The 111738-nt window shown below is 51.7% G+C and carries 127 protein-coding genes and 4 pseudogenes (2 of these 131 running past the window's edge); 86 read left to right on the forward strand and 45 right to left on the reverse strand.

Annotation, left to right across the window (positions count from 1 at the left end):
* Positions 1-476, forward strand: the 3' portion of a protein-coding gene (gene copD / locus AC0LWE_RS00265) for a copper homeostasis membrane protein CopD (RefSeq protein WP_216981269.1). It extends 397 nt beyond the left edge of the window; the window shows 476 of its 873 coding nt (coding positions 398-873); its start codon lies beyond the left edge, outside the window; it ends in the stop codon at positions 474-476.
* Positions 477-490: 14 nt separating this feature from the next.
* Entirely contained in the window at positions 491-829 is a 339-nt protein-coding gene (locus tag AC0LWE_RS00270) for a YebY family protein (protein ID WP_216981270.1), read from the forward strand.
* A 320-nt stretch (positions 830-1149) separates the two neighbouring features.
* Here AC0LWE_RS00270 and AC0LWE_RS00275 read toward each other — a convergent pair whose 3' ends face one another.
* From AC0LWE_RS00275 to AC0LWE_RS00320, 10 genes and pseudogenes are all read right to left on the reverse strand, one after another.
* A complete protein-coding gene (locus AC0LWE_RS00275) occupies positions 1150-2235 on the reverse strand; it encodes a tyrosine-type recombinase/integrase (protein ID WP_279062917.1) in 1086 nt (361 codons plus the stop codon).
* Positions 2204-2476: an excisionase gene (locus AC0LWE_RS00280; RefSeq protein ID WP_279062915.1), complete on the reverse strand. Its 273-nt coding sequence runs from the start codon at positions 2474-2476 to the stop codon at positions 2204-2206. The genes AC0LWE_RS00275 and AC0LWE_RS00280 overlap by 32 nt, the downstream gene beginning before the upstream one ends.
* Positions 2477-2540: 64 nt before the next feature.
* Entirely contained in the window at positions 2541-2783 is a 243-nt protein-coding gene (locus AC0LWE_RS00285; RefSeq protein WP_279062914.1) for a DUF4060 family protein, read from the reverse strand.
* A gap of 39 nt (positions 2784-2822) precedes the next feature.
* Positions 2823-3972, reverse strand: a pseudogene (locus AC0LWE_RS00290) (RecT family recombinase).
* Positions 3947-6928 (reverse strand): RecE family exodeoxyribonuclease, encoded by a 2982-nt coding sequence (locus AC0LWE_RS00295; RefSeq protein WP_474264522.1) that lies wholly within the window; start codon positions 6926-6928, stop codon positions 3947-3949. Before AC0LWE_RS00295 ends, AC0LWE_RS00290 begins: the two are co-directional and overlap by 26 nt.
* 138 nt (positions 6929-7066) lie before the next feature.
* Complete coding sequence (locus tag AC0LWE_RS00300) at positions 7067-7231, reverse strand: YdaE family protein (protein ID WP_474264524.1); 165 nt, start codon at positions 7229-7231, stop codon at positions 7067-7069.
* Positions 7224-7379: pseudogene (locus AC0LWE_RS00305) on the reverse strand (hypothetical protein); the annotation flags it as partial. The gene AC0LWE_RS00300 and the pseudogene AC0LWE_RS00305, both read right to left, overlap by 8 nt.
* Before the next feature lie 329 nt (positions 7380-7708).
* Complete coding sequence (locus AC0LWE_RS00310) at positions 7709-8179, reverse strand: hypothetical protein (RefSeq protein WP_474264526.1); 471 nt, start codon at positions 8177-8179, stop codon at positions 7709-7711.
* 182 nt (positions 8180-8361) lie between these two features.
* Positions 8362-8661, reverse strand: a complete 300-nt coding sequence (locus tag AC0LWE_RS00315) for a hypothetical protein (protein WP_474264528.1) — start codon at positions 8659-8661, stop codon at positions 8362-8364.
* Between the two features lie 106 nt (positions 8662-8767).
* Positions 8768-9160: a helix-turn-helix domain-containing protein gene (locus AC0LWE_RS00320; RefSeq protein WP_474264530.1), complete on the reverse strand. Its 393-nt coding sequence runs from the start codon at positions 9158-9160 to the stop codon at positions 8768-8770.
* Positions 9161-9259: 99 nt separating this feature from the next.
* Between AC0LWE_RS00320 and AC0LWE_RS00325 the strand changes: the two genes are divergently transcribed.
* From AC0LWE_RS00325 to AC0LWE_RS00350, 6 genes are all read left to right on the forward strand, one after another.
* Positions 9260-9487 (forward strand): YdaS family helix-turn-helix protein, encoded by a 228-nt coding sequence (locus tag AC0LWE_RS00325; protein ID WP_474264532.1) that lies wholly within the window; start codon positions 9260-9262, stop codon positions 9485-9487.
* Between the two features lie 2 nt (positions 9488-9489).
* Complete coding sequence (locus AC0LWE_RS00330) at positions 9490-10041, forward strand: toxin YdaT family protein (protein WP_474264534.1); 552 nt, start codon at positions 9490-9492, stop codon at positions 10039-10041.
* Positions 10042-10125: 84 nt separating this feature from the next.
* A complete protein-coding gene (locus tag AC0LWE_RS00335) occupies positions 10126-11043 on the forward strand; it encodes a replication protein (protein ID WP_474264537.1) in 918 nt (305 codons plus the stop codon).
* Positions 11040-11726, forward strand: a complete 687-nt coding sequence (locus AC0LWE_RS00340) for a replication protein P (protein WP_474264539.1) — start codon at positions 11040-11042, stop codon at positions 11724-11726. The genes AC0LWE_RS00335 and AC0LWE_RS00340 overlap by 4 nt, the downstream gene beginning before the upstream one ends.
* A gap of 3 nt (positions 11727-11729) precedes the next feature.
* On the forward strand, positions 11730-11912 hold the full coding sequence (locus AC0LWE_RS00345) for a DUF977 family protein (RefSeq protein WP_279062913.1): 183 nt from the start codon (positions 11730-11732) through the stop codon (positions 11910-11912).
* A 90-nt stretch (positions 11913-12002) separates the two neighbouring features.
* Positions 12003-12791: an enhanced serine sensitivity protein SseB C-terminal domain-containing protein gene (locus AC0LWE_RS00350; protein ID WP_474264543.1), complete on the forward strand. Its 789-nt coding sequence runs from the start codon at positions 12003-12005 to the stop codon at positions 12789-12791.
* 529 nt (positions 12792-13320) lie between these two features.
* On the opposite strand, the gene AC0LWE_RS00355 is transcribed toward AC0LWE_RS00350, so the two are convergent.
* On the reverse strand, positions 13321-13875 hold the full coding sequence (locus AC0LWE_RS00355) for a hypothetical protein (protein ID WP_279062911.1): 555 nt from the start codon (positions 13873-13875) through the stop codon (positions 13321-13323).
* 475 nt (positions 13876-14350) lie between these two features.
* On the opposite strand from AC0LWE_RS00355, the gene AC0LWE_RS00360 reads away from it, so the two are divergent.
* Both AC0LWE_RS00360 and AC0LWE_RS00365 read left to right on the forward strand, forming a co-directional pair.
* Positions 14351-14872 carry a hypothetical protein gene (locus AC0LWE_RS00360; protein ID WP_279062909.1) on the forward strand — a complete coding sequence of 174 codons (522 nt, stop codon included), beginning with the start codon at positions 14351-14353 and terminating at the stop codon, positions 14870-14872.
* Between the two features lie 265 nt (positions 14873-15137).
* Positions 15138-15296 (forward strand): annotated as a pseudogene (locus AC0LWE_RS00365) (hypothetical protein); the annotation flags it as partial.
* Here the strand turns inward: AC0LWE_RS00365 and AC0LWE_RS00370 are convergent.
* Both AC0LWE_RS00370 and AC0LWE_RS00375 read right to left on the reverse strand, forming a co-directional pair.
* On the reverse strand, positions 15293-15667 hold the full coding sequence (locus AC0LWE_RS00370) for a cell envelope integrity TolA C-terminal domain-containing protein (RefSeq protein ID WP_423790489.1): 375 nt from the start codon (positions 15665-15667) through the stop codon (positions 15293-15295). The pseudogene AC0LWE_RS00365 and the gene AC0LWE_RS00370 sit on opposite strands and share 4 nt — an antisense overlap.
* Positions 15668-15976: 309 nt before the next feature.
* Positions 15977-16894, reverse strand: coding sequence for a LysR family transcriptional regulator (locus AC0LWE_RS00375; RefSeq protein ID WP_174343215.1), 918 nt, complete (start codon positions 16892-16894; stop codon positions 15977-15979).
* A gap of 103 nt (positions 16895-16997) precedes the next feature.
* On the opposite strand from AC0LWE_RS00375, the gene AC0LWE_RS00380 reads away from it, so the two are divergent.
* The 8 genes from AC0LWE_RS00380 to AC0LWE_RS00415 all read left to right on the forward strand — a co-directional run bounded on the left by AC0LWE_RS00380 (position 16998) and on the right by AC0LWE_RS00415 (position 21391).
* Positions 16998-18206: an MFS transporter gene (locus tag AC0LWE_RS00380; RefSeq protein ID WP_174343214.1), complete on the forward strand. Its 1209-nt coding sequence runs from the start codon at positions 16998-17000 to the stop codon at positions 18204-18206.
* A gap of 205 nt (positions 18207-18411) precedes the next feature.
* Positions 18412-18636, forward strand: coding sequence for a DinI family protein (locus AC0LWE_RS00385; protein WP_279063473.1), 225 nt, complete (start codon positions 18412-18414; stop codon positions 18634-18636).
* A 107-nt stretch (positions 18637-18743) separates the two neighbouring features.
* A complete protein-coding gene (locus tag AC0LWE_RS00390) occupies positions 18744-18986 on the forward strand; it encodes a hypothetical protein (protein WP_279063472.1) in 243 nt (80 codons plus the stop codon).
* Between the two features lie 39 nt (positions 18987-19025).
* Entirely contained in the window at positions 19026-19628 is a 603-nt protein-coding gene (locus tag AC0LWE_RS00395) for a DUF1367 family protein (protein WP_474264547.1), read from the forward strand.
* Positions 19628-19834, forward strand: coding sequence for a hypothetical protein (locus AC0LWE_RS00400; protein WP_474264549.1), 207 nt, complete (start codon positions 19628-19630; stop codon positions 19832-19834). Before AC0LWE_RS00395 ends, AC0LWE_RS00400 begins: the two co-directional genes overlap by 1 nt.
* A 2-nt stretch (positions 19835-19836) precedes the next feature.
* On the forward strand, positions 19837-20442 hold the full coding sequence (locus AC0LWE_RS00405) for a recombination protein NinG (protein WP_474264551.1): 606 nt from the start codon (positions 19837-19839) through the stop codon (positions 20440-20442).
* Positions 20439-20579 (forward strand): YlcG family protein, encoded by a 141-nt coding sequence (locus AC0LWE_RS00410; protein ID WP_336994404.1) that lies wholly within the window; start codon positions 20439-20441, stop codon positions 20577-20579. Before AC0LWE_RS00405 ends, AC0LWE_RS00410 begins: the two co-directional genes overlap by 4 nt.
* A complete protein-coding gene (locus AC0LWE_RS00415) occupies positions 20576-21391 on the forward strand; it encodes an antitermination protein (RefSeq protein WP_202666638.1) in 816 nt (271 codons plus the stop codon). Before AC0LWE_RS00410 ends, AC0LWE_RS00415 begins: the two co-directional genes overlap by 4 nt.
* Before the next feature lie 120 nt (positions 21392-21511).
* On the opposite strand, the gene AC0LWE_RS00420 is transcribed toward AC0LWE_RS00415, so the two are convergent.
* A complete protein-coding gene (locus AC0LWE_RS00420) occupies positions 21512-22108 on the reverse strand; it encodes a hypothetical protein (protein WP_279063470.1) in 597 nt (198 codons plus the stop codon).
* Between the two features lie 53 nt (positions 22109-22161).
* Between AC0LWE_RS00420 and AC0LWE_RS00425 the strand changes: the two genes are divergently transcribed.
* From AC0LWE_RS00425 to AC0LWE_RS00455, 7 genes are all read left to right on the forward strand, one after another.
* Entirely contained in the window at positions 22162-22377 is a 216-nt protein-coding gene (locus AC0LWE_RS00425) for a class II holin family protein (protein ID WP_181827731.1), read from the forward strand.
* The gene (locus AC0LWE_RS00430; RefSeq protein ID WP_202666640.1) at positions 22377-22913 is read left to right on the forward strand and encodes a lysozyme; all 537 of its coding nucleotides are present in this window, start codon (positions 22377-22379) and stop codon (positions 22911-22913) included. The genes AC0LWE_RS00425 and AC0LWE_RS00430 overlap by 1 nt, the downstream gene beginning before the upstream one ends.
* Positions 22910-23377: a lysis protein gene (locus tag AC0LWE_RS00435; protein WP_279063468.1), complete on the forward strand. Its 468-nt coding sequence runs from the start codon at positions 22910-22912 to the stop codon at positions 23375-23377. Before AC0LWE_RS00430 ends, AC0LWE_RS00435 begins: the two co-directional genes overlap by 4 nt.
* A gap of 42 nt (positions 23378-23419) precedes the next feature.
* Positions 23420-23644 (forward strand): hypothetical protein, encoded by a 225-nt coding sequence (locus tag AC0LWE_RS00440; RefSeq protein ID WP_202666642.1) that lies wholly within the window; start codon positions 23420-23422, stop codon positions 23642-23644.
* A 225-nt stretch (positions 23645-23869) separates the two neighbouring features.
* On the forward strand, positions 23870-24034 hold the full coding sequence (locus AC0LWE_RS00445) for a YnfU family zinc-binding protein (RefSeq protein WP_237729465.1): 165 nt from the start codon (positions 23870-23872) through the stop codon (positions 24032-24034).
* 172 nt (positions 24035-24206) lie between these two features.
* Positions 24207-24392 (forward strand): hypothetical protein, encoded by a 186-nt coding sequence (locus AC0LWE_RS00450; protein WP_202666643.1) that lies wholly within the window; start codon positions 24207-24209, stop codon positions 24390-24392.
* 208 nt (positions 24393-24600) lie between these two features.
* Positions 24601-24855, forward strand: coding sequence for a hypothetical protein (locus AC0LWE_RS00455; protein WP_202666644.1), 255 nt, complete (start codon positions 24601-24603; stop codon positions 24853-24855).
* Positions 24856-24984: 129 nt separating this feature from the next.
* On the opposite strand, the gene AC0LWE_RS00460 is transcribed toward AC0LWE_RS00455, so the two are convergent.
* The gene (locus AC0LWE_RS00460) at positions 24985-25386 is read right to left on the reverse strand and encodes a hypothetical protein (RefSeq protein WP_202666645.1); all 402 of its coding nucleotides are present in this window, start codon (positions 25384-25386) and stop codon (positions 24985-24987) included.
* A gap of 111 nt (positions 25387-25497) precedes the next feature.
* On the opposite strand from AC0LWE_RS00460, the gene AC0LWE_RS00465 reads away from it, so the two are divergent.
* The 23 genes from AC0LWE_RS00465 to AC0LWE_RS00575 all read left to right on the forward strand — a co-directional run bounded on the left by AC0LWE_RS00465 (position 25498) and on the right by AC0LWE_RS00575 (position 46006).
* Entirely contained in the window at positions 25498-26499 is a 1002-nt protein-coding gene (locus AC0LWE_RS00465) for a terminase small subunit (RefSeq protein WP_202666646.1), read from the forward strand.
* Complete coding sequence (locus tag AC0LWE_RS00470; protein WP_336994406.1) at positions 26477-27784, forward strand: terminase large subunit domain-containing protein; 1308 nt, start codon at positions 26477-26479, stop codon at positions 27782-27784. Before AC0LWE_RS00465 ends, AC0LWE_RS00470 begins: the two co-directional genes overlap by 23 nt.
* 1 nt (position 27785) lies before the next feature.
* On the forward strand, positions 27786-29174 hold the full coding sequence (locus AC0LWE_RS00475; RefSeq protein ID WP_336994407.1) for a DUF4055 domain-containing protein: 1389 nt from the start codon (positions 27786-27788) through the stop codon (positions 29172-29174).
* A 1-nt stretch (position 29175) separates the two neighbouring features.
* Positions 29176-30273: a phage minor head protein gene (locus tag AC0LWE_RS00480; protein WP_336994408.1), complete on the forward strand. Its 1098-nt coding sequence runs from the start codon at positions 29176-29178 to the stop codon at positions 30271-30273.
* An 80-nt stretch (positions 30274-30353) separates the two neighbouring features.
* Positions 30354-31124: a hypothetical protein gene (locus AC0LWE_RS00485; protein WP_336994409.1), complete on the forward strand. Its 771-nt coding sequence runs from the start codon at positions 30354-30356 to the stop codon at positions 31122-31124.
* A gap of 12 nt (positions 31125-31136) precedes the next feature.
* Positions 31137-32087, forward strand: a complete 951-nt coding sequence (locus tag AC0LWE_RS00490) for a major capsid protein (RefSeq protein ID WP_202666651.1) — start codon at positions 31137-31139, stop codon at positions 32085-32087.
* Between the two features lie 2 nt (positions 32088-32089).
* Complete coding sequence (locus AC0LWE_RS00495) at positions 32090-32368, forward strand: Ig-like domain-containing protein (protein ID WP_336994416.1); 279 nt, start codon at positions 32090-32092, stop codon at positions 32366-32368.
* Positions 32369-32404: 36 nt separating this feature from the next.
* Complete coding sequence (locus AC0LWE_RS00500) at positions 32405-32887, forward strand: DnaT-like ssDNA-binding protein (protein WP_202666652.1); 483 nt, start codon at positions 32405-32407, stop codon at positions 32885-32887.
* Positions 32887-33237 (forward strand): hypothetical protein, encoded by a 351-nt coding sequence (locus AC0LWE_RS00505; RefSeq protein ID WP_202666653.1) that lies wholly within the window; start codon positions 32887-32889, stop codon positions 33235-33237. Before AC0LWE_RS00500 ends, AC0LWE_RS00505 begins: the two co-directional genes overlap by 1 nt.
* Position 33238: 1 nt before the next feature.
* Positions 33239-33823: a hypothetical protein gene (locus AC0LWE_RS00510; protein ID WP_474264559.1), complete on the forward strand. Its 585-nt coding sequence runs from the start codon at positions 33239-33241 to the stop codon at positions 33821-33823.
* Positions 33820-34230: a DUF4128 domain-containing protein gene (locus AC0LWE_RS00515; RefSeq protein WP_202666655.1), complete on the forward strand. Its 411-nt coding sequence runs from the start codon at positions 33820-33822 to the stop codon at positions 34228-34230. The genes AC0LWE_RS00510 and AC0LWE_RS00515 overlap by 4 nt, the downstream gene beginning before the upstream one ends.
* A gap of 70 nt (positions 34231-34300) precedes the next feature.
* Entirely contained in the window at positions 34301-34972 is a 672-nt protein-coding gene (locus tag AC0LWE_RS00520; RefSeq protein ID WP_202666656.1) for a phage tail protein, read from the forward strand.
* Positions 34973-35035: 63 nt separating this feature from the next.
* Complete coding sequence (locus AC0LWE_RS00525) at positions 35036-35347, forward strand: phage tail assembly chaperone (RefSeq protein ID WP_202666657.1); 312 nt, start codon at positions 35036-35038, stop codon at positions 35345-35347.
* A 62-nt stretch (positions 35348-35409) separates the two neighbouring features.
* Positions 35410-35658 (forward strand): DUF1799 domain-containing protein, encoded by a 249-nt coding sequence (locus AC0LWE_RS00530; protein WP_327063310.1) that lies wholly within the window; start codon positions 35410-35412, stop codon positions 35656-35658.
* Positions 35655-38708 carry a phage tail tape measure protein gene (locus AC0LWE_RS00535; RefSeq protein ID WP_474264562.1) on the forward strand — a complete coding sequence of 1018 codons (3054 nt, stop codon included), beginning with the start codon at positions 35655-35657 and terminating at the stop codon, positions 38706-38708. Before AC0LWE_RS00530 ends, AC0LWE_RS00535 begins: the two co-directional genes overlap by 4 nt.
* Positions 38709-38781: 73 nt before the next feature.
* The gene (locus tag AC0LWE_RS00540) at positions 38782-39114 is read left to right on the forward strand and encodes a hypothetical protein (protein ID WP_474264564.1); all 333 of its coding nucleotides are present in this window, start codon (positions 38782-38784) and stop codon (positions 39112-39114) included.
* Between the two features lie 41 nt (positions 39115-39155).
* On the forward strand, positions 39156-39503 hold the full coding sequence (locus AC0LWE_RS00545; RefSeq protein ID WP_202666660.1) for a phage tail protein: 348 nt from the start codon (positions 39156-39158) through the stop codon (positions 39501-39503).
* Positions 39500-40255, forward strand: a complete 756-nt coding sequence (locus tag AC0LWE_RS00550) for a phage minor tail protein L (RefSeq protein WP_202693355.1) — start codon at positions 39500-39502, stop codon at positions 40253-40255. The genes AC0LWE_RS00545 and AC0LWE_RS00550 overlap by 4 nt, the downstream gene beginning before the upstream one ends.
* Before the next feature lie 2 nt (positions 40256-40257).
* Positions 40258-40986 (forward strand): C40 family peptidase, encoded by a 729-nt coding sequence (locus AC0LWE_RS00555; RefSeq protein WP_202666662.1) that lies wholly within the window; start codon positions 40258-40260, stop codon positions 40984-40986.
* Complete coding sequence (locus tag AC0LWE_RS00560; RefSeq protein ID WP_202666663.1) at positions 40979-41578, forward strand: tail assembly protein; 600 nt, start codon at positions 40979-40981, stop codon at positions 41576-41578. Before AC0LWE_RS00555 ends, AC0LWE_RS00560 begins: the two co-directional genes overlap by 8 nt.
* Before the next feature lie 53 nt (positions 41579-41631).
* The gene (locus AC0LWE_RS00565) at positions 41632-45072 is read left to right on the forward strand and encodes a TipJ family phage tail tip protein (protein WP_474264567.1); all 3441 of its coding nucleotides are present in this window, start codon (positions 41632-41634) and stop codon (positions 45070-45072) included.
* Positions 45066-45368, forward strand: coding sequence for a hypothetical protein (locus AC0LWE_RS00570; RefSeq protein ID WP_279063465.1), 303 nt, complete (start codon positions 45066-45068; stop codon positions 45366-45368). Before AC0LWE_RS00565 ends, AC0LWE_RS00570 begins: the two co-directional genes overlap by 7 nt.
* Complete coding sequence (locus AC0LWE_RS00575; protein ID WP_279063464.1) at positions 45365-46006, forward strand: hypothetical protein; 642 nt, start codon at positions 45365-45367, stop codon at positions 46004-46006. The genes AC0LWE_RS00570 and AC0LWE_RS00575 overlap by 4 nt, the downstream gene beginning before the upstream one ends.
* Here the strand turns inward: AC0LWE_RS00575 and AC0LWE_RS00580 are convergent.
* A complete protein-coding gene (locus AC0LWE_RS00580; RefSeq protein WP_279063463.1) occupies positions 45971-46333 on the reverse strand; it encodes a hypothetical protein in 363 nt (120 codons plus the stop codon). The two genes, AC0LWE_RS00575 and AC0LWE_RS00580, sit on opposite strands and share 36 nt — an antisense overlap.
* Before the next feature lie 126 nt (positions 46334-46459).
* Here AC0LWE_RS00580 and AC0LWE_RS00585 point away from each other — a divergent pair, with 126 nt between their 5' ends.
* A complete protein-coding gene (locus AC0LWE_RS00585) occupies positions 46460-47566 on the forward strand; it encodes a tail fiber domain-containing protein (protein ID WP_279063462.1) in 1107 nt (368 codons plus the stop codon).
* On the opposite strand, the gene AC0LWE_RS00590 is transcribed toward AC0LWE_RS00585, so the two are convergent.
* Positions 47532-48263 (reverse strand): phage tail fiber protein, encoded by a 732-nt coding sequence (locus AC0LWE_RS00590; RefSeq protein ID WP_279063461.1) that lies wholly within the window; start codon positions 48261-48263, stop codon positions 47532-47534. The genes AC0LWE_RS00585 and AC0LWE_RS00590 overlap by 35 nt on opposite strands.
* 131 nt (positions 48264-48394) lie before the next feature.
* Here AC0LWE_RS00590 and AC0LWE_RS00595 point away from each other — a divergent pair, with 131 nt between their 5' ends.
* The 10 genes from AC0LWE_RS00595 (at position 48395) to AC0LWE_RS00640 (ending at position 56872) form a co-directional block, all read left to right on the forward strand.
* Complete coding sequence (locus AC0LWE_RS00595; protein WP_123429206.1) at positions 48395-48964, forward strand: recombinase family protein; 570 nt, start codon at positions 48395-48397, stop codon at positions 48962-48964.
* A gap of 152 nt (positions 48965-49116) precedes the next feature.
* The gene (locus AC0LWE_RS00600; RefSeq protein WP_142503445.1) at positions 49117-49536 is read left to right on the forward strand and encodes a translesion error-prone DNA polymerase V autoproteolytic subunit; all 420 of its coding nucleotides are present in this window, start codon (positions 49117-49119) and stop codon (positions 49534-49536) included.
* Positions 49537-49539: 3 nt separating this feature from the next.
* Entirely contained in the window at positions 49540-50808 is a 1269-nt protein-coding gene (locus tag AC0LWE_RS00605) for a Y-family DNA polymerase (protein ID WP_279063460.1), read from the forward strand.
* A gap of 408 nt (positions 50809-51216) precedes the next feature.
* Positions 51217-52416 carry an MFS transporter gene (locus tag AC0LWE_RS00610; protein WP_255210205.1) on the forward strand — a complete coding sequence of 400 codons (1200 nt, stop codon included), beginning with the start codon at positions 51217-51219 and terminating at the stop codon, positions 52414-52416.
* A 45-nt stretch (positions 52417-52461) separates the two neighbouring features.
* Positions 52462-52950 carry a cysteine hydrolase family protein gene (locus AC0LWE_RS00615; protein WP_016246481.1) on the forward strand — a complete coding sequence of 163 codons (489 nt, stop codon included), beginning with the start codon at positions 52462-52464 and terminating at the stop codon, positions 52948-52950.
* Positions 52951-53222: 272 nt separating this feature from the next.
* Positions 53223-54002, forward strand: a complete 780-nt coding sequence (locus AC0LWE_RS00620) for an MBL fold metallo-hydrolase (protein WP_474264571.1) — start codon at positions 53223-53225, stop codon at positions 54000-54002.
* A 128-nt stretch (positions 54003-54130) separates the two neighbouring features.
* Positions 54131-55105 (forward strand): GlxA family transcriptional regulator, encoded by a 975-nt coding sequence (locus tag AC0LWE_RS00625; RefSeq protein ID WP_034496757.1) that lies wholly within the window; start codon positions 54131-54133, stop codon positions 55103-55105.
* 231 nt (positions 55106-55336) lie between these two features.
* Positions 55337-55789: an acyltransferase gene (locus AC0LWE_RS00630; protein ID WP_279063559.1), complete on the forward strand. Its 453-nt coding sequence runs from the start codon at positions 55337-55339 to the stop codon at positions 55787-55789.
* Between the two features lie 179 nt (positions 55790-55968).
* Positions 55969-56337 carry a nuclear transport factor 2 family protein gene (locus AC0LWE_RS00635; protein ID WP_279063557.1) on the forward strand — a complete coding sequence of 123 codons (369 nt, stop codon included), beginning with the start codon at positions 55969-55971 and terminating at the stop codon, positions 56335-56337.
* 31 nt (positions 56338-56368) lie between these two features.
* Positions 56369-56872: a GrpB family protein gene (locus tag AC0LWE_RS00640; protein ID WP_279063554.1), complete on the forward strand. Its 504-nt coding sequence runs from the start codon at positions 56369-56371 to the stop codon at positions 56870-56872.
* A gap of 136 nt (positions 56873-57008) precedes the next feature.
* On the opposite strand, the gene AC0LWE_RS00645 is transcribed toward AC0LWE_RS00640, so the two are convergent.
* Together AC0LWE_RS00645 and AC0LWE_RS00650 are read right to left on the reverse strand one after the other, a co-directional pair.
* Positions 57009-57677 carry an SOS response-associated peptidase gene (locus AC0LWE_RS00645; protein WP_279063552.1) on the reverse strand — a complete coding sequence of 223 codons (669 nt, stop codon included), beginning with the start codon at positions 57675-57677 and terminating at the stop codon, positions 57009-57011.
* Between the two features lie 509 nt (positions 57678-58186).
* Entirely contained in the window at positions 58187-59128 is a 942-nt protein-coding gene (locus tag AC0LWE_RS00650) for a VirK/YbjX family protein (RefSeq protein WP_059179727.1), read from the reverse strand.
* 167 nt (positions 59129-59295) lie between these two features.
* On the opposite strand from AC0LWE_RS00650, the gene pphA reads away from it, so the two are divergent.
* Complete coding sequence (pphA, locus tag AC0LWE_RS00655; protein WP_202667815.1) at positions 59296-59940, forward strand: protein-serine/threonine phosphatase; 645 nt, start codon at positions 59296-59298, stop codon at positions 59938-59940.
* Here pphA and AC0LWE_RS00660 read toward each other — a convergent pair whose 3' ends face one another.
* From AC0LWE_RS00660 to yebS, 5 genes are all read right to left on the reverse strand, one after another.
* A complete protein-coding gene (locus AC0LWE_RS00660; protein ID WP_015959409.1) occupies positions 59941-60132 on the reverse strand; it encodes a YdfD/YebW family protein in 192 nt (63 codons plus the stop codon).
* Positions 60133-60236: 104 nt separating this feature from the next.
* On the reverse strand, positions 60237-60476 hold the full coding sequence (locus AC0LWE_RS00665; protein WP_015959408.1) for a YebV family protein: 240 nt from the start codon (positions 60474-60476) through the stop codon (positions 60237-60239).
* Between the two features lie 103 nt (positions 60477-60579).
* On the reverse strand, positions 60580-62022 hold the full coding sequence (gene rsmF / locus AC0LWE_RS00670) for a 16S rRNA (cytosine(1407)-C(5))-methyltransferase RsmF (RefSeq protein ID WP_202667816.1): 1443 nt from the start codon (positions 62020-62022) through the stop codon (positions 60580-60582).
* A 77-nt stretch (positions 62023-62099) separates the two neighbouring features.
* The gene (locus AC0LWE_RS00675) at positions 62100-64733 is read right to left on the reverse strand and encodes a PqiB family protein (protein ID WP_219347648.1); all 2634 of its coding nucleotides are present in this window, start codon (positions 64731-64733) and stop codon (positions 62100-62102) included.
* Positions 64702-65985, reverse strand: coding sequence for a membrane integrity lipid transport subunit YebS (yebS, locus tag AC0LWE_RS00680; protein WP_059179731.1), 1284 nt, complete (start codon positions 65983-65985; stop codon positions 64702-64704). Before yebS ends, AC0LWE_RS00675 begins: the two co-directional genes overlap by 32 nt.
* Before the next feature lie 129 nt (positions 65986-66114).
* On the opposite strand from yebS, the gene AC0LWE_RS00685 reads away from it, so the two are divergent.
* The 4 genes from AC0LWE_RS00685 to htpX all read left to right on the forward strand — a co-directional run bounded on the left by AC0LWE_RS00685 (position 66115) and on the right by htpX (position 70535).
* Entirely contained in the window at positions 66115-66612 is a 498-nt protein-coding gene (locus tag AC0LWE_RS00685; protein WP_059179732.1) for a GAF domain-containing protein, read from the forward strand.
* A gap of 97 nt (positions 66613-66709) precedes the next feature.
* Positions 66710-67393, forward strand: coding sequence for an RNA chaperone ProQ (gene proQ / locus AC0LWE_RS00690; protein ID WP_059179733.1), 684 nt, complete (start codon positions 66710-66712; stop codon positions 67391-67393).
* 19 nt (positions 67394-67412) lie between these two features.
* A complete protein-coding gene (prc, locus tag AC0LWE_RS00695) occupies positions 67413-69461 on the forward strand; it encodes a carboxy terminal-processing peptidase (protein ID WP_202667818.1) in 2049 nt (682 codons plus the stop codon).
* A 192-nt stretch (positions 69462-69653) separates the two neighbouring features.
* Complete coding sequence (gene htpX, locus AC0LWE_RS00700) at positions 69654-70535, forward strand: protease HtpX (RefSeq protein ID WP_015959401.1); 882 nt, start codon at positions 69654-69656, stop codon at positions 70533-70535.
* A 56-nt stretch (positions 70536-70591) separates the two neighbouring features.
* On the opposite strand, the gene AC0LWE_RS00705 is transcribed toward htpX, so the two are convergent.
* The gene (locus AC0LWE_RS00705; protein WP_174343322.1) at positions 70592-71965 is read right to left on the reverse strand and encodes an MFS transporter; all 1374 of its coding nucleotides are present in this window, start codon (positions 71963-71965) and stop codon (positions 70592-70594) included.
* Between the two features lie 178 nt (positions 71966-72143).
* On the opposite strand from AC0LWE_RS00705, the gene kdgR reads away from it, so the two are divergent.
* A complete protein-coding gene (gene kdgR / locus AC0LWE_RS00710; protein ID WP_015959399.1) occupies positions 72144-72935 on the forward strand; it encodes a DNA-binding transcriptional regulator KdgR in 792 nt (263 codons plus the stop codon).
* An 89-nt stretch (positions 72936-73024) separates the two neighbouring features.
* On the opposite strand, the gene AC0LWE_RS00715 is transcribed toward kdgR, so the two are convergent.
* Positions 73025-73264, reverse strand: coding sequence for a YobH family protein (locus AC0LWE_RS00715; RefSeq protein ID WP_072241903.1), 240 nt, complete (start codon positions 73262-73264; stop codon positions 73025-73027).
* Positions 73265-73425: 161 nt separating this feature from the next.
* On the opposite strand from AC0LWE_RS00715, the gene mgrB reads away from it, so the two are divergent.
* The 6 genes and pseudogenes from mgrB (at position 73426) to rlmA (ending at position 78054) form a co-directional block, all read left to right on the forward strand.
* Complete coding sequence (mgrB, locus tag AC0LWE_RS00720) at positions 73426-73569, forward strand: PhoP/PhoQ regulatory lipoprotein MgrB (RefSeq protein WP_059179736.1); 144 nt, start codon at positions 73426-73428, stop codon at positions 73567-73569.
* A gap of 71 nt (positions 73570-73640) precedes the next feature.
* Positions 73641-73931 carry a YebO family protein gene (locus AC0LWE_RS00725; RefSeq protein ID WP_059179737.1) on the forward strand — a complete coding sequence of 97 codons (291 nt, stop codon included), beginning with the start codon at positions 73641-73643 and terminating at the stop codon, positions 73929-73931.
* 890 nt (positions 73932-74821) lie between these two features.
* Positions 74822-74966 (forward strand): annotated as a pseudogene (locus AC0LWE_RS00730) (DUF2627 domain-containing protein).
* A gap of 12 nt (positions 74967-74978) precedes the next feature.
* Complete coding sequence (gene cspE / locus AC0LWE_RS00735; RefSeq protein WP_001062678.1) at positions 74979-75188, forward strand: transcription antiterminator/RNA stability regulator CspE; 210 nt, start codon at positions 74979-74981, stop codon at positions 75186-75188.
* 220 nt (positions 75189-75408) lie between these two features.
* Positions 75409-77127, forward strand: coding sequence for a peptidoglycan glycosyltransferase FtsI (gene ftsI / locus AC0LWE_RS00740; protein ID WP_202667820.1), 1719 nt, complete (start codon positions 75409-75411; stop codon positions 77125-77127).
* A 66-nt stretch (positions 77128-77193) separates the two neighbouring features.
* The gene (gene rlmA, locus AC0LWE_RS00745; protein ID WP_202667821.1) at positions 77194-78054 is read left to right on the forward strand and encodes a 23S rRNA (guanine(745)-N(1))-methyltransferase; all 861 of its coding nucleotides are present in this window, start codon (positions 77194-77196) and stop codon (positions 78052-78054) included.
* Here the strand turns inward: rlmA and mntP are convergent.
* The 5 genes from mntP to manX form a co-directional block, all read right to left on the reverse strand.
* Positions 78007-78573 (reverse strand): manganese efflux pump MntP, encoded by a 567-nt coding sequence (gene mntP, locus AC0LWE_RS00750; protein ID WP_174343319.1) that lies wholly within the window; start codon positions 78571-78573, stop codon positions 78007-78009. The genes rlmA and mntP overlap by 48 nt on opposite strands.
* 397 nt (positions 78574-78970) lie before the next feature.
* On the reverse strand, positions 78971-79429 hold the full coding sequence (locus AC0LWE_RS00755) for a DUF986 family protein (RefSeq protein ID WP_059179740.1): 459 nt from the start codon (positions 79427-79429) through the stop codon (positions 78971-78973).
* A gap of 55 nt (positions 79430-79484) precedes the next feature.
* Positions 79485-80336: a PTS mannose transporter subunit IID gene (locus AC0LWE_RS00760; protein ID WP_012017770.1), complete on the reverse strand. Its 852-nt coding sequence runs from the start codon at positions 80334-80336 to the stop codon at positions 79485-79487.
* Between the two features lie 12 nt (positions 80337-80348).
* Complete coding sequence (locus AC0LWE_RS00765; RefSeq protein ID WP_012017769.1) at positions 80349-81149, reverse strand: PTS mannose/fructose/sorbose transporter subunit IIC; 801 nt, start codon at positions 81147-81149, stop codon at positions 80349-80351.
* A 47-nt stretch (positions 81150-81196) separates the two neighbouring features.
* Positions 81197-82159 (reverse strand): PTS mannose transporter subunit IIAB, encoded by a 963-nt coding sequence (manX, locus tag AC0LWE_RS00770; protein WP_059179741.1) that lies wholly within the window; start codon positions 82157-82159, stop codon positions 81197-81199.
* 314 nt (positions 82160-82473) lie between these two features.
* On the opposite strand from manX, the gene AC0LWE_RS00775 reads away from it, so the two are divergent.
* Both AC0LWE_RS00775 and yoaE read left to right on the forward strand, forming a co-directional pair.
* The gene (locus AC0LWE_RS00775; RefSeq protein WP_394373373.1) at positions 82474-82632 is read left to right on the forward strand and encodes a protein YoaL; all 159 of its coding nucleotides are present in this window, start codon (positions 82474-82476) and stop codon (positions 82630-82632) included.
* Positions 82620-84176, forward strand: a complete 1557-nt coding sequence (gene yoaE / locus AC0LWE_RS00780; RefSeq protein ID WP_202693029.1) for a CNNM family cation transport protein YoaE — start codon at positions 82620-82622, stop codon at positions 84174-84176. Before AC0LWE_RS00775 ends, yoaE begins: the two co-directional genes overlap by 13 nt.
* A 6-nt stretch (positions 84177-84182) precedes the next feature.
* Here yoaE and AC0LWE_RS00785 read toward each other — a convergent pair whose 3' ends face one another.
* From AC0LWE_RS00785 to pabB, 4 genes are all read right to left on the reverse strand, one after another.
* Complete coding sequence (locus AC0LWE_RS00785) at positions 84183-85781, reverse strand: EAL domain-containing protein (protein WP_174343317.1); 1599 nt, start codon at positions 85779-85781, stop codon at positions 84183-84185.
* Between the two features lie 142 nt (positions 85782-85923).
* Positions 85924-87288, reverse strand: coding sequence for an L-serine ammonia-lyase (gene sdaA / locus AC0LWE_RS00790; protein ID WP_174343316.1), 1365 nt, complete (start codon positions 87286-87288; stop codon positions 85924-85926).
* A gap of 263 nt (positions 87289-87551) precedes the next feature.
* Positions 87552-88130 carry a CoA pyrophosphatase gene (locus AC0LWE_RS00795; protein ID WP_219347649.1) on the reverse strand — a complete coding sequence of 193 codons (579 nt, stop codon included), beginning with the start codon at positions 88128-88130 and terminating at the stop codon, positions 87552-87554.
* Positions 88131-88133: 3 nt separating this feature from the next.
* Positions 88134-89501 (reverse strand): aminodeoxychorismate synthase component 1, encoded by a 1368-nt coding sequence (pabB, locus tag AC0LWE_RS00800; RefSeq protein WP_219347650.1) that lies wholly within the window; start codon positions 89499-89501, stop codon positions 88134-88136.
* A gap of 52 nt (positions 89502-89553) precedes the next feature.
* Here pabB and AC0LWE_RS00805 point away from each other — a divergent pair, with 52 nt between their 5' ends.
* Complete coding sequence (locus AC0LWE_RS00805; protein WP_059179746.1) at positions 89554-89736, forward strand: YoaH family protein; 183 nt, start codon at positions 89554-89556, stop codon at positions 89734-89736.
* 6 nt (positions 89737-89742) lie between these two features.
* On the opposite strand, the gene AC0LWE_RS00810 is transcribed toward AC0LWE_RS00805, so the two are convergent.
* Entirely contained in the window at positions 89743-90087 is a 345-nt protein-coding gene (locus AC0LWE_RS00810; RefSeq protein ID WP_012017761.1) for a RidA family protein, read from the reverse strand.
* A gap of 133 nt (positions 90088-90220) precedes the next feature.
* Between AC0LWE_RS00810 and AC0LWE_RS00815 the strand changes: the two genes are divergently transcribed.
* The 5 genes from AC0LWE_RS00815 (at position 90221) to rnd (ending at position 96601) form a co-directional block, all read left to right on the forward strand.
* A complete protein-coding gene (locus AC0LWE_RS00815) occupies positions 90221-92131 on the forward strand; it encodes a DNA repair helicase YoaA (protein WP_219347651.1) in 1911 nt (636 codons plus the stop codon).
* A 65-nt stretch (positions 92132-92196) separates the two neighbouring features.
* On the forward strand, positions 92197-92892 hold the full coding sequence (gene tsaB / locus AC0LWE_RS00820; protein ID WP_219347652.1) for a tRNA (adenosine(37)-N6)-threonylcarbamoyltransferase complex dimerization subunit type 1 TsaB: 696 nt from the start codon (positions 92197-92199) through the stop codon (positions 92890-92892).
* A gap of 37 nt (positions 92893-92929) precedes the next feature.
* Positions 92930-93511, forward strand: a complete 582-nt coding sequence (locus tag AC0LWE_RS00825; RefSeq protein WP_219347653.1) for a Slp family lipoprotein — start codon at positions 92930-92932, stop codon at positions 93509-93511.
* A 203-nt stretch (positions 93512-93714) separates the two neighbouring features.
* Positions 93715-95400, forward strand: coding sequence for a long-chain-fatty-acid--CoA ligase FadD (fadD, locus tag AC0LWE_RS00830; protein WP_219347654.1), 1686 nt, complete (start codon positions 93715-93717; stop codon positions 95398-95400).
* A gap of 73 nt (positions 95401-95473) precedes the next feature.
* Complete coding sequence (rnd, locus tag AC0LWE_RS00835; protein ID WP_202693297.1) at positions 95474-96601, forward strand: ribonuclease D; 1128 nt, start codon at positions 95474-95476, stop codon at positions 96599-96601.
* Between the two features lie 174 nt (positions 96602-96775).
* Here rnd and minE read toward each other — a convergent pair whose 3' ends face one another.
* Genes minE through minC form a run of 3 tightly spaced genes read right to left on the reverse strand, consistent with a single transcriptional unit; the run spans position 96776 to position 98591 of the window.
* Positions 96776-97045 (reverse strand): cell division topological specificity factor MinE, encoded by a 270-nt coding sequence (gene minE, locus AC0LWE_RS00840; protein WP_010432714.1) that lies wholly within the window; start codon positions 97043-97045, stop codon positions 96776-96778.
* Between the two features lie 3 nt (positions 97046-97048).
* Positions 97049-97861: a septum site-determining protein MinD gene (gene minD, locus AC0LWE_RS00845; RefSeq protein WP_012017755.1), complete on the reverse strand. Its 813-nt coding sequence runs from the start codon at positions 97859-97861 to the stop codon at positions 97049-97051.
* Between the two features lie 22 nt (positions 97862-97883).
* Positions 97884-98591, reverse strand: coding sequence for a septum site-determining protein MinC (gene minC, locus AC0LWE_RS00850; RefSeq protein WP_059179752.1), 708 nt, complete (start codon positions 98589-98591; stop codon positions 97884-97886).
* A gap of 124 nt (positions 98592-98715) precedes the next feature.
* Here minC and AC0LWE_RS00855 point away from each other — a divergent pair, with 124 nt between their 5' ends.
* The 3 genes from AC0LWE_RS00855 (at position 98716) to AC0LWE_RS00865 (ending at position 100238) form a co-directional block, all read left to right on the forward strand.
* Complete coding sequence (locus AC0LWE_RS00855; protein WP_059179810.1) at positions 98716-98991, forward strand: YcgL domain-containing protein; 276 nt, start codon at positions 98716-98718, stop codon at positions 98989-98991.
* Positions 98992-99038: 47 nt separating this feature from the next.
* Entirely contained in the window at positions 99039-99698 is a 660-nt protein-coding gene (locus tag AC0LWE_RS00860) for a fumarylacetoacetate hydrolase family protein (RefSeq protein ID WP_059179811.1), read from the forward strand.
* A gap of 96 nt (positions 99699-99794) precedes the next feature.
* Entirely contained in the window at positions 99795-100238 is a 444-nt protein-coding gene (locus AC0LWE_RS00865; RefSeq protein ID WP_202667827.1) for a YcgN family cysteine cluster protein, read from the forward strand.
* Between the two features lie 19 nt (positions 100239-100257).
* Here the strand turns inward: AC0LWE_RS00865 and dsbB are convergent, their stop codons facing one another.
* Both dsbB and nhaB read right to left on the reverse strand, forming a co-directional pair.
* Entirely contained in the window at positions 100258-100794 is a 537-nt protein-coding gene (gene dsbB, locus AC0LWE_RS00870; RefSeq protein ID WP_059179754.1) for a disulfide bond formation protein DsbB, read from the reverse strand.
* Positions 100795-100938: 144 nt separating this feature from the next.
* A complete protein-coding gene (gene nhaB, locus AC0LWE_RS00875; protein ID WP_219347655.1) occupies positions 100939-102477 on the reverse strand; it encodes a sodium/proton antiporter NhaB in 1539 nt (512 codons plus the stop codon).
* A 200-nt stretch (positions 102478-102677) separates the two neighbouring features.
* On the opposite strand from nhaB, the gene fadR reads away from it, so the two are divergent.
* On the forward strand, positions 102678-103397 hold the full coding sequence (gene fadR / locus AC0LWE_RS00880) for a fatty acid metabolism transcriptional regulator FadR (protein WP_059179756.1): 720 nt from the start codon (positions 102678-102680) through the stop codon (positions 103395-103397).
* 54 nt (positions 103398-103451) lie between these two features.
* Here the strand turns inward: fadR and AC0LWE_RS00885 are convergent, their stop codons facing one another.
* Complete coding sequence (locus AC0LWE_RS00885; protein ID WP_012017747.1) at positions 103452-104984, reverse strand: SpoVR family protein; 1533 nt, start codon at positions 104982-104984, stop codon at positions 103452-103454.
* Positions 104985-105305: 321 nt separating this feature from the next.
* On the opposite strand from AC0LWE_RS00885, the gene AC0LWE_RS00890 reads away from it, so the two are divergent.
* Together AC0LWE_RS00890 and dadX are read left to right on the forward strand one after the other, a co-directional pair.
* Complete coding sequence (locus AC0LWE_RS00890; protein WP_059179757.1) at positions 105306-106604, forward strand: D-amino acid dehydrogenase; 1299 nt, start codon at positions 105306-105308, stop codon at positions 106602-106604.
* A 12-nt stretch (positions 106605-106616) separates the two neighbouring features.
* Entirely contained in the window at positions 106617-107687 is a 1071-nt protein-coding gene (gene dadX / locus AC0LWE_RS00895) for a catabolic alanine racemase DadX (RefSeq protein ID WP_059179758.1), read from the forward strand.
* A 71-nt stretch (positions 107688-107758) separates the two neighbouring features.
* On the opposite strand, the gene AC0LWE_RS00900 is transcribed toward dadX, so the two are convergent.
* The gene (locus AC0LWE_RS00900) at positions 107759-109492 is read right to left on the reverse strand and encodes a potassium/proton antiporter (protein WP_059179759.1); all 1734 of its coding nucleotides are present in this window, start codon (positions 109490-109492) and stop codon (positions 107759-107761) included.
* 97 nt (positions 109493-109589) lie between these two features.
* Positions 109590-110504: a muramoyltetrapeptide carboxypeptidase gene (ldcA, locus tag AC0LWE_RS00905; RefSeq protein ID WP_219347657.1), complete on the reverse strand. Its 915-nt coding sequence runs from the start codon at positions 110502-110504 to the stop codon at positions 109590-109592.
* Between the two features lie 110 nt (positions 110505-110614).
* On the opposite strand from ldcA, the gene emtA reads away from it, so the two are divergent.
* Positions 110615-111226, forward strand: coding sequence for a membrane-bound lytic murein transglycosylase EmtA (gene emtA, locus AC0LWE_RS00910; protein ID WP_219347658.1), 612 nt, complete (start codon positions 110615-110617; stop codon positions 111224-111226).
* Between the two features lie 37 nt (positions 111227-111263).
* Here emtA and ycgR read toward each other — a convergent pair whose 3' ends face one another.
* A protein-coding gene (gene ycgR, locus AC0LWE_RS00915) for a flagellar brake protein YcgR (RefSeq protein ID WP_202667831.1) crosses the window boundary here: on the reverse strand, positions 111264-111738 show its 3' portion. Its footprint extends 257 nt past the window's final position; only the last 475 of its 732 coding nucleotides appear in the window; the start codon falls outside the window, past its right edge; it ends in the stop codon at positions 111264-111266.

Raw genomic sequence — 111738 nt, forward strand, 5'->3', positions numbered from 1 at the left:
TCGGACATGCGGCGATGCATGACGGCGCAGAGGGCGTTTTACAACGCGTCAATCATGCAATTCATCTGCTTTGTGCAGCAATGTGGGTGGGCGCGCTGCTGCCGCTCATTTTTTGTTTGCGTCTGGCTAAGGGGCGCTGGCGCAATCCGGCCATTTATACCATGATGCGTTTTTCCCGGATGGGTCACTACGCGGTGGCGGGTGTGATTTTATCCGGTATCGTTAACATGCTGTTGATCCTCGGAATAACCCTGCCATGGCGCACGGAATATGGGCAGATGCTTTTGTTCAAATGTGCGCTGGTGGCGCTAATGGTAGCCATTGCGCTGGTGAATCGGTATGTTCTGGTGCCACGATTCCGCCCTGATGCCGGGCGTGAGCAACAATTTTTTATCTGGATGACACAGGCTGAGGTTGTATTAGGGGCGCTGGTGCTGGCAGTAGTCAGTCTTTTCGCCACCTGGGAGCCTTTCTGACAAGGTTTAACGTTATGAAAAAAACAGTGCTTTCACTTTTATTGCTGGCATGTGCCAGTTCCGCGTTTGCTGCCCCACAGGTGATTACCGTGAGTCGCTTCGAAGTGGGTAAAGAAAAATGGGCTTTCAATCGGGAAGAGGTCATGCTCACCTGCCGTCCAGGCCATGCCCTGTACGCGATTAACCCCAGCACGCTGGTGCAATATCCACTGAACGATGTGGCAGAAAAGCAGGTAGCCAGCGGTCAAAGCAAGGGACAACCGATCGGCGTTATTCAGATTGATGACCCGGCAAACCCGAGCCAGAAGATGAGTCTTGCGCCCTTTATCGAGCGCGCCGATACGCTCTGTTAGACCACGCGTTTCCAATAAAAAACCGCAGGCTTCTTTCGAAAGCGTTGCGGTTTTTTTGTTTTGGGATGATCTAACGCTTTTTTTCTGACCACTTTAGTCGCGGACTGGAAAACCTGGCGTCGTCATCTATTCTTAGAGTGTCAGGCGTAGTTAGCCTGCATTAATGCCAACTTTTAGCGCACGGCTCTATCCCAAGAGCCATTTCCCTGGACCGAATACAGGAATCGTATTCGGTCTCTTTTTATCTATTTGTTTCTTAATGGGTTTTTCGGCCTAAACACGAATTCCCCCGAAAATTACTCGAACAATCCATATTCTGTCTAAACCATAACATACTCTGCACCGCGTGCGTCCAGGTATTTTTTAGTCATTGTTAAATTTTTGTGGCCAAGTAAACGCTGAGCAAATTCCTCTCCGCGCTCCTTTTCATAGAGCCGACTCGCCAGGCTCCTGATCTCATGGTAGGGCGGTGGATTAGGTCCGAAATTTAATGTCGTCGCATCCCTCACTTCCGAAAATGCCTGGGTCAATCCGTCAGGGGTTAAAGGTCCCGGTTTTCTGCCGCCGCGCCTGACCGGCGAGAAAAGCAGAAAATCGGATGGGTTATTGATCCGACAGCGCTCGATCACCTCACTTAACACCAGCCCTACAGCTTCCAGTTTCAAGTCCAATGGCAATGCCAACTTATGCCCCGTTTTCTCCTGCGTAACGAACAACCTGCCTTCTTTCACGTCACTGAACCTGAAAAGGGAAATATCCTCTCGGCGCTGCCCAGTGACCAGGGCTAGATCGCAAGCGTTCGGTAACCATTCCGAATGCGAAGCAGCTGCCGCTCGAATAACCAGAAAATGCTCCAGTAACAAACGCTCCCTTTTAACCTTGGGCGTCGGCGTTCGTGTCGGCTCGGCCGGGTTCCTCTCTATATGTCCTTCGACAATAGCCTCTCTGAAAATATCCAGCAAAACCGACCGCAAGCCGGCGGCCATACTTTTCTTGTCACAGAGGATATAGGTCTCCAGAAAAGTAGATATGTCCTTCGTGCTGACTGATGAAAGGGGCATCTTGCCGAATTCATCATTAATGGTGGAAATCTGGTTGCGCCTGACCTTCATCGTGTTTGGCTTTAACTCTCTTCTTTCCAGTATCACTTCATACCGTTCAAGCCACGCCTTGACCGTAAAGGTTGGTACATCCTTTATGCGGTCGAGTAGCGCTGAATGGAGGTAATTCTGGTCAATGTAGTTATTGGCCTCGATGGCCTGGGAGATGGCGTCTTTTCTGTCGATCCGGCCAAGAGATATTTCCTGGCCGGTTGTCGGATTACGCCAGCTATAGAGCCTGTCTCTTTTACGATAGGTCAGGTTACGGGGCAGGTTAGCGTCGTAACGAACTGGCCTTTTCGCCATTAGTCAGTCTCTCCAGTAGCGTGCCGCCAGCAGGCAGCGTCATGTGTTTTGCTTTGGCGCGCAGGTTCTTTTTACTCGGATCCACATAGATGGCTTCAGGATGAACCTTGTATTCCTTTCCGTGAAGTTCCGGCGCGGGGTATATCCGACCTTCTCGTGTCCAGCGGCGCAGCGTTGATAGCGAGGGTGGGGTCTCATACTTTTCTTGAGCCCATTCCTGCAAGTTGAGAAGCTTGGCCATATTACCTCCGGCTTCCGACAACTGATTATATAGTTGTCGGAGATTTGTCATTGAAATATTGGTATCAGGAAACCTGCCCGGGCAGAGAGCGGAGACGGCGCATGCCGGTCATTGCAGTGGCCACGTAGCTCGCCTTCCGGTTCACCACCTCCACCCAGACCTTCACGCCTTCAACCCTGACCGTATATGTCTCTTTCATCTTGCTGCGCCCGTAGTCGCCGTAGCGTTGCTGGTGGGCGGCGAGTGCGATGTCACATGCCTGGCGAGCTAAAGGGGATTGCTTACTGCCTCGATTGATCAGTCGCATGTTGTCTCCTTAAGGGGAGGGTTGCCCCTCCCAGTCTCGTTAGGCCACGTATTCCGGTTTCATATCCGCCAGGGTGATGCTGAACTGATCGTGCAGCTCATCTCCCATGTGCCGCTTTGACGATGCCAGCATGCGTTCGGCTTCCGCGAACCGCTCGGCGGCATCCGGCTCATCGGGCTGGGGCAGGGAGTTGATCGCTGCCTCCACCTTGTTGCGAGCATCTACAAGGTAGTAACGCTTCACCGCTTTGTTTTTCAGCTCGGTGAAGAGTGCGGATCCAAGCGTCGCTTTCGCTGTTTCGATGTCGGCACGCAGCGCTTTGGCGCTATCCACATCCTGAGCGGCCTCAATGCGGTCGCGGAAATCCTTTGCCAGAGTGTCGATATTTACAGATGGCTCCTGAGAATCCTGCGTGTTTACTACATTTTCGGCTTTGATATCAGCCAGGCTCATTTTCTGAGCCGGTGCCGGATTAATTTCCCTTTCGGTGGGCTGCTCAATCTCATCAGGCGTGTAAACGCCTAGGATCACGTGTGGGCAGTACAAGCGCGCCCAATATTTCACGCCGAGGTAGGCTATTTGCTGGTCGGGCTTTGAAACCCACAGCGGCGAATTTCGAGTAACCACCTGCGACAGGTAAAGAGGTTTATCCCAGGTGATTTCACTTTCCCCACGAAGAATTGCTCCGACTTCAACATAGAGTCCTTCTTCGTCTTCATCAGTCCAGTCGCGAACGCGTTCGGTAACGGTGTACTTACCGTTCTTACCCATTTTTTCACGGGTCACTTCTTTGGTTTTGGTGCAACGTTCCCAATCGCCGCTGTAGCGATAATGAAAACGGCCATGAATGGCGCTGGAACTGGTGATTACGGCGTTAACAAGCTGCGCTTCGTAACCCAACTGGCCGTTGACCAGGTGAGTTTTTTGCGCCACCGCGTAAGGGTTCATGCCCCACTGCATGGCTTGCATAACAATCGCCATACAATCCGCAGGCTTTCCTGCCAGGTGCGCAGGTACTGTAACGACAGACTGGGCCATCAGCCCGGCGAAAGCCTGCAGCTGACCCAATGCCTGAACGTTGAAAATTGAGTTGCTGGCAGAAATAGTGTTTGGAGCCTGCTGCTCAGCAGTTACGATATTCATGTTTTCCATCATCATTCCCCTTATGCCTGAGTACGCAGCACTTCAAGGCGGCGCAGGTCGAAGTCGTTCAGTTCGTCGGAGTAGTCGGTTGTGATTGGTGCTGGCCATTCACCTGTGTCGAATCCGGTTGCGATAGCGCGCATCGCTTTGCGGTACTCGAGCATGCCCAGCTCCAGCAGTTCAGCGGATGCCTCGATGATTGCGATCCAGTGGTAGTTCTCGTCTTTGTTGACGAAAATCCAGAAGAACTGGTCCAGCGCCGCGGTTTCGCAGTACATGGCCGCGCTCAGGTGATAATCACGTTCAATAATTTCCCGGTGTAGCTTGGCGCGCAGGCTTTCCTGCTTAACATTCCACATGCTGATGGTTTTCAGGTCAGCACCGATGCGCACGCCGTCCAGGTCGATCTCAAGGTCAGGGCGCACACGAACCTCCAGGCCCGTCTCCTCATCAAAGCCGAAGTAACTCACCTCGACGGCGCGGCTCGGGTGGGTCAGCAGCATGCCGGCGGTCGGGTGTACCAGAAGCGCTTTTTGAATATTCAGCGCGGTGCTCAGCTGCTGGCGGGTGACCAGCACTTTCCCTTCCGGGTTATCGCGCCAGGCATCCAGCAGCTCGTCGGCAAACACGGCATCTGGTTTTACTGCCTTCACGGCCTGGATCATGTCTGCTTTGGTACCGGACACTTTCAGTGGTGCCGGTTTCTGTGCTTCCTGAGCCACAATGTCAGGGTTGATGATTGCCAACTGCTCCAGCAACGCGTCACGGCTGCCGCTGGTTTTAACCGGCGTCGGCAGGGTGGCGTTGTACTCTTTGATGCAAGCCTTCATTGCCGTCGCCGTCTGCTTCTGGTCTGCATCAATACGCTGGAAGTCAGCTGGCAGCGCCATATAGTTTTGCGCCGTTTCTTCCAGGTTAGCGCCAAGCGGAACCTGCGGCGGCAGGGTGGCGTTGTACTCTTCCAGTAACACCTTGATGTCGTCGGCAGACAGCAGCGCCGGCAGGCTGGCATTGTGCTCATCGATAAAGGCGCGCAGGGTCGCGGCCGTTGTGAATGCGCCTTCCAGGATTACCGGTTCAACGCTGAATTCTGCGTCCAGTTGTTCAGGCTGCAACGCCAGCGCATGCACCAAGTTGCCCATGTCCAGTACCGCGGAGCGCTCTTTGACGATGGTTTTCTCAACGTGGCGCGCATTGAAGTACATCAGCGAAACGCGCGCATCTTTCACCTGGGTTGAGCTGATGCCGTTGGCGGCGTGGTACACCTCGTTCGGTAGACCTTCATAGCGGCCTGGCTCGAAATAAGCAGGATATTCAACAACTGGTTCTCCCTGCTGCAGTTCTTGTTCGTTTTGTATCGATTCTGGCTCGCTTTGTGCAGGTTCTGGCTTATTCTGGTGTGCAGGAACGCTATTCTGGCTGGCTGAATCTGTTTTATGGTCAACGCTCGCCAGTTCCTGATTCGCCAGGCTTGGCGCGGCAGCGGCAAGTATCTCTGCCGGTGCTACGGCAACTGCTTGCGTATCAGCTGCATCAGCGCCTTCGCCTGGTTGTACCGGATCAGTATTTTCGACTTTCTCTGGCTGAGTCGTTTCCATCTGCACATCGCTGGTGGTCTCCGCTTCGTTTTCCGTTTTTTGGACTTCATTTGAGGAGGTATTGTTGACCGGATCGGTAGCTCCACCCATTAGGGCATCGATGGAGAACATTCCACCTCCGAGATTTTCAACTTTTGGCTGATTGGCTGCTTCTTCAGCGCGTTTACGTGCGCCTTCTTCACGTACGCGCTTCAAATTTTCTTCGTGGGTGCAGTAGGTTTTGCGTGTATCAGGTTTCATGCCTACGGCTGATGCTTCGTTCTTTGCAACGGGTAATGGCAGTAACTCAACAGCGGAATTGAACTCAGCCGTCATCGTCTGGTTAACGAATTCCAGATGAGCAACCGGATTCAGGTGTATGTTCTCCGGTGCGATGCGCACCAGGTTGAAGATGGCCGCGCGGTTCACTGCCAGAACGCCAGGCTGGTTGCGCAGGATTTTGCTCCACGATCTCCATGGTTCTTCTTTATGCGCGACAATTTCCTTGGCGCGGCGGTGGATGCTGCCCGGGATTTCTCGGTGGTTGAAATCCATCGGCAGCAGGGCGCAGGCGATCTCAAGATCGAGAGAGTCCAGCGTATGGTGTGCGCCTTCGCCGCGGTCAGTGACATAACCTCCATCAGCATTTGTGCCGGAGTCTGTGCGCTCCACATTTGTGATACGGTTGCCTGCTGCCCATTCGCGGGTGAGGATGCCGCGATCGATATACTCAGTTTTTATCCATATTTTCGTGAACTCAATAATCTGGTTAAGTTCATGGCGCTTGTCTTGTGGAAATACCATCTTGATCGCGGCAGTTAATTTCCAGAGGGTTGGCATGTCGAATGCCTTAATTTCTGGGCTATTCTCGGCAGCTAGCAGCATGTTCTGCACGTAGCTATTGTCCATGTCCAGTTCGAGAGCCGAGAGCTCTTTGCGATGTGGGATACTGATGTGGTAGACGTGGCGATCTTCGGCACAAAACTGTGCGAGCAGTTGAATACGAAAAGGCATCGTTGCCAGCTGGAATTGCACGCTATCGTCGTTTGAATATTCGAGTTTGCGATCACCGTCTTTTTCGCACTGAAGTTCCGTCGTTAAGTTACTGTCGGAATCACTCTTCACGGTATCACCCTGCGATGCTTCCCCGGGTTTCTGTTGCCATGTGCGCAGGTCTTCGGCCAGTTCGTAGCGTTTGCACCAGGTGTAATCGATGGTGCTCTCTTCCGGCAGGTCGTCATAAACCGGGAAATCGGTACGGACAGGCTTCTGGTAATCCTTGCCACGTCCGGTTTCAATTCCAGCCTCTTCCAGCTCAACATCGAGCGTCAGAGCTGCGCGCGCTTCACTTTTTGCAGTGAACCAAATCACTGCATCGTCTTTGCCAGATTTCTGCGTAGCTTTGACTACATAGAAAAATTCCATGTGAGATCCTCTTTTTTGGATGTAAGATCCCCGGGCCAGAGATAGCGCCCATTGGGTTAACTTTGGTTTTGTGTAGTTTTCCGGTGGAACTTTGGTCGGTGTCACCGGACGTACAGGCCGCCTTGCGCGGCTTTTACGTTAGCTTTCGTGGGCCATCTGGTCGTACGAAGCGCAACGTGCAGAGCAATACTCGTTTTCTTTGCGCGCCAGCTGAGAGCCGTTGCGATAGAGAAGGGTACTTTTGACAACTTCCTCCGGTTCAACCGGCTTGCCGCAGTACCCGCATTTTGTTGAGTTACACATCTGGATTCCCCTTTTGCGCCAGCAGGTAACATAAGCGGCGAAGAATCACTTCAAAGAAGTTCAGTTTCACGGCCTGCTGCCGTCCTGGTTTGCGTGCGAAATCAATCATTCTCACCCTCTTTTGCCTTATCGCCGGCCAGCGGAACGTTTACACCTGATGCGCGTTAATATCTCCACCTCATCCGACTGTTCGTATGCCGTCGGCGGCTACTTCGTGGGCTCCATGCCTTAGTGGTTCGCAGTGCGTCTTGATAAGAAAGATTAAACACAATGTTTAAATCAATGTCAACAAAATGAGTAGTCATGGGTAAACAAAATGTTTACTTGCGGATTGTACGAAGCAGATTTTGTGAGTCGCAGGCAAAAAAAATCCCTCCATAGTGGTGGGAATCGGGGGACGGGAGTGGTTCGGCGGCGGAGCTGGTGAGGTTGTGTATAAAAACCCGGCGCGATAGCCGGGTTTATTCTCTATTTTTACTACTTAATATCCGGCTGAGACGGCTGAGACGGCTGAGACGGCTGATTTGTCTGAATCGGCTGGGGCATTTGGATTATTATCGGCTGTGTTGTCGGAGCCGATGTGTCTTTATTCAAAGCAGAAATGACGCCAGGGATCGCTACTAAAAAAGCTATCACAATACCGAAAATAGCTAAGCGAGTTGATATTCCGGACTGGATGCCTCCGATAGCCGTATTAATCCCACTGATTTGCCCATGCAAACCAGTAAAATTACCTGTTATTGCCTTGATATCACCATCAACACTATCCATTTTTCCATCAACTTTAGCGGATAGGGCGTTGATTGCTATGGTCAACTGAGCCAGTTGGCTTGTATTTTGCTCACGCCATTGAGCCATCTCTCTTTTTAGCTCTTCTGCTACAGTAACCGCTTCTGCTTTGTTGAGAGCAAGCTTTGCATCCAGCTCTTCTCTACTGATTTGTGACATATTTCCTCCCTCATTGGTCGTGTGGTGGGCTTCCTGCTTCACTGACCTCCGCATATTAGAGGAGAAGACTGCGCCTGAATCACTCATCCAAACACCCGGTGACCTCACACCAATCGAATGGGACTGTTTATTTGACCGCCTCGTAGAGGCTACATCATCACTATAGCCGTAGAAATGGTCGTTCATTCGATTTCATCTTGTTCTAAGTATTGTTTGTTTTGCTCAATAATGAAATTAGCTAATGCCAGCAACGCTTCTTCAGGCATCTTAATGGTGGCTATATTGTATTTAACAACTGCTGTTGGCACATCACCATCCTTGAAATACTCAATATCTTCAGGCCATTCAATTACTTCCTTAAAAAAAGAAATTGACCCTGCACGGGTATTACCTTCTCCGAAAGAACTGTAACCAAATGAATCAGCAGCCTCATCCACACAGTTTAAGCTTTTTTTTGAAAGACTAAATTTAATTTCTGACATCAAAAAATCCTTATTAAAGAAGCACTAAACTACTTAGTTGTTTAAGTTTTTGTTAAAAAACACCGGGAATCAGCGACATACGCGCGCAAACTCTTGAAAAAAGATTTTAGTTCTTCTTCAGTCGAACCCTTCCCTGCATGTATTTCTCGTAAAGCTCATCCAACTCTTTAAGGCGAAGTGAAAAGATACGGAGCATGTTCTCCCTTTCTTCCTCAGGCAACTGACGATAGAGCTCCAGTAGACGCTGTTCGTCCGGCTTGAGGCCGTCTTTCTCTCCCACATCCTGACCAAGAAGCCACTCAAGGCTAACTCCAAGCGCATCTGCCAGCTTTATCGCTGAGCTTTTCCCAATCGTCCCTCGAACGAACCAGTTATTGACCGACTGGGCACTGACGCCACAAATGCGAGCCATATCTGACTTGGTCAAATTCTTAAGCTCTAGGACCTCATTAAGCCTCTGAACTTGTGGGTGGTCAATCTGATGAGTTTTTTCTTTCATGGCCGAATTCTAAACCAAAAGTTTATAAGCTCAATATTCAAAATGTTGACATGAGTATAAACATTTTGTTTAATTGAGGTGTTTCCACTGGAGCTTATTATGAAAGCTATTGATAAAGCCATTAACAAAGCAGGAACCGCCACACGCTTAGCCGAATTGCTAACCGTCAGCGCCATGACAGTTAGTCATTGGCGAAACCGCTATCGGGGCGTCGTGCCTGCTGATCGGGTCCTGCCAATTTACGCAGTAACCGGTGTAACTCCCCACGAGCTACGCCCCGATCTTTATCCAAATCCTACAGACGGTTTACCTAAACAGGAGCCTTAACTATGCAGACTGTTTCATTTCAACAGAGTAGCAAAGCTTTATCTAACTCACTGATATTCCCGTGTCATCAAGGTGAATCGGCTGCGCAGGATATTGATCATCGCGATATCTGCTCTGCGGTCCGGGCGTGGGCTGCGTCAGAAGGGCGCATAGCTGTTGCGCTTCAAATCCAAGAAGCGGCAGAAGAACATCAACTTGATGGCGTAGATCTGTCTGGCCAGGCCGATGTTTGGAACGTGAAGCTGTTCCGCTGGCTGGATAACAAAGAAGACTCCGCATCGTACCGTAGAAACGTCGAGCAGTTGGTGCCGGCGATCATGTCTGTTTTACCGCTTCGATACCGCGACCGCGTCATTAAAAACGATTCGTTTGCCTATCGCATGGCCAGGCTGGAAAAAGAGGTGAGTGAGGCGAAACAAGCTTTGATGCTCGATGCACCGAAGAAGGAAAAGCTGAAGGAGTTAGGTGAAGGGATTTTCGAAATGTTCCGTGTCGATCCGGACCTAACCGCGCCTCTGTTCGCGATGGTATCAACCATGCTGGGGGCAATGTGAGTACTTCAGAAAAGGCGAAAACCGCGGTGCCAGAACACCAACGGCTTTCAGGTGCAATAACTGTGCGTAATTGCGGAGATGAGTATGTCAAATACCGCTGAAGTTATCAACTTTCCGAACAGAACTGAACAACCGGGAGGTCGTATGGCCGACCTGTCGAACGGGTATACCAAGGTCGCTAACGAGATCCAGAAACTAAAGCCTCGCCTAAAAATGTCGGGTCGCGAGTGGCAGTGTTTTGAGGCGGTGATCTGGCTTACCTACGGCTGGAACAAGAAACAAGACCGCGTGACAAACACAGTGATCGCCGAACTCACTGATCTGAGTGATTCGCACGTTTCAGATGCTCTAAAATCACTCGCAGCACGCAAAATTATCTTTAGTCAAAAGCAGGGCGTGATGAAAATTGTCGGTATAAATACTGACCTTTCTGCCTGGATTTTGAACAAACCGAAAACGGGAAAAGTCTTCCCGAAACCGGGAAAAGTGTTACCGGAATCGGGAAAAACCTTCCCGAAAACGGTAGACACCCAAGACTATAACAAGAACAGTATTAAAAGATCCTCGTCTCGGAATTCTGACGAATCCCGAAACCAGAAAACTCAAAATTTTCTCTCTCGCAATCCAGAAGCCGCCGCCGGGATATACACACCGGCAGGTAAATCATGGGGATCCGGTGACGACCTCAAGGCTGCACGCTGGATTTACGACAGGCTTCTCACCGTCAACGCATCGCTGACTGAACCGAACTGGGCTGAATGGGCCAACACCATCAGGCTGATGCGTGTCCAGGACAGGCGCACGCACTACGAAATTTGCGATCTGTTCCAGTGGGCCAACCGGGACGAGTTCTGGAAAGACAACATCCTGAGCCCATCAAGTCTGCGAAAGCAGTGGGATCAACTCACCACCAAACGGCTGCGCGCTACCGGAACGGCAAATCCATCCCGGGGCGGTCTAGACCTGCAAAACACTGACTGGATTGACGGGGTGCTGGAATGAAAAACCTTGCAGAAAACATTCGCAATTTTGACCTTGAACAGGCCCGGCGGGTGGCATATGGAATGCCTGAACACTACAGCGAAAGTGAGCAAACGCATCAGGTGGCGCAGATTATCAACGGGTTATTCGTACAGCTGGCGGCCGCGTTTCCAGCCAGCCTGGTCAATCGCAGCCAGGAGGACGTGAACGAGATCCGCCGTCAGTGGGTGCTGGCCTTCAAAGAAAACGGCATCACTACCATGGAACAGGTCGATGCCGGAATGCGAATGGTGCGGCGTCAGGATCGTCCATTCCTGCCGTCGCCTGGCCAGTTCATCAAATGGTGCAGGGAAGGACGATGTGTACTGGGAATTACTGCAGCTGATGTCATGGACGAATACTGGAAGTGGCAGAAGCTCGTTTTTCGCTACACATCCAGCGAGCAATATCCATGGCCAAAACCCGTCCTGTATCACATCTGCATTGAGCTGCGTCACCGCAGCACGGAGGGACAATTGAGTCGACAGGAGTTGGAGCGACAAGCTGCCGATGTGTTGAACATGTGGGAAAGACGTGTGCTTGAGGGGAAACCTGTACCTCCCGTTCGACGCGCTATCGCCGCTCCAGTAGCGCCGAAAGGTCCTACACCTGCAGAGATGCTCAAGGCGAAGTATGAGCGAATGAAAGCCGGTGGGAGGGTATAGCTGATGGCGAGACCTAAAACGCAGGAAGAACGTAGGTTGATCATCTCATGGATAATTGCGCTGGTAAGAAAATACGGACATGCCACGACCAAAGATGTCGCGGCTATGTTTGCGGCATGGTTTACTCGACAGATGGTCTGCTATGAGCGAGGAGCGGAAGTTGATCGCGGTCAAATGACTAGCTAAGTCGTAGCGATACACTATCTAGATCTCAGTTATGTTGGTGTATTGTTAATATCTTACAAGTGGTTATCTGCCCCGGGAAGTAACAGCTGAATGTCTGATGAACAGGAAACAAGACTAGAAACCGCCCTGCAACGGGCGGCCGACCATCCGGCAGAACGGCCGGAGTTTTACCGGACACTGATGGCCTCATCGCTGTATGTCCTCGGAACTTCCGGCGGGGAAGCCGTTGATGACCATGTCGATCTGAAAGCGGGAGATCATATAACAATACATCACTGGGAAAAGCCGGACGGCACAACAGTTATCCCGGTGTTCAGCTCTCTTGTTGCCCTGCAGCGTGCCATCGAGGTCGAAAGCAAATACCTGAAACTGCCGGCGGGAGATTTTTTCAAAATGACGCAAGGGCAAGGGGTGCTCCTGAATCCCCGGTCCGACTACGGCAAGGAGTTCGTGCCGGAGGAAATCGAATCGCTGCTGGCGGAAGGCACCGGCCGATTGCCACAGTCCCGGGTGGTGGAGGAAAAAACAAAGGTATTCCTCGGTGAGCCGGCGGTGATGCCGGACAGGATGCTGATAGAGCTCTCTGCCTTTTTTGCAAAATACCCGGGTGTCAGGCGCGCTTACTTGGCGCTGATGCACGACCCCGCGGTCGATGAAAGGCCCCACTACTTGGTGGCCGTGGACCTGACCGGCGAAGTGGAAAAGGTGATGCGAGGTGCAGGCCTAGTGGCAGGGGATGCGTCGCCGGACGGGCAACCGGTGGATTTGCTCCACCTGGGTCAGAACAGTGGCGGGCTGGAATCGCATATCACCACGCAGTTTAAACCGTTTTATGTCCGCAGTATTAAGCAAAGGCTGCTGGCCATGTTTGAGCGTTAACGCCAGGCGCGCCAGAATGATCCTTCCTGTCGCAATGGTGATTTGGGTTATCATTTCGCCGTTCTGACTAGTTCCCCGTTTATTAACATAGACTGATTTAGCAACTTCCGCTCCTGGCACTGAGCGGACAAACTAACTGAGCTGAAGGTCCGCTGTGAGCGAGAAATAGACGTTGCATTTATATGCGAACGCAAAAGACCACGACCGAAGTCGTGGCGATTCCACTGTCTGCTTCTTTGCAAGTCACTATGAGAAATCCCAATTAAGCACGATGGCGCTACAGTGTTTACAGATTAATTTATAAACACCCTGATCGCCACCGCGGGCATATCCGTTCATGAAACTATCCCAGTCATTCCGGTTTTGCTCGTATCTCTCCATCCAGATGCGCACGTTTTATCATCAGCATTAATTATATCTTGAGCGGTAGCATTTCCATGAAATTCACAAGCATCATTACAATGTGTTCCCTACTCCAGATCTTGCCAGGTAAAGAAGCCTGGCGTGCGGAAACAAGAGACTTTAGGCCTCACTCATAAACTTTTTTACCCATCATTGATATTGTATGCGGGCACTCGTTGATGTCTCTGGATACCGTTTTTTGACCTGTCGTAATATCAGTAATATCGATTTCATTCCCTACTGTGCCGATCTCATAGGTGTGGCCTTTTTCCGCTTTAAAGATGGAACTCCATGTCCGGCTGAGGTCAATTCCATGCTGACTCTGCTCGAAGAACTTCCACCAGATTTTATACTCTTCATTTGGCTTGATGGCATATTCGAGATACCCCCGTTTAGCATATCTTTCAGAAACGGGCGCAATACCGGGCACAGTTTTGGAGTAGCTGGACTTGATACCCGCAACCGCAACCGAAGAGGTCAGGCCGTAAATCTGGTCAAGCTTCACGCAGTTGCCAGCCGGGATAATCTTCTGGATACGTAATGCCGTAGGTTGCCCAGAGTTATCGACACGAATGTAGGCCGCATCGCTGCCTTGATAGTCAGTTAACTTGTCCGACATGTCTATTGAGCAACCAGAAAGAAGCAAACAAACAGAGGTTGAAAATAACATCCTGGTATACATGTACATCTCCATTTTAAATTTAGAAGTATAAAGTACAGCTCATCCTGCATTACAGCATGCCGCCATAAACAGTTTGACGTCAACTTGATTAAGTAATTCGTCACAGTGTCGATCTGGTTATCATTTGCCCCGTACTTTTTTACGCTACCCCTGGTAGGTCTCCTCGCTTCTTTAGTTTTTCACTGTCAAAAACCCTTAACGTGAGTTTTCGTTCCATTCGGGCCCGCTTGGAAAACGGAAAATATCTTACGTTGAGCCTGTTTTTTGCGCAAACATGACGGGCAGCTATGAGCGAGAAACAGTCGGTTCTCTACTGATTTAACCACAATCTGGTGAGGCGCCAAATTTAGCTCAAATAACCGCTCATGAAAGTCTTTTTTTTGCCGATATAACATGGATGTTCATGTACTGAAGTTAAGTACGTTTCTTTATTGACTGTGATCAAGACATGGTTATTCTTAGAGAAGGAATAATAATGATTAGAATTTTAGGGCTTATATTTTTGTTACTTACTGCTGGGTGTTCAACGCCTGGAAAACCAGCTTTCTATTATACATGGACACAGTACACAACAGGTGTAGAAGTGATGCTGGTCCATGAACCGCAGTACAAAGATGGTTTTGATGGAATTCTTCGCCTTGACGATAAAGGCAAATACGCAGTAATGGCTATATACAACGGTGGGGATATGTCGAGTCACTTCGGATATGTCACCAAGGACAATCTCGAAAGTTGGATAACCATTTACACTGACTTTTTAAAATGGGATCCGCAAAATCTAGCGCAGCCGACAAAATTCACTATTCTGGATAATCTTTCGTGGACTCATAAAGACTACGATGTTGAGTATAGATTCGTGAACGGTAAAAAGCTATTTGTTATCAATAAGCACAGTACAGGAAACTGGTTTGTGGACTTCTCAGAGCTCTCCATGGATGAAGCGAATGTCGCAAAGCTGACAAATGTCTATATCGATCTGAGACAGAAGCTGAAATAGCCAGTCAACAGTCCTCGGTTGGGCCTAATTTGGAGGTTTTTGTGACAGGCAGAGGTAGTCTAATCGTCTGCATTGTACCTCTCTGGTGAATGCAATGCAGACATTAGCAATGTACGCTTCTGGCTCTGAGCGGACAAACACGCTTGCTTGTCGGGCGCTGGCGTCGCCAGTCGCGCCGAAAGGTCCGACACCTGCAGAGACGCTCAAGGCGAAGTATGAGCGAATGAAAGTTGGTGGGAGGGTATAGCCGACGGCGAGACTTAACACGCAGGAAGAACGTAGGTTGATTATCTCCTGGATCATCGCGCTGGTAAGAAAATACGGACATGCCACGACCAAAGATGTCGCCGCTTTGTTTGCGGCATGTTTTACTCGACAGATGGTCTGCTATGAGCAGACATACTCATGTCCATGGTATGATTAACCGCGCAAATCAAACCGAGATTTTTGAAAATCGCGGTATACATCCTGATTTGTGAAGGCTGGAAATGTGGCTTTCTGGGCTGCTGATTTTACCGCTTCGCAATATGCTTTATTACCGTCGCTAGTGGATATGTTTAAAGCCGCACCATTCTGCGCAAACTCAATATGTAACCTGCACTTCTTTCCATTCCAGTTTTGTGGCTCAGCAAGTTTTGCATTTATCGCTGCTCTGATCGCCCGCGCTTGCACACCCCATTCGTCCTGATCATCCCAGTTTCCAGAACCGCAATTACCCTTTGCAGTGGTTTTATGGCACCCGGAAGGTTGTAATGGCACGCAACCTGTTGCCAGACTGGCCACAAATGTCAGCATAAAAATTTTCGTTATCATTTCATTCGCTTTCATTCCCTGCTCTCTCATTCCATTAAATTCATTAATAACAGTCATATATTATTCCGCCATTAAGGGCACATTTTCAACAGCTCTTTCTGGCAATGACGAGTTCGTTGTTCATCTGTCCCTGACTACCCATTAATAACCACATGCAATTTTTAAATGTCCGCTTCTGGCACTAAGCGGACCAGGTAACTGAGCTGGAGGTCCGCTGTGAGCGAGCAGCGGAAGTTCTGCATTTAGAGATTATTGTAACACTGGGACTCTCTGTGGCTGTTTAATACATCCTTAGGTTGCTAAGGATATATTGCTCAAATTCTGCTGTATATATTCAATAAGCGCTCGTGTTTTAGCAGGCAAATAACGCCTGTCTGAATAAAGTGCGAACAATTGAAGTGGGGCTGGCGGTTGTTCAAACTTAATCTCGATCAGCCGTCCATCGTCGATATAGGGTTGGCAGGCCTGTTTTGAAAGAATAGCGAAACCGACACCCGCTACCGCCGCGCGTCCTGCCATCTCTCCGCTGTTTACCCGGTAATGACCTTTAACCTTAATCGTCTCGAATCCCCCCTTTTTATTCACAAACTGCCAGGGAGCACCTTTAAGTGCGTTTACCGTGGTAATACAGGGTAATGTTTCAAATTGCTGTATACGAGAAGGGATGCCATAACGCTGAATCACGGAGGGGGCTGCAACGATGGTGCAAGGAATAGTTACCAGATGACGGGCTATGTAATCACTGTCATCCAGTTGGCCGCGGCTCACAATAATGGCTAAATCCAGATCGTCTCGCAGGGATTCAAGACCAGACAAATTTGTGACACAGCTAATTTCTAGATCCGGGTGCTGGCAGGCGAAATCGGCAATCACAGAACCTAGCAGTGCAGGACCTATTTCATTGGGAATACAGATACGTAGTGGCCCCTTGAGCTGCATCTGCCGCAACGTTAATTCTGTTTCAGTTTGTTCAAGCGCTTCCAGTAATGGCTTCGCCCGGGTATAGAGCAGGTGACCCGCCTGGGTGAGCTTCATATGTCGGGTGCTGCGCTCAATGAGCTGAAGATTCAGTCTGTCTTCTAACTGAGAAATACAACGACTCACGTTCGATGTCGGCATCTCAAGGACTTTAGATGCCCCAACAAAACTGTCTCTTTCAACCACCGCAATGAAAACTTTCAGGGTATTAAAATCAAGAGCTGGCCGCATAAACTATCCCATAAATGATAATAATAAGTGCCTGTTTTACCATCTACTGAGCAACATTGATAGCAGTTAAACTCAGATATCTTTCATCCTCAGGTCGCTTGCTATGTCACTGGTCACACCAACGTTTAATTATAAAGCCCTCATCCGGATAGCGGTTGTGATGGCGTTTATCCAGTTCACAAATGCACTGGAATATATGATGTTCAACCCTGTTTTTGCTTTTATGGCAGCAGACTTCGCCGTTCCCGTATCATTCTCAGGCTACGTATCCGGCATGTATACCTTCGGGGCGGTCCTGTCGGGAATTATCGCCTTTTACTGGATTGGTCGTTTTAATAAGAAACGTTTTTTAATCGCCAATATGGCACTACTCGGCCTACTGACACTTTTGACGACATTTACCTCCAGCTTTAGCCTTCTGCTTGCATTACGATTCTGCGCAGGACTGGTAGGAGGCACAACAATGGGGGTGGGCATTAGTATATTGATAAATCTCGCCCCGGCTAACTTGCGAGGAAAAATGTTGGCGACGGTCATTGCATCATTTTCGATGGTAAGTATTGTCGGAATGCCCACGATACTATTTTTGTGTGCTCATTACGGCTGGCATGTCGCATTGTGGTTAATCAGTACGCTGTGTTTGTTGGCATTGCCACTGATTGTTTCCATCATCCCTCAGGATCCAGTCTCTTTCGACACAACCCACGCACTGCCTCTCGACGTTAATACTTTACTGTTCGCTTCCAGTAATGCACTGGTACAGTTTAGCCCGATGCTGGTCATTCCTGTTCTGGTACCATTAATGACCCAGCAACTGGGGGCCTCTCAATACCTGCTGCCATGGCTGTTTTTCGCCGGGGGCGTTGCAGGATACCTGTCAACAAAAATGACAGGCGCGTTAACTCCGCATTTTTCTGCTGTGAGTCTGGCTACAGGGTCAACTTTCATTTTTTTACTCGCTTTGCTAATACCTGTTATGGGCTATTCGTATCCGGCGCTATTTATTATTTTATTTCTCGGTGCATCTTACAGTCGTCTGGTTTCCTCCTCGGCGGTGAGCATTCAGTTTCCTGATGACAGGCAACGAGCGGGATTCTCTTCATTGCAGTCATCAATAATGTACCTGATCACAACGGTCGCATTTTTTCTGTCTGCTTTTCTATTACCTGGGCACGCCATAGCACCACAAAATATGAACACGTTGCTGGTGGTATGTGCAATATCCGCCTCAGGGTTCCCCATTATCGTTATCATTCTGCAAAAGAAACTGGCTAAGCGTACGCTCCAACCGAATCATCTCATTAATGATTAGCATAACGTCCGCTCCTGGCACAAAGTGGACGTGAAAATCGTATATATGTAGTTCCTCCATGCAGTTTGAGATCATAAATAAACGACTATTTCCTAACCCTAGAAATCCATTTTTTAAACCTTCCTGTCAGGAAACCTTGCAAAATCCGTAAGATAAGTTTATAAATGCACTGTACATGCATACAGTGCTTTAGTGCGGAGGGAAAATGAAAGTTGAGTTAACTATCGATCGTATGAAGAAACTTCCAGAGGGAGCCTTACCAGCGTTGGAGGCTGAACTCCTTAAACGCCTGAGCGAAAAATTCACAGACTGCAAACTAACCATCAGGCGCGCAAGCACTGATGGCCTTACAGTTTTTGGTGGTGATAAAAAGGATGTGGAGTGTCTGGTTCAGGAGACTTGGGAAAGCGCGGACGAGTGGTTTTATTGATCGCATAAACTTTAAAGGAGCAATTTCAAAGAGTATCGCTCGTTGCGTTAACAGAATTGCTCCCGATAATTATTAACTGCGTCAATATGTCGCTCAGGGAGGAAATAGTGAGAAGTACCGGTACTTTTACAGCGGATGACCAATGGTATGATGTGGTCAGAAGAGGCGATAAGGCAGTTATTTACAGCTTCCCGGCAGATGGAAGATATCTGGTGTATCGCGTAAATGGATTGGTTTCATTGCGTCCTCTTCTTGAGGATGAAGAAATCTTTACCCTCAACGGGTTTATGCAGTTTGCTACGCGTCTCGGCTATCGACTTATCCCACCGTCTGATATTATTCCCTCATAGGCCTGAACAACCTATACCTGATGCGCCACGGAGAGAACCATGGCGCTCGAATTACAACTCATTAAGCATCATACAGGAATACTGATCCCGGCTACGCACGAGACCAGCGATATTCTGCAATCAAAAATCCGTCTCGGCGATGTTCTCGTTGCTGAGTTCAAACGGGTCCGCAACCCGGCATTCCACCGGCGTTTCTTCGCGCTCCTCAATCTCGGTTTCGAATACTGGGAACCAACCGGTGGGGCGATCTCATCCAACGAACGCAGGCTGATCACCGGCTACGCCAAATTTCTCGCGTCATACGCCGGGAATGAAACGACGTTAATCGATGCCGCTGAACAGTATCTCGAGCAAATCGCAAGCCGGCGCGTCACGAACGGAATTAGCCTCTGTAAGTCGTTTGATGCGTACCGGTCCTGGGTAATAGTCGAGGCAGGGCACTTCGACGCTATTCAGCTGCCTGACGGCACACTTCGCAAACATCCCCGCAGCATATCTTTCGCCAACATGGACGAACTTGAATTCCAGCAGCTCTACAAGGCAGCACTCGATGTCCTTTGGCGCTGGATTCTGTCCCGTTCATTCCGCAGCCAAAGCGAAGTTGAGAGCATCGCCGCGCTACTGCTTGGCTTCGCGGGGTGATGGGGATGAAATATACCTGGTTCCATCACGCTCAGTGCAGCACAGAGCAAGCAGATGAACTGCTGGCGCAATATAAGCGCCGCGGAGTGCACGTCGAACGTAGCCTCAACCCCGATTACATCACATGGACCGTTAGCGCCCGGCTGCCGGAAAGTAATCATCCGCCGCGTGCCGATCGCCGCTGGCAAAACCGGATGTGGGGGTGAGCGTGGCTAAGATACCCCGTCGTAAGTGCACGAACAAAGATTGTCGCCAGTGGTTCCATCCTGCGCGTGACGGTCAGATCGTTTGCTCGTTTGAATGCGCCAGCGCGGTTGGCAAAGAACAGACTCAAAAGCTAAGAGATGCCGTGCAACGCAAGGAGCAAAAGCAACAACGGGAAGTGGAGAAAGTAGGACGCCAGCGCCAGGCGGAACGCCGACAAGCGGTGAAGCCAATCAGCTATTTCATCCGGCAGGCTCAGCAGGCATTCAACGAGTACATACGGTACCGGGATCGCCATCTGCCGTGCATCAGTTGCGGTCGCCACCATGACGGGCAATATCACGCTGGCCACTTTCGCACGACCGGCGCCAATCCCGAACTGCGCTTCAACGAGGACAACTGCCACCGCCAGTGCGCGCCCTGCAACAATCATCTGTCAGGAAACCTGATCGCCTATCGACCCGCGCTGATTCTGAAGATAGGTCAGGCGCGCTTTGATGCCCTTATGGGGCCGCACGAATTACCGAAATGGAAACGCGAAGACTACGTCCGGATACGCGATGAGTACCGCGCAAAACTCAAAGACCTTAAACAGCAGGAGGCCGCATGAAACCAGAGCTAATCGACATACTCCGGACACGCTGGCAGCGCCTGCGCATTTTCCGCCGGCCGGGTTCCGTGCTGGTGGACTACCGCATCCTTCGTAACTTTATTCGCATATACCAGATGGCAGGAGCTGCAGTATGAATCTCGAAAACACTGTGAAGTATCACTTCGCAAAATCTACGCTGATTAGCGACTCACCGCGCGCAACTGCCTCGGACTCGCTAACAGGTACGGATATCATGGCCGCTATGGGCATGACGCAGGAACGCGCAGCCATGGGTTACAGTGCTTTTCTCGGCAAAATGGGTATAAGCAATAACGACCGGGAGAGGGCGATCGAACTGCTGGCCGAGTATGCACTGACCAAATGCGATAGCGTAGCGGCCCTGCGCAAACTGGACGCCGGAGTTAAACCGCTGGTGATGCGCCAGCTGGCCACCTTTGCTTTTGAGGACTATTCTCGCAGCGCCGCCAGCGTGAAGCAGTGCGAATGCTGCGCTGGGCAGGGGTTCATTGAGGCTGACGTGTTTACGATGAAATCGCACTACACCATGAAACTCCCTCAGTGGGCAAAAGACCTCAAGCAGTCTCCGAGTGATTTTGAAGTTAAACGCCAGGTGAAAGAGGGGGCGCGTGTTATCTGTTCAGCCTGCAATGGGAAAAAGGTGATTAGCTGCGCTTGCGGCGATTGCCGGGGCCGCGGTAAAGCGGTTAACAAAGCTCTCACCGATAAGCAGGGCGTGCCGGTTCTGGCCGATTGCAAACGCTGCAGTGGGCGCGGCTATGAGCGAATCCCTTCGACTGAGGCGTATGCAGCTGTTTGCCAGATAACTGATGCCATCACGCTAGACACCTGGAAGAAGTCCGTTAAGCCATTCTACGATCAGCTAATCACCAAGTTTGATGTCGAAGAGGCCTGGGCAGAAGAGCAATTTAAGCAGATAACAAAATAGGGCGTTATTTTATCGTGAGCTATTTACTTTTCCCGAAACTGTGGTAATTTTGCTCTAACGATGGGTTATTGCCTTCGTTTAAAGCCCTGCGGTTAACACCGTGGGGCTTTTTTGTTCTGTTTAGTCAGTGAGACGGACCCACCCGACTTGATCAAGTATTTCTAATGCTTGGCTCTCTTGATTCTCTCTTCTAAAGCAGATTACATTTTTCGTAGGCATTAAATCTGATGCAACTTTAGTAGAAGATGATGGCATCGTTACTTTTCTTATTACTTCTTTTCCAATATATAGATTATGCGGAGCGCGGCAGCTTCGAGAGAGACTTAAAGATTGAGTTAGTGAGCATTTTTTTGCTTCAGTTTCGGACAATTCACTGACATAGATTAGTTCATCAATGTCAGGCTCTAGCAAAATCTCCTCAACGTCAATTTCATAAACAACAAAAAAGTCTGCCTTTTTGAACATGGCCTCTTTGTTTGCCATGTAGGCAGCATAACCGGGGTGATTTGTGAGGTAGATATAGCCATCAGTAGTGGCTAATGCACTGTCTTCACCATAAGTTCTGTCAATATTTTTCGCTATATATCCGCATGATTCAATAAGTTCTGCTGCATGAGATGATGTTCCGTGAAAGAGCTTCATTACTTCTCCATATAGTTCAAAGTCTTCGATGGCTGTTACTGCTTTTATTATTATGCCAGCGGTAAAGAATGACATTTCTAACCTTTCTATCAAACTTTTGACACCCACTAATTATGTGAGGTGAGAGCATGTATCGAATGGACAAACTAACAACAGGCATTGCCTATGGTGCATCAGCTGGAAACGCCGGATTCTGGATGTTCCAGGTGCTTGATAAGGTCAGTCCATCTCAATGGGCTGCTATAGGCGTGCTTGGGAGTCTCCTCTTCGGCCTGCTTACGTATCTGACAAACCTTTATTTCAAAATCAAAGAAGATCGGCGTAAAGCCGCCAGGGGCGATTAATGGGAAACAGAGCAAAGCTAAGCGCTGCCGTTCTGGGACTAATTCTCGCTGGCGCACCGGCATCTGTCATCCTCGATCAGTTCTTGAATGAGAAAGAAGGTAACAGCACGACGGCGTATATAGATGGCTCCGGGATATGGACGATTTGCCGCGGCGCCACTATGGTTGGCGGCAAACCCGTTGTACAGGGCATGAAGCTGACGCAGTCCAAATGCGACGAGGTGAATTCCATCGAGCGCGACAAGGCGCTTGCATGGGTGGACCGAAATATCACAGTGCCGCTCACCGCACCGCAAAAGGTGGGCATTGCATCTTTCTGCCCGTACAACATCGGGCCCGGTAAATGTTTCCCTTCTACCTTCTATAAGCGGATCAACGCAGGTGACCGTAAAGGGGCATGCGAAGCAATCCGCTGGTGGATTAAAGACGGCGGCAGGGATTGTCGACTGACCAAAGGCCAGAAGAACGGCTGCTATGGTCAGGTTGAGCGTCGTGACCAGGAAAGCGCGCTGGCGTGCTGGGGGTTGGATAAATGAGCCGTCTCACCGCAGTTATCTGCGCGGTTGTCATTTGCGTGCTGGTATCGATGGCGTGGGCGATTAACCACTACCGCGGCAACGCCATCACCTACAAAGATCAGCGCGATAAGGCCATTGAGAAACTCAGCCTGGCTAACGCCACTATCACTGATATGACAACCAGGCAGCGAGATGTTGCTGCGCTGGATGCCAAATACACGAAGGAACTGGCCTATGCAAAAGCTGAAAATGTTGCTCTGCAGCGCAAGCTTGATAATGGTGGTCGGGTGCACGTCAAAGGCAAGTGTCCAGTGCCAACCTCAACCGAAACCGCCAGCACCTCCGGCATGGGCAATGATGCCACCGTCGAACTCTCTGATGTTGCTGGACGAAACGTTCTCGGTATCCGATCCGGAATCCTCAACGACCAAACAGCATTAAGAACGCTGCAGGAATACATCAATACGCAGTGTTTGAAATAGAGCCTCGCAATAGCGGGGTTTTTTACTAACTGAGGATTCCCAATGACCGTACGTGCAAAATTTTTCTGCCAATCAATTCAGAAGGCAGAGGATGACTCGTATCGAACCATCCACATGAGCCCAGTTACTGCTGATACCGAAGAAAACAAGGCGTGGTCAAAGTACACGCCTGGCGGTCAGTTAACGATGCATGTGTCAAACCCGGCAGCTTTCGAACACTTCGAGCAGGGCAAAGAATACTTCATCGATATTCAGCCGGCACAGTAACCATAACAAAGCTCATCTGCTGGTGGGCTTGATAATGACTAAACCTTTACGGAGATAAAGTCCCTGTAAGGGGATTGGACCAGAGCTTCACACGCGCACCATGAAAAGAGTGATAACCCCATGCAAGTCATTAACCCGGTGATTAAGTGCTATGCGGACAGTGATTGCGATTAAAAAGTAATCAATGGTGGTATGATAAGCCTTACTCTTATAAAGGCTAAAATTATGTCATTCTTCGATTATGCACTTAAACGTGTTGAATCTGCGACCAAAACTACAGTGACTTGTCCGATATGCGGCTTTAATTCTAATCATCCGACAACAAAGGTACGGCAGGAACAGGCGTTGCTATGCCCAAAATGTAAATCACTGTTCGTTATTCACAGGTAATTCATCATTTAGTCAGTTTTTTCCTAAGGATAATGGCATTACCAGAAAGAACGGTGTGCTTATATTCATTAAATATCAATTCATTGTGTCATTTTCCATCTGCTCTGGTCAGATGCAAATCACAGCTCGTCTACAATGTTAACTAAGTGCCCATGATTATGGAGTTCGTATTATGACGATTTATCTACGTAGTTCTATTACTGGGAAAGTCCTGACACAGAAAGAATGGCAACACTCATTAAATGAGTGGGATGACGAAGGGGGGGCATCTGATCCGGCTGATGAATTTATTGAGGTCGTAAAAGATGAGGAAGGTAACTGGATTGAGAAAAATTCAGCTCATAATTCCGATGGCTAATGAATTGCCCTCAGAATATGCTGTGATACACCACCTAATCCCAAAAGCCTTTTCCATTTATTGATTGCGCAGCTTAGGCGTAGAAAGTAAACCATTCTAATTCGGTAACAATGCAGAACCATTCGCAGATGACAATTACGAAAAAGTAATCATGGGTAAAGCATGTCTTACCACTACACTCAATGTTACCTATTTCCTGCGGAGCATCATGATGCTTGAGGGAAGGTTGGAGACTATGCACTGCGGAACGCCCTGCTTCGCGGTTTATGGTAAGGAAGAGTACATAAAGAGCCTCATTGATTACATCAGGAGCAGTAAGACATTTTCAGCCGAAATCAGGATTATTGGCGGGTTGGATGTGATAGGGCGAATGAAAATCATAATTACTGGTAAGGTAATTGATGAAGTATCTCTGGTTGATTTTCAGTCAATGCTGTTGAATAGTTTTAAAAGCAGCGATTAACTCTTCTCAAACCGCCTCCGGGCGGTTTTTTATTGCCATTACCATGGGCAGAACCATCGTAATGGCAACACATGCTTTTCCATGTATGCAGTATGTCCGAAGAAGCAACGAGGGATGCAGTTTCATCCGCTACTGCTGAGGGTCACATTTGGCTTTAATATCACCTACAAAGGATCCCACAGCATCTTGCGACGCGTTACTAGAGTTTGTTCGGTTAAGCGTCATAAAAGCTTTAGTGCCATCAGTTGATATTTGCCATGTCTGAATAGTCATTCCCAAGCCTATATTGTACGTTCCTAACATCGAAGTTGGGCTTAAAACTGTATAGGTCATGATGCTATCTGTAACGGATGGGGAGTTTTTATCAATGTTGAGTACAAATACTTTTCCCGAGAAACCGTCTTTTTTGAACTGAAATTGATTGTATTGTTGGGAACCTACGCCAGTTAGATTGCTTACAACCCAGCATCCAGCATCCGCAGATGTGGCGGCTAATGTCAGCACAGCTCCAAATAAACACTTCTTTATCATTATTAACTATTCCTGCTTCAGATTTATATGAATGTAGCCAGCACAGAAATAATACACGCATCTCACGTTTGATAAAGACTCATCCACAGTTGCAGTTATATAGAGAAAACAATGGCAAAACCGGACTGGGGCGTGCTTCAGCAACGGTTCCTGTCCGATCATGCCGAAACCGGCGTATCACCGAAGGAATGGTGTGAAGCGCAGGGACTGAATTATGCGACCGCACGCCGTTATATCAAAAAGCTAACTGCGCAAAGTGCGCAAAATCCTGTGCAGAAGAAACTGCGCACTGCGCAAAAGGAAAAGTGCGCAGATGAGCTGGTAGGTGATGATGGATTAACGGCACAGCAAAGATGCTTTGTTGCGGAGTACTTGAAGGATCACAATGCCACACAGGCAGCTATCCGGGCGGGGTACAGCAAGCGGAATGCTGACAAAATCGGACCTGAGCTACTAGGGAAAACTAGGGTTGCGCAGGCCATTGCGCAGCAGCAGAAAGCCTCCATTGCGCGCACACTTGGCAGTGCCGATGAAGTGCTCGCGCAGATGTGGCAGCTCGCTACCTTCGATGCAAACCAGCTTTCGCAGTATCGCCGCGGGGCGTGTCGTTACTGTTGGGGCTTCGGGCACCATTATCAGTGGCGCGATGTAGTTGAGTTCGATGAAGAGACGGTCAAGACAGAGGGCAGAGAAGGTGCACGACTGCCGGAGGACACTGGCGGCTATGGTTACGACCACAACAAAGAGCCTAACTCCGAATGCCCACGCTGCAACGGCGACGGCATTGGTCAGCCTTACTTCCCTGATACACGCAAACTTCCCGCAGATTCCCGGCTCGCTTACTCCGGTGTGAAGGTTGGCAAGAACGGTGTAGAGATAACTGCCATCAGCCGTGAGCGTATGTTCGAAGCGGTGATGAAGCGGCTTGGCCTGGCGGATAGCGAGTTCGCGCAGCGGCTGCAGCAAATCGAAATCGACCGCCGGCAGCTGGAGGTTGAGAAACTCCGCAAAGAGCTTGCCGGTGACGGGGAAGACGAAGAACCAACACCAGTACAAATCAACATAAACGTAGTGGACGCGAGGGCAGACGATGGGGATCAGCCCGACACTTAACATCCCGCAGGCCCGCTTCCTTGCTATGCCCAACAAGTTCAAAGCTTACGTGGCCGGGTTTGGGTCGGGGAAGACTTGGGTGGGTTGCGGCGGCATCTGTAAGGGAATGTGGGAGTTCCCAAAGATTAACCAGGGCTACTTCGCGCCGACCTACCCGCAGATACGCGACATCTTCTATCCCACTGTTGAGGAGGTGGCCCACGACTGGGGACTGAGCGTCAAAATCAACGAGGGGAACAAAGAGGTTCACTTCTACGAGGGGCGACGCTATCGCGGAACAACGATCTGCCGCTCGATGGAGAAACCCGGTTCAATAGTCGGTTTCAAAATCGGTAATGCGATGGTCGATGAACTGGACGTGATGCCAGCGGCGAAAGCTCAGCAGGCGTGGCGAAAAATCATCGCACGTATGCGTTACAACGTTCCGGGTCTGCGAAACGGTATTGACGTCACGACCACGCCGGAAGGGTTCAAATTCGTCTACCAGCAATTCGTGAAAGCGGTGCGGGATAAGCCTGAACTGACAGCCCTGTACGGACTGATTCAGGCCAGCACGTTCGACAATGCGAAGAACCTCCCTGACGATTACATTCCGTCGTTGCTCAGCTCATACCCGGACGAGCTGATCCAGGCCTATCTGCGCGGCAAGTTCACTAACCTGAACAGCGGAACGATTTACCACACCTTCAACCGTAAACTGAATAACTGCACTGACGAGATTCAGGACAACGATCCACTGTTTATCGGCATGGACTTCAACGTGGGGAAAATGGCTGCGATTGTTCACGTTAAACGCAACAGCTTACCGCGCGCCGTTCGTGAGCTGGTGAAGGTCTACGACACACCGGCGATGATTAAGCGCATACAGGAAGAGTTCTGGCGCTACGAGGGCGGTCGATACGTTAAAAGTCGGGAGATTTACATTTATCCGGATGCCTCCGGCGACTCCCGCAAATCGCAGAACGCCAGCAAGACCGATATCGCCCAGCTTAACGACGCTGGATTCAGCGTTATAGTCGATGATGCCAACCCGCCGGTTAAAGACCGCATTAACTCGATGAACGCCATGTTCTGTAATGCTAACGGTGAGCGGCGATATCTGGTCAACGTCCAGAATTGCCCGGTCTACACCGAAAGCCTCGAGCAGCAGATATGGGCGGCAAACGGCGAACCGGATAAGTCAGCTGATAACGATCACCCCAACGACGCTGGTGGGTACTTCATCGTGAAGGATTACCCGATCGTGAAGCCAGCCTACTCAATCACCATGGACACCACTTTCTGATATGGCAAACGACGACATCACCTGGGTTCGACCAGAACACCGGGCGGCTTCTGCTGCCTGGCGGAAATACCGCGACTTCTGCAAAGGTGCTGAGGCAGTTAAGGAAGCGGGCAATAAATATTTACCGTTCCTCGATCCGACTGATAAATCCTCTCGCAACCGTAAGCGCAACGAGGACTACCTGAGCCGCGCGGTTTTCTACGCCATTACGGGCAATACGAAAATCGGCATGCTGGGCATGGCTTATCGCAAAGACCCGACCTTTACCGGCTCCGACAAGCTCAAATATCTCCTGAGCAATGCCGACGGCGCGGGGACGAGTATTTATCAGCAGTCGCAACTGGTGGCCGAGAACGTTCTGGAAGTTGCACGTGAGGGAGTTTACGTCGATTACGCCGAGGCGACGAAAGAGGCGATCATCCTTCGTTATCCGGCAGAGAACATCACCAACTGGCGAACGAAGCGCATAAATGGGCGTGACCAGCTGGTGCTGGTGGTGCTACGTGAATGCGTAGAGGAGCCGGATGGTTACGCTTACAAGGAGGAGATCCAGTACCGCGAGCTGTCGCTGCAGGAAGGGAAATTCATCTGCCGTGTTTGGCGACGTGCTGGTGGCACTGCAAGCGGAACCTACACCGTAGACAGCGAGTACCATCCAAAGCCTAAGGGGCAGGAATACTGGGATGAAATCCCGTTCACCTTTGTTGGCGCCCAAAACAACGATCCCACTATCGATGATTCACCGCTTGCCGCGCTGGTCGAGATAAACCACGGCCATTATCGAAACAGTGCTGACTATGAAGACAGCGTGTGGTTTTGCGGTCAGGTTCAGCCGTACATGACTGGGCTCGATACCGGCTGGCGCGATCACCTCGAGAAGAAGGGCGTCAAAATTGGCTCCCGGTCACCGCTACTGCTTCCTAAAGAAGGTTCGTTTGGCTATGCACAGGCGCAGCCTAACATGCTGGCGAAAGAGGCAATGGACAGCAAACGCGATTACATGGTGCAGCTGGGAGCCCGACTGATTGAGCAGAACGCCACAGCGAAGACGGCGACGCAGGCGAGCGGGGAGCAATCCTCATCAACATCAGTGCTGGGCATCTGCGTCTCGAACGTCTCTGAAGCTTACACGCTGGCGCTTGGCTGGTGTGCGAAATACCTCGGTCTCAAAGGCGAGTCTCCTGCTTACACCATCAACCAGGAATTCATTGCGAAGGTGGCCGAGTCCGGTATGGTCACGGCGATTGTAAACGCATGGCAGTCTGGCGCGTTGCGCGATACCGATATGATTCGGGCATTGCAGAAACTCGATCTGATTGACCCGGCAGATAATCCTGATGATGTGATCGATGCGCTTCGCAACCAGGCACCCACCATGACAGGAGGCTAGCATGCCAACCGTTAATGAAAGCCTGCGTGATGAGGCGATCGCGCATTCCGTGTGGTTGAGCCGTTACGCCACCGGCGTAGCCAACAGGATGGTTAAACTCCTCAACGAGACAGATGCAGACCTGTCGGCGCGTTTGCTGGATGCGCTGGACAGGCTGTCACCGGAAAGCTTCACCGTTAAACGGCTGGAAAGTCTGCTCGGTAGCGTGCGTGAACTGAATCACCAGGCCGTTTCCGCGATGCAGACCGGACTGCAAAGCGAGCTGGTGGCTCTTGCAAAGAATGAGGCCAGTTACCAGTTGAGCCTGTTCGACTCCCTGTTGCCATCCCAGATTCTTTCTCGTTACCCGCTGCAGGACATTACCGCCGATATGGTCTATGCCGCGGCGATGGCCCAGCCCTTTCAGGGGCGGTTGCTGAGTGAGTGGGCGAGCAATCTTGAGTCGGACAGGCTGGCACGCGTTGTTAACGCCGTGCGGCGTGGTTATCTGGCAGGCGATACGGTGGAAGCGATCGCGCGAAACGTTCGTGGTCACGCAAACAAAGACTACCGCGATGGCGCGCTGCAGATGAGCAGGGCAAATGCTGCCAGCATAGCTAAAACGGCTGTAAATCATCTGGCTGCGACCGCCCGTAACAGCTTTACCAGCGCCAACAGCGATATCGTGAAAGGAAAGCAATGGTTGTCTACGCTGGACAACAATACCAGCCACGATTGCATCGTTCGCGATCTGCTGCGATACACCCTGGACAACAAGCCGGTGGGGCACAAGGTGCCTTATCTGCAGGGACCGGGGAAAATCCACTTTTGCTGCCGTTCTACCGAAACGCTGATCCTCAAATCATGGCGAGAACTCGGCATCGATATTGATGAAATGGACGAGGGCACCCGCGCGAGCATGGACGGGCAGGTTCCGGCGAAAACCACGTATCTGGAGTGGCTCAAGCGTCAGCCGGCACAGCGGCAGGATCAGGTGCTTGGTGTAGAGCGCGGGCGTCTGCTCCGTGCCGGCGAAATCGACCTGAGTGACATGTTCACGGACAAAGGGGAATGGATAACACTGGAACGACTTAAGCAACTTTCAGGTACCGACAACTAACGATCAGCACTTACATCATGCCCTGGCACCCGCCGGGGCTTTTTTATGGGCGAGGCCCGGCAAAATCCCGAGGGGACATTATGTTAATCCGAAATATGCTTCTGAAATTTTACGCTCCAGAAAACGGCGGTGAAGGAGGTGGTGGGGGCGGTGTCGAAATCACGCCGGAAATCCAGAAGCTGATCGACGAACGCGTGACGAGCGAAGTCACCGGTCTTAAAACCAAAAACTCTGAGCTGCTGGGGACCATCAAGCAGCAGAAAGAAAACCTGTCCCGCTTTGATGGTATCGATCCAGACGCCGTGCGCGGCATCCTGCAACGTTTCTCCGACGATGAAGAGGCAAAGCTGATTGCCGCCGGGAAAATTGACGAGGTGCTCGATAAGCGCACCGAGCGCCTGCGCGCTGACGTTGATAAGCAGATCAAAGTAGCAAACGAACGTGCGGATAAAGCCGAAGCGTTCTCCAACAAATTCCGGGATCGCGTACTAGGCGATGCTATCCGCTCAGCTGCCGCTAAAACCGGCGCGCTACCGGAAGCATCTGACGACCTGATCCTACGTGCCAAAGGCACTTTCAAGCTCAACGACGAAGGCGAGGCCGTAGCGGTTGATGCAAATGGCGACGTTCTGTTCGGTAAGGACGGGAAAACCCCGCTTAGCCCGCTTGAGTGGGCCGAGTCTCTCAAGGAGACGGCTCCACATCTGTTTCCTCGCGCGGAAGGCACCGGCGCGGGCGGGCATAAACCGAACGGTGGTGGCAGCCTGAAACGCTCCGAAATGAGCGCCAGCAACAAGGCGGACTACATCCGCAAGCATGGCCAGCAGGCCTTCCTCAAACTTCCGAAATAAGGGATTTACCCGATGACGACTGTTAACACCGATCTGATTATTTATGACGACCTGGCGCAAACCGCATTTCTGGAGCGCCGCCAGGACAATCTGGAGATTTTTAACGCCTCTTCCAACGGGGCTATCCTGCTGGACAACGAACTGATTGACGGAGATTTCCGTAAGCGCGCGTTCTACACGGTTGGTGGCTCCATCGAATCGCGTGATGTGAATTCCACCGACAAAGTAACGGGTAAAAAAATCGGTGCGGCCGAAGCGGTGTCCGTTAAAGCTCCATGGAAATATGGCCCGTATGAAACCACCGAAGAAGCATTCAAACGCCGTGGCCGCTCCGTTGACGAGTTCTCTGAGGTGATTGGCACCGATGTGGCTGATGCAACGCTGGAGGGCTACGTTAAGTACGGTCTGAAGGCACTGACCGCGGCGATCGGCGCAAACGCTGAAATGGTGGTGACCGCTGATATCGAAACGGATGGCAAAAAGACCCTGACGCGCGGTCTGCGTAAATACGGCGATAAGTTTAACCGTGTGGTTCTGTTCGTCATGCACTCCGCCACCTACTTCGACATCGTTGATGAGGCGATCGCCAACAAAATCTATGAAGAAGCAGGCGTGGTGGTATACGGAGGCCAGCCGGGCACCCTCGGTAAACCGGTTCTGGTAACCGACACCATGGACGCCGATGCTATTCTGGGACTGGTGACCGGGGCGGTAACCGTGACCGAATCTCAGGCGCCTGGTTTCCGCTCCTATGACATCAACGATCAGGAAAACCTCGCGATTGGCTATCGCGCCGAAGGCGTTGTGAACGTCGATCTGCTTGGCTACAGCTGGGATACGTCAAAAGGCGATAACCCAGACCTGACCAAAATCGGTACTGCCGGCAACTGGAAGAAGCACTTCACCAGCAACAAATCCACGGCCGGCGTTCTGATCAAGCTGGGAACTGCTGCGGGGGAGTAACGCTGTCAGCGGATAAATCATCCGCGACCGCTGACAGCACCGACGCGGTAACGCTTTCTTTGAAATATACGCTCAACGGTTCCGGCGTTGCAGGCAAGAGTGTGGCCTGGTCATCGACGGGCGGCACGCTCAGCACTGAGAGCTCGCAGACTGGCTCTGCTGGTGGTGCTACGGTAAAACTTACCGCTGGCGAAGCAGGGACCTTTACGGTCACTGGTACGGTTGATGGTGTGGCGAAAACCAGTGATGAAATCACTTTCACCGCACCTGCCGGCGAGTAACGCATGGGGCGAAAGCCCCACATTCGGGATATTTCCATGATTAATACCGATATCACCAGTGATGGCGCCAACAGCTACGCCAGCGAGGAAGACCTGTTATCTTTCGCCGTGCTGCGTGGCATTGAGCTGCCTGAGAAGCTATCTCCATTGCTGATTAAGGCGATGGACTATCTGGAAGGTCTGGAGTGGGTAGGCTCAAAGGCGAAGCCCCGACAACCGCTTGCATGGCCGCGCCTGAACGTGGTGTTGGATGGTCACGATCTTCCACCTGATGAACTACCTCAGGAGGTTATCACCGCACAGTGCATGCTGGCGGTCGAGGCGATAGACGGCGATCTGCTTGCAAGTACACGCGAGGCGGCTGTGAAGACCGAGCGCGTGGAAGGGGCAGTCACCATGACCTACGCGGTCGCAGATGGTGAGGTTTTTACACCGTCCTACCCGGCAGTCATGGCAATTCTTGGCGATCTGGCTGGTGGTCGTGGCTATGCCATCAATTCCTTTGCGGAGCGTACGTAATGGCAATCAATTATCAGCGCATGCAAGCCACTGCCACCCGCATGATCAGGCAGAACGGCATTTCGTATAACGTCATCCGAAAGGGCTCGGTGACGGTGATTGCTGGTATTGAGCACAGGTCTGACGATATTCGTTTCACAACCACGGGCGTAAAAACGGATTATCAGCCAGGCGAGATCGACGGAACGGTAATCGAAAGCGGGGATGTTCGTATCGTGTTTACCGCAGAGCAGGAAATCAAAACCGGAGACCTGATCGACGTGGACGGTATCACCCATCGGGTGGTGAAACCGAATCCTTCGAAGCCGGCAGATGTGGTGCTCTGCTATAAAACGCAATTGAGGGCCTAGTATGAGCGAGAATGCTGCATTCATCGCGGATATCACTGCGTTCGTCAATAAGGCAAAAGCCAACCAGGATGCGGTGGTTCGCGCGGTTGGAATAAGAATCCTCAATCAGCTGGTCATGATGTCTCCCGTCGGAAACCCTGAGCTTTGGGAAATCAATCAAACGGCCGCATCCTATAACCGCGCTGTGTATGAACACAACGAGGCGCAAAGAACAGATCCTGCCAACCTCACGAAAACCGGGCGACTGAAGAAAAAAGCGCGGGTTGTCGATAGGATGGATATCAAAGTGCCGCCAGGCTACACAGGTGGGCGGTTTCGCGGCAACTGGCAGGTGTCGTTTGATGCACCCACGATCGAGGAAAACGGGCGGATTGATAAGACAGGCGATCTCACCAAAGCCGCAGGGAACTACACGCTTTCACTGTTCAAAGTGGGGATGAGTTCAATCTACTTCTGCAACAACGTACCTTACGCCTATCCACTTGAAATGGGGCACTCCACTCAGGCGCCGGGCGGGATGGTGCGCATCACGGCAGCAGAATTTCAGCGTTTCTTTGACGAAGCGATCAGGGAGGTGGTGAAGTGATCCCAGATATTGCTGCGGCTTTGGCCGTGAGGCTTGGTGCCTGGGCCGATGCTGAGAGCATCGCAGTTGCCTGGGAAAATGTACCCTTCACACCGCCTGCCGATGCGATTTACCTCGCGGTACACGACATGCCCGCCACACCTCGCACGCTTGATCTCGGTCTGCGCTGTCGAGTTTATTCTGGTGTGTATCAGATCAACGTTGTGGCTCCCATTGGCACTGGCCGCTCAGCTGCTGTGGCGCTGGCGGGCCGGGTGGCTGAGCTTTTCCCTGAAGGGCTGGAAGTTGAAGGTAATGGTTTCATCAGTTCGATCAGTGGCGCGCCGGGTATCTTCCGGGGCATTTCGACGGACGTCTCTTACACCGTTCCTGTCAGCCTGAACTACCGGGCAGATATCGTCAGCTAATTCTGCTTCTCACCTTTTCAAAACAGACCGGCCACGCGCCGGTTTTCTTTTCTTCGAAGGAGTAACCACTATGGGCTTTGCACTGCCTAACGGCGCTCACGTCTATCTGGCGTCGGGCTATGGCCCGGCAATTGCTTTCACCGGCGCGACCAACGCCGAAAACGTGGTGATCACCGTCAGCTCCGCGGAGGAGCTGGATGTAGGTGATATTGTCCATGTGAACTGCAGCTGGTCCGGAATTGATAACGTCATTGCGAAAATCGACGCTATTGCTGAAAGCGCGGTCACGCTGCGAAATATCAATACTATTAACAAGAACAAATATGCTGCTGGTGGTGGTACTGGTTCTGTCCGCAAGGTTCTCGAGTGGACCGAGTTGCCGCAGATTACAGAGGTTTCGAAATCCGGCGGCGATCAGAACACCACACAAATCCAGTTCCTGAGCGACGATCGCCAGCGCAACCTCAACACCTACAAATCTGCTGTTTCGCAGACCTACTCGATCGCCCACGATTCCACGCTTCCGGTTTACCCGCTGCTGCGCCAGTTGGATGAGGATGAAGATACGGTCGCGGCTTATATGTACGTTCCAAAGGCTAAAGAAAACCGTTACTGGGCGGCCACGGCATCCTTTGACGACACGCCAACCACAGCGGTCAATGAGGTGGAGACGGTGAGTGTGGTTCTGAACCTGCAGTCTCCGGCCATGACGTTCTACAAAGTGACCAATGCCACGGCGTAAGCCGGGATCAGGAACCAACCACATGCCTCCTGTCCGGAGGCTTTTTTACGTTAAGAGGCATCGATGGCAACGAAGTTTACTCTCCAGCCTAAACCTACTTTCAAAGCAAACGTCACGATCCCGCGCGCCGGTGATGAAGACGGCGTACTGACCTTCACTTTCAACCACAAGCCGCTTAAAGAGCTGGCCGATCTGGAGAAGCTGGAAGGCAAATCAGCCACGGATTTCCTGATGGAAATCATTGCGGGCTGGGCGCTACCCGATGCGTTCAACGCCGACAACCTGGCTGTGCTTCTGGAAAATTACCCGGCAGCCATGAAAGCCATTCCGGAGACTTACTATCGCGAACTGCTGGGCCAGCGCGAAAAAAACTGATAGCGGTTGCCTCGGCGTTCTATACGCCTGAACCCACGGCATCCGACCTTGCTCCCTACGGGCTGAGTCCTGACGATTACGATGATGAGATCGTGGATGTATGGCCCGACGTTTGGCCTTCGTTTGTCGTGTTCCAGGCCGTCAGTACTCAATGGCGTACGGGAATGGGCGGCGCGTCCGGGCTGGACTACAACGTACTGCCATGGGTGATGCGTTTGCATAACGTGAGCGACGAAGTAACCGCGCTTTCAGATATCCGGGTAATGGAGCGCGCAGCGCTGAAAATCATGCATAAAGAGAGGGTGGAATGAGTAACGATATCGCCACCATTTCGCTGCGCGTCAACACCAGCGAACTGGAGCGCGGCAATCGGGAGCTGGAACGCTTTCAGGATACTGCGGCAACCGCCGCCGATAAAGCGGATGACCTGAACAGTACGTTCCGCACCGGTGTCGATAATCAAAAGAAAAATAGCGAGAGCCTGAAGCAACAGCGCCAGGAATTGCAGAACTTGCTGAACAAAATCAGCCCGGTGAATAAGGCGTTGGATGAGCTGGACTCAATTCAGGAAAGCCTGGCGAAGTTTCGCGGTAAAGGGCTGGTGGATGATGAAGATTTCACTCGTTACAACAGCGTGCTGGAGACGACCCGGGCGAAACTGGCGCAGGTCATGGAGGCCGAGACGGCAGAAGGGCGGGCTCGCATCGAGCAGGCTCAGGCGGCGCAGCGGGCAGCCGCATCAGGGAAAACATTCATCGCCTCACTGGAGGATCAGACAGCTGCAATCGGAAAAACTCGCGCCGAAATCCTTGAGCTAAAAGCCGCACAGTTGGGAGTGACGCAGCAGGCCGCTCCGATGATCGCCAAACTGAAGGAACAAGAAAACGTCTGGAAGAACGGCGCGATCAGTGCGGGGCAGTATCGTAATGCGATGCGTTACCTGCCAATGCAAATGACCGACATCGTTACCTCACTTGCATCTGGTATGCCGATATACATGGTTGCGATCCAGCAGGGCGGTCAACTGCGCGATACGTTCGGCGGAGTGGGTAATGCGCTGAAAGCCATTCTTTCGCTAGTAACGCCGGCGAAGCTGGCTTTAGGGGGAATGATTGGTGTTGCTGGCCTGCTGGTCGCTGCCTGGTATAAAGGTTCACAAGAGGCATCCGAATATAACAAACAGCTGATACTGACCGGCAATTATGCGGGAAAAACTGCCGCACAGCTGTCTGCACTGGCAAAGTCTCTATCTCGTGGCGGGATCAACCAATACGCGGCTTCTTCTGTTCTGGCTCAGGTGGTGGGTTCTGGAAAGTTTGATGCAAGCAAGCTTGAGACAGTGAGCCGCGCGGCAGTTGCGATGGAGCAGGCCACCGGACAAGCGGTGGATAAAACCATCGCTAACTTCCAGAAGCTGTTCTCCGAGCCAACCAAAGCATCACAAGAGCTGAACAACCAACTGCATTACCTGACAGCAGCGCAGTTTGAATACATTTCTTCGCTGGAACGCCGTGGCGATAAAGAGACAGCAGGGCAAGTAGCCGCTGATGCTTTCAGCCAGGCAGAACAACGCAGAAGCCAGCAGATCCTCGCTAATCTCGGTCTGGTTGAGAGAGCTGCTCTTTCTGCCCGCAATGCTTTCAAAGGGATGTGGGACGAGTTGCTCAACATCGGGCGTCCGAACGCACCACAAGACATGCTGGCGAATATGCAAGCTGAACTGGCGGAGCGTGAAAGCAAGGTATTACCTGAACGCCAGAGGATGGGTTACGGCTACAACTACGACACCAGCTCGCAGGACCGCGATTACGATAATCGGCGTAAAGCCCAGTTGGCAGCCATTGCATCGTTGAAAGCCCAGATTAACCCCATGCTTGGGGCCATCACTCTTCAGGAAGACCTGAATGTTGTTGCCTCTACAGGCAATAAGATTAACGAAGAAGCGATAACTGCCCAACAGATCATGAATCGCTATCTTGATGCCGGGACTGAAGCTACGGAGAAGCGCCGTCAGGCTCAGGACGAACTAAATAAAGCGATTGCAGATAATGCCAGGGCTGCCAAAAACGGCACGGCGACACTTTGGACGGCTGAGGACATTGCCAAGGCGCGAGCCGGGATCGAGAAGCTTTATAGAGACCCCAAAACGCCAAAAGCGAAAGGGGAAACAGTCTCGTCCGGTCTGCGAGCTGAGGATTCTGCTCAATCTGAATTGCTGGCGCTTCAGGCGCAGCTGTACGCCCTGCAAAAGCACAGTGACCTGAACGAAACCATAAGCCAGCAGCGCAAAAGCTTATGGACTACTGAAGCAAGGTTCCAGGTACTGGAGGAGGCTTCGCGCTCGCGCGTTTTGACGAAGCAGGAGCAATCCCTTCTGGCGAGCAAAGACCAGGTGCTGCAACTGGCGAGGCAGAAAGCGCTTTTAGGTGATCAGATCACCGCCCAGGAGCAGTTGAACAAGCGGATGGATACGGCACAGAAGTACGCCACGCAGATGTCCGAGAAGCAGGCCGCATTAACAGGCGAGGCCGGGATGAGCGACCGACAGGCGCAGCGGGAACTGGCTAAAAGTCAGCTTGCCGCCGGCTGGCAGAATTCAGGTGGTTCTCTGGCGGATGAGGGCTACCTGAAACAGATTAAGGCTGCGACCGACTATTACGATGCAGAAGACCAGATGCGTGGTGACTGGCTGACCGGCGCGAAAAAGGGCTGGAGCGAGTTTGAAGACAGCGCAACCAATGTTTATGGTCAGATGCAAAACATTTCCCAGTCTGCATTTACGGGGATGGCTTCAACGCTCACGGACTTTTTCACCACAGGCAAAGCTAGCTTTAGCGACTTCCTGACAACGTTCCTTAAGGGCATTGCGCAAATGCTGGTCCAGTTGGCTATGGTCAACAGTATGAAATCAGCGTTTGGAGGGACGGCTGTTGGGGCCTTTTTCGGTTTTTCTCAGGGTGGGCTGGTCCCGGCATTCGACAGCGGGGGCTATACCGGCGATGGTGGAAAATATCAGCCGAAAGGTGTCGTGCATGGCGGCGAGTTTGTCTTTACCAAAGAAGCGACCAGCGCGATTGGTGTCGGCAATCTTTACGCGATGATGCGCGGCGCTCAGGGTTACGCTGATGGCGGTTATGTTGGTAATGCGCCTATGTATGGACTGCAATCCGCTGGCGCTGGTGGTATCACGGTTCAAACCTCAGTTGTCGTGCAGAACCAGAACTCACAGCAGAAAACTTCGGGTAATGACGAAGCGATTTCCCGGGCATACAAACAGACCATTGATCAGTCTGTCCGGTCAGGTATTGCCAAGCAACTTCAACCAGGCGGATTGATCTGGAATGCTACAAGATCACGATAATCCGTTTCGATGGGTTCTGTCATTTCCTGAACCCTGATATTCTTTTGGCTTACTAATAGTAGGGGATAGGGATATGCGAAAATTACTGCTTTTAAGCTTTACCATGATTTCTTTTTCAGCGCTGGCAGGGGCGAATCAAATTCAGGTACCTACTGATTCGAATGCAACTTATACGTTGTTGGAAAAAGGTTCTCAGGGATCACTTCGAACCATTACGACAAAAAGAGAAGGTCCATCAGGTGTTTCGTTTTCACAGCGAATTTATGACTGTGATTTAAGCGAAGTAAAGTATCTCGGCTCTGGTGATACCTTGGAAGAAATGAAGAATTCGCAGCCTGATCCAAATATGGCACCAATAGTAAGCGAGTCGATAGCTTATTATTTAGGCAAAGAAGCCTGCAAGTAACCTGACCCGCTCCGGCGGGTTTTTTTATGCCCGGAGGATATGTGGCGATCCAAACATTCACTTGGCGAACCCAGATTCAGGCAGGCATGGAGGGCGAGTTTAGTTACTTCACTCGTGCCGCATCTTTCGGTGACGGCTACGAGCAGATTGCAGGTGAGGGTATCAATCCCGAAAAGCAGTCCTGGCCAATAACACTCACAGGTAAAAAAGCAGAGATGCTAGCCGCCCTGAATTTCTGCCGTTCGCACATCACAAAATCGTTTATATGGACATCACCAATTGGCGAGGTGGGACTTTACCGCGTTGAGGCTGATTCAGTGAAAGCGCAACCCCTCTCGAGCAAAGTAATAACCATAACCGCTACTTTCAAGCAGGCATATGCACCATGATCACAGAAGATTACCAGCGACTCGAACCGGGCAATAAAATTCGCCTCATTGAGGTTGATGGCTCCACATTTGGTGTCGATGACGTACTGCGTTTTCATGCGTACAACTTGCCCCATACAACTGATGAAATTGCCGCTGCTGGTGGGGATGAAACGAAACTTGTAGCAAAGAGTATCTGGTGGCAGGGAAAAGAATATGCCGCATGGCCATACCAGCTCGAAGGGCTTGAGGCATCAACCGACGGCAGCAACGCACAGCCGACCCTGACGGTGGCAAACATCGACAGCTCGATCACTGCGCTCTGTCTGGTCTACGACGACATGCTCCAGGCGAAGGTTACTATTCACGATACTTTTGCCCATTATCTGGATGCTAGAAACTTTCCTGAAGGAAACGCTACGGCTGATCCGCTGCAGGTCAGAAAACGGGTGTTCTACATTGATGGAAAGAACAACGAACTGGCGGGGGAAAGCGTCGAGTTTATTCTCACTAGCCCGATGGATCTTCAGGGATTAATGATACCGACGCGTCAACTCCACTCGCTATGTACCTGGTGTATTCGCAACAAGTATCGCTCGGGTGACGGGTGCGATTACGCCGGCGCCAGTTACTTCGACCTGAACAATAATCCGGTAGACGATCCGTCGCTAGATGCCTGCAATGGCACACTGACCGCATGCAGAATGAGGTTTGGTGAGAATGAAGAATTACCCTTTGGTGGCTTTCCGGGGACTTCCCTAATCAGGAGTTGAACATGCGTCAGAAAACGATAAACGCCGTCATGGCTCATGCTGCTGCAGAGTATCCGCGTGAGAGCTGCGGAGTGGTTGCTCAGAAAAGCCGGGTGGAACGCTATTTTCCTTGCCGCAACCTGGCGTCAGAACCGACAGAGCAGTTTCTTCTTTCGCCCGAGGATTACGCCGCAGCTGAAGATTGGGGAACGGTGATTGCCATAGTTCATAGCCATCCTGACGCGACGACTCAACCAAGCGAGCTGGATAAAGCGCAGTGTGATGCAACTCTGGTGCCGTGGCATATCGTCAGCTGGCCTGAGGGTGATTTACGTACCATCCAGCCGCGCGGTGAACTCCCGCTGCTGCAGCGCCCCTTTGTGCTCGGCCATTTCGACTGTTGGGGGCTTGTGATGAGCTATTTTCGTCAAACCCATGGCATTAAGTTGACCGACTATCGTGTGGATTATCCGTGGTGGGAGGACCGCTATTCGGACAACTTCTACCAGGAATGCTGGTATGAATGCGGTTTCCGCGAATTTGACGGTCCACCGCAAGCTGGTGACATGGTTATCATGCAGGTGCAGGCTGATAAGTGGAACCATGCGGGCATCCTACTGGAAGGGAATATGCTGCTTCATCATCTTTACGGCCACCTCAGTCAGCGTGTGCCTTACGGCGGGTACTGGCGGGAACGAACAATGAAAACCCTCAGATACAAAGATTTATCAGGGCGGGGTGACGATGACTGAACCATTACGGAAGGTTCGCCTTTATGGGGTGCTTGGCGCGACTTTTGGTCGTGAATACAAGCTCTCAGTTGCATCACCAAAAGAAGCTATCCGAGCGCTCTGTGTGATTGTTCCCGGTTTCGAACGTTTCCTGAATACCAGTAAACAACGCGGTCTAACCTACGCCGTTTTCAGTGGGAAGCGCAATCTTATCTCTGATGAGCTCGATATGGATAAAGGCTGTGAAGATATTCGTATCGCGCCTGTTGTCATCGGCAGTAAGAAAGCGGGCGCGTTCCAGACCATTCTCGGTGCGGTACTGGTCGTCGTCGGTGTCGCGATTGGCTACTTCTCTGGCGGCACGCTATCAGCGGCAGGTTACGGCGTAGCGAAGTTCGGTGCTGCAATGATGATCGGCGGCGTTGTACAAATGATGTCGCCGCAGACGGCGGGCCTCGCCAGTAAGCAGTCAGCAGATAATCAGGCCAGTTACGCATTTGGCGGTGTGACCAACACCACTGCACAAGGCAATCCGGTCCCACTGCTCTACGGCAAACGTCGCATCGGCGGTGCGATCGTTTCCGCTGGAATTTACGTCGAAGACCAGCAATAACCCCAATTAATTATTTCAGGCCACCTTCGGGTGGCTTTTTTTATGGGCGTGATATGGAAAAAGTTAATCCGATAAAAGGCCGCAAGGGAGGTAGCTCGAGCTCACGAACTCCGACAGAACAACCGGACGATCTGCAGTCTGTGGCAAAGGCGAAAATCCTCATCGCGCTTGGAGAGGGAGAGTTCGCTGGCCACCTCACTGGAAAGGATATTTATCTGGATGGTACCGCGCTCGAGAACGCAGACGGTTCGCAGAATTTCAGCGGCGTAACGTGGGAGTTCCGACCGGGAACGCAGGCTCAGAAATACATCCAGGGTATTCCCGGAACCGAAAATGAAATCAGTGTGGGCAATGAGGTCTCAAGTGAAACTGCCTGGACGCGCACTTTCACCAACACACAGCTATCAGCCGTCCGGCTGCGCCTGAAGTGGCCCTCTCTTTTTAAGCAAGAGAATGACGGTGATCTGGTCGGTTACTCGGTGAACTATGCAATTGACCTGCAGACGAACGGCGGTACATGGCAGACCGTGCTCAACACCAGCGTGACCGGGAAAACGACCTCCGGTTACGAGCGCAGCCACCGTATCGATTTACCGCAGGCGGGCAGCACCTGGACGCTTCGTCTGCGCAAGATAACCGCTGACGCAAATAGCGCGAAAATCGGCGATGTAATGACGCTGCAAAGCTTTACTGAGGTGATTGACGCCAAACTGCGTTACCCGAATACGGCGTTGCTCTATATCGAGTTTGACTCAAGCCAGTTCAACGGCTCCATCCCTCAGATTTCCTGCGAGCCTCGCGGACGCGTAATCCGTGTTCCCGATACCTACGATCCCGATACTCGAACCTACAGCGGTACCTGGACGGGCACGTTTAAGTGGGCGTGGACGGATAATCCTGCATGGATTTTTTACGATCTGGTGGTCACTGACCGCTTCGGCTTAGGCAATCGTCTCACTGCAGCCAATATCGACAAATGGTCGCTTTACCAGGTTGCACAGTACTGCGATCAGCAGGTACCAGACGGCAAGGGCGGGAATGGTACCGAGCCGCGATATACCTGCAACGTCTACATTCAGGACAGAAACGACGCCTACACCGTGCTGCGAGACTTCGCGGCTATATTCCGCGGCATGACCTATTGGGGTGATGATCAGATTGTCTGCCTCGCGGACATGCCGCGGGATGTCGACTTCAGTTACACCCACGCCAATGTTGTCGAAGGTAAATTCACCTACTCCAGTAGCACGACCAAGAGCAGGTACACAAACGCGCTGGTCTCATGGTCCGATCCAGATAATGCCTTCGCTGATGCTATGGAGCCGGTTTTTGAACAGGCATTGGTGGCGCGCTATGGCTTCAACCAGCTCGAACTGACGGCCATTGGTTGCACCAGACAATCGGAGGCGAACCGAAAAGGGCGCTGGGGCATTCTCACAAATAACAAAGACCGTGTGGTGACCTTTAATGTCGGGTTGGACGGCAATATTCCACAACCAGGATATGTCATCGCTGTGGCAGACAGGAACCTTTCCGGGCGTGATCTGGGCGGAAGAGTCGCCAGTGCAAATGGCCGGGTTATCACTCTTGATCGTGGTCCTGGTGCCGCGGCAGGAGACAGGCTAATCGTTAACCTGCCTTCCGGTGTTTCTCAGTCACGCACTATCCAGGCGATTTCTGATAAAGCGGTCACTGTCACCACGTCGTATAGCGAAACACCAAACGCTGAAGCTGTCTGGTTGTTAGAGAGTGATGAACTTTACTCGCAGCAATACCGTGTAGTTAGCGTGACGGACAATGATGATGGGACATTTACCATCGCCGGAGCTAATCACGATCCAGATAAATACGCCCGCATTGATACAGGGGCGATCATCGACCAGCGCCCGATAAGTGTTATTCCTCCCGGCAATCAGGCGCCGCCAGCAAACATCGTGATCAACTCCTTCTCGATGGTTCAGCAGAATATCAGCGTTGAAACAATGCGCGTCAGTTGGGACCAGGCGCAGAATGCTATCGCCTATGAAGCGCAGTGGCGCCGCAACGACGGGAACTGGGTGAATGTGCCGCGCAGCTCCACCACGTCTTTTGACGTGCCGGGTATTTATGCTGGACGCTATCTTGTGCGTGTGCGCGCCATCAATGCCGCAGAAATTTCATCCGGCTGGAACTATTCAGAAGAGAAAACGCTGACGGGTAAAGTAGGCAATCCACCGAAGCCAGTTGGCTTTATCGCTTCTGAAAACGTAGTGTTTGGAATCGAGTTGAACTGGGGGTTCCCGGCGAACACCGACGATACGTTGAAGACGGAAATCCAGTACAGCCTGACCGGGGCCGAAGATGATGCGATGCTGCTGGCCGATGTGCCTTACCCGCAGCGCAAATATCAGCAGATGGGCCTCAAGGCGGGACAGATTTTCTGGTATCGCGCGCAGTTGGTGGACCGAACAGGAAACGAGTCCGGTTACACCGGCTGGGTGCGGGGGCAGGCCAGCATAGATGTTTCTGACATCACTGATGTAATACTGGAGGATATCAAAGAATCGGACACGTTTAAGGGCCTGATAGAGAGCGCCGTAGACGGCAACGAAAAAATTGCTGGCATGGCCGACGACATCAAACAAAACGCCGACGAGCTTGCACAGCAGGCTCTGGCCATTCAGGAGAATACTGACGGGCTGGCGCAGGCCGCTGTGAAAATCGATGAGATATCTGTATCGATGGACGGTATGACAGGCGGAGTCAAAAACTCCTCCATTGCCGTTATTCAGAATAGCCTGGCACAGGTTACAACCCGTCGCTCTCAGACTGCGACAAACGCCGGGAATAGCGCCAGCATTGACCGCATCGACACCACCATTGCTGATACCAGTGAGGCGGTATCCCGTGCGCTGGTCACGCTCGATGCGTCTGCAGGTGGCAATGTATCCAACTCAACGGACCTCACTGAAACCTTAGCGAACTTTACCCAGGCCTCGGCCATAAAGATTAATTCTTTGACGGTGACAGTGAACGGCCAGACGGCGGCGATTAACCAGACGTCGCAGGCGGTTGCTGATGTGAACGGTAACCTCAGCGCGATGTACAACATCAAGGTAGCGGTGGACGCTAACGGTCGACAGTATGCCGCCGGAATGGGGATCGGCGTCGAAAATACGCCTTCAGGAATGCAGTCTCAGGTGCTGTTCCTGGCCGATCGGTTTGCAGTGATGGCGCAGGCCGGGGGAACGGTGACGCTTCCGTTCGTCATACAGAATGGACAAACGATCATCAGGGATACTGTTATCGGTGATGGGACCATTTCTAATGCCAAAATCGGCAACTATATCCAGTCGAATAACTATGTGGCTGGTTCTGCAGGCTGGAAGCTTGATAAAGGTGGAACATTCGAAATTAACGGCGTGGCCGGGGGCGGGAGGATGCTGATATCCAGCACTCTCCTTCGCATCTACGACAGCAACAACGTGCTGCGCGTCAGAATGGGGTTATGGTAATGCCACAGGGTTTGCAATGCTGGGATAGTGCAGGGCGGGTTGCAGTGGATTTAAGCGATTACGCGATCCGTTACATGGGCAGCGCAACGGTTTCGCTTGCTTCAGGAGAGACGTCAAAAAATATCGCTTTTTCTGGCGCAACGCAGGACGGGACGTTTGTCACAATCGTTTCAACTGGCGTGACTGTAAACGAGTATTTTTGCCGCGCTTATAATGGCGGCTTTACTCTCTACTATCTCCCCACGGGTGGAAGTGCCGCAATCACTGTCAGTGTTGAGGTTTATAACTTTCAATGAGCGGATTCGAAGTTTACAACAGCGCCGGGAAACTGCTGGTGGACTCACAAAACAGATCGACCCTGTTTTACGATCAGCGCGCATTGGGGGCCGTCACCGATAAAGGCGCCTACCGTGTTAACAGCCCGTTTGGTGATGGCAGCACACTCGGCTTTACTCAGCAGTCATTCTGGAATGACGGTCGTTTAAGATGGCTGCAGCTGGGCACGAACAAATACGGTTTTCCTGGTGCTGATATGCTGGAAGATAATGCTGGTAGCATGATCCGAACTGCGCGAAATATTGGCTTGCAGAGTGGTTATCTCGATGTGTTTAACAGTGCTGGCAGCCTCATCTGGAGCGCTGCATCAGCCTCTAAGATGCCGAGAGTAGTTGGTTTCTTTGACGTACCAGCGAACTATGACCTGCAGAACAATACCTTTTCAGTCAGTTTAAGCTTCAACCCCTGGATTCTGGTAAACAACTGCCCGGGAAACCTCAGCGATGATGGTACGGTTGTCGGGTATTCAGGTGTGGTGCTCAAATGGACTGGCTCTCAACTGCAGGGCAGATACATTTCAAATAATCAGCGCAACTGGAGCCAGACGTTTCAGGGGCGGGGTCTAAGAATCCCCATCGCTCAGTTTGTTGGAATTTGACACGGGAGGAACGCGCGGGTAATGAGTCGCGATCATATCTTGCTTCACGCCATTTGCTGGATTAAAACGATAAACAACATCCAGCTTATCCGTTTTTTTATAACAAATATTACTCAACCGTTTATTAATATGGCGGCTGAATATTCCGTTGCTACTGTCTGAAATAACTTCCACCTCTCTGGTGGTACAGTCGATATTTACGTGAATATCACCACCCAGCGATAAACGGGCGGCATCTACCGGGTAATCCATCTGGAATGAGTTATCTGTGTGTTTATTCGTACATCCAGCCAACAACAAAAGCGCTGCAGCAAATAAAAGTTTCATTTCAACATTCCTAGTTATGCGGGAACTTCCATTTTATTTGAGTTTAAAAAATAGTCAGATTGATATGAGCGATCAATTTTACATGATTGATCGCTTGTAACGATCGTTATTATCGTGAGGTAGTTCATGCTTTATAATATCGGCACCATCGCAATTAACGGAAATACCGCTACCGGCACAGGCACGAACTGGACGGCTCCCGCCAGCCAGGTCCGTGCTGGCCAGACGATTATCGTCATGTCTAACCCGGTCCAGATGTTCCAGATTTCAGCAGTAAACAGCGCCACGTCCATGACGGTAACGCCAGCTGCTTCCCCGGCGCTGAGCGGCCAGAAGTACGGCATTCTGGTATCAGACAATATCTCTGTCGATGGCCTGGCGCAGGCGATGTCTCAGCTCATCAAAGACTACGACGAGAATATCGGTGCGTGGGAGACTTTTGCCACAACCACGGCAAACCAGAGCATCACTGTCACCATCAACGGCAAGGCAGTAAGCATTCCAGCGATCGGCAAGTTACTGCAGAAAGGAAGCAATGGTGCACTTGCTGTCGCAGACGGCGGTACCGGCGCAACGAAGGCAGAAGACGCTCGCACAAACCTCGGTTTAGGAAGTAGTGCCACGAAGGATGTCGGAACCGCTGCTGGGAACGTCATGCAGGTGGGGGCTTTTGGGCTAGGTTCACCTCAGCAGAATAAGCCAAACAATGCTAATGCATCTTTTATCAGTGACGCTGATGGTTTAACTCTGTGGGCTCCAGCCAATGGTTGTGGTTATCAAAGTTCTTACAATACGCAGCGAATTGCGCAAATGTGGGTAACATCTAACGGTGCGGGGTACAGCCGATTTTTGACAAACACAAACCCTCAAACGCCAAAAACCGATGTACCGTGGACACTTTACCAGGCCTCTGGAACGTCAGACATTAACTTCAAAAAAGTAACGGGGGATCTTGATTTAAACGAGTCGCTTTCAAACATTGAGGCAATGGATTTTAAAACTTTCTATTACCTGGCGGATGAGGATAAAACGATTCGCCGCGGTGTAATCGCCCAGGAGCTCGAAATGATAGATCCGCAGTATGTTCACTCAGCGGAGGAATCAGGGAAAATGACACTCGACCTGAACCCATTGGTGCTCGATGCGCTGGCGGCAATCAAAGCTCTTTCAGTCCGCATCAGAACATTAGAGGGAGAAACTAAAGCTGCAGCTCCTGACTCATCCGCTGGTTAAACATAGAATCGTTGGGCATATCCAGACGAACATCGATCCAGCTGTTCTCAGGTACGTCCATCGGTTCACCTTTAGTTTTAACGATCTCACCTTCATTGCTAAGCATGTATTTGCGCTTATAGAGTCGAATGGTGATCATGCCGCTTCCCGTTTCTTCTGCCTCAATAACACCCAGCTCACCCATGCCACCGGGGTCCATCGGCGGGAGTAGTTGCCACCCTTCAGATGCCAGACCTGCAGAGCCGGCAAGCACATATACGCCAGTATCGAGACGAGAGATGCTGATTCCTTCAGCCTCCCTATTAGAGGCACCACAACCACACCAGGTAAAGCCGTCCTCATCAATATCTCTACGCTGGTTTTCCTCCTGCGATTTCACTATACGAGCAACTGGTGAAGCCGCTTTGAGTGTGCCATCGCTGGCTTTTGTCGTGTTTGTTGTTGAATACAGCTCTGACCATGTCCCTCCCTGAGAATTACCATAGGTACGTATAAAACCACGGGCTTTACCTCCTGCGGTAATGGCAAAATCAGAGCCATATGATCCCTGGGGGATGTGGAGAACTGTTACTCCCGTTGTACCAGCGGGATTGTGCTCAGTTCCACCCTGTATTGATAGTAAGGATGAAACTGAGTTTCCGGTCGCATCCATATACAGAGTATTTTGAACTCCCAGCCCAAAAGCCCCCACCTGCATAACGTTCCCCGTAGCGGTTCCGACGGTCTTCGTCGCGCTGTCTCCCAAACCGACGTTTTATAGATTGCCTCTCAAGTGTCTGGTCGATAACTTCACCTCATTTTTTTTATGAAAAATGGTGGATGAAAAATATGCAGATTGGCTATGTCCGGGTGTCAACAAATGACCAAAATACTGATCTCCAGCGGCAGGCACTTGAACGCGCAGGATGTGAGCAGATTTTTGAGGAAAAAATGAGCGGAACCGTTGCTAATCGCCCTGCACTCAAAAGACTTCTTCGGGCGTTAAACGAAGGCGATACGTTGGTGGTCTGGAAGCTGGATCGACTGGGAAGAAGTATGCGGAATCTTGTCCTTCTGGTAGACGAATTGCGGCAGCGCGGTATTCATTTTCGTAGCCTCACCGACAGCATAGACACTTCCAGCCCCATGGGCCGATTCATCTTCCATATCATGTCCGCGCTTGCGGAAATGGAAAGGGAACTGATCGTCGAGAGAACGCGCGCTGGCCTTGCCGCTGCGAGAGAAAAGGGAAGGGTTGGCGGTCGTCGCCCAAAATTGACTTCCGAGCAATGGGCACAAGCCGGACGACTCGTTGCGAACGGCATCGACCGTAAGCAAGTCGCTTTAATTTACGACGTAGCAGTCTGCACACTGTACAAAAAATTCCCGGCAGGAAAGCCGGATGGCGCCGAACTGTAGGCGGGAGGAAAAATTTACAAAAACATATTTGTCGATGCATGAGAAGGTTACGGGCAAACCGCTTAAGCCTTAATCAGCCAGCTTCATAGCGCACCTTGATCAGAATTTTCCATTCAACTACTGTATATAAAAACAGTATCGAGGCGTGCATTATGAAGTTGTACAGACCAGCAGAGTTACGTGAAGTCATTGCTATTCCGCTTTTCAGCGACTTAGTGCAATGTGGATTTCCCAGCCCGGCAGCGGATTACGTCGAGCAACGTATCGATCTGAATGAATTGATGATTCATCATCCGAGTTCAACCTACTTCCTGAAGGCTGCCGGGGACTCGATGATCGATGCGGGAATCGGGGACGGTGATCTGCTGGTGGTGGACAGCTCCATCACAGCAGATCATGGAGATATTGTGATCGCCGCAGTCGAAGGAGAGTTCACAGTAAAACGCCTGCAGCTTCGACCGACGGTCCAGCTTAATCCAATGAATAGCGCTTACAGCCCGATCATCGTGGGCAGTGAAGATACCCTGGACGTTTTTGGCGTCGTGACTTTCATCGTTAAATCGGCGAGCTGAAGTATGTTCGCGCTCTGTGATGTGAATTCCTTCTATGCATCATGCGAGACGGTTTTCAGACCGGATCTGCGGGGGCGGCCAGTAGTTGTTCTTTCTAATAACGATGGTTGTGTGATCGCGAGATCAGCAGAGGCCAAGGCGGCTGGAATTACCATGGGTGAGCCGTTCTTTAAGCAGAAAGATCTGTTCCGGCGCGCTGGCGTTGTCTGCTTCAGCAGCAACTATGAGCTGTATGCTGATATGTCGAACCGGGTAATGACGACGCTCGAGGAGATGAGCCCTCGCGTCGAAATTTACAGTATCGACGAAGCTTTTTGCGACCTGACTGGTGTTCGCAACTGCCGGGACCTGACGGAGTTCGGCAAAGAGATCCGAGCTACGGTTCTGAAGCGTACGCACCTGACTGTCGGGGTTGGAATCGCGCAGACGAAAACCCTCGCTAAGCTGGCAAATCACGCTGCGAAGAAATGGCAGCGCCAGACAGGCGGGGTGGTTGATTTATCTAATATCGATCGCCAGCGCCGATTGCTCGCTATCGTGCCGGTAGAGGACATATGGGGCGTCGGAAGGCGTATCAGTAAGAAGCTGAACGCCATGGGCATCAAAACGGCCCTGGACCTTTCTGAGCAGAGTACGTGGATTATCAGGAAACACTTTAACGTGGTGCTCGAGCGAACCGTTCGGGAACTGCGCGGCGAACCCTGTCTCGATCTGGAAGAGTTTGCACCTGCGAAGCAGGAAATCGTCTGCAGTAGGTCGTTCGGTGAACGCGTTACTGAGTATGAGCAGATGCGCCAGGCTATCTGCAGCTATGCCGCCCGTGGTGCTGAAAAACTTCGGGGTGAACATCAGTACTGCCGCTTTATCTCTGCGTTCGTGAAAACCTCTCCCTTTGCGCTTAACGAGCCGTATTACGGTAACAGCGCGTCCATGAAGCTTCTCACCCCCACTCAGGATTCCCGCGCTATTATCAACGCCGCGGTAAAGTGCCTGGACAAAATCTGGAAGGATGGCCACCGATATCAGAAAGCGGGGATCATGCTCGGAGACTTTTTCAGTCAAGGCGTGGCCCAGCTCAATTTATTTGACGAGAACGCACCGCGGGCTGGTGGCGACAAGTTAATGGAGGTGCTGGATCAGTTGAACGCTAAAGGCGGGAAGGGCACGCTTTACTTTGCTGGGCAGGGCATACAGCAGCAGTGGCAGATGAAGCGTGAAATGTTATCACCACGGTATACCACCCGATTCTCTGATCTACTCGTTGTCAGGTGATTTTTCAGTGAAACCTTGGATTGGAAGGTATGGATAGTTCATGTAAATGTCCGCTTTGTGCCAGGAGCGGACACCCAGATAAAAAAGCATATTAACGTTGAATGATTTCCTGGATGGCATTGGCTGATTAGGTCTTTACTCGACCGCATGACATATTGGCCCAATTTCATTGATTCCTGGCGTGCAGCCCACTCACTGACTACTCATCACTCTCCCTATAATGGCAACGTCAGCAGGCCATTAGCTCATCTTTCTCATGAAAAATCGCCTTGTTCAAACCTGATCGCCATCCTGGCCCAGCATCTTTCTGAGTGACGCAACCTTAACTCAGTCAGTAATAGTCACTGAGACTGAAATTGTATTGATGCTTAATTTCGTGTCTTTCGGAGCTTCAAAAAAATGAGGAATATGCATCGACAGGTCCTGATACTTGCAGGTTCTCAGGCCATCTTTCAATCCATAGCGGTACTGATAATGACTATCGGTGGGCTTGCAGGTGCGCTTCTTGCCCCCGGCCCCGCGCTGAGCACCGTACCGCTCGCAATGGCAAGTCTTGGCACTGTGTTAGTGATGTTTCCTGCATCGTTATGGATGAGCCGGATAGGCAGGAAAACCGGCTTTATAACCGGTGCTCTGAGCGGAATTATATCGGCTATTATTTCCATGGCGGCAATGATCCAATATTCCTTCATTCTGCTGTGTATTGGTATGTTCTTTCTGGGGATTTATCAGGCGTTCGCTCAGTTTTATCGCTTTGCCGCCGGTGAAGTCGTTCTCCCGGCATTCCGGACTAAAGCTATTTCGCTGGTATTGGCTGGAGGTGTCGTTGCCGCTCTGCTTGGCCCGTTTCTGGCAAGCTTCGGAAGCGCATTTTTTAGCGTTTCCTATGCAGGGTCATTCCTCTTTATGGGAATAATGGCTTCGGTGGGTCTGTTGCTATTATCACGTTTACAGATACCGGTTCAGTCAATGGAAGCTTCTGAACACGTTATCGCGAGGTCATGGAAAAAAGTCGTTTTTCAGCCCGCTTATCTTGTTGCCCTTTTTTCCGGCGCGTCAGGATTTGGAATTATGGTACTGGGCCTGACCGCGACACCTATCGCGATGAAGCACTACGATTTTGACTTGCCTCAAATTGCTACCGTGATACAGCTCCACATACTGGGCCGGTTTGTACCGTCATTCTTCACCGGAAAACTGATCGACCGATTTGGCGTCATTAACATTATGCTGGCGGGCATTCTTCTCATGCTTGCTTACCTTGCTCTGGCGTTTTCAGGCGTCACCTGGGGAGTGTTTACGGGTGCATTAATATTGATGGGAATCGGTTGGAACTTTCTCTATGTCGGCGGAACCAGCTTATTGGCAACAACTTACACTACAGAGGAAAAGGGGGTTGCGCAGGCGACCAATGACATGAGCGTCTTTATCTTCAGCCTGATTTGTTCGCTGGGTGCCGGCCCACTGCTAAATGCTTATGGCTGGAAAACCATGCACCTCCTTTTAGTACCCTGGGTCCTGTTTCTTATGGTGCCGCTACTGTGGCTCGCTGTGCGTAAAAAACGTCAGGATAACGCTGAGAATGAGGTCACTTTACCACTGCAGTAAATTGACTCTGTGAACCTTCCAACCAATAAACCCCAAGGACTCAACATGAAAAATGCTCTGATTGTTATTGATATTCAGAATGATTATTTCCCGGGCGGAGCCTTTCCGCTTGAGGAGCCTGAGCTAGCCTGTAAAGCTGCAATGACTGCGATTGAAAAAGCGCGCAAAGAAGGTTGGCTTATCGTCGGCATCCAGCATATTGCAACGCCCGAAGCTCCTTTCTTCAAACCTGACAGTAAAGGCGCGAACATTCATCCGGATGTTGTTGCTGCACTGGGAAATGCACCCGTGATTATCAAGAAAGAGGCAGACAGCTTCTTCGAAACCAGCCTTGAGCAGTTGCTACGTGAGAATGGCATCACTGATATCTATCTTACCGGCATGATGACGCAGCACTGTGTCACACATACTGCGCTTTCCCCGCAAGCTCAGGGCATGAAGATGCATATCATTGCGCAAGCATGCGCTGCACCCACCAAAGCTCTGAGCGATCTTGCCCTGTTCGGACTGAGTGCACGCTGCAATGTGAGTTAACCAACTGATTTTGTTAAGTACAGGCCTATCCAGGGGATGTGTTTTTTCAGATAACACATCCCTTTTTTATTTCATTTGAACCGTCATTGGGTTGTAACGGAATACCACTAAACCCTGCGCATTACGATTGACCTGATTTCATCGGTTAATGACCAGAGAGCATGTCACGACCTCTCCCTTCCTCATTTTATAGTAAGCCCACTCGCATCCCCCCGGCAGCACAACAGCCAATACGGTGGGTGAATAAATCTGATTAATGACTGGAGCAATAAATGAAATTAACGCAAATCCGCAACGCCACGCTGGTACTGGAATATGCCGGTAAAAAATTCCTTATCGATCCTATGCTGGCCGAAAAAGAAGCCTGGGACGGCTTTGCTGGAAGTGCACGCCCACATCTGCGTAATCCAATGGTGGCCTTGCCTGTGGCCGTTAAGGATTTACTGACGGTTGATGCCGTTATCCTGACTCACACCCATACCGATCACTGGGATGAGGCTGCCCAGCAGGCTATTCCCAAAGACATGCTTATCTACACGCAGGATGAAAAAGATGCGGCACTTCTCCGCTCTCAGGGCTTTCTCAACATTCGCGTTCTGAAAGAGGAAAATCATTTCGTAGACGGCATGACTATTTACAAAACCGACGGCCAGCATGGCAGCAACGAATTGTACGCTGATGCCCAGTGGGGTGAGCTACTCGGTGATGCATGTGGGCTGGTCTTCACTCACCATGATGAAAAAACGTTGTATATCGCGGGTGATACTGTCTGGGTTAAGCCTTACGCAAAAAACCTGCAACGTTTCAAACCGGAGATTGTGGTGCTGAACACCGGTTATGCGGTAAATGACCTTTACGGTCCGATTATCATGGGCAAAGAGGACACACTGCGCACACTGAAAATGTTGCCCAATGCCACCGTCGTGGCGTCTCATATGGAATCGATTAATCATTGCCTTCTTACCCGTGCGGAACTTCGCGAGTTCACGCTTGAACATGGTATTGAAGATAAGGTTCTGATTCCCGCAGACGGCGAGAGAATGGCTTTCTGACAGGCCATCCCACCTGACCTGATGAGGAATGCCATTACTACTGGTCACCTGTTATTGTTTGGTCAGTTAAAATAAGCGTTTTAGCCGCCGGTAAGCCGGTGGCTATCATTTACGGTAAGGTTAACGTTATGTCTGCACTGACGGTCGCCGTGATTGCCACGGCCGGATTTAGCCCATTTCACTTTTCAGTCCCTTGTATTATTTTCGGGCAGTCTATGCCGCAACCGGATTTATTCTGCGTCGAAATCTGCGCTGAAAACCCTGGCGTTGTTATGTCTGATATGGGCCTGTCCATCAACGTGGAGCATGGACTTGAGCTGCTGGACACCGCAGACATTATTATCGTGCCTTACTGGAATCATCCGGAAGAAAAACCATCTCAGGCCCTGCTGGATGGGTTAATAAAAGCATGGCAGCGTGGTGCAGAAGTGGTGGGACTTTGTCTCGGTGCTTACGTACTTGCCTATTCCGGCTTACTGGATGGGCACCGTGCTGCCACACACTGGGAATACGAACAGGACTTTATTGAACGATTTCCTGCTGTCCATCTGGACAGCAACTCGCTGTATACCAGTGATGAACGTCTGATTACCTCAGCGGGCACCGCCGCCGGTATTGATTGCTGCCTGAATATTATCCGTGACCATTACGGTTCTGCTATAGCTAACCGGGTGGCAAGAAGAATGGTTGTTCCACCTTACCGGGAAGGTGGCCAGGCCCAGTTTATTGAACGCCCGGTCCCGGTATCGACCCGGGATAGCAAAATGAATGAACTGATAGAGTATCTGCGCCGTAACCTGGACAAGCCTCATGATCTCGACTCACTTGCCGGGTTTGTCAGCATGAGTCGACGAACGTTAACGCGTCATTTTTTCAGGGCAACCGGAACGACGCTTGGCGATTGGCTGAACGCGGAACGCCTTCAGAGAAGTCAGGAGTTACTGGAAACGACAAACATTAGTATTGAACGTGTATCCGAAATGGTGGGTTTTCAGTCGCCAGTCTCATTTCGTCAGAGCTTCAAAGCGAGATTCAGCGTCAGTCCAAGCGAATGGCGTAGAGCTTTTCGAGGGCCTGCGCCTGTTGATGTCGACGTGAAGTGAGAGCCAACCCCTACCAGTTTAAATCCTCTTAGCTAGAAGGTTTGTATCACGTCCGTTCCTCGCTCATAGCAGACCTTCAGATCCGGGAGGGTGTCCGCTTAGTGCCAGGAGCGGACATTACAATCATCACAGTGAACGAATCATTGGGGGCTGGTTAGTTTAGCTACTTAGTAAAGATAAACTTTTTAAGCTATTCTGGGCCGAATTATCTCGTGTAAGGACTCAGTTGATATGAAGATTATTGAAAGCGGGATTCGTGACGTTGAACAAGGTAAAAATGTAAAAGTTGTCATGCCTGTAAACCTCTATGAATGTGACCTAGGCGATGATGTTTTTGTAGGGCCATTTGTTGAGATACAAAAGGGATCTGTCATAGGCGACAGAACTAAAGTGCAGTCACACACTTTCATCTGTGAGAACGTTACCTTAGGCAAAGACTGCTTTATAGGCCATGGCGTAACCTTTGCTAACGATCTTTTCAAGTGTGGAAGTCCTGATGCTTCTGCAGAAACTTGGATACATATTGTATTAGGCAACGCAGTAATAGTGGGTAGCGGAGCAACAATTTTAACAACGGAAATTTGCAGTGGTGCGGTGATTGGTGCAGGTAGCGTTGTTACAAAGCCAGTGCTGGTAAAGGGTGTGTATGCTGGTAATCCGGCCCAGCTTTTGAGAACGCTTTAAGCATCACCTCTGCAAATTCTTAGCCCAAACTCATATTCTCCTTAGGCTGTTAACGCCCGCTTCTCGCTCTTAGCCAAGTGAGATCAATCTATCGGCAGGTTAGTGCCAGAAGCGGAAGTAGCGCATGAACTGTTATGGTAAATTTGAACGTCCGGCTTAATCACTTGAGGATAAGCAGAATGCTTCTGGAGAAGCTCAGATTGCTTGAGTGCAGACTTCACGGCGACAGGCGCAATGATCCGGAGTGGCTGGAACTGATTCTTCATCCTGAATTCCGTGAAATCACCCGGTCAGGTGTGACGGTCGACCGGTCAGAGACCATTGCGTCGCTGCTAAGTGAAAAGGCTGCACCGTATATTCTCAGCAGCGATTTCCGTCTTACGGAGATGGGCTGCGGTTACGCTCTGCTTCACTATCGGACGTTTTACGCTGATGGCAGCCATCATGCATTACGTTCCTCTTGCTGGATTTGTTCGGATGAGGGCCAGTGGACTCTGTTTTTTCACCAGGGAACGCCGGCCTTAGGCAATGCCGGGGTTCAGGGTTGAGTTGCACACTTAGGACAGAGAGAATGTGTTTATGCGGAAGATTATTGTTGTGCCATACGATGATAGATGGCCGGAGATGTTTGAAGCTGAAAGTTTACTGATAAAAACATTGCTCGGTGGAATGGCTAAGGATGTCCATCATATTGGAAGCACGTCAGTTCCTGGTCTCTCAGCAAAGCCCGTAATTGATATGCTACTTGAAGTTTCCGACATCTATGAACTGGATAAGTACCATTCAGCAATGGCCCACGCCGGGTATGTTGCTCGCGGTGAGAACGGGATTGCGGGGCGCAGATATTTCATTAAAGGTGGTGATCAGCGTAGTCATCAAGTCCATGCGTTTGCAGTCGGAGATATGCAGGTATTGAGACATCTTGCTTTCCGTGATTATCTTCGAAGAAACAAAGACATTGCAGAAGAGTATACTGAGATAAAACACGCAGCTGTATTACTCAGCAGTAATGATGCTCATCGCTATAGCGCCCTCAAAGCGAAATTTATAGAGCGTCATCAACAACTAGCGCTAGCTGTCTGAGAACGATTGAGATTGAGTTCGTTGCCGGGAGGGTATGTTCAATAATAATGAATTCACTGAGTAGTCATCAGTCAACGTCTGCTGTTCGCTCATATCAGACGGTGGTGCTTGGAAGGCAAAAAAATAGCGAAATTAACTAGATCGCTTTGATCAATTCTGGTCCTTGGTTTTTCGGGTTCCCGATTGCACGCGTTACAGCGTGCCATACGAATTTGTCAACAGACAATGTTCCGTCGGCAATAATCTCTTCAGCTTCCTTACCCACAATATCCTGTCGCATCCACTCTCGGGCTGCTTCTGGAGTCAAGATGAGAGGTCGTCGGTCGTGGATATCGACCAGGCCCTCATCGGCAGCAGAAGTCACAATCAGAAAACCCTCCGCCTCATCGCCGCGTTCAAACGGCGTGCTGCCGATTGCTGCCATGAATATCGGTTTGCCGTCGGTGCGGTAGATGAAGTAGGGCTGTTTCTTATCGCCTTCCTTCTTCCATTCAAACCATCCGTCTGCAAAACAGATAGCCCGGCCATGCTGCCAAAGAGGTTTGAACATTCTGCTGCTGGCTGCAGTCTCTACGCGCGCGTTTATCAGTGGCGGTTTGTCCCACCATCCCGGTGCGTAGCTCCAAAGCACCGGATCGAGGTGTAACTGCTCGTCACGTTCGCTCAAAAGCAAAACTTTTGTGCCTGGCGCTACGTTGTACCGTCCGATTGGTTCTGGATCGTATGCGATGTCGCGATCAGCTTCGTCTGCCAGGTAAGCCAGGTATTCTTCGCGAGTTTGAGCTTGTGCAAAGCGCCCACACATAAAAACCTCCAGCCAGTCAGACTGAAAGTATAGGGCAGGGAGGAAAAGTAGCGCGCTGGTTTAGTGTTACAAACGGATCGGAGTCGATTATGCTGAGGAGAGAGGTATGCGTAAAGCGGTGTGATGCGAAACTGGAAGGAGTTACGCAAAGTTGATGTGGTTTTTTGGATCGAAGCGATCCCGAAGTTCCCTCGTCGCCCACTCGAAAATTATGGCAACGGTTTGATCTTGAATGGATATAATGGTAAGTATTGGAACCCATATTTTATGGGTTTTTTGATTGTAACTTGTTGAATTTAGCCAAAAAACGCTGGATAAAACGAAAACAGGAATCGTATTCGGTCTCTTTTTATCTGCATGATAATGAACTCATTTCCCATTATAAGCTTCAGCAGAAGAGCGTCCTGTGCTTCTCTTTTAACCATACCACAATCCGGCAGGCGAAAGTCCAGCGCTTTTTGGCCGTTTTGTTAAATTTATGTATGACTGCGACGAAAGCCGCCTTCCGGTTAAAACCGCGCGTTAACGCACTCCGCGATCTCATCCAGCAGACCAAAGCGACGACGGTATTCCGCACGCTTTTTACTGGCGATGCTCTCAAGCGACTTACGTTCCATTGCTAACGGTAACGCCCAGCGGAATGAGGAGATTTTTTTAGCGTCGATAGACGCCCAGAATTCATCATAGCTGGCGTGGAAGTGACGGCCTTTGCTCAGGCGATAGCGCAGGGCGCGGAACACGTGGCCTTCATCACTGACGCCGTAAATAGCTTTAATGTCACTTTTAGCGACGAGATTAAAAATGACTTCCATCAGCACACGTTTTGGGAACAGGCCGTGGCAAGCTCGGGTCGCTTTTTTGATCGCGTCACGCGTCACGCCTCTGCGCGGACCCTGAAGCCCACCGATAACCAGCGCTGAATGGTCGCCTTCCGGCACAACGCTGAATGTCAGGCTAGCAAGCAGCGTGTCTTCATTATCGCGTAGCCAAAGCGTGCTTTCGCCTTCGCGCTCTGCTTTGCTTGCGGTTGACGCAAACACGGTAAAGCCCACGTCATCCTTTGCCTGAAAATGCACAACGGGCTGCGCGGTTTGATGGGTTAGGGCGTTTTTCAGCTCTGCATCGGGTAAAGCGTCCAGCCATTCATAGTGGTGAATGACCGCCTCAGCACGCGCTTTAGCACCGATTCCGCGTGTCAGATACTGCCGATGCGTTTTACTCGGCAACGTGATCTGTGCGGCCAGCAGCTTGTCAAAATCGGTCCGTCGTGACAGCGCTGTCAACATGTGGTTGGTCGAAGACCAGAACAGCAATGAGCGCAGAAGGAATTTAAGACGATAGTCACGCTTCCTCCAGATCGCGCCAGGAATAAGCTGGCCGTTGATCAGCGAGGAAATAATATTGACGGGTTGTGCTTCAGGCACATCGATTTGCAGGCTGGTGTTTGACACGATGGAGACCTCATTAGAATTCTTTGTCTATTCTAAGGTCCTGAAGAGGATGATTTAAGATTTGCTAAACCTTTATTTCGGCTTCGTTTAACCATGATTGATATTGGCAACATCACCCAACGCGCTTTTTAAATGATTTAGCACGCTATACTTTTAAAGGAGGCGCTATGTATAAATCATTCGATGGCAAAAAATGGCGGCATATCTGGGTGGTGAGCGATATTCATGGTTGCTACCAGTGGTTGATTGATGAATTAACTCAGCGCGGTTTTAATCCCGATGAGGATTTGCTTATTTCCGTCGGTGACCTTATCGATCGCGGGCCGGATAGCGTAAAATGCCTGCAACTGACACAGGAAAAATGGTTCCTGGCGGTACGGGGCAATCATGAACAAATGGCGTTGGATGCGCTCGAAAATAATGATTTTGCACTCTGGACGATAAATGGCGGTATATGGTTTTCTCGCCTGACGTCTTCGCAAAAAATAAAAGCAATGGCATTACTCCAGGCGTGCCGGGAATTACCGCATATTATTGAAATAACCTGTGCAAACGGACGGAATGTCATTGCGCACGCTGATTACCCCTCTTCGGTTTACCTTTTGGATAAACCGGTCAGCCTCCATCGCGTGTTGTGGAATCGAGAGCGTTTAACCCGTTTACTGAACGGAGAGGGCGAAGGGATTTCTGGCGCTGACCATTTCTGGTTTGGCCATACTCCACTCAACAAACGCAGCGACTTTCACAACCTGCACTATATCGACACGGGTGCTGTGTTCGGTGGCACGTTGACGCTGGCTCAATTACAGTAATTAAAAGTCGCTGTATTCCTGTGCGGGTGACCAGAATCCGTCGATAAAATCTTCGACAGGATAGCAACCGCCATGGCGAATTCGCTGCTCTTTTTTCGACGCCACGCATTGCCATTCGGTGTTGTAAACATCGATAACGATGTCATCACAGCCGCCATCCAGGTAACAAACAAAAAGTACCAGTGCAAACATCTCATCCTCTGATCTGGCTTCCAGACTATCAGTGTAGGGGATGATTTATCGCAGGGGAAATTTGAGGGGATAAATAACCCGCCTTCGGGCGGGTTCTTTTTGAATCAGGCAAGGCGCATGACCCAGGCATCGGACTGTTGATCGTAGTGCTCACGGTATAGAACGGAATGTTCGCCATCAAGGATCGCTGGAACACTGGTGTCCGCATCCCAGGCATCAAGCTGCATACATAAATCCGGATCGGATTTACACGGAATGGTTAACGTTCGATCGCCTTGATTATCGCCTTGTAACTCGGCATCGTCGATTTCAAATGCGCCGATACGCACGTTGGTTTTCGTCATAATGCTCTCCGCAGTTCGCTGAAAATCTGGTTCGACCAGTGTGATCGTCCATTTTTTAGCGTAGCGCAGGAGAGCAGAAGTGCCAGTGAAAATGTGCGGTTTTTTAATTGGCGCTCTCGTGGCCGGTAAACAAGCGACCATCACGAACCAGTTCTCGCGGATAGCTGTTTTTCAGCCTGGAGCCGATTTTTTTCGCCAGCCCTAACGGAAATCCCTGATAAGTAACCACCACTTCGTCACGCGTGGGCGTGAGTTCAGGGTAAACATCGCGTCCGCGATACCACTCTTCGGCTTCTGTGTGGGTCAGCGCAAACGTGTTTGCGTCATTGGCCAGCGCAATGACCGCCTCATGCTGCCAGCGATAGCCTTTGTTATGCACTTCTGCTAATCGCATGCCGATGCGGGAGAATCGTACTTTGCCGATCATCGTTTCGACATCCACCGGGAAGAGCCAGATCTCTTTATCGCGTTGCCAGAGACGTAAATTATCATCCCAGTTAAGCCCTGCTTTTTGCGCGGCAGCGACAATCTGTGCCGTTTCGCGCCCTTTGAGCGGGGCGAACGGGAAGTGACCGACTTTGTATTTCGGTGCAGGTAATGGCGCAATGGCCGCCGTTTTACGCAAGCGCGCAACGAAGAAACCTTCGCAGTCGAATATCTGCGGAAAAACGTGCAGGAAACCTTCAGGCGTGAGCGCTTCTGCTGCAGAGTCGAAAAGCGAATCTAACGGCAGAAATTCGACGGCTTGCGGGTATTGCGCTTTAAGCCACAGGCAGACCGATTCGTTTTCGTCACGGTTCAACGTGCAGGTAGAGTAAACCAGGGTTCCGCCGGGACGCAGCGCATGAAACGCGCTGTCGATAAGCTCGCGCTGGGTGGCGGCAATCTCAAGATTACTGGCAACGGACCAGTTTTTAAGGGCGTCGGGATCTTTACGGACTACGCCTTCACCGGAACACGGCGCATCCAGCAGAATGGCATCGAAGGATTCCGGCAAAGCAGCACCGAAAACACGTCCATCAAAGTGGGTCAGGGCGACATTGCTGATCCCGCAGCGGCTGATGTTAGCGTGTAACACTTTGACCCGGCTGGCAGAGAATTCATTTGCAAGAATAACGCCCCGATTGCCCATTCGTGCCGCAATTTGGGTGGTTTTCGAACCCGGCGCAGCGGCAACATCCATCACCCGAGTGGGTTGATTATCGTCTGCAAACAAGGCGGCAACCGGCAACATCGAGCTGGCTTCCTGGATATAAAATAGCCCGCTTAAATGTTCGGCCGTGCTCCCGAGCGGCAGGGCGTCTTCATCTTCGCGTTCAATCCAGAAACCTTCTTCACACCATGGCACGGGCGTCAACTGCCAGCGATACGGAGACACCAGCGTCAGGAAATCCGGCACGCTGATTTTTAATGTATTTACGCGAATGCTGCGGCGCAAAGGACGCTGGCAGGCTGCAATAAAGTCATCAAAAGAAAGATGAGCGGGAAGCGCCTCGCGCATTTGCGCCAGGAATTCGTCAGGAAAAAATACGGAGTTTTGAGCCACGGACACACCACTGGGAATAGTTCAGGCGCGCAGTGTAGCATAAAGGCTCCGGCGCGTTGACACCGGAGCCTTTGGGATTACCGTGGCAGTGCGGTTCCCCACTCACGCCACTCTTTCGGTTCACTTTCGAGCAACAGGAAATGTTTCCCCGTCTGCGCTTTCGGCGCGAGCGGTGTGCCTGGCGGGGTGGCGAAGGCGATACCGCCGCGAATGAACTGGTTAAATGTCCCGGTTTTCACTACGCCGCCGGTCAGACCGAAGTCCAGCGAATAGCCCGACGCCAGCCAGAAGACTGAGTTGTTGCGAACCAGATGCTGGAAGCGTTCGCTGATGCGCAGCCCGACCATCACGCGATCCGACAGGGTGCCCAACGTCAAGCCCGTGACGGTCCCGACCTCGATACCACGGAACAACACCGGCGTACCGATGCTCATGGAGCCCGCTTCTGGCACTTCGACAACAATGCTCAACCCGTCTAGATAACGCGAGTCGGTAATCGTCGCTTCCTGCAGTTCAAAGTCACGGCGCGCCTTACCGCTGCCCGGTTCAACGTTGATATAGGGCTGCAGAATGGTGTCCAGATGCTCAACGCCCGCTGCAGAAATCTGCGGCGTGACGACCGAGAAGCGTGTCCCCGTCCGGGCAAAGTTCTGCACGTATTCCGGATAAAGTACCGCCGTAGCCTGCACTTCATTGCGCGCGGTGATCAACGTCAGTTTCTGGATTTGACCGATATCAATCCCTAAATAGCGAATCGGCATTCCTTCGGCGAGCTTACCGGCATCAAAGGCGTGCAGCGTAATTTGGCCGCCAACCGCACGTGCGGCGGTTTCAGACGGATACAGAATACGTTTATCGCCTTTGCGCTGGTTGGCACTCGCACCACTTAAGTTATCGAAGCTGATAGCACCGCGCAATGCACGGGAGAGGGGAGCTGCTTGCACGGTCAGCCCGCTACCATTGAGCTGCACTTTTGCCCCGCCTTCTGCCCAGAACACGCTGTTGGCGGTCAGTAAGTTACGATATTCCGGTTTGATATGCAGTTCGATATCAAAGGCATTGGCACGCGGCCGCACGGTGATAATTTCGCCCACCTGAAACTTGCGATATAAAACGACAGAACCGGCCTGAACGTCAGGCAGCGTATCAGCGCTGAGCGTTAACGTGGTGGTTGGCAGGTCGCTCATGCTGTTTTCGATCGCTTTATCCAGATTGGCATACAGCGGATAGGCTTCGCGCATTTCCCCTTTCTGACCCGGCAGGATACGGACGCCGCCGCTTAGCCATTCGCCTGCGCTCGCGCCAAGGAACTCGACCCCGTCGAACCCAACTTTGACATCCACGCGGCTGTTAACCACAAATTTGCTATCGCCATGCACTAAATCGCGGTATTGCGGATCGACCGCAACGGAGAAAATCACCCCATCTTCCGTCAACTTGCGTTCAAGAACCTGGCCCACCTGCACGCCATGTAACAGCAACGGCTGGCCCGCTTCGATACCGTAGCTTTCGGGGGCATTGAGGGTCAGCGTCATCACGCCGGGTTTTTGCAGCAGGGCTTTGTCCGCTGGGGCAATGACAAAATTATTGTTGGGTTTCCCATCACCGGGAATTAGCTCAAAGGTGCTGCCTGTCAGCAGACTGCTAATGTTGGCGTCGCTGAGCGAGAGTTTTGGATTGCGAAGCTCAAGACGTGTTCCCTCGCGAAGCAGATCGACAACGCTTGGGTCAACGGTCATTTCACCGGTTACCGAACCGCCCGGATTCAGCGTCAATTTCGTGAGCTGACCAACCTGTAAACCTTGATACATCAGCGGCGTAGAGCCCGCTTTCAGACCTTTTGCGTCCGGCAGTGCCAGTTTGACGATCACGCCGCGCTGGCTGTGGGCCAGATCGGCATAGAGACCGAAATTATCATCTACCTCGGCAGGTTTTGAACCCTCTGGTGAGTCGAAGGCGATGGCACCGTTAACAAGTGCTGCCAGGCTTTCGAGCTTCACTTTTGCGCCGCTCAAACTGACGTCAGCATCCACGCCTGAAACATTCCAGAAACGACTGCCTTTTTTGACAAGCGAAGTGAATCGACGCTCGATCAGCACATCAATCGTGACGCCCTGTTTATTCGGATTAATGGCGTAGTCATAGACGCGTCCGACCGGGATTTTGCGGAAATAGACCAGCGAACCGCTGTTGAGCGAGCCCAAATCCGGCGAATGGAGCTGAATCATCAGATCGCCGTTATTCAGCCGGTATTTAGGCTGCGTATCCAGCGCGGTAAAGTGTTCCTGAGGCTCACCTTTACCTGGCATCATGCCGATGTAGTTCCCGCCCACCAGTGCATCCAGTCCGGACACGCCCGCCAGAGACGCTTTTGGCGTGACCAGCCAGAACTGGGTTTCACTGCGCAGCGCATCCTTCATATCGGCTTTGATGCTGACGCGAACCTCGATTTTATTCAGATCCTTACCAAGCCGGATATCCTGGACCGTGCCCACTTCAACGCCCTGGAAGCGCACGGGTGTTCGCCCGGCGACAATGCCGTCGGCGGTCTGGAAGTCAATCGTAACGGTATTACCGCGATCTTCGTAACTCGTCCAGATAAGCCAGCCCGCTATCATCAGTGCGATAACAGGGAGTAGCCAGAAAGGCGAAATACGGCGTTTTGTTTTAATTCTCGCTTCAGTCGGCGAAGCGGGCGTTTCCTGACTCATGTGCATCCCAAAGTAAGCGGCTATCCAGCCATTCCACTGCAAGAATAGTCAATATCACCGCAGAGCCGAAATAAAAAGCCGCGGGTCCCATAGTAAAAGCAAGCAACTGATCGCGATTGATCAGCGACATCATCAACGAAATAACGAACAAATCCAACATCGACCAGCGGCCAATCCACGTGACGAAACGTAAAAGCAAAATACGTGCCCGTAGCCCTTGTTCACACTTAAACTGAATGCTGATGAGCAAGGTAAACATGACAATGACTTTGGTAAATGGCACCAAAATACTGGCAATAAACACGACACCGGCCACTGCAAAGTTACTGTGCGCCAGAGAGATAATGCCAGACATAATGGTGTCTTCCTGTCGTCCGCCGTTAAGGTAAATCACTGAGATTGGCAGGAGATTCGCCGGCAGCAGGAACACAATCGAGGCGATCAACGCGGCCCAACATTTTTGCAAGCTGTGCTTGCGGCGCAGGCGCAACGGAATGTGACAGCGAGGGCAGCGGCCCCGGGCATCAGGTAATCCGGTAAAGTGGCAACCCAGACATGCCCTGAGATTAGGATCGGGCCGCGTCGCCGGGCGCTGGGGATAGAAACGCTCCCACAGCTGTTCCACATTCAGGTGAATCAGCGTCAGGATGCTTAGCAGCACAAGCGCGATAAAGGCAAAAAGCCCGATACCCGGCTGTAAGAAAGCGTAATCCTGCACTTTGATGGACGTTACTCCGATGCCGACCAGATAGATATCCAGCATCACCCACTCTTTGAGCTTCTCCAGCATCAGTAGGACCGGGCGCAGATTCATGCCTAAAATATTGCCGAACCAGAGATACGCAATGGCAACGACCAGCACCACCGGGGCGCCGACGGTGCAAAACAGCACCATTGCTCCCGTCAGAGGATCGCCTTGCTGCGTCATCTGCCATATACCTTGTAGCAGATTTGCGTCGATCCGCACGCCAAGCAGATAAAGCTTAAGCAACGGTTCGCTCCATGCAAACGGCATCAGCAAAATCATGGTGACAGCCATTGCGGCCAGTCGCGTCAATGACCAGTCGCGTCCGTCACGGATTTTGGCGTCGCAGCGAGGGCAGTAGGCGCTCTGGTGCGATTTCATCTTCGGCAACATAAAAAGCGTATCGCACTGCGGACAACGCTGATAATGTGCACGCGGTAGCGCATCGCTGACCGAGTGGACAGTGATCTTCCTTGCTGGCGTAATTTTCGGATTATTGAGAGCCATTAGTCGCGCATAAAAGGATTAATTAACGTTATATTAACTCATCTTGGGATTCATCTTGAGAATGAAAGCATTTAATGTTTAGTTAAAAAGGCTATGCACACATTTTGTAGACAACCAAGTGATTGATTAATGAACAAAACAGAATTCTACGCGGATCTTAACCGCGATTTCCAGGCATTGATGACAGGTGAGACCAGTTTTTTAGCGACTCTGGCTAACACCAGCGCGTTGCTGTTTGAACGTCTGTCGGATGTGAACTGGGCGGGGTTTTACCTTCTGGAAGGGAATACGCTTGTACTCGGACCGTTCCAGGGCAAGCTGGCGTGCGTGCGAATCCCGGTAGGTCGGGGCGTATGCGGTACGGCGGTTGCTCAAAATCAGGTCCAGCGCGTTGAAGATGTACATGCCTTCGACGGACATATTGCATGCGATTCGGCGAGTAATGCCGAAATCGTTCTGCCGCTTAGCGTAAAAAATCAGATTATTGGCGTTCTGGATATCGACAGTACCGCGTTTGGCCGCTTCACTGAAGAAGATGAGCAGGGCCTTCGCGAGTTAGTCGCAAATCTGGAAAACGTATTAAACGCGACCGATTATCAAAAATTCTTTGCGAGCGTCGCAGGATAATCAACGGATAACGTAGCATTTACGGATGGCGTCATTATAATGTCGCCTGTTCATGCCTGCGGCTTATTGGCAACGTCCGTTGTAATCAGGAAATTTCATGGAAAATCAACCTAAGTTGAATAGTAGCAAAGAAGTTATTGCCTTTCTGGCAGAGCGTTTCCCACAGTGTTTCAGTGCTGAAGGCGAAGCTCGCCCCCTGAAAATTGGTATTTTTCAGGATCTGGTAGCACGCGTTGAGGGTGAGATGAGTCTCAGTAAAACCCAACTTCGCTCTGCCTTACGTCTTTATACTTCAAGCTGGCGTTACCTTTACGGTATCAAGCTGGGCGCGACGCGTGTCGATCTCGACGGCAACCCTTGTGGTGAGCTGGACGAGCAGCATGTTGAGCATGCCCGTAAACAGCTTGAAGAAGCGAAAGCGCGTGTTCAGGCACAGCGTGCTGAGCAGCAGGCGAAAAAACGCGAAGCTGCCGCGGCGAATGGTGAAGAAGCACCACGTCGTGAACGCAAACCGCGTCCTGCTCCGCGTCGTAACGAAAATAGCGAGCGTAAACCGCGTGCAGATAAGCCAGCGGCTAAAGCACAACCTGCAGCTCGTGAAGAACAACGCCACACTCCGGTTTCTGACATCAACGCGCTGAGCGTCGGTCAGTCTCTCAAGGTGAAAGCGGGTAACAATGCGATGGATGCCACCGTACTCGAAATCACCAAAGATGGCGTTCGTGTGCAGCTGACTTCTGGCATGTCAATGATTGTACGCGCAGAACACCTGGTGTTCTGAAACGGAGGCCAAGCCTGGCATGAACACTCTTTTTAAGATCACCGCACTGGCTGGCCTGTTAGCAATAACAGGCCACGCTTTCGCTGCGGACGATATTACGCGGGCCGATCAAATTCCGGTATTAAAGGAAGAGACTCAGCACGCAACGGTGAGTGAGCGCGTAACGTCGCGTTTCACCCGTTCGCACTATCGTCAGTTCGATCTCGATCAGGCCTTTTCGGCCAAAATCTTCGATCGATACCTGAACCTGCTGGATTACAGCCATAATGTGCTGCTGGCAAGTGATATTGAACAGTTTGCAAAACGTAAAACCGACGTCGGTGACGAGCTGCGCAGCGGTAAACTCGATCTGTTCTACGATCTGTATAACCAATCTCAGAAGCGTCGTTTTGAACGTTATCAATACGCGCTTAAAGTGCTGGAACGTCCAATGGACTTTACCGGCAACGACAACTTTAATCTCGATCGTAGCAAGGCGCCGTGGCCAAAAACGGAAGCTGAGCTGAATGCGCTGTGGGACGGTAAGGTTAAGTTCGATGAACTAAGCCTGAAACTCACGGGTAAAGACGAGAAAGAGATCCGAGAAACGCTGACACGCCGCTACAAATCGGCCATTCGTCGTTTGGCGCAAACCAACAGTGAAGATGTATTCTCGCTGGCGATGACCGCGTTTGCTCACGAAATCGATCCGCACACCAATTATCTTTCTCCGCGTAACACTGAACAGTTCAATACTGAAATGAGCCTGTCTCTGGAAGGTATTGGCGCAGTGCTGCAGATGGATGAAGATTACACGGTGATTAACTCCATGGTCGCGGGTGGTCCTGCGGCGAAGAGTAAATCCATTGGTGTGGGCGACCGAATTGTTGGCGTTGGCCAGACGGGTCAGGGCATGGTCGATGTAATCGGCTGGCGCCTTGATGATGTGGTTGCCCTTATCAAAGGCCCGAAAGGGAGCAAGGTCCGCCTTGAGATCCTGCCTGCCGGTAAAGGTACGAAGACCAAAACGGTGACACTGACTCGCGAGCGTATTCGTCTGGAAGACCGCGCCGTGAAAATGTCAGTGAAAACCGTTGGCAAAGAAAAAGTCGGCGTTCTCGATATTCCTGGTTTCTACGTCGGTTTGACAGACGATGTGAAAGTGCAACTGCAGAAGCTTGAAAAGCAGAATGTCAGTAGCGTGATCATCGACCTGCGGACCAATGGCGGGGGGGCTCTGACAGAAGCGGTTTCCCTTTCTGGCCTGTTTATCCCGTCTGGACCGGTTGTTCAGGTACGTGATAACAATGGCAAAGTGCGTGAAGATGCGGATACCGACGGCGTTGTGTATTACAAAGGCCCGCTGGTGGTGCTGGTTGACCGCTTTAGCGCGTCCGCCTCTGAAATCTTTGCCGCTGCGATGCAGGATTATGGTCGCGCGTTGATTGTCGGTGAACCGACTTTCGGTAAAGGCACAGTACAGCAATACCGCTCCCTGAATCGCATTTACGACCAGATGCTGCGCCCGGAATGGCCTGCACTCGGTTCTGTGCAGTACACCATTCAGAAGTTCTATCGCGTGAATGGCGGAAGTACACAGCGTAAAGGCGTGACGCCAGATATCATGATGCCGACAGGAACGGAAGAGACTGAAACGGGTGAGAAGTTTGAAGATAACGCGTTGCCGTGGGACAGTATCAATGCTGCCACCTTCGTGAAATCTGGCGACATGACCCAGTTTGGTCCCGAGTTGCTGAAAGCGCACAATGACCGTATCGCAAAAGATCCGGAATTCCAGTACATCATGAAGGACATTGCCCGTTTCAACGCCCTGAAAGAAAAACGGAATATCGTGTCTCTTAATTATGCTCAGCGTGAGAAAGAGAATACGGAAGACGATGCAACGCGTCTGGCACGCATCAATGACCGTTTGAAACGTGAAGGCAAGCCGCTGCTGAAAAAACTGGACGACCTGCCGAAAGATTATCAGGAGCCAGATCCGTATCTGGACGAGACGGTGCACATCGCGCTCGACCTGGCGAAGCAGGAAAAAGACAAGCCTGCGGTTCAGCCCGCTCCAGTCAAATAAAGACCCGACAGGCACAAGAAATTGTGCCTGTTTTTTTAGTTCTGCAACCTCCCGTCAGTAAGCCAATAAACAATGTAAAGTTGTGTCTTTCTGGTGACTTACACCGCTCGAATCCTTGAAAATAGCCACAATACCCATACGATGTGGGTAATCGCATAGTGCGTTTTGTTAAACAGAGGTTAAAAGAAAATTATGATGCGAATCGCGCTCTTCCTGCTCACCAACCTGGCGGTTATGGTGGTCTTCGGGCTTGTGCTAAGCCTGACGGGAATTCAGTCGAGCAGCGTTCAGGGTCTGTTGATTATGGCGCTGCTGTTTGGTTTTGGTGGTTCCTTCATTTCGTTGTTGATGTCGAAATGGATGGCCCTGAAATCTGTGGGTGGTGAGGTTATCGAACAACCGCGCAATGACATGGAACATTGGCTGATGAACACGGTTGCTCAGCAGTCGCGCCAGGCGGGTATCAAAATGCCTCAGGTAGCGATTTATCACGCACCGGATATTAACGCGTTTGCCACCGGCGCGCGCCGCGATGCATCGCTGGTTGCCGTGAGCACCGGGCTTTTGCAAAACATGAGTCGTGATGAGGCCGAAGCGGTTATTGCGCATGAAATTAGCCACATCGCCAATGGTGATATGGTCACCATGACCCTGATTCAGGGCGTAGTGAACACGTTTGTTATTTTCATCTCCCGTATTCTGGCGCAAATTGCTGCCGGATTCATGGGCGGTAACCGTGATGAAGGTGAAGGGAACAACGGCAACCCGTTGATTTATTTCGCCGTCGCGATGGTGCTGGAACTGGTATTCGGTATTCTCGCGAGCATTATTACAATGTGGTTCTCGCGTCACCGCGAATTCCATGCTGATGCAGGATCGGCAAAACTCGTCGGCCGGGAAAAAATGATTGCGGCATTGCAGCGTCTTAAAACCAGCTACGAGCCGCAGGAAGCGACCAGCATGATGGCATTTTGCATCAACGGTAAATCAAAATCGCTGAGTGAAATGTTTATGACTCACCCGCCACTGGATAAACGTATCGAAGCGCTGCGCAGTGGGCAGTACATTAAATAAAATTCGTTTTAGGTAACAAAGCAGTCCGGGAGACGCAAAACGTCTCCCGGCTTTTTTTATGCCTCTGTCCGAGGTTGGATCACACGCAGACCGCTGATGATAGCGGCGATCGTTGCCAGTGTCCCAGCGGTAAATAGGGCAATATGGGTACCATTTTGTCCGGCCAGGTTAAACATGAGCGCGACCAGCGCTGCGCCAATGCTTTGCCCTAGCAAACGCGCGGTACCCAGCATACCACTGGCGCCTCCGCTGCGATGGCGCGGGGCTGCGGACATAATGGTGTGGTTATTGGGTGACTGGAATAAACCGAATCCGGCGCCGCACAGGATCATTCTCCAGATAATATCGGCATCCGTCGGCGAGGCGGGGAGCATCGCGAGAGCGAAAAGACCTGTGGCCATCACCACCAGACCCATTGCCCCCAATAATCCTGCATGTACGCGTTCAATCAGGTAGCCTGCGAGCGGAGCCATAACCATGGTAGCGAGCGGCCACGGCGTGAGCAGCAGCCCCGTTTCGACTTCTGTGCGCCCCACAATGTTTTGCAAAAAGAAGGGCAGTGAGACAAGCGCCAGCATCTGCGCGCAAAACGAGCAAATGGATGTCCCGATCGATAGCGAAAAAAGCGGAATACGTAACAGGTCTACGGGCAGGAGAGGCACCGGCAATGCCAGCTGACGGCGAACGAAAAAGAACCCAACGATCAACATGGCGATAATTTCTGCGGCGATAAGCCGAAGGGATTGCCCCTGCGCAAAACCGCTTAGCGCAGTGATGAGCAGGCCAAAGGTCAGCGCATTCATCACAGCACTGGGGAGATCAAAACGCGGCATCGCGCTTTTCGCTCCGTTTGCCGGGAGATAACGTAGTGCAAAGAGCAGGGCAACAATACCCAGCGGCACGTTAATCAAAAACAGCCATTGCCACGACGCCACGGAGAGAATGGCCGCAGCAACCGTCGGACCTGCAGCAGATGAAACGGCCACAATGAAGGAGTTGATTCCCATCCCGCGGCCGAGCTGTTTCTGGGGATAGATAAGCCGTATCAGCGCTGTATTGACGCTCATTAACGCTGCGCCACCAAACCCTTGTGCAATACGCGCGATAGTCAACGTATGCAATGAATCTGATAGCGCACAAAACAGAGATGTCACGGTGAAGACGGCAAGTCCGCACTGATAAATGCGACGATAACCGAACATATCGCCCAGGAAAGAAAAAGACAGCAAGGAAATCACAATGGCTATCTGGTAAGCATTGACGATCCAGATTGAACTCGCGGGTGATGCGTGAAGATCGCTGGCAATGGTCGGTAGCGCAACGTTGGCAATCGCCCCATCAAGAACCGCCATCGAAATACCGATAATAATTGTGGCAATCGCGCCATAGCGTTGGGGTAATGGTAAGCCGTCAGAGGGAATTTTTTCCATAGAAAATGAAATGCTCAGGAGGTTATAATTCTTAGTGTCACTATTTTAGCACTGATATTTCGGTTTTATGTCGCAGATTTGTAACGAAGTAAACGCAGAACGATTGCAGCAAGACGATCGCGAATTTATAATAAAAACCGGTTCTGATTTTTATAAAACACTCGCAATGAGGTGATAAATGGCAATTGCAGATTTGGACAAGCAGCCAGATTCTGTTTCTTCCGTGCTGAAGGTGTTTGGCATCTTACAGGCGCTGGGTGAAGAGCGCGAAATTGGTATTACAGAGTTGTCGCAACGTGTGATGATGTCAAAAAGCACTGTTTATCGCTTTCTGCAAACCATGAAATCCTTGGGCTATGTCGCTCAGGAAGGCGAGTCTGAGAAATATTCTCTGACGCTGAAGCTATTTGAGCTGGGCGCTCGCGCACTTCAAAATGTTGATCTTATTCGCAGTGCTGATATCCAGATGCGTGAACTTTCTCGTTTGACGAAAGAAACCGTGCACCTTGGGGCGCTTGATGAAGACAGCATCGTTTATATTCATAAAATAGATTCTATGTATAACCTGCGCATGTATTCGCGCATTGGTCGTCGCAACCCGCTTTACAGTACGGCCATTGGTAAGGTCCTACTGGCGTGGCGTGACCGTGAGGAAGTCAAAGAGATCCTCCAGGACGTTGAGTACAAACGTAGCACTGAGCGCACCATCACCAGCACAGAAGAGCTACTGACGGTGCTTGATAAAGTGCGTGAGCAGGGTTATGGCGAAGATAATCAGGAGCAGGAAGAGGGGCTGCGCTGCATTGGCGTCCCGGTATTTGACCGCTTTGGCGTGGTTATCGCAGGGTTAAGTATTTCTTTCCCTACGCTTCGTTTCTCAGAAGAGCGTCTGCACGAATATGTTGAAATGCTGCATACCGCTGCGCGCAAAATTTCTGAACAGATGGGTTATAACGACTATCCATTCTAATGGCTGAAGCACAGAAACGCCGCGTCACCGCGGCGTTTCTGTTTGTCTGGCATTGCATGTTTGGCACTGCGTATCAAAGCAGGGCACAATTAACCGTTATCCACGACCATCTGACTTTTGCGCAGAATCGGGCAGTTAGACAACCCAATGACACCGCTGTCAGTGTGTAAATATTGCGCAGTGCTGATTCCTCTGGCGGTAAGGTACTGACATTGAATCCCTAATCCGGCCGCGTTTTCTTTACTTCCCACGAGTACGCCATAACCTGATAATAATAATCCTATCCACACAATGGCCAGGACAACAATTGTCCGAATGATTAATCTCATCGCTGCCTCTTTTTTTTAACTAATAATGCTATTCAGCGTAATAGTTTCGCTATATTAAACAAGTGCATAATTCTGAAAATATTTTGATGAACATAGAGTTAGTCCTTGTTTAAGATAACCGTGATAACCTGGACACATCAGGTCAAGAGACGGAGTGTGGAGTGAAAAAAATACGCTGGGTAATTCTGATTATAGTGCTGATTGCCTGTGCCTTTCTATGGACGCAGACAATCAACGTGATGTGCGATCAGGATGTACAGTTCTTTAGTGGCATTTGCGCGATCAATCAATTCATCCCCTGGTAGGACACTTTTTTATAGATCGTTACCTTCCCCTGCGTCAGTGGTAAAATAGGTGTTTTCATTGAGGTGGTAAAATGGGTGAGTTACAAAATTCGGGGCTACTGAACGTAGCCTCACTGGCGATGTTTGCAATCATTATGGTCATTGGCCTGGTATTGTGGTTCTTTATGAATCGCGCCAGCTCACGTACAAATGAGCAAATTGAGCTTCTGGAAGCGTTGCTTGATCAGCAGAAACGCCAAAATGCGTTGCTTCGCCGTCTGTGCGAAGCCAACGAGCCTGAAGAAAAGCCGATGGCAAAAGCCCCTGAAGCAGTAGCCCCAGAAGACGAAGATGATTTTATCCGTCTGGTCGCTGAGCGTTAATCTGTAAAAGTTGGGAGGTGGCTGTGGTCTGGATAAATTCCCGTTATGACCCCTCCCTTAATGATCATCCCGTATCTCGCCATGAGGATCACAGATTTCACTTAAAATATTCCTGTAGTTCACCTCATGTACGTTTTACCTAACGCTCCGCCACTCCTGCACCACAATGGTACAAATCTGTTGGATATGCTTTCAGCTGCGCCACGTAAGCAGCATGGAAACGTGTTTTCATCGATACTGTTTGTGCGACAGTAAGTGAAGAGTCGCGCAATAAGCCATCCAGCAGGTTTCAAGTCATGCACCTGAGTGTAGTAACAATGAATAATCATTTTAGAATATAAAAATTGGTTATTATTTGCCCTCATGACATCGTCCCACTCCGTAACTATATATTCTGTATTTTCGCGAACTCCCATTGTTTTATTTTTATCGAAACGTTTTGCTTGCCTTGTGATGAAGCAAAGTCATAAAAAATTCATTATTTTGGTGCAAAGCGACCTTTTGCCACGCGTATTCCTAATCCGAAAGCAGGGGCGTGAATAAGCATTGTTATTCCGATGTAAACATTTTTTCGCTGCGTTGATTTGAGCATAACTTTTCACAAATTGTTCTAACTAAGGTATTGCATCTTATAAACATTCCTTGCTTATCATCACAACGTCAGTATTGGGGAAGCAACAAAAAATCCTTACATTACAGTGGGTATGAATTAGAAGGTGATGCTGGGTGTCTTATTCAGGGTGATATAATGATAACGTCGAGTTGCTCAAAACTTAGCAAGGCGGCATCAGAGTTTGTGCGGCGGATCTTGTCATGTCTAAAAATGGCTTGCCATGATTAACGTTGTATGTGATAACACGGTTTGGGTCAAACGAGGTACAGTTCTGTTTATGTGTGGCATTTTCAGTAAAGAAGTTCTGAGTAAACACGTTGTCGTTGAATACCGCTTCTCTGCCGAACCTTATATTAGTGCCTCAAGCAGTAATGTCTCTGTTTTATCTAGGTCAATGCCTGCGGGCTAAGAAAACAATCTAAGGAATTTTGCAAATGGCAAAGATTAAAGGTCAAGTTAAGTGGTTCAACGAGTCTAAAGGTTTTGGTTTCATTACTCCTGCTGATGGCAGCAAAGATGTGTTCGTACACTTCTCTGCAATCCAGGGTAACGGCTTCAAAACTCTGGCTGAAGGCCAGAACGTTGAGTTCGAAATTCAGGACGGCCAGAAAGGTCCGGCTGCTGTTAACGTAACCGCTATCTGATCGAATCACTGCTGATTCAGAAGCGCTACAGCGCCTCATTTTCAGACATCAAGCCTCGCATTATGCGGGGCTTTTTTATGCACTATTTTTCAAAATGTTACCCCTTTCTATCTGGTTAGCAGTTTGTTGCAAAGCTGCGATATTAGAATCATTGTTTTCGCTATGCTGATACGCTTTTTACCGTTAAATCAGGGCGTTGTTTCACTAACCTGGAGCCAGGGTGAAAACGAAACCCTCTAGTCCTGCCGGTAATTTCACCCCGGCGCGTTTTGCACTGCTATGCCTTGCCATTTTTCTGAGCCTTGCTTTCCTTCTGGGGCGCGTTGCATGGCTACAAATTATTAAGCCTGACAACCTGGTCAAACAGGAAGACATGCGCTCTTTGCGTGAAGTGTCGATTGATGCCCCGCGCGGGATGATTACCGACCGTGATGGCAGACCTTTAGCGGTCAGTGTTCCGGTCAGGGCGGTGTGGGCTGATCCTAAGACCGTGTTGGCTAAAGGCGGCGTGGGCTTTGATGAACGCTGGCAAGCGCTTTCAACTGCATTGCACATTTCGCTGGCGTCGTTGGCTTCTCGTATTAATCACGATCCGAACGGGCGATTTATCTATCTTGCTCGTCAGGTGGACCCTTCGCAGGCTAAATGGATTGATAAACTCAACTTGCCAGGGATTAACCTGCGGGAGGAGTCACGCCGTTTTTATCCGGCGGGACATGTTGCGGCGAATCTGCTCGGATTTACGAATATCGACGGGCAGGGGATTGAAGGGGTTGAAAAGAGTTTCAACGCACAATTAACCGGTCAAGCGGGTATCAGGCGAGTGAGAGAAGACCGCTACGGCCATGTGATTGAAAATTTGACAGAAGTCTCACCGGTTCCTGCTCATAACATTCAACTGAGCATTGATGAGCGGCTGCAAACGATCGCTGAAGATGCGTTAGATAATGCCGTCGCCTGGAATAAGGCAGAATCTGGCGCGGCGGTGTTAATCAATGTTCAAACCGGCGAGATACTCGCCATGGCCAGTTTTCCGGACTTTAATCCCAACAATCGGGACGGCGCAACGCTCAACGACTTCCGCAATCGCGCCATTAGCGACACCTTTGAACCGGGTTCGACCGTCAAGCCGTTAGTTCTTATGACGGCGCTGCAGTATGGCATTGTTAAACCTGATAGCGTTCTCGACACCCATCCTTATACCCTTGATGGGCACAGAATCCGCGACGTGGGATATTATCCTGAATTATCACTGACCGGGATTTTGCAAAAGTCGAGTGATACGGGCGTGTCACGTCTGTCGCTGGCCATGCCGATACAGCACTTACTTGATACGTATAAGGGCTTTGGTTTTGGTTCGACGACGGGCCTGGGTCTAACCGGTGAGAGCAGCGGGCTTCTTCCTCAGCGTAAATTCTGGAGCCAGTTGGATCGCGCCACCTTTGCGTTCGGTTACGGCCTGATGGCGACGCCGCTCCAGCTGGCACATGTTTACGCCACGATCGGAAGTTACGGCCTGGAACGCCCCTTGTCGATAACACGCATTGACCCGCCGGTAGTGGGTCATCAGGTCATGCCTGAAGAGATCGTTCATCAGGTTGAACATATGATGGAGAGCGTTGCGTTACCCGGGGGCGGCGGGACGAAGGCAGCCGTGCGCGATTATCGTGTGGCAGTCAAAACGGGTACGGCCAAAAAAATCGGTGATGACGGGAAATATATCGATAAATATGTGGCGTATACCGCGGGTGTGGCGCCTGCAAGCCATCCTCAGTATGCATTGGCCGTGGTCATTAACGATCCGCAGAATGGTCGTTATTATGGCGGGGCGGTTTCAGCTCCGGTATTTAGCCAGATTATGGGTGACGTATTGCGCCTTGAAAACGTTGAACCGGATGGGTTAGCGCCCGATTCCAGCCATCTTGTCGTGATGCGATAAGGCAGACGTTTTATACCAGGTCGAATAGCGGTACACTTTCGGCCTTTGATATTGCCGGGAGTTACCATGTCATTCAGTTGTCCCTTATGCCACGCGCCACTGACGCAGGCCGAAAATAGCTACACCTGTCCACAGGGGCACACGTTTGATAAGGCGAAAGAAGGGTATGTGAATTTACTGCCTGTGCAACATAAACGCTCCCGCGATCCGGGCGACAGCGCGGAGATGATGCAGGCGCGGCGCGCATTTCTTGAGGCCGGGCATTATCAGCCGCTCAGGGACGCAGTTGCACAGTGGTTAGCCACCACGCTAAGCGAAAGCGCGAGTTCGATTCTGGATATTGGCTGTGGCGAAGGCTATTACACGGCGGCGTTTGCCGACGTTGCGGGGCGTGTCGGTGCCGTTACTGTGGGTCTCGATGTCTCGAAATCGGCCATTCGCGCTGCCGCAAAACGTTATCCGCAGGTCACATTCTGCGTTGCCTCCAGCCATCGTCTTCCGTTTGCCGATGAGAGCCAGGACGCCATTATTCGCATCTACGCGCCGTGCAAGGCTGAAGAGCTGGCGCGCGTGGTAAAACCGGGCGGCTGGGTCGTGACCGTCACGCCGGGACCGCGGCACCTGATGGAGATGAAAGGGCTAATTTACGATGAAGTGCGTTTGCATGCGCCGCATTCAGAACAGCTCGCCGGGTTTACGCTCAAGCATGAACAGTCATTGGGTTATGACATGCAGCTAACAGGAAAAGAAGCGATTGCGTTGTTACAGATGACACCGTTTGCCTGGCGCGCAAAACCAGACGTTTGGGAAACATTAGCGAATGAGAAAGATTTTCGCTGCCAGACGGATTTCAGTCTCCACTGCTGGCAGCGCGACGCGTTAACCGGCGAAATGCGACCAGAGAATTTGCCCACCAATCCCGATTAAAACAATACCGCCCAGGATTTCGGCTCGCTTGCCCAGCAGCGGGCCGATGAAACGTCCCACCATCATTCCGATAGTTGACATAATTAGCGTAGCGCAGCCAATTGCCAGTGCCGTGGCGATAATATTCACCTGAAGGAATGCCAGACCGACACCCACCGCCATCGCATCAAGACTGGTTGCAATCGCCGTGGTCACCAGTATCCAAAAACCGTGGCGGTGCTGCGGCGTGTCATCTTCATCGGCTGTAGCGCGAAACCCTTCGATTACCATTCTTCCGCCCAGGAAAACCAGCAGCGTAAACGCAATCCAGTGGTTCCATTCCAGAATAAACTGGCTCGCCAGCATGCCGAGTCCCCAGCCAATAAGCGGGGTGAGTGTTTCAATTGCGCCAAAAATAAGGCCAGTACGTAGCGCTTCAGAGAATTTAGGTTTGTGGAGCGTAGCACCTTTACCAATGGAAGCGGCAAAAGCATCCATGGACATGCCGAAAGCGAGAAGGATCGTGGCGGAGATATTCATAACAGCGTCCAGACCGGGGATATCCATATGACACATCACTGCCCCCAGTAAACAGCAGTTGATGCGTCTATGGTCTCGCCTGACTTTTACGCACAAAGAATGTGCAGTAAGCAATCCGTACGCACCACGTTTTTCAACGAGTATGTTGACACGTACATTTCCCTAGGCAGGAAATCGGCTACTCCCCAACGACGGCGCAACCTTAACATATTTTGAGAATATAAAACAACAACAGGAATGTATTATTCCATTAACTTGTTGATAACGATTTTCATTTAGATTTATTGGTGAACTTAACGTTAATAAATATAAGGTAAATAGAGAAGGGAATATAGCGATGGCTATATATCGCCCACGTAAAATGGCAACAATATATAGCCTCTGCTATAATTTTAACTTATTGAGTTTTAACCATTATTTTGTATATTTTTTCCAGGTCATCAATATTTTTCACCCGCACCAATAAACGGCGTTGTTCCAGTTGCATAACCAGTACCCCGTCTTCAGATAAATTCATCTCTTTAATGCGGTTATATTCTATCCATATGTTGGCGAAGAAAAAGCCATGGTTTTTGAAGATAATCTTAGGCGCTCGGATCCAAAAAAGATAAAAAGCCATTAATGCCAGCACACATAATAACCATGTGGTTAATAAAGCACCCTGGCTCATAACGTTGTTATAAATCAGAATGGCTAACAGTCCGGCGAAGATAAAAGCATCGATACGCCCACGGCGCAGAAGAGGAACGGCCAAAAGGGTCTCGCCGTTGCGGCGGGGCATAATGAATTCGTCATAGAAGGCGTAAGCCAGAAGGGCAACAATAAACAAAACCAGTACGATGTCCGTGACCGTCATTCATCCTCCAGATAAAAAAACCGGGGGCATGGCCCCCGGTGGATAACACCTAAACTTACAGACCCAGCAGACCGATCGCGTAGCCGACGATACCGATGACGAAGAAGCCGACGATGATCCACAGCGCATTCACTTTCTTACGCAGCAGCCACATACAGGCGAAGGTCAACAGCAGCGGCACTAAGCCCGGCATCAACTGATCAAGGATAGTTTGCACCGTGGTTACGCGAGTCTGACCATCCTGTCCGGTGATGGTCGACACCACCAGTGGGATGTTCACATGCGTCCACTTGTTCACCAGTGCCCCCATGACAAACAGGCCGAGGATAGACGCCCCCTCAGTCAGTTTTTGCAGGAAGCCGCCGCCCATATCTTTAACGATATCGACGCCTTTGCTGTAACCGTAGGCGACGCCGTAATAACGGGTCAGCAGTCGGACGGCGTTGAACAGGATGAAGAACAGAAGTGGACCCAGCAGGCTGCCGCTCATGGCTATGCCCGCACCTAGTGCCGCAAAGACAGGGCGAACCGTGCCCCAGAAGATTGGGTCACCCACGCCTGCCAGCGGCCCCATCAGACCAACTTTAATGCCGTTGATAGCACCATCGTCGATCTCAGCACCGTTTGCACGCTGCTCTTCCATCGCCAGCGTCACGCCCAGAACAGGTGCAGCGACGTACGGATGCGTGTTAAAGAATTCCAGGTGACGTTTAATCGCCTGGCGACGTGCTTCGTTGTTTTCCGGATACAGGCGTTTGATCGCCGGTACCATGGAGAAACAGAAGCCCAGCGCTTGCATACGTTCGAAGTTCCACGAACCCTGGAAGAGGTTAGAACGAAGGAACACGCCACGAATATCACCCGGAGTCAGTTTCTTCTCAGGGGTAGTTTTAGTCATATCAACCATTTCGCTCACCTGCTAGTCCAGTTCGTTATCGAGATCGTTGCTGCCCGGAGCTTGCGCTGGGGCACCCGCGACGCGGTTATATTTCGGGCTCAACTGGATGTACAGAATCGCCATTACTGCACCAATCACACCCAGAGCAACCAGGTTGAAGTTGGTGAAGGCCGCAGTCACAAAACCGAGGTAGAAGAACGGCATCAGGTAGCCTGCGCGCATCATATTGATGACCATCGCGTAACCGACCACAACAATCATGCCACCCGCGATGTTCAGACCGCCGGTCACCACTTCAGGAATGGCGTTCAACAGACCCTGAACTTCGCTGGTACCGACAGAAATTGCCACGATAACCGCAGGAATCGCAATACGCATTGCCTGGAGGAACAGCGATGAAACGTGGATCCACGAGAGGGCCGTCAGGTTTCCGCTATCCGCCGCTTTATCTGCCGCATGCTGGAAAGCAACGGTGATGGTACGAACGATAATGGTCAGAACCTGGCCAGCTGCGGCCAGTGGAATTGCCAGGGCGATACCCGCACCGATGTTTTGGTGTCCGGCAATAACCAGAACGGTAGAGATGATGGAAGCCAGGGCAGCATCAGGCGCAACCGCCGCACCGATGTTCATCCAGCCCAGAGCGATCATTTCCAGCGTACCACCGATGATAATACCGGTTTTCATATCGCCAAGAACGGCGCCAATCAACGTACAGGCCACCAGAGGACGGTGGAACTGAAATTCATCAAGTACGGATTCCATACCCGCAATACACGCGACGATGAACACCAGCACAATCTGAAGAGTGGTAATCTCCATTGTACTTCTCCTATAACATAAGCTTTGTGTAAAAAATCAGCGCAGGGTTATTTCCCAACTTTGCCGATCAAATCCATCATTTTCAGTTTCTGATCGGTGGAAACCTTACGGGCCTCCAGCTCAATACCGCGTGCATTCAATTTTTTGAATGCTTCGATATCTTTTTCATCGACTGAAATCGCATTGTTGACCTGAGTTTTCCCCTGGCGGAAGGCGATACCGCCAATGTTCACCGAGGTGATGTTCACGCCGCCTTCAACCACGCGTTCAACATCGGTCGGGTTGGTAAACAGCAGCATCACGCGCTCGCCCGCATATTTCGGGTTGTTATAAACGCGGATCATTTTGGCGACATCTACGACGTGGGCGGTAACGCCCGGAGGAGCAACCTGGGTAAGAAGCGTTTTGCGCACGGTATCGGCGGCGACTTCATCACTGACAACAATGATGCGTTTCACGTTGGTTTCTTTCGTCCAACGCGTTGCGACCTGGCCGTGGATCAAACGGTCATCGATACGGGCAAGCCCGATAATCATGTAATCGTTCGGTCCCATCGGTTTGGCAGGGGTGGCAGCTTTGACCGCGGCGGCGACCGGCGCGGGTTTCTCTACCGGTTGTGCTTTGAGGGCTTTCACGCCTTCACGGCCTGTTTCGACAGCCAGAGCGACCAGTTCGTCAAAGCTCGGATTGTCATCACGGGCCATCAACGTTTCCACGAGCATAGGAATGTTGACGCCGGCAACGACCTCATGATGCTCTTTATCGACGACAATGCGGCTGGCGGCATTGAACGGGCTGCCACCCCATGTATCGACGAGAAACAGCACGCCTGAGCGCGTATCCAGCTTCTCCAGCTGAGCCGTATATTTCTCGATTAGCGTTTCCGCGTTTTCACCTGGAACGAAATCGATCCAGCCCACGTTTTCCTGCTCACCCAACAGCATTTCTGCCGTTTTGAGTAACTGCTCTGCAGCCCAACCATGTGTGCCTATCACAATAGCAATGGTCACTTGCTACCTCCTTTATTATCATTAATACGCCTGCCAGGCAGTCGTACTGAGAATCTTCCCCGGCGAACCGAATCGATTCAGATAAGGGTTAGAGTTCAATTAAATAAGACTTCCGGGAATTATTTTAGACAGTGAAAAAATAATTTATGTGATGAAGATCCGTAATTTAGCGATGTAGAACAGATTTATCCCAAATCAAAATCGACTCTGTTACAGAACTTTGCAAAGGAAAGTAAATCTTTGCTAAAAACCTATTGTCTCTGATATGTTTAGCCTCCGTTTAATTGACAGGAGTAAAGGGCTTAGCCCACTGTATGGACCGTCACCGACGTCAGTCATCTACCAGGCCATTTAGCGCCTCGCTCGCCGGCGATTCTCGCCACACGTTGAACATGTCTACCGCCATTTCGCCCACTTCTTCCGTGGCGCCGTTTTGTCATTCCTTTAGCAGGAGCTTGTCATGGAATTCTTAATGGACCCGTCAATCTGGGTGGGATTACTCACGCTGGTTGTGCTCGAAATTGTTCTTGGTATCGACAACCTGGTGTTCATCGCCATCCTCGCGGATAAGCTGCCGCCAAAACAGCGCGACAAAGCGCGTTTAATCGGTCTTTCGCTGGCGCTGATCATGCGTCTTGCGCTGCTGTCCGTCATTTCGTGGATGGTCACGCTGACCAAACCGTTGTTCACCGTTTGGGATTTCACCTTCTCCGGTCGTGACCTGATCATGCTGGTGGGGGGCCTGTTCCTGCTCTTCAAAGCGACGACAGAGTTGCATGAGCGGCTGGAAAACCGGCAGCACGACGATGGTCACGGCAAGGGGTATGCGAGTTTTTGGGTCGTCGTCATGCAGATTGTGGTGCTTGATGCCGTCTTCTCACTGGATGCGGTGATTACCGCGGTCGGCATGGTAAACCATCTGCCGGTGATGATGGCTGCGGTCGTTATCGCAATGGCCGTGATGCTGCTGGCTTCTAAGCCGCTGACGCGTTTTGTGAACGAACATCCCACAGTGGTGGTCCTGTGTTTAAGCTTCCTGTTGATGATTGGCCTGAGTCTGGTCGCTGAAGGTTTCGGCTTCCATATTCCGAAAGGCTACCTGTACGCTGCGATCGGCTTCTCGATTATTATCGAGCTGTTCAACCAGATTGCGAGCCGAAACTTCATCAAACAGCAGTCTAACCAACCGCTGCGCGCCCGTACCGCCGACGCCATTTTGCGTCTGATGGGGGGCCGTCGTCAGTCTGTACAGCCTGAATCTGCGGGTAATGCCCCGGTTCCTGTGCCGGTTGGCGCTTTTGTCGAACAAGAACGCTACATGATTAACGGCGTGCTTTCGCTCGCCTCCCGCTCACTGCGCGGCATCATGACGCCACGGGGTGAAATCAGCTGGGTTGATGCCAATCTGAGCGTAGATGAAATCCGTCAGCAACTGCTGTCGTCCCCGCACAGCCTGTTCCCGGTCTGTCGTGGCGAACTGGATGAAATCATCGGTGTGGTTCGCGCTAAAGAGATGCTGGTCGGTCTGGAAGAGGGGGCGAACGTCGAAGCGATTGCCGCCGCGACCCCCGCGATAGTGGTTCCGGAAACGCTGGACCCTATCAACCTGCTTAGCGTTCTGCGTCGTGCTCGCGGTAGTTTTGTGATCGTGACCAACGAATTTGGCGTGGTGCAAGGTCTGGTGACACCGCTGGACGTGCTTGAAGCGATCGCCGGCGAATTTCCGGATGCCGATGAAACGCCAGAAATCGTTGCGGATGGCGACGGTTGGCTGGTTAAAGGCGCGACGGACCTGCATGCGCTGCAGCACACGTTGGGTCTTGATAACATCATTAATGATGAAGAAGACATCGCCACCGTGGCGGGTTTGGTGATTGCAGTGAACGGTCAGATTCCGCGCACGGGCGATATCATTGAGCTGCCGCCGCTGCAAATCACGATCGTGGAAGCAAACGATTATCGCGTTGACCTGGTGCGTATTGTTAAAGAACAGACTGCGCACGACGACGAAGAGTAATCTGTCTTAACGTAACGGCATAATTCTCAAAATATGCCCGTTACGCTGCGCTGGCGGGGGTGAACTCTCCGCCAGCCATTTCGGAAAATCCTTGAGCGGCATTGGCCGCGCATATAAAAATCCCTGCAACGTATTCACCCCGTGATGGCGCAGATAACGTGCCTGTTCCTGTGTTTCCACGCCTTCCGCGACCAGCTCAATATTGAGCCGTTGACCCAATGCGATAATAATATCCGTCACCGTGGAATTCACCGCGTCCGTTCCCAATGCCATCGTGAAAGACTTATCAATTTTGAGCACGTCAGGGCGTAATTTTTCCAGCCATGACAGGGAACTGTTCCCCGTACCAAAATCATCGATGGCCAGCTTCACCTGTTTGCGGTGTAACTCGCGAACCAGTCGATAATCCCCGTCCAGCAGGGCATCGCGCTCAGTAAGTTCAAGGATCAACTGTTGTTTTGGATGCGCGCTAAACCAATAGCGATTCAGATCATGAAGCAAAGTACCGTTGCGAAAATGGCTGGCCGCCACGTTAATGCCAATATGAAATCCCTTGTTGGCGGGGAAATAGCCAATCTGGCGGACCGTTTCAATCATCACGTAGCGCGTCAGGGGAACAATCAAATTATGTTCCTCCGCCAGTGGGATAAAAACGTCCGGGGATATCCAGCCCTGACGGGGATTATTCCACCGCAACAGGATCTCCACGCCGACGCATTTTTGCGTGCGGGCATTGAGCAGCGGCTGGCAAAAAAGCTCAAACTCCCGCGCGGCTAATCCGAGATTAATTTCCCAGGTAAAGCTCATGCGACTGGCGGTAGCAAGCCAGGCAATATAGCCCAGCAGCAGGCTTATCAATACCGCCAGCGGAAGTTGTGAGGGCAAGTTTTTCAACGCCAGTTCACTGGCGCCAGGGCCGCTGACCAGGATAGTAAAAGGAAAATGGGCAGAGGACTGGGGCAGAATCATACTGTCTTCAGGGACGTTCAGCGTATCCGTGACGTTCTGACCATCGCGAAGAAATTTATTCCCGACTTTCAGGCTGACGTCGGTGATCAGCGGACTTTGCGGCTCAAGCATTATTTTGGTGATGAGATCGATATTCACCACCTGCATGACGCCGTCTTCTCCGGTATCTGAGGCGGGATACCACTGAATCAAAATAGGGCTGCCTTTGAGTAACGACTTGTCGGTAGTCAAGATGAGCTGAGGCTGGCTGGACGGTAAGGCGGGTTGAGTGAGGCGAATCTGAACGTTACGGTCGCCAAAAATACTGGAGCAGTACAGAATGCCCTCTTTAACGAGGGTAATTGAACGTACCGTTTGCAATGCCGCAGCCCGCTTGCGCAGCATCAGATGGGCCTCAGAGCAGGGAACGCCAACTAATGTTTGCAACTCATCGCGTCCGTTTTGCAAGGGCATCAGAATCTTATCCAGTGCATTTACGGAATGGGTCGCAAAGGCCTGGATGCGCTCCTGATTTAAATTACGCTGTGAAATAAAGCGGATGCCCAACGTCAGAATGAGCGTAAGAAGCGCCACCATCACACAGACGATGACGCGTTTTTGGCGATATTTTTTTATGATCCTTTGTGCCGTTTGCATGAAAGGCCGCCTGATACGCCGCCGGCACCAAATGCCAGAGGCAACAAAGCAAGTGTAGTGGGGAAATATTACGCTGACGAGAAAGGGAAAAAATTTCGCCCATCCGTTGCAGATGGGCGAGGGGAGATATCAGGCGCTGTGCTTAATCACACTGCACTTTGATCGCCAGACCACCGCGAGAGGTTTCACGGTATTTTGCGTTCATGTCTTTACCGGTTTCGTACATGGTTTCGATGACCTTATCCAGCGAAACGCGGGGTTCGCTGGTACGGCGCATCGCCATGCGTGTGGCGTTGATCGCCTTAACGGATGCAATCGCGTTACGCTCGATGCACGGAACCTGTACCTGACCGGCAACCGGGTCACACGTCAGACCCAGGTTATGCTCCATGCCGATCTCAGCCGCCACGCAAACCTGCTCCGGGCTTGCGCCAAGCAGCTCTGCCAGACCTGCCGCTGCCATCGAACACGCTACGCCCACTTCACCCTGACAGCCCACTTCAGCGCCAGAGATAGACGCGTTCATTTTATACAGCGCGCCAACAGCACCTGCTGCGAGGAAGTAGCGGATATAAATATCTGCGGTGACCGGTTCGATAAAGTGATCGTAATAGGCCAGAACCGCCGGAACGATACCGCATGCGCCGTTTGTTGGCGCGGTGACCACACGGCCGCCTGCGGCGTTTTCTTCGTTGACCGCCAGCGCGAACATATTCACCCAATCGATCACATTCATCGGATCGTTAGAGAATTTGTCCGTGGTGACCAGCATGCGACGCAGAGCGGACGCACGACGCGGAACGCGCAGCGGACCTGGCAACACGCCTTCGGTGTTGATCCCCCGGTCGATACACGCCTGCATGGTTGTCCAGACGTTGCCAAAATAGGCTTCAATTTCGCTTTTGCTGTGCAATGCCAGTTCGTTTTGCATCACCATCCCGGAAAGGGACAAGCCGGTTTCGTGGCAATAATCGAGCATCTCTTTGGCGGATTTAAACGGATACGGCACGTTGACGTCGCCCGCGGTGTCTTTACCAAAGTGCTCTTCATCGACGATAAAACCGCCGCCGATGGAGTAATAGGTTTTGCTGTACACCACTTTGTCGCCGTTAAAGGCGTGGATCTGCATTCCGTTCTCGTGCAGTGACAGGTTATCACTGCGAAAACGCATGCCGTCGTCATGCGGGAAATCCACTTCGTGCTGACCTTTTGCCAGCAGCAGGCGACCGCGTGTTTCTACGTCTCGAATGAACGCCGGAATGGCGTCAATATCAACAGTGTCCGGCATATTTCCAGCCAGACCCATAATAATGGCGATATCGGTGTGGTGGCCTTTACCCGTCAATGACAGCGAACCGTAGACATCTACAGCTACACGGGTAACGCTTTCCAGTAATCCTTTTTCGACCAGATCATCGACGAACTGTTTACCGGCCTTCATCGGCCCTACAGTGTGGGAAGAGGATGGACCGATCCCCACTTTGAACATGTCGAATATACTAATCACTTTCTCACTCCTGACAGGGTTACTGGGGTTCCAGTAACGATGTTATAACTGCGCATAGTGTAAGAGGGAACCCTGGGATCGGCTGAACTATTCACATGAATAAAACTAATGATTTTGAGTGAATTTACTAATGCCGAGGGCCCTACGGTAAACTTGTGTCAGCAATCATGGAGTAAAGTATATATGCTCATGATTTCGGCAGGCAGGAGAGGGATGCGCGTCACAAAATTCGCGCACCCGGAGTTGAAACATTGAAGTTAGAATTAAGGCTTCATTCCAATTTGCAGAGCCAGTTCGCGAATAATCCCCGCCGTCATGCCCCAGACAAAATAATGCTGATACCAGGATAGCCACACGCGGTGATCGTGCCCACGACGCTGAATATCCAGCGGATGATAGCGGCTCAGACGCAGCGCTTCGCTCAGCGGCATTTCGAATACGGCGGCAACTTCCTCTTCACTCGCATGATAATGAAGATCGGGCGGAATAATCCCCACGACGGGTGTGACCTGAAATCCGGTGACGCTATCAACGGGCGGCAGCACGCCAATAATCTCAACCACTTCCGTTGGAATGGCGACTTCTTCGTGAGCCTCTCGCAGCGCGGCAGCAATCAACGACGCATCTGTTGAATCTACCGCACCGCCGGGAAACGCCACTTGACCCGGGTGCTTACGCATGTGGGATGAGCGTTTGGTGAGTAACAGTCCCGGCTGTTCGCGACGCACCACCGGGATAAGCACCGCGGCCTGGCGGCTGTTCAACACGTCGCGACTAATCTTCGGACGCAAGAGCTGAAAACGTGACAAAAAATCATCCAGAGTTAAATCGTGAGTCTCCATCCGTTAGCTCTCCAGTTGTTGCAGGATGCGGTTTACTTTATCAAATGTTTCCTGATATTCAGCATCGACTTGACTGTCCGCCACGATCCCGCCTCCCGCAGAACAATAGAGTTTTCCGTCGCAGGCCGTCAGGGTACGAATGGTAATGCTGGTGTCCATGGTGCCGCACACGCTCACATAACCAATGCTGCCGCACCAGGCGTTACGACGATGCGGCTCCAGTTCGTCGATAATTTGCATTGCGCGGACTTTCGGAGCGCCGGTGATGGACCCGCCAGGAAACGCCGCGCGCAGCAGATCGCAGGCGGAACGGCTGGCAGGAAGTTGCGCTGTAATGGTGCTGACCAGATGGTGAACCGCCGGGAACGGCTCCACGACAAACAGTTCAGGGACGCGCACGCTCCCCGGAACCGCAACGCGGCCAATATCGTTACGCATTAAGTCGACAATCATCAGATTCTCGGCGCGATCTTTCGGCGATGCGGCCAGTCTTTCTGCCTGCGCGCGATCGGCTGCGGGGTCTGACAGGCGCGGAAGCGTGCCTTTGATCGGGCGCGTCTGAATTGTTCCGTCCGCCAGATGTATAAAACGCTCTGGCGACAGGCTCAGGATCGCGCCCTGTTCCAGGCGTAGAAACGCGCTGAACGGCGCACGATTATTCGCGTTTAAACGTGTAAACGCCTGCCACTCATCTCCCCGGTACGTAGCCTCGAATCGTTGGGCGAGATTCACCTGATAGCAGTCACCGCTGTGTAAATACGCCTGCACTTGCCCGAACTTATCGGCATAGTCCTCAGCGCGCATATTTGAGTGCCAGGCAGACGTCAGAGAAAACGCAGCCGTCTCGGGTTCGGGTTGCGCGTCGATCCACGCCAGACGAGCATTCACGTCCGAATGGCTGAGGAGCGAAACCACTTTTTTGTGGTGATCGACAATGATTGCCCAGTCATACAATCCCACGGCCATATCCGGCAGCGAAATATCACTCTGCGCGATATCGGGCAGCGTTTCAAACCGACGGCCTAAATCGTAACCGAAAAGGCCCAGCGCCCCGCCCTGAAAAGGCAGGTCAGGATTGGGGTCCGCAGGCAGTGCCAGCGCACGGGTTTCTTGTTCAAGTAACGTCAGCGGATCTTCATGAGACAGACGCGAGAACGCAGAGGTTATGCGCGTCGTATCGCCTTGCGTGACCAGCGTCGTCAGCGGGTCAGCGACCAGAATATCAAAGCGGCTATAGGGATGATCCGCATGCCCGGAATGCAGCAACATTGCCCAGGGAAGCGGGCTTAAGCGCGCAAACCAGAATTCGGCGGCGTCATGGCGCCACGGCAATGTAATGACAGTAGGGGGTAAAGTCTTCATGTGTGGCATACTATAGGGCAGCGTGAAATAATGAGCGCGGATAATTTAGCAGGAGTTGACAATGTTTGCAGGTTTACCTTCTCTGAGCCACGAACAGCAGCAAAAAGCAGTCGAGCGTATTCAGGAACTGATGACCCAGGGCATGAGCAGCGGTGAGGCGATTACCACGGTAGCTCAGGAAATTCGCGCCACCCATACCGGCGAGCGGATTGTGGCGCTTTTTGATGATGAGGACGAAGAATAATCGGGCTTAAACCGCCGCGATAATTTTGATCTCGACCTTATACTCCGGCTTCATCAGCGTGGCTTGTACGGTACAGCGTACAGGCGCGTGACCCGCCACCACCCACGCATCCCAGGCTTTGTTCATCGCCGCGAAATCGTCTTTGTTTGCCAGGAAAATTGTCGCATCCAGAATGCGCGACTTTTCGCTGCCCAGTTTTTCCAGCATCGCATCAATTTGTGCCAGCGTATTGGCAGTTTGCTCAAATGCGTCTGCATCCAGGTTTTCCGGCACGCCGGTGTAATAAATGGTTTGGTTGTGAACGACGACGTCAGACCAGCGGGCTTCGGCATCAATGCGCAAAATTGTCATAAATTTTTTCCTGATTATTTTCCATCGCAATGGGCAAGACTGCCACATTGTTCCGCACTCGTCACTATTTCGACTGGCACAGAAGAGGGCGGGCTGACATAATCCCTGTGCAAAAATACAGTGAGAGATAAACGTGGCAGACGATTTTGCAGCAGAGGGTCAGTTAGCGCAGGCGATTCCCGGTTTCAAGCCGCGTGAGCCGCAACGGCATATGGCGGAAGCGGTGACCCGCGCCATTCAAAACACTCAACCCCTGGTGGTTGAGGCAGGAACCGGCACGGGTAAAACCTACGCCTATCTTGCGCCGGCGTTGCGCGCAAAAAAGAAAGTGATCATCTCTACGGGATCGAAAGCGTTGCAGGATCAGCTTTACAGCCGCGATTTGCCGACGGTCGCTAAGGCGCTGAACTATAAAGGCCGTCTGGCGCTGCTGAAAGGCCGCTCAAACTATCTCTGTCTGGAGCGCCTTGAAGCACAGGCTCTTGCGGGCGGCGACCTCCCGGTACAAACCCTCAGCGATGTGATTATTCTGCGTGCGTGGGCGAATCAAACCACCGACGGGGACATCAGCACTTGCGCAAGCGTCGCGGAAGATTCTCAGGCGTGGCCGCTGGTCACCAGCACCAACGATAACTGCCTGGGCAGCGACTGCCCACTGTATAAAGATTGTTTTGTCGTCAAAGCGCGTAAAATCGCGATGGACGCTGACGTGGTGGTGGTGAACCATCACTTATTCCTGGCAGATATGGTGGTTAAAGACAGCGGATTCGGCGAACTGATCCCGGAAGCGGAAGTGATGATTTTCGATGAAGCGCATCAGTTACCGGATATCGCCAGCCAGTATTTTGGTCAGTCACTGTCCAGCCGTCAGTTGCAGGATCTCGCCAAAGATTTCACCATTGCCTACCGCACTGAATTACGCGACACCCAGCAGTTGCAAAAATGCGCCGATCGTCTCGCGCAAAGCGCGCAGGATTTCCGCCTGCAACTGGGGGAGCCAGGTTTTCGCGGTAATCTTCGTGAGCTGCTGGCTGACAGCAATATCCAACGCGCGCTGTTGCTTCTCGATGACGCGCTGGAGTTGTGCTACGACGTGGCGAAACTGTCGCTTGGCCGTAGCGCCTTGCTGGATGCAGCATTTGAACGCGCCACGCTCTATCGCACCCGTCTGAAACGCCTGAAAGAGACCAACCAGCCTGGTTTTAGCTACTGGTACGAATGCACCGCTCGGCAGTTCACGCTCGCTCTGACGCCGCTGACCGTGGCGGATAAATTCAAAGAAGTGATGGCCCAGAAACCGGGCAGCTGGATTTTTACCTCCGCCACGCTGTCGGTGAATGACGATCTCCACCACTTCACCGAACGTCTGGGTATTGAAAACACCGAATCCCTGTTGCTGCCGAGCCCGTTTGATTTCGAAACGCAGGCATTGCTCTGCGTCCCGCGCAATTTACCGCTGCCTAATCAACCGGGTGCAGCGCGGCATCTGGCGGCGATGCTTAAACCGATGATCGAAGCCAACAATGGCCGTTGCTTTATGCTGTGTACGTCGCACGCAATGATGCGCGACCTGGCAGAGCAGTTTCGCGCCACGATGACGCTCCCCGTCCTGTTACAGGGGGAAACCAGCAAAGGACAACTTTTGCAGCAGTTTGTCACCGCCGGTAACGCGTTGCTGGTGGCGACCAGCAGTTTCTGGGAAGGGGTGGACGTACGCGGCGATGCGCTGTCGCTGGTGATTATCGACAAATTACCGTTTACCTCACCCGACGATCCGCTGCTCAAAGCGCGCATGGAAGATTGTCGCTTACGTGGCGGCGATCCGTTTGATGACGTGCAGTTGCCGGATGCGGTGATCACCCTGAAACAGGGCGTGGGACGTCTGATTCGTGATATCGACGATCGCGGCGTGCTGGTTATCTGCGATAACCGTCTGGTGATGCGTCCTTACGGCGCCACGTTTCTGGCAAGCCTGCCGCCCGCGCCGCGCACGCGCGACATCAACCGTGCCGTGCGTTTCCTGGCGAATCCAACGGCGGAGTAATTTGCCCTGGAGTATGCTAAGATGCGCGCCATTTTCTGACTGACCACTGCGAGAGCGCGAGACCCATGCGAATTCTGGCTATTGATACCGCAACAGAGGCGTGTTCTGCCGCCCTGTGGGATAACGGTAACCTCTTTGCCCATTTTGAAGAGTGCCCCCGGGAACATACCCAACGTATTCTGCCGCTGGTAAAAGACATTCTGAACCAGGGCAACACCGCCTTAACTGAACTTGACGCGCTGGCGTTTGGCCGTGGGCCAGGCAGCTTCACCGGCGTGCGCATCGGCATCGGCATTGCGCAGGGCCTGGCGTTGGGGGCAAATCTTCCCATGATCGGCGTATCAACGCTTGCCACCATGGCGCAAGGCGCTTTCCGAAAAAGTGGCGCAACGCGTGTGCTGGCGGCTATTGACGCGCGCATGGGTGAAGTTTACTGGGCGGAATATATCCGCGATGAGCAGGGTGTCTGGCACGGTGAAGAGACCGAATGCGTGCTCAAACCGGAGGCCGTTGGCGAACGGTTGAAACATCTTTCTGGCGATTGGGCTACTGTGGGAACGGGATGGCCAGCGTGGCCGGATATGGCCAAAGAAAGTGGCCTGACGCTGGTCGATGGCAATATGTTGCTGCCTGCCGCAGAAGACATGCTGCCAATCGCGTGTCAGCGCTTTGCTGCGGGAAAAACCGTTGCAGTTGAACAGGCTGAGCCAGTTTATTTGCGAAATGAAGTCGCCTGGAAGAAACTTCCGGGCAGAGCGTGAATCTCAGTAATACGAGCTGAGAAAAGGGAGTCGCATCATGGCGGTTCAAAAGAAAGTTGTACGTCTGATTATGGCGAGCGCAATTGCCGTCGCGTTGAGTGGTTGTGTGACCGTCCCTGACGCGATCAAAGGAACCAGCCCGACGCCGCAGCAAGATCTGGTGCGGGTGATGAATGCCCCTGAACTGTACGTCGGGCAGGAAGCGCGCTTTGGCGGGAAAGTCGTTGAGGTTATCAATCAGCAGGGCAAAACCCGCCTTGAGATTGCGACGGTTCCACTGGATAGCGGCGCGCGTCCCATGCTGGGAGAAGCCTCCCGTGGGCGTATTTACGCGGATGTGAGCGGCTTCCTCGATCCGGTTGATTTCCGTGGGCAACTGGTCACGGTTGTCGGGCCAATCACTGGCGCGCAGCAAGGTAAAATCGGCAGCACGCCATATAAATTTATGACGATGCAGGCGAACGGCTATAAACGCTGGCGCGTCACGCAGCAGGTGATGCTGCCACCGCAGCCGATCGATCCCTGGTTCTGGGGTCCGCATCCCTACCGCTATGGCTACGGTGGATGGGGCTGGTATAACCCAGGTCCGGCGCAGGTACAGAACATCGTAACAGAATAACGTGTTGTTATATTTAGATAAGAGACAGCGGCTCAGCCGCTGTCTCTGTTTTTTACGGCTATAACACAAAAAAAAGAGTGACGCGCTTCGCAACCTTAAATCTGCACAATTAATAAACTGGTACGCTGAGTTAATATAATGTTAACGAACTGTTTATTCTCGGGGTTGCGATGACGACGAACGCTCATTTCAGAGGTGATGCATTGAAGAAGGTTTGGCTAAACCGGTATCCCGCAGATGTTCCTGCGGAGATCAATCCTGACCGTTATCAATCCCTGGTTGAATTATTTGAAAATTCCGTCACGCGCTACGCCGATCAGCCTGCGTTTGTGAACATGGGCGAAGTGATGACCTTCCGCAAACTGGAAGAGCGCAGCCGGGCGTTTGCGGCTTACCTGCAGGAAGGCTTAGGGCTGAAGAAAGGGGACCGCGTCGCACTGATGATGCCAAACCTGCTCCAGTATCCGGTGGCACTTTTTGGGATCCTGCGGGCGGGCATGATCGTGGTTAACGTAAACCCGCTGTATACGCCGCGCGAGCTGGAACACCAGTTAAACGACAGCGGTGCCGCGGCGATTGTGATTGTCTCCAACTTTGCCCACACCCTGGAAAAAGTGGTCGATAAAACGCAGGTCCGCCACGTTATCCTGACGCGCATGGGCGATCAGCTTTCGACGGCTAAAGGCACGCTGGTTAACTTCGTCGTCAAATACGTTAAGCGTCTGGTCCCGAAATACCATCTTCCGGACGCGATCTCTTTCCGCCGCGCGCTGCACAACGGCTACCGTATGCAGTACGTGAAGCCAGAAGTGGTGCCGGACGATCTGGCGTTCCTGCAATACACCGGTGGCACGACCGGCGTGGCGAAAGGTGCGATGCTGACGCACCGCAATATGCTGGCCAATCTCGAGCAGGTGAATGCAACCTATGGCCCTCTGCTGCACCGTGGCAAGGAGCTGGTCGTCACGGCATTGCCGCTGTATCACATATTTGCACTGACCATGAACTGCCTGCTGTTTATCGAACTGGGCGGGCAAAACCTGTTAATCACCAACCCGCGTGATATTCCAGGCCTGGTGAAAGAGCTGGCGAAATATCCGTTTACGGCGATGACGGGCGTGAATACGCTCTTTAATGCGCTACTGAATAACAAAGAGTTCCAGCAGCTCGATTTTTCTACTCTTCATCTTTCGGCGGGCGGCGGCATGCCGGTTCAGCAAGCCGTGGCCGAACGCTGGGTTAAGCTGACGGGTCAGTACCTGCTTGAAGGTTACGGCCTGACGGAATGCGCGCCATTAGTCAGCGTGAATCCGCATGATATTGATTACCACAGCGGAAGTATTGGTCTACCGGTTCCCTCGACAGAAGCCAAGCTGGTGGATGATCAAGACAATGAAGTGGCGCACGGGGAACCGGGCGAACTGTGTGTCAAAGGCCCTCAGGTGATGCTAGGTTACTGGCAGCGACCTGACGCCACTGATGAAATCATGAAAGGCGGCTGGCTGCACACGGGTGATATCGCGGTGATGGATGACGAAGGATTCTTGCGTATCGTCGATCGTAAGAAAGACATGATTCTCGTCTCCGGCTTCAACGTCTATCCCAACGAAATTGAAGATGTCGTCATGCAGCACAGCGGGGTGCTGGAAGTGGCTGCCGTTGGCGTTCCCGCGGGAAGCAGCGGCGAGACGGTGAAGATTTTCGTGGTCAAAAAAGAGTCCTCCCTGACCGAAGAAGAACTCATTACCTTCTGCCGCCGTCAGCTGACCGGTTATAAAGTGCCGAAGCTGGTCGAGTTCCGCGGTGAATTGCCAAAATCGAACGTCGGGAAGATATTACGACGAGAATTACGTGACGAAGCGCGCGCCAAAGTGGACAATAAAGCCTAAGCTTCGAGTGAGTCGCCATGAGACGCCGGTTTAGCCGGCGTTTTTTATGGGCGCAAACCAAAGAGAAACCGTTTTGAATTACCAGATGATCACAACCAACGACGAACTGGCAACGCTGTGCGATGTCACCCGCGACTTTCCTGCCATCGCTCTGGATACCGAGTTTGTCCGCACGCGGACCTACTATCCGCAGTTAGGTTTGATCCAGATGTACGATGGCAAGAATGTGTCTCTCATCGATCCTCTCGGCATCACCGACTGGTCGCCGATGCGTGAACTGCTGCTTAATACTGCCATCACCAAATATCTGCACGCAGGCAGTGAAGATCTGGAAGTGTTTCTCAACACCTTTGGCATCATGCCGGAACCCTTGATCGATACGCAAATTTTGGCGGCATTCTCAGGCCGTCCGCTCTCCTGGGGCTTTGCTGCGATGGTAGAAGAGTACACTGGCATTGCGCTCGACAAGAGCGAGTCACGTACCGACTGGCTGGCGCGCCCACTGACAGAACGTCAGCTTGACTATGCGGCCGCCGACGTCTTCTATCTGTTGCCTATCGCCGGTCAGCTGATGAAAGAGGCCGAAGCCGCGGGCTGGCTTGATGCGGCGCTCAATGAGTGCCGAATGACGCAGCAGCGCCGTCAGGAAACGGTTGATCCCAAAGACGCCTGGCGTGATATCACCAATGCCTGGCAACTGCGTACGCGCCAGCTCGCCTGCCTGCAACTTCTGGCTGAGTGGCGTCTGCGTAAGGCGCGTGAGCGCGATTTGGCCGTGAATTTTGTGGTTCGTGAAGAGCACCTCTGGGCCGTGGCGCGCTATATGCCGGGCAGCATGGGTGAGCTGGACAGCATTGGCTTGTCCGGAAGCGAGATCCGATTCCACGGGAAAACCTTGCTGGCGTTGGTCGCGCAAGCGCAACAGCTGCCCGAAGATGAACTGCCTGAGCCGCTGTTAAATCTGATGGATATGCCTGGCTATCGCAAGGCGTTCAAAGACATCAAAGCGCTGGTGCTGGAAATAGGGACGGAAAACAAGGTGAGTCCTGAACTGCTGGCGTCACGTCGTCAGATTAACCAACTGCTGAACTGGCACTGGAAGCTCAAAACGCAAAATGGCCTGCCGGAAATGATGGCGGGCTGGCGGGGTGATTTGATGGCCGATCGACTGAAAGCGCTGCTGGAAGGCTATCCGCGCTAAGAAATGATAACCCCGGCACGCAAAACCGCGCCGGGGTTATATAACCGTCATACTGCAAATTACAGGTGTCGGCGGCGTTCATTCACCCGAATCACTGACTGCTGCCAGCGCCTCGGGAGCACTTCTCTTGCCGTCTTCCCGCAACGCAAATTATTGAGGTTATGCCTCACTCAACTAGGGACGCGACTCTTCTGCTTCTGGCAGCGTGACGTTCAGCTCCAGAATCGAAATATCTCCGTCCTTTTGCTCAAGCTGCACGGTGACCATCTCCGGATCGATCTGCACGTACTTACAAATCACTTCCAGGATATCTTTGCGCAGCTGCGGCAAATAGTGCGGCTCCGCATCGCTGCGGCGACGCTCCGCGACGATAATTTGCAGTCGCTCTTTTGCGATGTTAGCGGTGCTTTTTTTCCGCGAGAGAAAAAAGTCCAGTAATGCCATAACTTATCCTCCGAACAGGCGTTTGAGGAAACCTTTCTTCTCTTCTTCAATGAAGCGGAAAGGACGTTCTTCTCCCAACAGACGGTCAACGGTATCAGCGTATGCTTTACCCGCGTCTGCCATGATGTCGAGGATCACAGGCTCACCCTGGTTAGAGGCGCGCAACACGGATTGATCTTCCGGAATCACGCCAAGCAGTTTGATACGCAGGATCTCGAGTACGTCTTCCATGCTAAGCATGTCACCCTTATTGACACGACCCGGATTATAACGGGTCAGCAGCAGGTGTTCTTTAATAGGTTCCTGACCATTTTCCGCACGGCGGGATTTGGACGCCAGGATTCCCAGGATTCGGTCAGAGTCACGTACGGACGACACTTCAGGGTTGGTGGTGATGATCGCTTCATCAGCGAAGTAGAGCGCCATCAACGCACCGGTTTCGATACCTGCAGGGGAATCACAGACAACGAAATCGAATTCCATTTTCTTCAGTTCTTCGAGCACTTTTTCAACGCCTTCGCGAGTCAGGGCGTCTTTATCGCGCGTCTGAGAAGCAGGCAGGATAAAGAGATTCTCGGTGCGCTTATCTTTAATCATCGCCTGGTTTAACGTGGCATCGCCTTGAATGACGTTGACGAAGTCATACACGACGCGACGCTCGCAGCCCATAATCAAATCCAGATTACGCAGGCCGATATCGAAATCGATAACAACGGTTTTCTTTCCCTTCTGGGCCAAACCAGTAGCGATGGCCGCGCTGGAGGTGGTCTTGCCAACGCCTCCTTTACCCGAAGTCACAACAATAATGCGTGCCATAGAAATTCCTTGTTAAAAGGGATCAATTCAACGGTTGAACAGTCAAAGCGTTCTCTGCCAGTAACAGACGGGCCGCTTTGCCATAAAATTCAGCTGGGATTTTATCGCTCAGCCAATATTCACCTGCGATGGAAACCAGTTCCGCCGTCAGATGGGTACAAAAAATTTGCGCATCCCGATCGCCACTGGCTCCTGCCAGCGCGCGGCCTCTCATCATGCCGTAGACATGGATATTGCCATCGGCGATAAGCTCTGCGCCAGCGCTAACGTGGCTTGTCACAATCAGATCACAGTTTGGTGCATAAATGCGCTGACCGGAACGAACCGGCACATCAATCATTCGCGTTTTTGTGACAGGCGTTACAGTTTGCGTTTGCGGCGGGGGAGTTGGGGCTTCTTTTGGCGCAGAACGCGCCGTTTTTTCTTTCCCTTCATTCAGTAGGGGCAGACCCGCGCGCTCGATTTCATTTTTTAATCGGGCATCTTTACAGCCACTGATGCCCACAATCCGCAAACCGGTCGATGAAACCGCCTGCTGAAGATGCTGCCAGTTTACCGGCGCATCCAGACCACTGACGTTCACCACCACGGGGGCGTGTTTCAGAAAAGCAGGGGCCTCTGCGATTTTGTCTTCTAACGCCTGACGAATAACCTCGGGTTTTGCATCATGCAAATGAACCACTGATAAGGTGAAGCTACTGCCTTTAAGCTCGATGGGCGTGTTTGACATCCTGGCCTTACTCAATTTGCTGTTAATCGCAGCACATTCGCCGCGATATTCCGAAGAGTATCAGGCATGTTATAGTCACTGGTATATTGAGGCAAGCAACCACCCGTTAATTCAGAGTAAAAACATGTTTTGTGTGATCTATCGAAGTGCTAAACGCGACCAGACCTATCTTTATGTCGAAAAGAGAGACGATTTTTCCCGAGTGCCTGAAGAATTAATGAAAGGTTTCGGTACGCCGCAGCTGGCGATGCTGTTGCCGCTGGACGGGCGCAAACAGTTGGTTAACGCCGATCTGGAAAAAGTCAAAACGGCATTGAAAGATCAGGGCTATTATTTACAGCTTCCGCCACCGCCTGAGAATTTATTAAAACAGCATCTCGAAGGCGAAGGGAAAAAATAACGCCGGAGAAATCCGAGGGTGATATATCAACCGTTTAGGGGATGAGCATGTATCAGCATCATAACTGGCAAGGCGCATTACTGGATTATCCTGTGAGCAAAGTCGTTTGTGTTGGCAGTAATTATGCGAAGCACATTCAGGAAATGGGCAGTGCCGTGCCAGACGAGCCGGTTTTGTTTATCAAACCCGAAACCGCACTGTGTGATATTCGCCAGCCGCTGGCGTTGCCGCAGGGGCTGGGGTCGGTTCATCATGAAGTTGAGCTGGCTGTGCTGATTGGCGCAACGCTGCGCCAGGCCTCCGAAGCACATGTGCAGAAAGCGATTGCGGGATACGGCATTGCGCTGGATCTGACGCTTCGCGATGTGCAGGGCAAAATGAAGAAAGCCGGGCAACCGTGGGAAAAGGCCAAAGGGTTTGATAATTCTTGTCCGATTTCCGGTTTTATCCCGACGGCTGATTTTAAAGCCGATCCGCAGAATACGTCGCTCAGCTTGAAAGTGAACGGCGATATCCGCCAGCAGGGCAACACGGCCGATATGATCCATAAAATTCTGCCGCTCATTGCCTACATGAGCCGCTACTTCACCCTTAAACCGGGCGATGTCATTCTCACCGGCACCCCTGAAGGGGTCGGTCCGCTGAACAGCGGCGATGAACTTGACATCGAATTTAACGGCCAGTCCGTTAAAACCCGCGTGCTGTAAAATCCTTTTGCCGCCTTTAATCGGCGGCAAAACTTGCATCCACGTGCCAGACTCGTTATAAGGTGCGCTTTCTTTTGACGTGTGGACATCATCCTTATGAGCGAAATCCCTTTCTGGCAAAGCAAAACTCTCGACGAAATGACCGACGTGGAGTGGGAATCGCTGTGTGACGGCTGCGGACAATGCTGCCTGCATAAGTTGATGGATGAGGACTCCGACGAAATCTATTTTACTAACGTCGCGTGCAAGCAGTTGAATATCAAAACCTGCCAGTGCCGTAACTACGAGCGTCGTTTTGAGTATGAGCCTGATTGCATCAAGCTGACCCGCGATAATCTCCCGACGTTTGAATGGTTGCCGCACACCTGCGCCTATCGCCTGCTGGCCGAGGGGAAAGGGTTGCCGACCTGGCATCCGCTGCTCACCGGTTCAAAAGTGGCGATGCATGGCGAACGTATTTCTGTTCGACATATTGCGGTGAAAGAATCCGAAGTGCAGGACTGGGAAGACCATATTCTGAATCATCCCAATCGGGCATAAAAAAACCCGCCGAGGCGGGTTATTTCAAACGTCCAAACAAGTCTCGTTGTTTCGGCTTGAAAGGTTGGGCTATCAGCACCAGCAGCGCGATGACGAAGTAGGCAACAAAAATACCCACCAGCCACTGCGGCATCTCCAGCGTCAGGAATTCCCACTGACGTACCGAGCAATCACCTGAAGCAACAAATACCTGCGGCAGCCATTTGTCCAGCGGCAGCCAGCTCGGGAAGCGAGCGGCGAAGTCACAGGTCATGAACGGCGAAGGATGCAGCTGCATTGCAGTGTGCTGCCACGCAAGCTCAATGCCTTTCCAGGCACTGTATAACCAGATAGCGATCCCGGCATAGCGCAAAGGTGATTTCGGGGCAATTGCACCGACAAGCCCTGCACCCATAATGCCGAAAAGTGCACAACGTTCGTAAATACATAACACACAGGGTTTCAGCAACATCACATGCTGAAACCACAGCGCTACCATTTCCAGCGCAAAGGCGGTCAGGGCCATCAACAACCACGCTCCGCGACCGCGAGAGCACTGGTTCAAATATCGCAACATAATTATTTCCCTGGAACTTGCTTAGAAAGCGCAGTGTAAACCAAAACGTTTTATGCGCCACCTGCTCCTGGCAAAATAAAGCGTAATTGGATATTTATAATGCAGAAAGCCAAACCGGGCAGCGAACTGCCCGATTTCAGGGACTTAATGCGCGGCCAGTATACCTATTTGCATGAACCATTGCGTATAAGGAATGAGGGTAAATTTGACGCACAGCAAACCTACCAGCGTTAATATGAGCGTATAAGGCAGCGCCATCCACACCATTCTTCCGTAGGAGAGTCGAATGAGTGGCGCGAGGGCCGACGTTAACAGGAACAAAAAGGCCGCCTGACCGTTCGGTGTCGCGACAGAAGGCAGGTTAGTCCCCGTATTTATCGCCACCGCCAGCCGTTCAAATTGAGTGATATCAATCGCACCGCTTTCCAGTGCGGTTTTCGCTTCATTGATATACACCGAACCGACAAACACGTTATCCGAGATCGACGACAGCAGACCATTAAACAGATAAAACAGCGACAGCTGAGAATCTGGCGAAGCCTGCAACACAAAGTGAATAATGGGCGTGAACAACTGCTGATCGATGATCACCGCCACGATGGCAAAGAAGACGGCCAGCAGGGCGGTGAAGGGCAGCGCTTCGGTAAAGGCTTTGCCGATCGCGTGTTCATCGGTCACGCCCGTAAATGACGTCGCCAGAATAATGACCGACAGGCCAATCAATCCCACTTCTGCCAAATGAAACGCCAGGGCGAAGATCAGCCATGCACCGATAATCCCTTGTGCGATTAACGCCAGCTTTTCCTGACGAGTACGCTGGCGGCGGCTTTTCAGATCGAATTCCTGAAGCACATCGCGTACCGGACCAGGAAGCTGCGCGCCGTAACCGAAGGTTTTTGTCCTTTCAAGCAGGAAACAGGTGAGCATTCCGCAGATAAACACCGGCACGCTGACCGGCGCAACGCGCAAAAAGAACTCGGTGAAATTCCAGCCAGCCGCTTTCGCAATAATCAGGTTTTGCGGCTCACCGACCATCGTCATCACACCGCCCAACGCAGTCCCAACGCCTGCGTGCATCATCAGACTGCGTAAGAATGCGCGGAATTGTTCCAGAACGTCACGCTTGTTGACGTCGAGCTGGCTATCATCCTGAAGATCGTTATCGCTACTGGACGATGCGACGCGGTGGTAAATGCCGTAAAAGCCGACCGCAACGCTAATGACCACGGCTACCACGGTCAGGGCATCGAGGAATGCGGAGAGAAATGCAGCAGCCAGGCAGAACGAGAGAGAAAGCACCGTTTTGGAGCGAATACTCAGCAGCAGGCGGGTAAAGATGAAAAGCAATAACTGCTTCATGAAGTAAATCCCTGCCACCATAAACATCAGCAGCAAAAGTACTTCAAGGTTGGTTGCCAGTTCGTCTTTCACCCGCTCGGCACTGGTCATGCCGATAACAACCGCCTCAATCGCCAGCAGACCGCCCGGCAGCAACGGATAACATTTCAATGCCATCGCCAGCGTAAAGATAAACTCGGCAACCAGCAGCCATCCAGCCATAAATGGCTGAAAGATAAACACCAGTGGATTAATAATCAGAAATATAAGTAGCGTCAGTTTGTACCAGTCAGGTGACTGGCCTAAAAAATTGCGCCACAGGGCGCGCCCATAAGAAATTTCCACAACAGACTTCCTTCCCCGCCAAAGTTAAGCAAAACATTATTATACGCATAATCGAGGTGAATGCCCCCTTGCTGCCAGGGTAGGGTATTTGATAAAAATGAAACAGCGATCCCTTTTTCCCTCTTCGCTGCGCTACCTGCCTCCGTAAGCCTCTGGTATGATGAGTCCATTAGTTCAAGCTGTGTAATGGAAATCTCACTATGGTCATAAAGGCGCAAAGCCCGGCGGGTTTCGCTGAAGAGTACATCATTGAAAGCATCTGGAATAACCGTTTCGCGCCAGGAACGATTCTTCCCGCTGAACGCGAACTCTCTGAACTTATCGGCGTCACACGCACCACCTTACGCGAAGTGTTACAGCGTCTGGCCCGTGATGGCTGGTTGACCATTCAGCACGGCAAACCCACCAAAGTGAACAACTTCTGGGAAACGTCGGGTCTGAATATTCTTGAAACGCTCGCACGCCTCGATCATGAAAGCGTTCCTCAACTGATTGATAATCTGCTGTCAGTGCGCACCAACATCTCGACCATTTTTATTCGCACCGCTTTTCGTCAACATCCCGATAAGGCGCTGGAAGTGTTGGCAACGGCGAATGCCATTGAAGACCATGCCGATGCCTTTGCGACTCTCGACTACAACATTTTCCGTGGTCTTGCTTTTGCTTCCGGTAACCCCATCTACGGGCTGATCATTAACGGCATGAAAGGGCTGTATACCCGCATTGGTCGTCACTATTTTGCCAATCCGGAAGCCCGTAGCCTGGCGCTCGGTTTCTATCATAAGCTCAGCGAGCTCTGCGCCGAGGGGCTGCACGATCAGGTGTACGAAACGGTACGTCGTTACGGTCGTGATAGCGGCGAGATCTGGCACCGTATGCAGAAGAATCTGCCCGGCGATTTAGCGATTCACGGGCATTAACAGTAAAAAGCCTCTCGAATGAGAGGCTTTTTTTTCGCTTTTTAGTGAGCGTGTTTAAAGAGAGTTAGTACGCGCCGGGCAACGTTCTAATAATTCCACGCTACCATCTTCGTTTTGCTGTTCCATCATCACGTCAAAACCCCACAGACGATGAACATGCTTGAGCACCTCTTTGCGTCCTTTATCCAGCGGGGCACGGTTATGCGGAATATAGCGGAGCGTTAGGGAACGATCGCCACGCAGATCCACATTCCAGACCTGAATATTCGGCTCCAGATTGCTCAAGTTATACTGTGAGGACAGGCGCGAGCGGATCTCACGGTAACCCTCTTCATTGTGAATCGCTGAGATCTCAAGATAGTTGTTGTGATCGTCATCCAGCACCGTAAAGAAGCGGAAATCACGCATGATTTTCGGCGACATAAACTGGCTAATAAAGCTCTCGTCTTTAAAGTCGCGCATCGCAAAATGCAGCGTTTCCAGCCAGTCTGACCCGGCAATATCCGGGAACCAGTATTTATCCTCTTCCGTCGGCGACTGACAAATGCGTTTGATATCCTGGAACATCGCAAACCCGAGCGCATACGGGTTAATCCCGCTGTACCACGGACTGTTGTAAGGCGGCTGGAACACCACGTTGGTGTGACTGTGCAGGAACTCCAGCATAAAGCGCTCAGTCACTTTCCCTTCGTCGTACAGATGATTAAGAATGGTGTAGTGCCAGAACGTCGCCCACCCCTCATTCATCACCTGCGTCTGTTTCTGCGGATAGAAATACTGGCTCACCTTACGCACAATGCGCAAGATTTCGCGCTGCCAGGGTTCCAGCAGCGGCGCGTTTTTTTCCATAAAATAGAGAATGTTCTCCTGCGGCTCGGAAGGATAACGCCGCGCTTCGGCAACGGTTTTTTCTTCTTCGCGTTTCGGCAGGGTACGCCACAGCATATTCACCTGGCTTTGCAGATACTCTTCACGGCTTTTCTGCCGTGCTTTTTCTTCCTGCAGAGAGATTTTTTGCGGGCGTTTATAGCGATCGACACCGTAATTCATCAGCGCATGGCAGGAGTCGAGCAGTTTCTCCACTTCATCCACGCCGTAGCGCTCTTCGCACTCGGTAATGTATTTCCGCGCGAAAATCAGATAATCGACAATGGAGCTGGCGTCAGTCCAGCTGCGGAACAGATAGTTATTCTTGAAAAAAGAGTTATGCCCGTAACAGGCATGCGCCATCACCAGCGCTTGCATAGTGATGGTATTTTCTTCCATCAGATAGGCAATACACGGGTTTGAGTTGATAACAATTTCATACGCCAGCCCTTGCTGACCATGTTTGTAAAGCCGCTCGGTTTCAATAAATTTTTTGCCGAACGACCAGTGAGGATAGTTGATTGGCATCCCAACGCTGGAATAGGCGTCCATCATCTGTTCGGAAGTAATGACTTCAATCTGGTGGGGGTAGGTATCCAGACGATACAGTTTGGCCACCCGGTCAATCTCGGCCAGGTAAACATCGAGTAATTCAAAAGTCCAGTCGGGTCCATCGCTGAGACGTGTGCTGTCCTTGTTCATCGAATCAATGGTAGCCATTAGCGCGCCCTCGTTGTCGGTGCTCTCTCTGTCTGGAGAGCCTCCTTTCAAGCATAGAACAACGCTTTCAAAAACGTGCTGGCGCAGAAATGTTTTCTTTACGATTTCACGTTTCTAATCTGGTAGAAAACATGGCTTCCACAGAGCATTGTGCTGGCTAACGTTGAAGCGTAGCACGAGATCCCAGATTACCCCTCTCCCATTCTGTCAGGGAAGGTGTGAGGTAAGTCACCATAAAAAAGTCGTATGTTGAATAATATTTTCAACTAGGTTATCAATCTGTAATTAGATGATTATTCTTTTGCACATAATGGAGCAGCTATGCGTGTTGTCGTCCTGGGAAGTGGAGTTGTTGGCGTGACCAGCGCCTGGTATTTAAGTCAGGCTGGACATGAGGTGACCGTCATTGATCGTGAGCCGGGCTCCGCGCTTGAGACCAGTGCAGCGAATGCCGGGCAGATCTCTCCCGGTTACGCTGCGCCGTGGGCAGCACCTGGCGTTCCGTTAAAAGCCATTAAATGGATGTTCCAGCGTCATGCGCCGCTGGCGATCAGTCTTGATGGGACGCCGTCCCAGCTCAAGTGGATGTGGCAGATGCTACGCAACTGCGACACTCGCCATTACATGGAAAACAAAGGCCGTATGGTCCGTCTGGCGGAGTACAGCCGCGACTGTCTGAAAACCCTGCGTGCATCAACGGGAATTGAGTACGAAGGTCGTCAGGGGGGCACGCTGCAGTTGTTCCGCACCGCGCAGCAATACGAAAACGCCACGCGCGATATTGCCGTCCTTGAAGATGCCGGCGTGCCTTATCAACTCCTCGAAGCGAGCCAACTGGCACAGGTGGAACCGGCGCTGGCCGAAGTGGCGCACAAGCTGACCGGCGGGCTGCGTCTGCCAAATGACGAAACCGGTGACTGCCAGCTCTTCACCCAGCGTCTGGCGAAGATGTGCGAGCAGGCTGGCGTCACGTTTCGCTACAACACGCCCGTCGATAAGTTGCTGTCCGAAGGCGGAAAAATCTACGGCGTGAAATGTGGCGATGAAGTGATTAAAGCCGACAGTTACGTCATGGCGTTTGGCTCGTACTCCACTGCGATGCTGAAGGGATTGCTGGATATTCCGGTCTACCCCCTTAAGGGGTATTCGCTCACAATCCCGGTCAAAGAGGATAACGGCGCGCCAGTTTCAACTATCCTTGATGAAACTTACAAAATCGCCATTACCCGCTTTGATAACCGAATTCGCGTGGGCGGCATGGCTGAAATTGTTGGTTTTAATACGGAATTGCTGCAACCACGCCGCGAAACCCTGGAAATGGTGGTACGCGATCTCTTCCCACGAGGAGGGTTTGTCGAACAAGCCACTTTCTGGACCGGATTGCGTCCGATGACCCCGGACGGCACGCCTATTGTCGGGCGCACGCCGTTTAAGAACTTATGGACCAATACGGGCCACGGAACGCTGGGCTGGACGATGGCCTGCGGCTCAGGACAGTTGCTCAGTGATTTGATTTCGGGCCGTACGCCGGCGATTCCGTTCGATGATCTAAGCGCTGCGCGCTACCAGTCGGGTTTTACGCCATCCCGCCCACAGCATTTGCACGGCGCGCATAATTAACAAGGAGTCGTCATGTCCCGTCCTATTCTGGCTCAGCTGGATTTGCAGGCCCTGAAAAACAACCTGCAGATAGTCCGCCGTGCTGCGCCAGGCTCTCGCGTTTGGTCGGTCGTAAAAGCCAACGGCTACGGCCACGGAATTGAATCCATCTGGAGCGCGCTAAGTGCCACCGATGGTTTTGCTTTACTGAATCTGGAAGAGGCGATCCTGCTGCGTGAGCGTGGCTGGAAAGGTCCGATTCTGCTGCTGGAAGGCTTCTTTAATGCCGACGAACTGCCGCTGCTGGATAAGTATCGTCTGACCACCAGCGTGCACAGCAACTGGCAAATCAAGGCGCTGCAAAATGCGAAACTGCATTCGCCGCTCGATATCTACCTCAAAATGAACAGCGGCATGAATCGCCTGGGTTTCCAGCCCGAACGCGTTAATACGGTCTGGCAACAGCTGCGTGGAATCAAAAACGTCGGTGAAATGACGCTGATGGCGCATTTCGCTGACGCCGAAAAGCCCGACGGTATTACAGATGCCATGGCGCGGATTGAGCAGGCGGCAGAAGGACTGGACTGCGCGCGCTCACTGTCGAACTCCGCGGCGACGCTCTGGCATCCGGAAGCGCATTATCAATGGGTGCGGCCGGGAATTGTGCTGTATGGCGCGTCGCCGTCCGGTCAGTGGCAGGACATCGCCAACAGCGGGCTCAAACCGGTCATGACCTTGCGCAGCGAAATCATTGGCATCCAGACGCTGAAAGCGGGGGATACCGTGGGCTACGGCAGCCGCTACCGCTCAACGGGCGAGCAGCGCATCGGGATTGTGGCTGGGGGGTATGCTGACGGCTATCCACGCCTTGCGCCGACCGGTACGCCCGTGTGGATTGACGGCGTACGCACCGGCACCGTTGGCACGATTTCGATGGACATGATGGCGGTAGATTTGACGCCGTGCCCGCAGGCAGGCATCGGTTCACCGGTCGAACTGTGGGGCAACGAGGTGAAAGTCGATGACGTTGCCTCGGCGGCGGGCACGGTCGGATATGAACTGTTAACGGCTCTGGCCCCCCGCGTCCCTGTTGTAACGGTGTAACCACTCAAAAATTAAGGCAACCCTGGGGTTGCCTTTTTAGTCTGTTCTGATGGGAACGAGCCGAGGTGACGTTACTCAGGCTCATCCTCCAGAGGACGCACACCCACTTTGCGCACCGCATTGTCTTCTTTCTCTGCGACAGTCCAGATCATCCCGGCAAACTCAACCTGATCGCCCACGACGGGCGCTGCTCCCAGCAGTTGCTGCACGATCTCACCCAGCGTCTGCTGTTTATCGCGGTACTCAAGACCGTCTTCCAGCCCATAAATCAAGGCCACGTCGGCAAATTTCGCGCTGGCTTCCAGAATAAAATCGCCGAAGAAACGCTGATCCAGCGCCACCGGCGGCGACTGGCTGAACAGCTTGCCAAGCGCCGGAAGGTCGGTTTCCCGGCCAATTACGCAGAGAATATCACCCTCACGCAGACGGGTGCTGCCGGTCGGGTGCAGAAGGGCATTATCACGAAACAGCGCGGCGATGCGCGTTTCGGTGGGCATATGCAGATCGCGAAGCGACGCGCCCACGCACCATTTATCAGCACTCAGCTGGTAAACAAACTGCTCCCACGGATTTTCCGGATGAATATCCAACCCGACGCGTGAAACCGGCAAACCGACAGGCGGAACCACTACTTTTGCTTTTTTCGCCGCCCATCCCAGAGAAGTCCCCTGGAACAGCAGCGACACCAGGACCACGAAGAATGCGACGTTGAAGAACAGCCGCGCGTTATCCAGACCGGCCATCATCGGGAAAACGGCAAGGATGATCGGCACCGCGCCGCGCAAACCCACCCAACTGATGAAGATGCGTTCGCGCAGATTAAACCCACGGAACGGCAACAGTCCGGCAAAGACTGACAGCGGACGGGCAAAGAAAATCATCCACGCCGAAAGCAGCAGCGCCGGAATGGCAATTGGCAGCAGATCGGACGGCGTCACCAGCAGGCCCAGCACGAGGAACATACCGATTTGCGCCAGCCAGGCCAGACCGTCAAAGTTTTGCAAAATGGCGTGGCGGTTGCGAATTGGGCGGTTACCCAGCAGGAAGCCGCAGAGATAGACAGCCAGAATACCGCTGCCGTCCATGGCGGTCGTCAGGGCGAAAATGAGAATCCCGCCGCTCAGCGCGAGCAGAGGATACAGGCCAGCAGGCAGGGAAATACGGTTGATCATCTGCTGTAGCAGATAGCCGCCCGCTAAACCAATAATTATACCCAGCCCAAACTGCTGCAGAATATGCCAGGCGAACATCCAGCTCAGGCCGGTTTCATGCTGCTGAATCATCTCAATCAGCGTGATGGTGAGAAACACCGCCATCGGATCGTTGCTGCCCGATTCAATCTCCAGGGTCGAGCCAACACGTTCGTTCAGCCCTTTACCGCCCAGCAGGGAAAACACCGCCGCCGCGTCGGTAGAGCCAACGATCGCGCCAATCAGCAGCCCTTGCATAATATCAAGATGGAATAGCCAGGCGGCCATCATGCCGGTCAGGCCGGAGGTGATCAGCACGCCAACCGTCGCCAGCGAGAGCGCAGGACCGAGTGCCACGCGAAAGGAGCTGGCCTGCGTGCGCATCCCGCCATCCAGCAATATCACCGCCAGCGCGAAGTTACTCACCATATAGGCGAAGGGATAGTTATCGAAGGGAATACCGCCAATACCATCGATACCGGCAAGCATGCCGATGGCGAGGAAGATAACAAGTATAGGTATGCCGAGACGCGACGAAAATGAACTTAATAAAATACTGCAGGTTACGAGGACTGAACCCAAAATGAAAAGACTGATTATCGCTGCGGCATCCAATGTTGTCTTACTCCCACCTCAATGTAGTGACTGATACATAAACCCTAACATAATAACGAACGAAACCACGTTTTATTGCCGCGGTAAAAAGGTTTTTTTATGCCTTTATAACGGGATGGCCGCTGATTGTTAATTCGCTGACAGCCCCGTCGTGCTTAAGGACAGCCTGTGCGCCGAGCGGTAAGGTCACCGTCTGCTGTTCGTGACCAAACGCCAGCCCGCCGATCACCGGAATATTCACTCTCGAGCGCAGGTAATCCATCATACTTTCCAGCGTATACCCGGCATCGTAATCATTCGGTGTCGCACCGCTAAAACTGCCGAGGACGATGGCGCGCTGACGAGAGAGGATCCCCGCGTGCATGAGCTGCAGCAGCATGCGCTCGACGCGGAACGGATGCTCGTTGATATCCTCCAGCACCAGAATGCCGTTATCAATATTAGGCAACCAGGGCGTGCCAATCAGCGAGACCAGCATGGCCAGGTTTCCGCCCCACAGCTGTCCCTCACACTCACACTGCGGGCCATTGCCTTGCCATGCAATCTGCAGAACGGGATTTTGCAGCGCGCGCCAGAAATGCGCCTGCGTAAAGGCGTCCAGCTCCGGCGCACCAAAATTCGCTGCCAGCATCGGGCCGCTAAAGGTGATGACGTTATGCCGCGCCAGCAAGCCTAACTGGATGACGGTGAAATCGCTGTGTCCACTAATCAGCAGGGGATCGTGCTGTTGGCGAGTCGCCAGTCCGTCCCAGTCGATGGTTTCCAGTAATCGGCTGGCACCATACCCGCCACGCACTGCCAGCACGATGTTGTTCGCCCCTTCAAGTTTCACCAGGTCGTTGATATCCGCCAGCCTTTGCACCTCAGTTCCGGCAAAACGCTGCTGGCGACGGGGGATAATTGTCTGATTTGTTACCGAATGGCCAGATTCCAGTAAGCGCTGAATACCGCGCTGTGCGGCGTCCTGGTTAATGCAATAACCGGAAGGGGCGATGAGATGAAACCGGGACATGGCAATTCCTTGCTGAATGAGAACATAATTATCTATATCATGCCGCCTATAGGCCGCCTGCTTCAAGGGGGATAACGTAATCGCGATGACCGGATATAAGGACAGATGACGTGAAATTGAGATGGTTTGCTATTTTGATCGTATTGCTGGCGGGGTGTAGTACTAAAAAAGATTATCAAAATCCGCCATGGAATCCGGAATTGCCCGTGAAACGTGCGATGCAATGGATGCCTGTCACTGAAAAAGCCGGGAAGTCCTGGGGCGTGAGCCCGCGGCTGATCACGGCGATTATCGCGGTGGAGTCTGGAGGCAATCCTGAACTTGTAAGCAAATCGAATGCGGTCGGTTTAATGCAGCTTAAAGCCTCTACGGCAGGACGCGAAGTGTACCGCTACATGGGCTGGAAAGGTCAGCCGTCGACCAGCGAGCTGAAAAATCCGGAACGGAATATCTCAATGGGTACGGCGTATTTGAGCATTCTGGAACATGGGGTTCTGAAGGGTATCGACGATCCGGAAGTGATGCAGTACGCGCTGGTGGTTTCTTACGTCAACGGCGCGGGCGCACTGCTGCGAACTTTCTCGTCGGATCGCAAAGAAGCGATTGAAGAGATCAACGGCATGGATAAAAACGAATTTGTTGACCATGTTGCGAAGAATCATCCGGCACCACAGGCCCCACGCTATATCTGGAAAGTTCAGAAAGCTATGGACGCCATGTAATGCCGTTGCCGGGTAGCACGTTGCTGTCCGGCACGTATCAAATCACTTTATTCGCGCGTTCCCGCGCTTCTCGCTCCAGTGAGAAAATAATACGCTGGAGTTCGCGCTCGGCGCCCGGGCCGACATTCAGAAAGCGGAAGCTCAGACGTGGCGTAGTAATGGTTTCGTTTTTGCTGTCCACGACTTTGCGTTCGCTAATGGCTATCAACTGCGCGTCAAAGTAAAACCGTCCCCAGCCGCCCATATCCAGCTCAATCTGCGAAAAACGCATCCCTTCGACCAAACCTTCCGGCCTTGCCGTATCCATTAATGCGCCCATGCCGCCTAACGAAAGGTCAAACAGGCGAAAGCGGATCTCTTTTTTATCCGGCATTTTGGCTTTACAAAAATAGGACGGATGCAGCGGGGCGTTGATACGAAAATACTCACGGCGCTGAACAAACCACACGCTGTTGGGTAACGGCGCAAAAAAAGCAGGCAGACCCTGATAGTCGCCATGAATCAATTGCGGC

The sequence above is a fragment of the Lelliottia sp. RD5 genome, from assembly GCF_056032945.1.

Coding starts and splice junctions, on each gene's coding strand:
- AC0LWE_RS00350 (WP_474264543.1), top strand. CDS start 12,003: ATGTCTGATGAACAGGAAACAAGACTAGAAACCGCCCTGCAACGGGCG.
- dsbB (WP_059179754.1), bottom strand. CDS start 100,794: ATGTTGCGATATTTGAACCAGTGCTCTCGCGGTCGCGGAGCGTGGTTG.
- AC0LWE_RS00825 (WP_219347653.1), top strand. CDS start 92,930: ATGGCGGTTCAAAAGAAAGTTGTACGTCTGATTATGGCGAGCGCAATT.
- AC0LWE_RS00765 (WP_012017769.1), bottom strand. CDS start 81,149: ATGGAGATTACCACTCTTCAGATTGTGCTGGTGTTCATCGTCGCGTGT.
- ldcA (WP_219347657.1), bottom strand. CDS start 110,504: ATGTCCCGGTTTCATCTCATCGCCCCTTCCGGTTATTGCATTAACCAG.
- AC0LWE_RS00360 (WP_279062909.1), top strand. CDS start 14,351: ATGATTAGAATTTTAGGGCTTATATTTTTGTTACTTACTGCTGGGTGT.
- AC0LWE_RS00470 (WP_336994406.1), top strand. CDS start 26,477: ATGGGGATCAGCCCGACACTTAACATCCCGCAGGCCCGCTTCCTTGCT.
- AC0LWE_RS00685 (WP_059179732.1), top strand. CDS start 66,115: ATGAACAAAACAGAATTCTACGCGGATCTTAACCGCGATTTCCAGGCA.
- AC0LWE_RS00535 (WP_474264562.1), top strand. CDS start 35,655: ATGAGTAACGATATCGCCACCATTTCGCTGCGCGTCAACACCAGCGAA.
- AC0LWE_RS00565 (WP_474264567.1), top strand. CDS start 41,632: ATGGAAAAAGTTAATCCGATAAAAGGCCGCAAGGGAGGTAGCTCGAGC.
- yebS (WP_059179731.1), bottom strand. CDS start 65,985: ATGGCTCTCAATAATCCGAAAATTACGCCAGCAAGGAAGATCACTGTC.
- AC0LWE_RS00285 (WP_279062914.1), bottom strand. CDS start 2,783: ATGCGACTGATCAATCGAGGCAGTAAGCAATCCCCTTTAGCTCGCCAG.
- AC0LWE_RS00805 (WP_059179746.1), top strand. CDS start 89,554: ATGTTTGCAGGTTTACCTTCTCTGAGCCACGAACAGCAGCAAAAAGCA.
- AC0LWE_RS00810 (WP_012017761.1), bottom strand. CDS start 90,087: ATGACAATTTTGCGCATTGATGCCGAAGCCCGCTGGTCTGACGTCGTC.
- AC0LWE_RS00575 (WP_279063464.1), top strand. CDS start 45,365: ATGAGCGGATTCGAAGTTTACAACAGCGCCGGGAAACTGCTGGTGGAC.
- AC0LWE_RS00485 (WP_336994409.1), top strand. CDS start 30,354: ATGTTAATCCGAAATATGCTTCTGAAATTTTACGCTCCAGAAAACGGC.
- AC0LWE_RS00705 (WP_174343322.1), bottom strand. CDS start 71,965: ATGGAAAAAATTCCCTCTGACGGCTTACCATTACCCCAACGCTATGGC.
- minC (WP_059179752.1), bottom strand. CDS start 98,591: ATGTCAAACACGCCCATCGAGCTTAAAGGCAGTAGCTTCACCTTATCA.
- AC0LWE_RS00860 (WP_059179811.1), top strand. CDS start 99,039: ATGTATCAGCATCATAACTGGCAAGGCGCATTACTGGATTATCCTGTG.
- AC0LWE_RS00330 (WP_474264534.1), top strand. CDS start 9,490: ATGCAGACTGTTTCATTTCAACAGAGTAGCAAAGCTTTATCTAACTCA.
- AC0LWE_RS00335 (WP_474264537.1), top strand. CDS start 10,126: ATGTCAAATACCGCTGAAGTTATCAACTTTCCGAACAGAACTGAACAA.
- AC0LWE_RS00510 (WP_474264559.1), top strand. CDS start 33,239: ATGAGCGAGAATGCTGCATTCATCGCGGATATCACTGCGTTCGTCAAT.
- AC0LWE_RS00615 (WP_016246481.1), top strand. CDS start 52,462: ATGAAAAATGCTCTGATTGTTATTGATATTCAGAATGATTATTTCCCG.
- AC0LWE_RS00440 (WP_202666642.1), top strand. CDS start 23,420: ATGACCGTACGTGCAAAATTTTTCTGCCAATCAATTCAGAAGGCAGAG.
- AC0LWE_RS00315 (WP_474264528.1), bottom strand. CDS start 8,661: ATGTCAGAAATTAAATTTAGTCTTTCAAAAAAAAGCTTAAACTGTGTG.
- AC0LWE_RS00375 (WP_174343215.1), bottom strand. CDS start 16,894: ATGCGGCCAGCTCTTGATTTTAATACCCTGAAAGTTTTCATTGCGGTG.
- AC0LWE_RS00550 (WP_202693355.1), top strand. CDS start 39,500: ATGATCACAGAAGATTACCAGCGACTCGAACCGGGCAATAAAATTCGC.
- AC0LWE_RS00760 (WP_012017770.1), bottom strand. CDS start 80,336: ATGGTTGATATGACTAAAACTACCCCTGAGAAGAAACTGACTCCGGGT.
- AC0LWE_RS00605 (WP_279063460.1), top strand. CDS start 49,540: ATGTTCGCGCTCTGTGATGTGAATTCCTTCTATGCATCATGCGAGACG.
- AC0LWE_RS00270 (WP_216981270.1), top strand. CDS start 491: ATGAAAAAAACAGTGCTTTCACTTTTATTGCTGGCATGTGCCAGTTCC.
- AC0LWE_RS00585 (WP_279063462.1), top strand. CDS start 46,460: ATGCTTTATAATATCGGCACCATCGCAATTAACGGAAATACCGCTACC.
- AC0LWE_RS00445 (WP_237729465.1), top strand. CDS start 23,870: ATGTCATTCTTCGATTATGCACTTAAACGTGTTGAATCTGCGACCAAA.
- prc (WP_202667818.1), top strand. CDS start 67,413: ATGAACACTCTTTTTAAGATCACCGCACTGGCTGGCCTGTTAGCAATA.
- AC0LWE_RS00715 (WP_072241903.1), bottom strand. CDS start 73,264: ATGAGATTAATCATTCGGACAATTGTTGTCCTGGCCATTGTGTGGATA.
- AC0LWE_RS00455 (WP_202666644.1), top strand. CDS start 24,601: ATGATGCTTGAGGGAAGGTTGGAGACTATGCACTGCGGAACGCCCTGC.
- AC0LWE_RS00490 (WP_202666651.1), top strand. CDS start 31,137: ATGACGACTGTTAACACCGATCTGATTATTTATGACGACCTGGCGCAA.
- rlmA (WP_202667821.1), top strand. CDS start 77,194: ATGTCATTCAGTTGTCCCTTATGCCACGCGCCACTGACGCAGGCCGAA.
- tsaB (WP_219347652.1), top strand. CDS start 92,197: ATGCGAATTCTGGCTATTGATACCGCAACAGAGGCGTGTTCTGCCGCC.
- minE (WP_010432714.1), bottom strand. CDS start 97,045: ATGGCATTACTGGACTTTTTTCTCTCGCGGAAAAAAAGCACCGCTAAC.
- AC0LWE_RS00400 (WP_474264549.1), top strand. CDS start 19,628: ATGGGGATGAAATATACCTGGTTCCATCACGCTCAGTGCAGCACAGAG.
- AC0LWE_RS00555 (WP_202666662.1), top strand. CDS start 40,258: ATGCGTCAGAAAACGATAAACGCCGTCATGGCTCATGCTGCTGCAGAG.
- AC0LWE_RS00410 (WP_336994404.1), top strand. CDS start 20,439: ATGAAACCAGAGCTAATCGACATACTCCGGACACGCTGGCAGCGCCTG.
- AC0LWE_RS00775 (WP_394373373.1), top strand. CDS start 82,474: ATGGACCGTCACCGACGTCAGTCATCTACCAGGCCATTTAGCGCCTCG.
- AC0LWE_RS00480 (WP_336994408.1), top strand. CDS start 29,176: ATGCCAACCGTTAATGAAAGCCTGCGTGATGAGGCGATCGCGCATTCC.
- AC0LWE_RS00525 (WP_202666657.1), top strand. CDS start 35,036: ATGGCAACGAAGTTTACTCTCCAGCCTAAACCTACTTTCAAAGCAAAC.
- AC0LWE_RS00430 (WP_202666640.1), top strand. CDS start 22,377: ATGGGAAACAGAGCAAAGCTAAGCGCTGCCGTTCTGGGACTAATTCTC.
- AC0LWE_RS00570 (WP_279063465.1), top strand. CDS start 45,066: ATGGTAATGCCACAGGGTTTGCAATGCTGGGATAGTGCAGGGCGGGTT.
- fadR (WP_059179756.1), top strand. CDS start 102,678: ATGGTCATAAAGGCGCAAAGCCCGGCGGGTTTCGCTGAAGAGTACATC.
- AC0LWE_RS00425 (WP_181827731.1), top strand. CDS start 22,162: ATGTATCGAATGGACAAACTAACAACAGGCATTGCCTATGGTGCATCA.
- AC0LWE_RS00355 (WP_279062911.1), bottom strand. CDS start 13,875: ATGTATACCAGGATGTTATTTTCAACCTCTGTTTGTTTGCTTCTTTCT.
- AC0LWE_RS00380 (WP_174343214.1), top strand. CDS start 16,998: ATGTCACTGGTCACACCAACGTTTAATTATAAAGCCCTCATCCGGATA.
- AC0LWE_RS00385 (WP_279063473.1), top strand. CDS start 18,412: ATGAAAGTTGAGTTAACTATCGATCGTATGAAGAAACTTCCAGAGGGA.
- AC0LWE_RS00505 (WP_202666653.1), top strand. CDS start 32,887: ATGGCAATCAATTATCAGCGCATGCAAGCCACTGCCACCCGCATGATC.
- AC0LWE_RS00420 (WP_279063470.1), bottom strand. CDS start 22,108: ATGTCATTCTTTACCGCTGGCATAATAATAAAAGCAGTAACAGCCATC.
- AC0LWE_RS00465 (WP_202666646.1), top strand. CDS start 25,498: ATGGCAAAACCGGACTGGGGCGTGCTTCAGCAACGGTTCCTGTCCGAT.
- AC0LWE_RS00540 (WP_474264564.1), top strand. CDS start 38,782: ATGCGAAAATTACTGCTTTTAAGCTTTACCATGATTTCTTTTTCAGCG.
- AC0LWE_RS00640 (WP_279063554.1), top strand. CDS start 56,369: ATGCGGAAGATTATTGTTGTGCCATACGATGATAGATGGCCGGAGATG.
- AC0LWE_RS00370 (WP_423790489.1), bottom strand. CDS start 15,667: ATGCTGACATTTGTGGCCAGTCTGGCAACAGGTTGCGTGCCATTACAA.
- AC0LWE_RS00275 (WP_279062917.1), bottom strand. CDS start 2,235: ATGGCGAAAAGGCCAGTTCGTTACGACGCTAACCTGCCCCGTAACCTG.
- AC0LWE_RS00295 (WP_474264522.1), bottom strand. CDS start 6,928: ATGGAATTTTTCTATGTAGTCAAAGCTACGCAGAAATCTGGCAAAGAC.
- AC0LWE_RS00345 (WP_279062913.1), top strand. CDS start 11,730: ATGGCGAGACCTAAAACGCAGGAAGAACGTAGGTTGATCATCTCATGG.
- yoaE (WP_202693029.1), top strand. CDS start 82,620: ATGGAATTCTTAATGGACCCGTCAATCTGGGTGGGATTACTCACGCTG.
- AC0LWE_RS00580 (WP_279063463.1), bottom strand. CDS start 46,333: ATGAAACTTTTATTTGCTGCAGCGCTTTTGTTGTTGGCTGGATGTACG.
- AC0LWE_RS00500 (WP_202666652.1), top strand. CDS start 32,405: ATGATTAATACCGATATCACCAGTGATGGCGCCAACAGCTACGCCAGC.
- AC0LWE_RS00325 (WP_474264532.1), top strand. CDS start 9,260: ATGAAAGCTATTGATAAAGCCATTAACAAAGCAGGAACCGCCACACGC.
- AC0LWE_RS00415 (WP_202666638.1), top strand. CDS start 20,576: ATGAATCTCGAAAACACTGTGAAGTATCACTTCGCAAAATCTACGCTG.
- mntP (WP_174343319.1), bottom strand. CDS start 78,573: ATGAATATCTCCGCCACGATCCTTCTCGCTTTCGGCATGTCCATGGAT.
- AC0LWE_RS00785 (WP_174343317.1), bottom strand. CDS start 85,781: ATGCAAACGGCACAAAGGATCATAAAAAAATATCGCCAAAAACGCGTC.
- AC0LWE_RS00520 (WP_202666656.1), top strand. CDS start 34,301: ATGGGCTTTGCACTGCCTAACGGCGCTCACGTCTATCTGGCGTCGGGC.
- AC0LWE_RS00795 (WP_219347649.1), bottom strand. CDS start 88,130: ATGGAGACTCACGATTTAACTCTGGATGATTTTTTGTCACGTTTTCAG.
- AC0LWE_RS00280 (WP_279062915.1), bottom strand. CDS start 2,476: ATGGCCAAGCTTCTCAACTTGCAGGAATGGGCTCAAGAAAAGTATGAG.
- cspE (WP_001062678.1), top strand. CDS start 74,979: ATGGCAAAGATTAAAGGTCAAGTTAAGTGGTTCAACGAGTCTAAAGGT.
- AC0LWE_RS00625 (WP_034496757.1), top strand. CDS start 54,131: ATGTCTGCACTGACGGTCGCCGTGATTGCCACGGCCGGATTTAGCCCA.
- AC0LWE_RS00560 (WP_202666663.1), top strand. CDS start 40,979: ATGACTGAACCATTACGGAAGGTTCGCCTTTATGGGGTGCTTGGCGCG.
- AC0LWE_RS00660 (WP_015959409.1), bottom strand. CDS start 60,132: ATGTTTGCACTGGTACTTTTTGTTTGTTACCTGGATGGCGGCTGTGAT.
- AC0LWE_RS00300 (WP_474264524.1), bottom strand. CDS start 7,231: ATGTGTAACTCAACAAAATGCGGGTACTGCGGCAAGCCGGTTGAACCG.
- AC0LWE_RS00475 (WP_336994407.1), top strand. CDS start 27,786: ATGGCAAACGACGACATCACCTGGGTTCGACCAGAACACCGGGCGGCT.
- AC0LWE_RS00620 (WP_474264571.1), top strand. CDS start 53,223: ATGAAATTAACGCAAATCCGCAACGCCACGCTGGTACTGGAATATGCC.
- AC0LWE_RS00885 (WP_012017747.1), bottom strand. CDS start 104,984: ATGGCTACCATTGATTCGATGAACAAGGACAGCACACGTCTCAGCGAT.
- AC0LWE_RS00460 (WP_202666645.1), bottom strand. CDS start 25,386: ATGATAAAGAAGTGTTTATTTGGAGCTGTGCTGACATTAGCCGCCACA.
- AC0LWE_RS00755 (WP_059179740.1), bottom strand. CDS start 79,429: ATGACGGTCACGGACATCGTACTGGTTTTGTTTATTGTTGCCCTTCTG.
- pphA (WP_202667815.1), top strand. CDS start 59,296: ATGTATAAATCATTCGATGGCAAAAAATGGCGGCATATCTGGGTGGTG.
- AC0LWE_RS00675 (WP_219347648.1), bottom strand. CDS start 64,733: ATGAGTCAGGAAACGCCCGCTTCGCCGACTGAAGCGAGAATTAAAACA.
- AC0LWE_RS00590 (WP_279063461.1), bottom strand. CDS start 48,263: ATGCAGGTGGGGGCTTTTGGGCTGGGAGTTCAAAATACTCTGTATATG.
- AC0LWE_RS00320 (WP_474264530.1), bottom strand. CDS start 9,160: ATGAAAGAAAAAACTCATCAGATTGACCACCCACAAGTTCAGAGGCTT.
- minD (WP_012017755.1), bottom strand. CDS start 97,861: ATGGCACGCATTATTGTTGTGACTTCGGGTAAAGGAGGCGTTGGCAAG.
- AC0LWE_RS00890 (WP_059179757.1), top strand. CDS start 105,306: ATGCGTGTTGTCGTCCTGGGAAGTGGAGTTGTTGGCGTGACCAGCGCC.
- AC0LWE_RS00340 (WP_474264539.1), top strand. CDS start 11,040: ATGAAAAACCTTGCAGAAAACATTCGCAATTTTGACCTTGAACAGGCC.
- AC0LWE_RS00855 (WP_059179810.1), top strand. CDS start 98,716: ATGTTTTGTGTGATCTATCGAAGTGCTAAACGCGACCAGACCTATCTT.
- AC0LWE_RS00600 (WP_142503445.1), top strand. CDS start 49,117: ATGAAGTTGTACAGACCAGCAGAGTTACGTGAAGTCATTGCTATTCCG.
- AC0LWE_RS00610 (WP_255210205.1), top strand. CDS start 51,217: ATGCATCGACAGGTCCTGATACTTGCAGGTTCTCAGGCCATCTTTCAA.
- AC0LWE_RS00310 (WP_474264526.1), bottom strand. CDS start 8,179: ATGTCACAAATCAGTAGAGAAGAGCTGGATGCAAAGCTTGCTCTCAAC.
- AC0LWE_RS00865 (WP_202667827.1), top strand. CDS start 99,795: ATGAGCGAAATCCCTTTCTGGCAAAGCAAAACTCTCGACGAAATGACC.
- AC0LWE_RS00665 (WP_015959408.1), bottom strand. CDS start 60,476: ATGACGAAAACCAACGTGCGTATCGGCGCATTTGAAATCGACGATGCC.
- AC0LWE_RS00450 (WP_202666643.1), top strand. CDS start 24,207: ATGACGATTTATCTACGTAGTTCTATTACTGGGAAAGTCCTGACACAG.
- AC0LWE_RS00395 (WP_474264547.1), top strand. CDS start 19,026: ATGGCGCTCGAATTACAACTCATTAAGCATCATACAGGAATACTGATC.
- AC0LWE_RS00435 (WP_279063468.1), top strand. CDS start 22,910: ATGAGCCGTCTCACCGCAGTTATCTGCGCGGTTGTCATTTGCGTGCTG.
- AC0LWE_RS00645 (WP_279063552.1), bottom strand. CDS start 57,677: ATGTGTGGGCGCTTTGCACAAGCTCAAACTCGCGAAGAATACCTGGCT.
- pabB (WP_219347650.1), bottom strand. CDS start 89,501: ATGCCACACATGAAGACTTTACCCCCTACTGTCATTACATTGCCGTGG.
- kdgR (WP_015959399.1), top strand. CDS start 72,144: ATGGCAATTGCAGATTTGGACAAGCAGCCAGATTCTGTTTCTTCCGTG.
- AC0LWE_RS00725 (WP_059179737.1), top strand. CDS start 73,641: ATGGGTGAGTTACAAAATTCGGGGCTACTGAACGTAGCCTCACTGGCG.
- AC0LWE_RS00630 (WP_279063559.1), top strand. CDS start 55,337: ATGAAGATTATTGAAAGCGGGATTCGTGACGTTGAACAAGGTAAAAAT.
- AC0LWE_RS00595 (WP_123429206.1), top strand. CDS start 48,395: ATGCAGATTGGCTATGTCCGGGTGTCAACAAATGACCAAAATACTGAT.
- htpX (WP_015959401.1), top strand. CDS start 69,654: ATGATGCGAATCGCGCTCTTCCTGCTCACCAACCTGGCGGTTATGGTG.
- proQ (WP_059179733.1), top strand. CDS start 66,710: ATGGAAAATCAACCTAAGTTGAATAGTAGCAAAGAAGTTATTGCCTTT.
- AC0LWE_RS00635 (WP_279063557.1), top strand. CDS start 55,969: ATGCTTCTGGAGAAGCTCAGATTGCTTGAGTGCAGACTTCACGGCGAC.
- dadX (WP_059179758.1), top strand. CDS start 106,617: ATGTCCCGTCCTATTCTGGCTCAGCTGGATTTGCAGGCCCTGAAAAAC.